At 39.7% G+C, this 115,343-nt stretch carries 102 protein-coding genes (2 of these 102 cut by a window edge); 55 read left to right on the forward strand and 47 right to left on the reverse strand.

Features of this window, described 5'->3' with window-relative positions:
- The 7 genes from FZF08_RS16310 to FZF08_RS16340 form a co-directional block, all read left to right on the forward strand.
- Window positions 1–416, forward strand: partial view of an SAM-dependent methyltransferase gene (locus FZF08_RS16310; RefSeq protein WP_159470637.1) — the 3' portion only. The gene continues 289 nt to the left of window position 1, outside the view; 416 of the gene's 705 nt are visible here — the last part of the coding sequence; its start codon lies off the left edge, out of view; the stop codon is at window positions 414–416.
- 140 nt (window positions 417–556) lie between these two features.
- Window positions 557–1,264 carry a hypothetical protein gene (locus FZF08_RS16315; RefSeq protein WP_159470639.1) on the forward strand — a complete coding sequence of 236 codons (708 nt, stop codon included), beginning with the start codon at window positions 557–559 and terminating at the stop codon, window positions 1,262–1,264.
- A 59-nt stretch (window positions 1,265–1,323) separates the two neighbouring features.
- Window positions 1,324–2,019, forward strand: coding sequence for a hypothetical protein (locus FZF08_RS16320; protein WP_159470641.1), 696 nt, complete (start codon window positions 1,324–1,326; stop codon window positions 2,017–2,019).
- 33 nt (window positions 2,020–2,052) lie between these two features.
- Window positions 2,053–2,751: a hypothetical protein gene (locus tag FZF08_RS16325; RefSeq protein ID WP_159470643.1), complete on the forward strand. Its 699-nt coding sequence runs from the start codon at window positions 2,053–2,055 to the stop codon at window positions 2,749–2,751.
- A gap of 72 nt (window positions 2,752–2,823) precedes the next feature.
- Window positions 2,824–3,462, forward strand: coding sequence for an MBL fold metallo-hydrolase (locus tag FZF08_RS16330; protein ID WP_159470645.1), 639 nt, complete (start codon window positions 2,824–2,826; stop codon window positions 3,460–3,462).
- Between the two features lie 95 nt (window positions 3,463–3,557).
- The gene (gene pssA, locus FZF08_RS16335; protein WP_159470647.1) at window positions 3,558–4,259 is read left to right on the forward strand and encodes a CDP-diacylglycerol--serine O-phosphatidyltransferase; all 702 of its coding nucleotides are present in this window, start codon (window positions 3,558–3,560) and stop codon (window positions 4,257–4,259) included.
- Window positions 4,260–4,391: 132 nt separating this feature from the next.
- On the forward strand, window positions 4,392–5,393 hold the full coding sequence (locus FZF08_RS16340) for a 3-oxoacyl-ACP synthase III family protein (protein ID WP_159470649.1): 1,002 nt from the start codon (window positions 4,392–4,394) through the stop codon (window positions 5,391–5,393).
- Window positions 5,394–5,496: 103 nt separating this feature from the next.
- Here the strand turns inward: FZF08_RS16340 and FZF08_RS16345 are convergent, their stop codons facing one another.
- Complete coding sequence (locus tag FZF08_RS16345) at window positions 5,497–5,856, reverse strand: CoA-binding protein (RefSeq protein ID WP_159470651.1); 360 nt, start codon at window positions 5,854–5,856, stop codon at window positions 5,497–5,499.
- A gap of 133 nt (window positions 5,857–5,989) precedes the next feature.
- Between FZF08_RS16345 and FZF08_RS16350 the strand changes: the two genes are divergently transcribed.
- Window positions 5,990–6,568 (forward strand): HNH endonuclease, encoded by a 579-nt coding sequence (locus tag FZF08_RS16350; protein ID WP_159470653.1) that lies wholly within the window; start codon window positions 5,990–5,992, stop codon window positions 6,566–6,568.
- Between the two features lie 24 nt (window positions 6,569–6,592).
- On the opposite strand, the gene FZF08_RS16355 is transcribed toward FZF08_RS16350, so the two are convergent.
- A complete protein-coding gene (locus FZF08_RS16355; RefSeq protein WP_159470655.1) occupies window positions 6,593–6,889 on the reverse strand; it encodes an iron-sulfur cluster assembly accessory protein in 297 nt (98 codons plus the stop codon).
- Window positions 6,890–7,138: 249 nt separating this feature from the next.
- Between FZF08_RS16355 and FZF08_RS16360 the strand changes: the two genes are divergently transcribed.
- Both FZF08_RS16360 and FZF08_RS16365 read left to right on the forward strand, forming a co-directional pair.
- Window positions 7,139–7,657, forward strand: coding sequence for a hypothetical protein (locus FZF08_RS16360; protein ID WP_159470657.1), 519 nt, complete (start codon window positions 7,139–7,141; stop codon window positions 7,655–7,657).
- A 61-nt stretch (window positions 7,658–7,718) separates the two neighbouring features.
- On the forward strand, window positions 7,719–10,127 hold the full coding sequence (locus tag FZF08_RS16365; protein WP_159470659.1) for an endonuclease MutS2: 2,409 nt from the start codon (window positions 7,719–7,721) through the stop codon (window positions 10,125–10,127).
- Between the two features lie 239 nt (window positions 10,128–10,366).
- Here the strand turns inward: FZF08_RS16365 and FZF08_RS16370 are convergent, their stop codons facing one another.
- Complete coding sequence (locus FZF08_RS16370; protein ID WP_159470661.1) at window positions 10,367–11,611, reverse strand: sugar MFS transporter; 1,245 nt, start codon at window positions 11,609–11,611, stop codon at window positions 10,367–10,369.
- Between the two features lie 256 nt (window positions 11,612–11,867).
- Here FZF08_RS16370 and FZF08_RS16375 point away from each other — a divergent pair, with 256 nt between their 5' ends.
- From FZF08_RS16375 to FZF08_RS16395, 5 genes are all read left to right on the forward strand, one after another.
- Window positions 11,868–12,998: a Gfo/Idh/MocA family protein gene (locus FZF08_RS16375; RefSeq protein WP_159471096.1), complete on the forward strand. Its 1,131-nt coding sequence runs from the start codon at window positions 11,868–11,870 to the stop codon at window positions 12,996–12,998.
- 107 nt (window positions 12,999–13,105) lie between these two features.
- Complete coding sequence (locus tag FZF08_RS16380) at window positions 13,106–14,251, forward strand: Gfo/Idh/MocA family protein (RefSeq protein WP_159470663.1); 1,146 nt, start codon at window positions 13,106–13,108, stop codon at window positions 14,249–14,251.
- 205 nt (window positions 14,252–14,456) lie between these two features.
- Window positions 14,457–14,825 carry a four helix bundle protein gene (locus FZF08_RS16385; RefSeq protein ID WP_159470664.1) on the forward strand — a complete coding sequence of 123 codons (369 nt, stop codon included), beginning with the start codon at window positions 14,457–14,459 and terminating at the stop codon, window positions 14,823–14,825.
- Window positions 14,826–15,167: 342 nt separating this feature from the next.
- Entirely contained in the window at window positions 15,168–16,220 is a 1,053-nt protein-coding gene (locus FZF08_RS16390) for a sugar phosphate isomerase/epimerase (protein WP_159470666.1), read from the forward strand.
- A gap of 191 nt (window positions 16,221–16,411) precedes the next feature.
- The gene (locus FZF08_RS16395) at window positions 16,412–19,804 is read left to right on the forward strand and encodes a ThuA domain-containing protein (protein WP_409012662.1); all 3,393 of its coding nucleotides are present in this window, start codon (window positions 16,412–16,414) and stop codon (window positions 19,802–19,804) included.
- Window positions 19,805–20,203: 399 nt separating this feature from the next.
- Here the strand turns inward: FZF08_RS16395 and FZF08_RS16400 are convergent, their stop codons facing one another.
- From FZF08_RS16400 to FZF08_RS16415, 4 genes are all read right to left on the reverse strand, one after another.
- Window positions 20,204–21,040: a TIGR02757 family protein gene (locus tag FZF08_RS16400; protein WP_409012661.1), complete on the reverse strand. Its 837-nt coding sequence runs from the start codon at window positions 21,038–21,040 to the stop codon at window positions 20,204–20,206.
- A complete protein-coding gene (locus FZF08_RS16405; protein ID WP_159470670.1) occupies window positions 21,009–21,221 on the reverse strand; it encodes a hypothetical protein in 213 nt (70 codons plus the stop codon). Before FZF08_RS16405 ends, FZF08_RS16400 begins: the two co-directional genes overlap by 32 nt.
- Window positions 21,222–21,315: 94 nt before the next feature.
- On the reverse strand, window positions 21,316–22,299 hold the full coding sequence (locus FZF08_RS16410) for a LysM peptidoglycan-binding domain-containing protein (protein ID WP_159470672.1): 984 nt from the start codon (window positions 22,297–22,299) through the stop codon (window positions 21,316–21,318).
- Window positions 22,300–23,091 carry a DUF4905 domain-containing protein gene (locus tag FZF08_RS16415; protein ID WP_159470674.1) on the reverse strand — a complete coding sequence of 264 codons (792 nt, stop codon included), beginning with the start codon at window positions 23,089–23,091 and terminating at the stop codon, window positions 22,300–22,302.
- A gap of 57 nt (window positions 23,092–23,148) precedes the next feature.
- Here FZF08_RS16415 and kdsB point away from each other — a divergent pair, with 57 nt between their 5' ends.
- Window positions 23,149–23,889, forward strand: a complete 741-nt coding sequence (gene kdsB, locus FZF08_RS16420; protein ID WP_159470676.1) for a 3-deoxy-manno-octulosonate cytidylyltransferase — start codon at window positions 23,149–23,151, stop codon at window positions 23,887–23,889.
- Between the two features lie 158 nt (window positions 23,890–24,047).
- The gene (locus FZF08_RS16425) at window positions 24,048–25,613 is read left to right on the forward strand and encodes a bifunctional response regulator/alkaline phosphatase family protein (RefSeq protein WP_159470678.1); all 1,566 of its coding nucleotides are present in this window, start codon (window positions 24,048–24,050) and stop codon (window positions 25,611–25,613) included.
- Window positions 25,614–25,694: 81 nt separating this feature from the next.
- Here the strand turns inward: FZF08_RS16425 and FZF08_RS16430 are convergent, their stop codons facing one another.
- Both FZF08_RS16430 and fsa read right to left on the reverse strand, forming a co-directional pair.
- The gene (locus FZF08_RS16430) at window positions 25,695–26,369 is read right to left on the reverse strand and encodes a cell division ATP-binding protein FtsE (RefSeq protein ID WP_159471100.1); all 675 of its coding nucleotides are present in this window, start codon (window positions 26,367–26,369) and stop codon (window positions 25,695–25,697) included.
- A gap of 88 nt (window positions 26,370–26,457) precedes the next feature.
- Window positions 26,458–27,114, reverse strand: a complete 657-nt coding sequence (fsa, locus tag FZF08_RS16435; protein WP_159470680.1) for a fructose-6-phosphate aldolase — start codon at window positions 27,112–27,114, stop codon at window positions 26,458–26,460.
- Between the two features lie 281 nt (window positions 27,115–27,395).
- On the opposite strand from fsa, the gene FZF08_RS16440 reads away from it, so the two are divergent.
- The gene (locus FZF08_RS16440; RefSeq protein WP_159470682.1) at window positions 27,396–28,097 is read left to right on the forward strand and encodes a tetratricopeptide repeat protein; all 702 of its coding nucleotides are present in this window, start codon (window positions 27,396–27,398) and stop codon (window positions 28,095–28,097) included.
- An 82-nt stretch (window positions 28,098–28,179) separates the two neighbouring features.
- Window positions 28,180–28,527 carry a transmembrane 220 family protein gene (locus tag FZF08_RS16445; protein WP_159470684.1) on the forward strand — a complete coding sequence of 116 codons (348 nt, stop codon included), beginning with the start codon at window positions 28,180–28,182 and terminating at the stop codon, window positions 28,525–28,527.
- Here the strand turns inward: FZF08_RS16445 and FZF08_RS16450 are convergent.
- On the reverse strand, window positions 28,524–29,291 hold the full coding sequence (locus tag FZF08_RS16450; RefSeq protein WP_159470686.1) for a biotin--[acetyl-CoA-carboxylase] ligase: 768 nt from the start codon (window positions 29,289–29,291) through the stop codon (window positions 28,524–28,526). The genes FZF08_RS16445 and FZF08_RS16450 overlap by 4 nt on opposite strands.
- A 47-nt stretch (window positions 29,292–29,338) precedes the next feature.
- Here FZF08_RS16450 and rsfS point away from each other — a divergent pair, with 47 nt between their 5' ends.
- From rsfS to FZF08_RS16465, 3 genes are all read left to right on the forward strand, one after another.
- Window positions 29,339–29,722 (forward strand): ribosome silencing factor, encoded by a 384-nt coding sequence (gene rsfS / locus FZF08_RS16455; protein WP_159470688.1) that lies wholly within the window; start codon window positions 29,339–29,341, stop codon window positions 29,720–29,722.
- Between the two features lie 72 nt (window positions 29,723–29,794).
- Window positions 29,795–31,852, forward strand: a complete 2,058-nt coding sequence (gene ftsH, locus FZF08_RS16460; RefSeq protein WP_159470690.1) for an ATP-dependent zinc metalloprotease FtsH — start codon at window positions 29,795–29,797, stop codon at window positions 31,850–31,852.
- 106 nt (window positions 31,853–31,958) lie between these two features.
- Complete coding sequence (locus FZF08_RS16465) at window positions 31,959–32,903, forward strand: aldose 1-epimerase (protein WP_159470692.1); 945 nt, start codon at window positions 31,959–31,961, stop codon at window positions 32,901–32,903.
- Here the strand turns inward: FZF08_RS16465 and FZF08_RS16470 are convergent.
- The 6 genes from FZF08_RS16470 to FZF08_RS16495 are packed head-to-tail and all read right to left on the reverse strand — an operon-like array spanning window position 32,884 to window position 38,369.
- The gene (locus FZF08_RS16470; protein ID WP_159470694.1) at window positions 32,884–34,035 is read right to left on the reverse strand and encodes a nucleotidyltransferase family protein; all 1,152 of its coding nucleotides are present in this window, start codon (window positions 34,033–34,035) and stop codon (window positions 32,884–32,886) included. The two genes, FZF08_RS16465 and FZF08_RS16470, sit on opposite strands and share 20 nt — an antisense overlap.
- The gene (locus FZF08_RS16475) at window positions 34,028–34,948 is read right to left on the reverse strand and encodes a serine kinase (protein WP_159470696.1); all 921 of its coding nucleotides are present in this window, start codon (window positions 34,946–34,948) and stop codon (window positions 34,028–34,030) included. The genes FZF08_RS16470 and FZF08_RS16475 overlap by 8 nt, the downstream gene beginning before the upstream one ends.
- Window positions 34,949–34,963: 15 nt before the next feature.
- A complete protein-coding gene (locus tag FZF08_RS16480) occupies window positions 34,964–35,395 on the reverse strand; it encodes a lasso peptide biosynthesis B2 protein (RefSeq protein WP_159470698.1) in 432 nt (143 codons plus the stop codon).
- 1 nt (window position 35,396) lies between these two features.
- Window positions 35,397–35,663, reverse strand: coding sequence for a PqqD family protein (locus tag FZF08_RS16485; RefSeq protein WP_159470700.1), 267 nt, complete (start codon window positions 35,661–35,663; stop codon window positions 35,397–35,399).
- 60 nt (window positions 35,664–35,723) lie between these two features.
- Window positions 35,724–37,262, reverse strand: a complete 1,539-nt coding sequence (locus FZF08_RS16490; protein WP_159470702.1) for an aldehyde dehydrogenase family protein — start codon at window positions 37,260–37,262, stop codon at window positions 35,724–35,726.
- A 54-nt stretch (window positions 37,263–37,316) separates the two neighbouring features.
- The gene (locus FZF08_RS16495; protein WP_159470704.1) at window positions 37,317–38,369 is read right to left on the reverse strand and encodes a saccharopine dehydrogenase family protein; all 1,053 of its coding nucleotides are present in this window, start codon (window positions 38,367–38,369) and stop codon (window positions 37,317–37,319) included.
- 187 nt (window positions 38,370–38,556) lie between these two features.
- Between FZF08_RS16495 and FZF08_RS16500 the strand changes: the two genes are divergently transcribed.
- Together FZF08_RS16500 and FZF08_RS16505 are read left to right on the forward strand one after the other, a co-directional pair.
- On the forward strand, window positions 38,557–39,789 hold the full coding sequence (locus FZF08_RS16500) for an NAD(P)/FAD-dependent oxidoreductase (protein WP_159470706.1): 1,233 nt from the start codon (window positions 38,557–38,559) through the stop codon (window positions 39,787–39,789).
- A 55-nt stretch (window positions 39,790–39,844) separates the two neighbouring features.
- Window positions 39,845–40,684, forward strand: coding sequence for a polysaccharide deacetylase family protein (locus FZF08_RS16505; protein ID WP_159470708.1), 840 nt, complete (start codon window positions 39,845–39,847; stop codon window positions 40,682–40,684).
- Between the two features lies 1 nt (window position 40,685).
- Here the strand turns inward: FZF08_RS16505 and uvrC are convergent, their stop codons facing one another.
- The 5 genes from uvrC to FZF08_RS16530 form a co-directional block, all read right to left on the reverse strand.
- Window positions 40,686–42,497, reverse strand: a complete 1,812-nt coding sequence (gene uvrC, locus FZF08_RS16510; RefSeq protein ID WP_159470710.1) for an excinuclease ABC subunit UvrC — start codon at window positions 42,495–42,497, stop codon at window positions 40,686–40,688.
- Window positions 42,498–42,552: 55 nt separating this feature from the next.
- Complete coding sequence (locus FZF08_RS16515) at window positions 42,553–43,692, reverse strand: glycerate kinase (RefSeq protein ID WP_159470712.1); 1,140 nt, start codon at window positions 43,690–43,692, stop codon at window positions 42,553–42,555.
- A gap of 100 nt (window positions 43,693–43,792) precedes the next feature.
- On the reverse strand, window positions 43,793–46,069 hold the full coding sequence (locus FZF08_RS16520; RefSeq protein WP_159470714.1) for a transglycosylase domain-containing protein: 2,277 nt from the start codon (window positions 46,067–46,069) through the stop codon (window positions 43,793–43,795).
- A gap of 27 nt (window positions 46,070–46,096) precedes the next feature.
- Complete coding sequence (locus tag FZF08_RS16525) at window positions 46,097–48,394, reverse strand: transglycosylase domain-containing protein (protein WP_159470716.1); 2,298 nt, start codon at window positions 48,392–48,394, stop codon at window positions 46,097–46,099.
- 73 nt (window positions 48,395–48,467) lie between these two features.
- Window positions 48,468–50,636 carry a tetratricopeptide repeat protein gene (locus FZF08_RS16530; protein ID WP_229216569.1) on the reverse strand — a complete coding sequence of 723 codons (2,169 nt, stop codon included), beginning with the start codon at window positions 50,634–50,636 and terminating at the stop codon, window positions 48,468–48,470.
- A 135-nt stretch (window positions 50,637–50,771) separates the two neighbouring features.
- Between FZF08_RS16530 and FZF08_RS16535 the strand changes: the two genes are divergently transcribed.
- The 5 genes from FZF08_RS16535 to atpH all read left to right on the forward strand — a co-directional run bounded on the left by FZF08_RS16535 (window position 50,772) and on the right by atpH (window position 54,211).
- Window positions 50,772–51,092, forward strand: coding sequence for an AtpZ/AtpI family protein (locus FZF08_RS16535; RefSeq protein WP_310590599.1), 321 nt, complete (start codon window positions 50,772–50,774; stop codon window positions 51,090–51,092).
- A 442-nt stretch (window positions 51,093–51,534) separates the two neighbouring features.
- Window positions 51,535–52,629 carry a F0F1 ATP synthase subunit A gene (gene atpB / locus FZF08_RS16540; RefSeq protein WP_159470720.1) on the forward strand — a complete coding sequence of 365 codons (1,095 nt, stop codon included), beginning with the start codon at window positions 51,535–51,537 and terminating at the stop codon, window positions 52,627–52,629.
- 47 nt (window positions 52,630–52,676) lie between these two features.
- The gene (gene atpE / locus FZF08_RS16545) at window positions 52,677–52,940 is read left to right on the forward strand and encodes an ATP synthase F0 subunit C (RefSeq protein WP_090335138.1); all 264 of its coding nucleotides are present in this window, start codon (window positions 52,677–52,679) and stop codon (window positions 52,938–52,940) included.
- Window positions 52,941–53,129: 189 nt separating this feature from the next.
- Window positions 53,130–53,624, forward strand: a complete 495-nt coding sequence (gene atpF / locus FZF08_RS16550; protein ID WP_229216570.1) for a F0F1 ATP synthase subunit B — start codon at window positions 53,130–53,132, stop codon at window positions 53,622–53,624.
- Between the two features lie 50 nt (window positions 53,625–53,674).
- Entirely contained in the window at window positions 53,675–54,211 is a 537-nt protein-coding gene (gene atpH, locus FZF08_RS16555; protein WP_159470722.1) for an ATP synthase F1 subunit delta, read from the forward strand.
- Window positions 54,212–54,291: 80 nt separating this feature from the next.
- On the opposite strand, the gene FZF08_RS16560 is transcribed toward atpH, so the two are convergent.
- From FZF08_RS16560 to FZF08_RS16610, 11 genes are all read right to left on the reverse strand, one after another.
- On the reverse strand, window positions 54,292–55,182 hold the full coding sequence (locus FZF08_RS16560; RefSeq protein ID WP_159470724.1) for a sugar phosphate isomerase/epimerase: 891 nt from the start codon (window positions 55,180–55,182) through the stop codon (window positions 54,292–54,294).
- Between the two features lie 36 nt (window positions 55,183–55,218).
- A complete protein-coding gene (locus FZF08_RS16565) occupies window positions 55,219–56,898 on the reverse strand; it encodes an alpha/beta hydrolase-fold protein (protein ID WP_159470726.1) in 1,680 nt (559 codons plus the stop codon).
- A gap of 160 nt (window positions 56,899–57,058) precedes the next feature.
- Window positions 57,059–58,300 carry an OmpA family protein gene (locus FZF08_RS16570; RefSeq protein WP_159470728.1) on the reverse strand — a complete coding sequence of 414 codons (1,242 nt, stop codon included), beginning with the start codon at window positions 58,298–58,300 and terminating at the stop codon, window positions 57,059–57,061.
- A gap of 296 nt (window positions 58,301–58,596) precedes the next feature.
- Window positions 58,597–61,140, reverse strand: a complete 2,544-nt coding sequence (locus FZF08_RS16575) for an ATP-dependent Clp protease ATP-binding subunit (RefSeq protein WP_159470730.1) — start codon at window positions 61,138–61,140, stop codon at window positions 58,597–58,599.
- 69 nt (window positions 61,141–61,209) lie between these two features.
- The gene (locus FZF08_RS16580) at window positions 61,210–61,869 is read right to left on the reverse strand and encodes a WbqC family protein (RefSeq protein WP_229216571.1); all 660 of its coding nucleotides are present in this window, start codon (window positions 61,867–61,869) and stop codon (window positions 61,210–61,212) included.
- 100 nt (window positions 61,870–61,969) lie between these two features.
- Window positions 61,970–62,596 carry an L-threonylcarbamoyladenylate synthase gene (locus FZF08_RS16585; RefSeq protein ID WP_159470732.1) on the reverse strand — a complete coding sequence of 209 codons (627 nt, stop codon included), beginning with the start codon at window positions 62,594–62,596 and terminating at the stop codon, window positions 61,970–61,972.
- 29 nt (window positions 62,597–62,625) lie between these two features.
- A complete protein-coding gene (locus FZF08_RS16590; protein ID WP_159470734.1) occupies window positions 62,626–63,621 on the reverse strand; it encodes a glycosyltransferase in 996 nt (331 codons plus the stop codon).
- Between the two features lie 121 nt (window positions 63,622–63,742).
- Window positions 63,743–64,666 (reverse strand): YihY/virulence factor BrkB family protein, encoded by a 924-nt coding sequence (locus FZF08_RS16595; RefSeq protein ID WP_159470736.1) that lies wholly within the window; start codon window positions 64,664–64,666, stop codon window positions 63,743–63,745.
- A 15-nt stretch (window positions 64,667–64,681) separates the two neighbouring features.
- Window positions 64,682–65,098, reverse strand: coding sequence for a thioesterase family protein (locus FZF08_RS16600; protein WP_159470738.1), 417 nt, complete (start codon window positions 65,096–65,098; stop codon window positions 64,682–64,684).
- 55 nt (window positions 65,099–65,153) lie between these two features.
- A complete protein-coding gene (gene mltG, locus FZF08_RS16605) occupies window positions 65,154–66,191 on the reverse strand; it encodes an endolytic transglycosylase MltG (RefSeq protein ID WP_159470740.1) in 1,038 nt (345 codons plus the stop codon).
- Window positions 66,192–66,263: 72 nt separating this feature from the next.
- Window positions 66,264–67,346, reverse strand: a complete 1,083-nt coding sequence (locus FZF08_RS16610) for an Ldh family oxidoreductase (protein ID WP_159470742.1) — start codon at window positions 67,344–67,346, stop codon at window positions 66,264–66,266.
- A gap of 271 nt (window positions 67,347–67,617) precedes the next feature.
- Here FZF08_RS16610 and FZF08_RS16615 point away from each other — a divergent pair, with 271 nt between their 5' ends.
- The 6 genes from FZF08_RS16615 (at window position 67,618) to FZF08_RS16640 (ending at window position 74,259) form a co-directional block, all read left to right on the forward strand.
- Window positions 67,618–68,244: a DUF502 domain-containing protein gene (locus FZF08_RS16615; protein WP_159470744.1), complete on the forward strand. Its 627-nt coding sequence runs from the start codon at window positions 67,618–67,620 to the stop codon at window positions 68,242–68,244.
- Between the two features lie 87 nt (window positions 68,245–68,331).
- Complete coding sequence (locus FZF08_RS16620; RefSeq protein ID WP_159470746.1) at window positions 68,332–68,946, forward strand: hypothetical protein; 615 nt, start codon at window positions 68,332–68,334, stop codon at window positions 68,944–68,946.
- A gap of 69 nt (window positions 68,947–69,015) precedes the next feature.
- Window positions 69,016–70,260: a 3-phosphoshikimate 1-carboxyvinyltransferase gene (locus FZF08_RS16625; RefSeq protein ID WP_159470748.1), complete on the forward strand. Its 1,245-nt coding sequence runs from the start codon at window positions 69,016–69,018 to the stop codon at window positions 70,258–70,260.
- 74 nt (window positions 70,261–70,334) lie between these two features.
- Complete coding sequence (locus FZF08_RS16630; protein ID WP_159470750.1) at window positions 70,335–71,927, forward strand: FMN-binding glutamate synthase family protein; 1,593 nt, start codon at window positions 70,335–70,337, stop codon at window positions 71,925–71,927.
- Window positions 71,928–71,994: 67 nt separating this feature from the next.
- Window positions 71,995–73,668: a S8 family peptidase gene (locus tag FZF08_RS16635; RefSeq protein ID WP_159470752.1), complete on the forward strand. Its 1,674-nt coding sequence runs from the start codon at window positions 71,995–71,997 to the stop codon at window positions 73,666–73,668.
- 39 nt (window positions 73,669–73,707) lie between these two features.
- Window positions 73,708–74,259: a hypothetical protein gene (locus tag FZF08_RS16640; RefSeq protein ID WP_159470754.1), complete on the forward strand. Its 552-nt coding sequence runs from the start codon at window positions 73,708–73,710 to the stop codon at window positions 74,257–74,259.
- Between the two features lie 10 nt (window positions 74,260–74,269).
- Here FZF08_RS16640 and FZF08_RS16645 read toward each other — a convergent pair whose 3' ends face one another.
- Window positions 74,270–74,809, reverse strand: a complete 540-nt coding sequence (locus FZF08_RS16645; RefSeq protein WP_159470756.1) for an NUDIX hydrolase — start codon at window positions 74,807–74,809, stop codon at window positions 74,270–74,272.
- A gap of 75 nt (window positions 74,810–74,884) precedes the next feature.
- Between FZF08_RS16645 and FZF08_RS16650 the strand changes: the two genes are divergently transcribed.
- On the forward strand, window positions 74,885–75,784 hold the full coding sequence (locus FZF08_RS16650; protein WP_159470757.1) for a DUF2911 domain-containing protein: 900 nt from the start codon (window positions 74,885–74,887) through the stop codon (window positions 75,782–75,784).
- Window positions 75,785–75,857: 73 nt separating this feature from the next.
- Here FZF08_RS16650 and FZF08_RS16655 read toward each other — a convergent pair whose 3' ends face one another.
- The 3 genes from FZF08_RS16655 to FZF08_RS16665 form a co-directional block, all read right to left on the reverse strand.
- A complete protein-coding gene (locus FZF08_RS16655) occupies window positions 75,858–76,466 on the reverse strand; it encodes a trimeric intracellular cation channel family protein (protein WP_159470759.1) in 609 nt (202 codons plus the stop codon).
- A gap of 130 nt (window positions 76,467–76,596) precedes the next feature.
- Entirely contained in the window at window positions 76,597–77,418 is an 822-nt protein-coding gene (locus FZF08_RS16660) for a thymidylate synthase (protein WP_159470761.1), read from the reverse strand.
- 37 nt (window positions 77,419–77,455) lie between these two features.
- Window positions 77,456–77,896, reverse strand: a complete 441-nt coding sequence (locus FZF08_RS16665; RefSeq protein ID WP_159470763.1) for an OsmC family protein — start codon at window positions 77,894–77,896, stop codon at window positions 77,456–77,458.
- 341 nt (window positions 77,897–78,237) lie between these two features.
- Between FZF08_RS16665 and FZF08_RS16670 the strand changes: the two genes are divergently transcribed.
- The 6 genes from FZF08_RS16670 to FZF08_RS16695 all read left to right on the forward strand — a co-directional run bounded on the left by FZF08_RS16670 (window position 78,238) and on the right by FZF08_RS16695 (window position 82,405).
- Window positions 78,238–78,474 carry a 4a-hydroxytetrahydrobiopterin dehydratase gene (locus tag FZF08_RS16670; RefSeq protein ID WP_159470766.1) on the forward strand — a complete coding sequence of 79 codons (237 nt, stop codon included), beginning with the start codon at window positions 78,238–78,240 and terminating at the stop codon, window positions 78,472–78,474.
- A gap of 457 nt (window positions 78,475–78,931) precedes the next feature.
- A complete protein-coding gene (gene rsmI / locus FZF08_RS16675; protein ID WP_159470769.1) occupies window positions 78,932–79,639 on the forward strand; it encodes a 16S rRNA (cytidine(1402)-2'-O)-methyltransferase in 708 nt (235 codons plus the stop codon).
- 1 nt (window position 79,640) lies between these two features.
- Window positions 79,641–80,867: a DUF4105 domain-containing protein gene (locus FZF08_RS16680; protein ID WP_229216572.1), complete on the forward strand. Its 1,227-nt coding sequence runs from the start codon at window positions 79,641–79,643 to the stop codon at window positions 80,865–80,867.
- A 6-nt stretch (window positions 80,868–80,873) separates the two neighbouring features.
- Complete coding sequence (locus tag FZF08_RS16685) at window positions 80,874–81,668, forward strand: inositol monophosphatase family protein (protein WP_159470771.1); 795 nt, start codon at window positions 80,874–80,876, stop codon at window positions 81,666–81,668.
- Window positions 81,669–82,250, forward strand: a complete 582-nt coding sequence (locus tag FZF08_RS16690; RefSeq protein ID WP_229216573.1) for a YfiT family bacillithiol transferase — start codon at window positions 81,669–81,671, stop codon at window positions 82,248–82,250. It begins immediately after the preceding gene.
- A 17-nt stretch (window positions 82,251–82,267) separates the two neighbouring features.
- Entirely contained in the window at window positions 82,268–82,405 is a 138-nt protein-coding gene (locus tag FZF08_RS16695) for a FeoB-associated Cys-rich membrane protein (RefSeq protein ID WP_159470773.1), read from the forward strand.
- Window positions 82,406–82,458: 53 nt separating this feature from the next.
- Here the strand turns inward: FZF08_RS16695 and acs are convergent, their stop codons facing one another.
- A complete protein-coding gene (acs, locus tag FZF08_RS16700; RefSeq protein ID WP_159470775.1) occupies window positions 82,459–84,348 on the reverse strand; it encodes an acetate--CoA ligase in 1,890 nt (629 codons plus the stop codon).
- A 247-nt stretch (window positions 84,349–84,595) separates the two neighbouring features.
- On the opposite strand from acs, the gene FZF08_RS16705 reads away from it, so the two are divergent.
- Window positions 84,596–85,813: a class I SAM-dependent methyltransferase gene (locus FZF08_RS16705; protein ID WP_159470777.1), complete on the forward strand. Its 1,218-nt coding sequence runs from the start codon at window positions 84,596–84,598 to the stop codon at window positions 85,811–85,813.
- Window positions 85,814–85,836: 23 nt separating this feature from the next.
- Complete coding sequence (locus FZF08_RS16710; protein ID WP_159470779.1) at window positions 85,837–86,475, forward strand: hypothetical protein; 639 nt, start codon at window positions 85,837–85,839, stop codon at window positions 86,473–86,475.
- Window positions 86,476–86,524: 49 nt separating this feature from the next.
- Here FZF08_RS16710 and FZF08_RS16715 read toward each other — a convergent pair whose 3' ends face one another.
- The 3 genes from FZF08_RS16715 to FZF08_RS16725 form a co-directional block, all read right to left on the reverse strand.
- Window positions 86,525–87,205, reverse strand: coding sequence for a helix-turn-helix transcriptional regulator (locus FZF08_RS16715; RefSeq protein WP_159470782.1), 681 nt, complete (start codon window positions 87,203–87,205; stop codon window positions 86,525–86,527).
- Between the two features lie 137 nt (window positions 87,206–87,342).
- The gene (locus FZF08_RS16720) at window positions 87,343–87,696 is read right to left on the reverse strand and encodes an ArsC family reductase (RefSeq protein ID WP_159470784.1); all 354 of its coding nucleotides are present in this window, start codon (window positions 87,694–87,696) and stop codon (window positions 87,343–87,345) included.
- Window positions 87,697–87,743: 47 nt separating this feature from the next.
- A complete protein-coding gene (locus FZF08_RS16725) occupies window positions 87,744–89,141 on the reverse strand; it encodes a dicarboxylate/amino acid:cation symporter (RefSeq protein ID WP_159470786.1) in 1,398 nt (465 codons plus the stop codon).
- Between the two features lie 206 nt (window positions 89,142–89,347).
- On the opposite strand from FZF08_RS16725, the gene FZF08_RS16730 reads away from it, so the two are divergent.
- The 6 genes from FZF08_RS16730 to FZF08_RS16755 all read left to right on the forward strand — a co-directional run bounded on the left by FZF08_RS16730 (window position 89,348) and on the right by FZF08_RS16755 (window position 96,832).
- Window positions 89,348–89,785 carry a hypothetical protein gene (locus FZF08_RS16730; protein ID WP_159470788.1) on the forward strand — a complete coding sequence of 146 codons (438 nt, stop codon included), beginning with the start codon at window positions 89,348–89,350 and terminating at the stop codon, window positions 89,783–89,785.
- 211 nt (window positions 89,786–89,996) lie between these two features.
- Complete coding sequence (locus FZF08_RS16735; protein WP_159470790.1) at window positions 89,997–90,911, forward strand: ABC transporter ATP-binding protein; 915 nt, start codon at window positions 89,997–89,999, stop codon at window positions 90,909–90,911.
- Between the two features lie 49 nt (window positions 90,912–90,960).
- Window positions 90,961–92,289, forward strand: coding sequence for an ABC transporter permease (locus tag FZF08_RS16740; RefSeq protein WP_159470791.1), 1,329 nt, complete (start codon window positions 90,961–90,963; stop codon window positions 92,287–92,289).
- A 244-nt stretch (window positions 92,290–92,533) separates the two neighbouring features.
- Window positions 92,534–95,512 carry a DUF2723 domain-containing protein gene (locus FZF08_RS16745; RefSeq protein WP_159470793.1) on the forward strand — a complete coding sequence of 993 codons (2,979 nt, stop codon included), beginning with the start codon at window positions 92,534–92,536 and terminating at the stop codon, window positions 95,510–95,512.
- A gap of 168 nt (window positions 95,513–95,680) precedes the next feature.
- Complete coding sequence (locus FZF08_RS16750) at window positions 95,681–96,274, forward strand: Crp/Fnr family transcriptional regulator (protein ID WP_159470795.1); 594 nt, start codon at window positions 95,681–95,683, stop codon at window positions 96,272–96,274.
- A 159-nt stretch (window positions 96,275–96,433) separates the two neighbouring features.
- On the forward strand, window positions 96,434–96,832 hold the full coding sequence (locus FZF08_RS16755) for a hypothetical protein (RefSeq protein ID WP_159470797.1): 399 nt from the start codon (window positions 96,434–96,436) through the stop codon (window positions 96,830–96,832).
- 42 nt (window positions 96,833–96,874) lie between these two features.
- Here the strand turns inward: FZF08_RS16755 and FZF08_RS16760 are convergent, their stop codons facing one another.
- The 3 genes from FZF08_RS16760 to FZF08_RS16770 all read right to left on the reverse strand — a co-directional run bounded on the left by FZF08_RS16760 (window position 96,875) and on the right by FZF08_RS16770 (window position 100,068).
- Window positions 96,875–98,068 carry an endonuclease/exonuclease/phosphatase family protein gene (locus FZF08_RS16760; protein ID WP_159470799.1) on the reverse strand — a complete coding sequence of 398 codons (1,194 nt, stop codon included), beginning with the start codon at window positions 98,066–98,068 and terminating at the stop codon, window positions 96,875–96,877.
- 150 nt (window positions 98,069–98,218) lie between these two features.
- Entirely contained in the window at window positions 98,219–99,385 is a 1,167-nt protein-coding gene (dnaJ, locus tag FZF08_RS16765; RefSeq protein WP_159470801.1) for a molecular chaperone DnaJ, read from the reverse strand.
- Between the two features lie 101 nt (window positions 99,386–99,486).
- A complete protein-coding gene (locus tag FZF08_RS16770) occupies window positions 99,487–100,068 on the reverse strand; it encodes a nucleotide exchange factor GrpE (RefSeq protein ID WP_159470803.1) in 582 nt (193 codons plus the stop codon).
- Between the two features lie 147 nt (window positions 100,069–100,215).
- On the opposite strand from FZF08_RS16770, the gene queG reads away from it, so the two are divergent.
- From queG to FZF08_RS16795, 5 genes are all read left to right on the forward strand, one after another.
- A complete protein-coding gene (gene queG, locus FZF08_RS16775) occupies window positions 100,216–101,163 on the forward strand; it encodes a tRNA epoxyqueuosine(34) reductase QueG (RefSeq protein WP_159470808.1) in 948 nt (315 codons plus the stop codon).
- Between the two features lie 71 nt (window positions 101,164–101,234).
- Window positions 101,235–101,648, forward strand: a complete 414-nt coding sequence (locus FZF08_RS16780; RefSeq protein ID WP_159470810.1) for a DUF1761 domain-containing protein — start codon at window positions 101,235–101,237, stop codon at window positions 101,646–101,648.
- Between the two features lie 113 nt (window positions 101,649–101,761).
- Window positions 101,762–102,616, forward strand: coding sequence for a universal stress protein (locus FZF08_RS16785; protein ID WP_159470812.1), 855 nt, complete (start codon window positions 101,762–101,764; stop codon window positions 102,614–102,616).
- Between the two features lie 57 nt (window positions 102,617–102,673).
- On the forward strand, window positions 102,674–103,753 hold the full coding sequence (gene corA / locus FZF08_RS16790) for a magnesium/cobalt transporter CorA (protein WP_159470814.1): 1,080 nt from the start codon (window positions 102,674–102,676) through the stop codon (window positions 103,751–103,753).
- 92 nt (window positions 103,754–103,845) lie between these two features.
- Window positions 103,846–106,317 (forward strand): bifunctional UDP-N-acetylmuramoyl-tripeptide:D-alanyl-D-alanine ligase/alanine racemase, encoded by a 2,472-nt coding sequence (locus FZF08_RS16795; protein WP_159470816.1) that lies wholly within the window; start codon window positions 103,846–103,848, stop codon window positions 106,315–106,317.
- 52 nt (window positions 106,318–106,369) lie between these two features.
- Here the strand turns inward: FZF08_RS16795 and ppk1 are convergent, their stop codons facing one another.
- The 4 genes from ppk1 to FZF08_RS16815 all read right to left on the reverse strand — a co-directional run.
- Window positions 106,370–108,673, reverse strand: a complete 2,304-nt coding sequence (gene ppk1, locus FZF08_RS16800; RefSeq protein ID WP_159470818.1) for a polyphosphate kinase 1 — start codon at window positions 108,671–108,673, stop codon at window positions 106,370–106,372.
- Between the two features lie 172 nt (window positions 108,674–108,845).
- Window positions 108,846–110,801 carry a DNA topoisomerase (ATP-hydrolyzing) subunit B gene (gyrB, locus tag FZF08_RS16805; protein ID WP_159470820.1) on the reverse strand — a complete coding sequence of 652 codons (1,956 nt, stop codon included), beginning with the start codon at window positions 110,799–110,801 and terminating at the stop codon, window positions 108,846–108,848.
- A gap of 275 nt (window positions 110,802–111,076) precedes the next feature.
- On the reverse strand, window positions 111,077–112,714 hold the full coding sequence (locus tag FZF08_RS16810; RefSeq protein WP_159470823.1) for a hypothetical protein: 1,638 nt from the start codon (window positions 112,712–112,714) through the stop codon (window positions 111,077–111,079).
- Window positions 112,715–112,912: 198 nt separating this feature from the next.
- Window positions 112,913–115,343, reverse strand: the 3' portion of a protein-coding gene (locus FZF08_RS16815) for a PVC-type heme-binding CxxCH protein (RefSeq protein WP_159470825.1). The gene runs 740 nt beyond the window's last position; only the last 2,431 of its 3,171 coding nucleotides appear in the window; its start codon lies beyond the right edge, outside the window — the gene reads right to left on this strand; its stop codon occupies window positions 112,913–112,915.

The raw sequence follows: 115,343 nt of genomic DNA on the forward strand, positions 1-115,343 counted from the left end.
GTGTTGCCGACCCCGGTGCGGTTGCAGTAGATTTTGCACATCAGATTGGTATCCGCGTGGTACCACTTGTAGGTCCTTCTTCTATTTTATTGGCTTTGATGGCATCAGGTTTTAGCGGACAATCTTTTACTTTTCATGGTTACCTGCCGATTGACAAAATGGAAAGAAGAAAAGCAATTCAGCAACTGGAAAGGGATGTAAAACAAAAAGATCAGACACAGATTTTCATGGAAACTCCTTTCCGAAACAGCTCATTTCTGGAAGCGATTCTCGAAGCTGCCCAGCCAGAAACTTTGCTTTGTGTTGCTGCCAACATTACCTCATCTGAGGAGTTTATTGAGACACATCCTGTAAAATACTGGAAGAAAAATTTTCCGGACGTACAAAAACAACCAACCATATTCCTGATAGGATAATTTTCTTTCTCAAAATGGTGGCGGTCAGCTATTAATCATTTTTCATAACTAATCTGGTTTTACTTTTCCAACCAAGCGCAGCAATCCTGACTCCTGGAGAGTAGTATTGATTAGTTATTATTTACAAAATGATTGTAGCGATGAAAAAATGGATGTTTTTGGGAAGTTTTGCCTTGATGTTGGGGTTGGCCGGATGTGATGACAATGATTCGGTTTCCGGAAGAGTGATTACCTCGGATTTTGAAATAAATACGGATGACTGGACTGGTGTTCTTTCCGAATATAGTACGGAAACAGATACATCCTCCATAGAATTCCGGTTTGGCCGAACCACTTTACCAACGCCGCTGGATACAAAAACATACGGTTACATGCTGCAAAGTCACAACCGCAGTGATGATATGTTTATGTTTCTGAAAAAGAAAATTACCGGATTGAGGGCAAATTCTCAATACAACGTGACTTTTGAAATTGACCTGGCCACAAATTCTTCCTCGGGTGGATTAGGTGCTGGCGGCTCTGCGGGAAGTTCGGTGTTTGTTAAAGCAGGTGCGTCTGCCATTGAACCAGTGACAAAACTGGTTAGCGGTTTTTATACTTTCAATCTTGACAAAGGAATCCAGTCTGAAGGTGGAAAAGATTTGATCAATATTGGAAATGCTGCCAATGGTTTGGAAACAGATACTTACGCAATCGTTAAGCGTGACAATCTGACAAAACCGGTAACTGTTACTGCCGATGCAAGTGGAGCGATCTGGGTTTGTATAGGAACAGATTCAGGTTTTGAAGGATTGACAAAACTTTATTATGATAAAATTAAAGTGTCAATTACTGAAAAGGTAAATTGATTCGTTACTGATCTGCATATTTTCGACTAGTTTTGTCTACCCAAAGCGATTTAAAATTGATGAAGAAATATTTGACGTGGGCAAAACTGGTCCTTTTATTAAGTCTGTACGGATGCAGTGCTGAAAAACGCAATGACGTAAATCCTGTCAGAACAATGATTTCTGAATTTGATACAGATACAGAAGACTGGATCGGAGATTACGCTTTATACAATATAAAGGATACTACAAAAATTGCGTTCCTGATGGAACGTGATTCATTACCGGCAGCCATAGATTCCCTGAAATCCAGTTTGAGAATGGAGGCTACAAATACTGGCGACAGTATTTTTCTGTTTATCAAAAAGAAAATCGTCGGCCTGAATCCTGAAAAAACCTACAATGTTTCCTTTGATATAAATATAGGAACAAATTATCCGGACCTGGATAATGCTACGGGAAGAAAAGTAAACCTGAAAGCAGGAGCTTCTCAGAATGAACCCGTCAAACTTCTGAAATCCGGTTATTACAATTTGTCAGTAAAAAAAGGGTTCTGGAATGTTGATGGATCAGAAATGGCAATTTTAGGAAATATAACAAACGGTATCGGAAGGGCAGTTTACCAGCTGGTGAACCGAAACAGTTCATCTAAAAATATTTTGGTAAAACCTGATGCACAAGGAGTGATATGGGTTTGTGTGGGAGAAGATACCCAAGAAAAAGTAAAAACGGTTCTTTATTATGACAATATAAAAGTTGTATTGACCGAGCAGTAATTTTTTTTTATTGGCCTGATAGCATTGAAGCGTATGAAGAAGTTGATGATTTTTGGAAGTTTGATCTTGTCAGTATTTTTAGTAACCTGCAAAGGCACAACAGACACCTTACCTATCAAATTTTTTATAAGTTCTTTTCAACGTGACACCGAAGACTGGACTGGTGATGTCGCGTTATATAAAAATGGCCAGCAGGATACGATTGCATTTTCAATCAAACAAGGAAAAATCCCTGGATCCTCGGACAGTTCGTCGCGAGGATTAAGCGTTTCCGGTAAAAACATTGGTGACAGCCTTTTTTTATTTATCAAAAAGAAAATTACTGGCTTGAATCCGGCATTAACATATAAGGTAGCTTACGAAATTAATATTGGAACAAATTACCCGGACACGGTTGGATCCGCAGGAAGGCGCATTTTTATTAAAGCTGGTGCTTCTCCAAATGAACCTGTCAAAAAGCTGGGCAGCAATTATTACAATACCAACCTGGAACTTGGTGCTCTTTCCAAAAGTGGAGCAGAAATGATGTACCTGGGAACGGCTGGAAACGGGTTGGATTCTGTGGCTTACAGAAGTATTGTCAGGACAAATGCAAATTTGGCAGTGGAAGTAAAACCGAATGCGGCAGGAGAAATATGGCTTTGCGTTGGCGCGGAAACCAGTTATAAGGGTTTGATACAACTTTATTATGACCGGATTTACACGGCAGTAGGCGAAAAGCCAATTGAATAAAATTCAGTTTGCGATCTGTTTTGTAACTTCGCGATTATCCCGGGCCGCATCCTAAACCTTACGATTGAAAAAATGATACAAATAAAATCTTTTGTTTTCAACCCATTTTCGGAAAATACATACGTGCTGCATGACGAAACCGGCGAGGCAGTGATCGTTGATCCGGGTTGTTATGATAAAGCAGAATTTCAGGAACTCTACGATTATATTGAAACCAATAAGCTGAAACCGGTCCGCATAATCAATACCCATGCGCACATAGATCACGTTTTGGGAGTAGCTGCCGTGAAAGCAAAATACCATATTCCGTTTTCCCTGCATCACATCGACGAACCTTTGTTGAAAGCCGTGAAAACTTACGCATCCAATTATGGTTTCAACCAATTTGACGAACCGGAAATCGATTCTTATTTTGATGAAGGCGATACGATAACTTTCGGGGATTCTTCTTTGCGGATTCTTTTTGTTCCAGGCCATGCGCCGGGCCATGTCGCTTTTGTCAACGATGAACAGCAATTTGTGATTGGCGGAGATGTACTGTTTCGTCAAAGTATTGGCCGGACTGATCTTCCAGGGGGCAGTTTGGAAATTTTACTGGATAGCATCCGTACCAAACTTTTTACGCTTGCGGATGGTTACACAGTTTATGCGGGACACATGCAGCCGACAACAATCGGTTTCGAAAAGAAAAACAACCCCTTTTTGAATTAGAATGATATTATAAATTCAAACCGGTACAGAATACTTCTGATTTTATAATTTCCTTTGTCATCCCGCACCTCTAACTTTTGTATTGAAATTTAAAAATGTTTAACAGACATATTCCAAACGTTCTGACCTGCCTGAATCTGCTTTGCGGATGTATTGGCGTGGTAGAGGCGTTTCATAATAATATTGTAATTTCTTGCTGGCTTATCGGTATCGCGCTGATTTTTGATTTTTTCGATGGTTTTGCCGCGAGATTATTAAAAGTGAGCTCTCCAATTGGAAGAGATCTTGATTCTCTGGCCGATATGGTTACATTTGGATTGCTGCCATCCATCATTATTTACCAGTTGTTGATGCAGAGTATTCCAGATCTATTGGGCATCTGGAAAGCATATCCGGCTTTTCTTATCGCCATATTCTCGGCAATCCGGCTTGCAAAATTTAATAATGACCCGAGACAAAGTGATTCTTTTATTGGTGTTCCAACACCGGCCGCGGCCCTACTGATTGCATCCTTACCGCTAATTATTTTTAATGACGAATCCTGGAAACCGTTGATCGTCAATACCAATAATTTGCTGATGTTGACCGTTGTCATATGTTATCTGCTTGTGTCTGAAATTAAGCTGCTAGCATTGAAGTTCAGATCGTTTGGCTGGAAGGGAAATGAGGCACGCTATTCCTTGATGATTCTAACCGTAGTTTTACTGTTATTGTTTAAAGTCCTGGCTGTTCCCATCATTTTTGTTGCTTATCTGGGACTTTCGGTCGCCGCTAATATGGTAGAAAAGAAGGCATAAATTGGTAACAATTACTTTTTGTTGCAAATTTGCAAATTCGGAGAGAATGAAATTTTCAGTTTTTGGTTCAAACAAGATAAAACCTGCGGATCAATTCTTTCAAGTCGCTTAAAATACCAAATCAAATTCTGCATGACATTTTCGCGTATCACCGGCCTTGGCTATTACGTTCCTGACAATATTATTACCAATAATGACCTTACCCAATGGATGGATACATCCGATGAATGGATACAGGAAAGAACCGGCATCAAGGAACGTCGTTATTTTGAACACGGAAAAGATACCAATTACAGCATGGCGGCGGCGGCATCGCGTCAGGCACTTGAACGGGCCGGATTAACGGCTGATAATGTTGATGTTATTGTGTATGCCACGATCACACCTGATTACTTTTTTCCCGGTTCTGCGTTTTTAATGCAGCGCGAATTGGGGATGGATGGGAAACCGGTTATCGACATCCGTCAGCAGTGTTCAGGATTTGTTTATGCACTTTCCATTGCGGACCAGTTTATAAAATCTGGTATGTATAAAACCGCGCTTGTGGTAGGTTCGGAAATTCAGTCATCCTGGATCGACAAAAGTACCGCAGGGAGAAATACTGCTGTGATTTTCGGAGACGGCGCAGGAGCAGCAGTTTTACAGGCCACCGAAGATCCGCATCATCGCATTTTATCAACGCATTTACACGCAGACGGCAGATTTGCCGAAGATCTTTACGTAAAGGAACCCGGAAGCAGCAGGCCTGGCAGAACAGCCACCGCAAAAATGATTGAAGAAGGCGGTTTTAACGTACATATGAATGGAAACACCGTTTTCAAACATGCCATTGTCCGTTTTGGAGAAGTTATTAATGAAGCATTGGAAGCCAACGGATTTACTTCCGACGATGTGAATGTACTTGTGCCACATCAGGCAAATATCAGGATAAGTGATTATGTACGTCAGCAAATGGGTTTATCTGAAGAGCAGGTGATCAACAATATTCAGCGTTTTGGAAATACAACGGCTGCGTCAATTCCAATTGCAATGGCAGAGGCATGGGAACAAGATAGAATTAAAGAAGGAGATCTGGTTTGTCTGGCTGCTTTTGGAAGCGGGTTTACCTGGGCTTCGGCGTTAATCAGATGGTAAAAAAAAGGAAAACTTTATTAAAATAAGAAAATAGAAAAGTAAATTTGTAAAAAGTAAAAAAGACAGAAACCCTGTCTTTTATCCATACTCCCCTCTTTAATTACTAATACTGACCTGTTGACAGCATCACCAAAGTGCATGCTTCCACTGGTACGATATTTTTAGCAACCAACATGTTCTCAAATTCCTGGTTTTCTGTACCAGGGTTAAATATTACACGTTTTGGGTTCAATGAAATTATATAGTCGTAGTAAGAAGGTTGAATACTTGGATTGATGTACAAGGTAACCGTGTCGATATCCTCCCAGATAATCGGTTCAACATGGATTTCCTGATCATCAACAAGTCCTTTCCTTCTTCCAAGAAGCACAACAGGATGATCCAGGGAATTAAGTTTCCTTGCCGCCAAAAATGAATATCTGGAAGGATTAGCGGAAGCACCAATTATAAGCGTACGTTTCATTTCTTTCAATTGAAAAAATTGTTTAAACACTTTAACTCAAAACATTCATTCCTGGCATTAAGTTTTCTTTATGCAGATATTACTTGTTAACAAAAAAATTAAAAAATTATAATTTAAAATCGAAGGTCAAACAATGAATGAGCCAACGCCAACTATAAGCCGGAGTTTTTGGAATGAGAAATGGGCTGTGATTAAGTTCGGAGAAATAGAAAATGCTCCGCACTATGAGGTTTCTAACTATGGAAGATTGAAAAGTTTTCAAAACAATCCAAAGGATGGAGCTATCATCAAAGGATCTGTGATTCAGGGTTATCGCTCTCTAAATATACGTGTTACGGGAGGAAAAACGATCAATCGCTATGTGCATAAACTAGTTGCTGAGAACTTTGTTGACAAAGCAAGTGACGATCACGGTTTTGTAATTCATACCGATTACGAAAAACAAAACAATTATTACGAAAACCTGAGATGGGTTACAAAAACGGAAATGATTGATCACAACCGTGAAAATCCTGCTTTCATCAATCGTGTGATTCCGCGTCGTACTAAAAATTATAAACTGACAGAAAGTAAAGTACGAATCATTAAAAAGCTGCTTAAAAACGACAATAACCGTTTAAAAATGATTGCAAAGCAATTTGGAATTACACACACGCAGCTTAACAGGATACGTTCCGGGGAAAACTGGAAACATGTTACGATCGAAGATTAGAAGAAAATGGAAAAAGTGGGGATTTTATTTCTTATCCAGGGAAGAAACCGTATAACCGCTTCCGTTCATCCCTTCCTCGTAGTCAACCAAAACACCAAGAACGTACATTAAATGCCTCTTGTCAATAATTACTTTAACACCGTCAATTCTGTAAATCTGGTCAAATTCTGATGGGGTATCAAACCCCAATAAAAATGTTCCGCTGCATCCACCACCGCGCAACCCTACCCTCAAACCGTAGGTGTCAGGAATCTTATTCGCTTCCAGCGTGGTGACAATTTCAAGCTTGGCCTTGTCTGTAATTTGAATCGGGTTCTCCATGAATCACATAATAATTACCATTCAAAATGTAACTGCTAAATAGACAATTACAGATCTTGAAAGGATCAAATAAACTTAGGCAAACCTTGGTATCATCCCGGAAAATAACCGGCAAATACTGAGGTTTGCTACAAGTTAACAGCATTTATGTTTTTTGAATTCGTATTTAATTCAATTTCTTCCTTCTAATTTTCAGTTATCTTGTAATTTCGCACTTTGATGCGTTACAAAATACTATTAAATAAAGCTATGGAGTACTACTCACTCATTACCGTTCTGATACTTGGGGCCATTGTAACTTATGGTATGTATCTGACCATTACGACAGTCGCAGAAAAAGTTTTTGACAAACAAAAAAATGATATCCGCAGCAAAAATATTGAGATCACATTACCGCTTCGTTTGCAGGCTTACGAACGCATGTGTCTGTTTTTAGAACGAATTACACCTAATAATCTGTTGTTGAGAGTAGTGGCATCTGCCGGCAACGCTCTTGAATTACAGCAAATTCTGTTGTATGAAATCCGTGAGGAGTACAATCATAATCTTGCTCAGCAAATTTATATCAGCATTGACGCCTGGGGACAAGTTTCAAACGCGATGAATGAAATTGTTTCGATTATTAACCAGGCAGCTGTTGACGTGGATGCAGAAGCTCCCGCTTCGGAACTTGCTAAAAAAATATTTGCGCAGGTGATTCAGCAGGAAATACAGCCTACAACACATGCCTTAAAGTTTGTGAAGGAAGAAATCCAGAGATTATTTTAAAAGAAAGAATAACTGTCTGTCGGAAAATATAACAGACTTTTTCAAAATCAGAATTATAAGAATGTTATACCCAAATACAATAGAACAAAAATTAGGTTTTGACAAACTGCGCGAATTATTGAAAGAAGCGTGTATTAGTCCATTGGGGCGTAGTTTTGTCGAAAAAATTCGTTTCTCAGACAATTTTGGTATGGTTGAAAAACTGGTTAGCCAAACAGCTGAAATGAAACGGGTACTGGAAATCGGAGAAGATTTCCCTTCTCAAAATTATATCGATGCAACACCATATCTGAAACGTGCAAGTATTGAAGGCATGCTGCTAACACTGGAAGAATTTTCAGATTTAAAAGCATCCTTGCAAACGATCCGTCTTTGTCTGCGCTTTTTTGCTAATCAGGAACCTGAGTCATTTCCTCTTTTAAGTGAATATGCCAAAACGGTCCGTGTTGATAAAGCGATTACAGATTCGATTGATAAAATTATTGACGACCGTGGACAAATTCGTGATACTGCTTCTCCTGAACTTTCCCGGATCAGAAAAAAATTAATTTCCGAGCAGGCCGGTATCCGAAAAAAACTGGATACCATGCTTCGCAGTGCCAAAAGCAGCGGCTGGATTAGTGAAGATGTTTCTTTAACAGTCAGAAATGGCCGGATGGTAATTCCATTAGCGGCCGAACACAAGCGAAAACTGAAAGGATTTATTCATGACGAATCCTCTACCGGACAAACGGTTTTTATAGAACCAACGGACGTTTTCGAATCCAACAATGAAATCCGTGAACTGGAATATGAAGAACGCCGGGAAATAAACCGAATTTTGATGCATTTGACGGATCAACTAAGGCCTTTTGTGCCTGATCTTCAAAAAGCATATTCGTTTTTAGGATTAATGGATTTCTTACGCGCAAAAGCGAAGATTGCTATTCAGATGAATGCAACCAATCCAACTTTTGTCAATAAACAATTTATAGACTGGAAAGACGCAAGACATCCATTATTGCATTTATCTTTTGAAAAACAAGGAAAAAAAGTTGTTCCGCTGAATATTGAATTGCAGGACAAACAAAGGATCCTCATCGTTTCCGGACCAAATGCGGGTGGAAAATCTGTTTCATTAAAAACAGTTGGATTGATCCAGTACATGCACCAATGCGGACTTCTGGTGCCAATGGCGGACGGCTCTTCAATGGGATTTTTCCAAAATATTTTTATTGATATTGGTGATGAGCAATCACTGGAAAATGATTTGAGTACGTATAGCTCACATCTTACCAACATGCGACATTTTCTTACATTAGCCAATAAAAGGACACTTTTCCTCATCGATGAATTTGGAACAGGAACAGAGCCAGGACTCGGCGGAGCGATTGCAGAAGCAATTTTAGAAGATCTGACGAAGTCAGGTGCATATGGTGTAATCAATACGCATTATACCAATTTGAAAGTCCTGGCTGATAAAACAGAAGGGTTGGTTAATGGGGCGATGCGGTTCGACGGAGAACATTTAGAACCAATTTATCAGTTAGAAATAGGAAGACCGGGAAGTTCTTTTGCTTTTGAAATTGCTTCAAAAATTGGTTTACCGAATACCGTGATCAACCGCGCCAAAGAAAAACTGGGCACGCAGCAAGTCAATTTTGAAAAATTACTAAAAGAACTGGATATTGAACGTAAGGTTTTTGCAGAGAAAAATATTGAACTGGGGATTAAGGAAAGAAAAGCTGCACAGCAACTTTCGGAATATACCAAGCTGAAATCCAATCTGGAAAACAACGAGAAAAAGCTTGTAAATGATGCAAAGCAAAAAGCCAAAAACTTACTTTCTGACGCGAATCAGCTGATTGAAAATACAATCCGCGAAATAAAAGAAAACAAGGCCGAAAAAGAAAAAACAAAAACAGTACGTACCACGCTGGAAAATTTTGGCAAAAAGAATTTGAAACTGGAAGAAGTTGAAGAACTTCCATCAGAAGATAGTGTTTTTGAGCCGGAAGATGGAGCGATAATCATCGGAAGTTATGTACGTGTTATCGGGCAGACTGCCATTGGTGAAGTATTGGCTTTAAAAGGCAAAGACGTAGAAATACGGATTGGTGATTTGAAATCAAATATTAAATTGAACCGTCTTGAAAAAGTTTCAAACAGAACATACAAGGAAGCAACCGGCGAAAAGAAACTAAAAACAGTTTCCAAAGGTGTCGATCTGAATGAAAGAATGATGAATTTCAGTTTCAATCTGGATATTCGCGGAAAACGTGGAGAAGAAGCCTTAGGTGTACTGGATTCTTTCATGGACAATGCCATAATGCTCGGCTACGATGAGCTGCGTGTTGTTCACGGCAAAGGTGACGGAATTTTAAGAACACTTGTCAGAAATCATTTAAGGGGTTATTCTCACGTTGCTGGAATGCAGGATGAACATGCAGATCGCGGCGGTGCAGGTGTAACAATCGTGAAATTGAAATAATTTATTCCCAGGATTTTCGATGTTGCCACGTAGGGGTCACGCCTTGTGCTGACCCGGAACTGACAACAAAGCTCTATTCGAGAAAATAACAAAATCAAAAAAGTCAGCCGATGAGCTGACTTTTTTGATTTTTAGGAAATCTGGTTGATTCGGAAATCTGGATAATGGATAGTCCTTGCCTCCGGGAATAGGGCGACCACGAGGGTCGCCCCAACGTAAGTCCAACCCGTCGCCCAAAATTACAATTGCGGCGATTTCAATATTTCCGTCTGATCAACATAAACCGGTCTCTTATTTCCAATCCAGAAATAAAGCACGATAAACATTACCAAAGCAACAAGTGGGAACATAATCATATTTTGTAAAGTCGCCTGACCAGCTGCCAATTCAGCCGCATCACCAGTAACGCCAGCTGCAGCCTGAACCCCTTTTTCATTATCAAGCCATCTCCCGATAATAGGCTGGAACATCGAAGTAGAGAACATTCCCATTCCGCCAACGATTGATAATCCAAACGCTCCTGTACGTGGCATATATTCCGCTACAAAACCAAGCATCGTTGGCCAGAAATAACACACACCTACCGCAAACAACATCGCTGCAAAATAAACAAGACCTCCTGTTGCGATACTCATCAGATAAATTCCAATGGCAGCCATAACAGTCGAACTTAAAAGGATAGTAATAGGATTCAAACGGTGAACAATTGGTCCTGCAAAGAAACGACCAACAGCCATTAAACCTGTTACACAAACCAAAATAATCATTGGACTTGCACCAACTTTCCCAAGGATTGGACCAACCCATTGTTCCGGACCGAATTCAGAAATTGCAGTAAATGCCATTGCAACCATGATAAAGATATAAAGCGGAGAAAGCATTGCCTTGAAGTTTCCGGCAGTATTTGCTTCCACTTTGCTAACAGGGAAAGTCTGTCCCCAGAAAAGGAATGCATAAATAACAGCAGGAATAGCAATAACCCACATTTGAGCCTGCCAGTTGAAGCCATAATCCGTCATGAATTTCGAGATAAGACTACCTACCACAATTCCGCCAGGGAACCACATGTGAAAGCGGTTCATCATCTTATTCAGCTTACTTCCTGAATATGTATCGGCGATCATCGGGTTACAGGCAGCTTCTGTACATCCATTTCCAAAACCGATGAAAAAAGTAGAGATTAGTAAACCCCAGAAACCTTGTGCATAAATAGTCAATACAATACCTAACGCATGACTTATAAAAGTTACGTAAATAATTCTTTTAGGCCCAACAACATTGTACAAAGCTCCAAACACGATCATGGCGATTGGAAAACCAAAAAATGCCATGGAATTAATAAATCCCAGCTGCTCGCCGGACAGACTGAATTTTTCGCCAAGTTCTGTAAGGATACCCGCGCGGATACCAAATGAAAAAGCGGTTGTAATAAGTGCAAAACAGCTTGCATTGAAAAGCCGTGAGCTATTTACTGGTTGAGCCATGCGTAGAAAAATTAAATAAGTTAAAGGTTAAAATTATGAGAGTGACTAATTACGAACATTATGACAATGAAATTGTATAAGATTTTCACAAAAAAAACAAATACTCGTCAATTATACTACTCTATCTTTACAGAGAGACATATTTTTTCTGTGTTAAATATATCTTTGTAAGAAGTAAGAGTAACAGATACTACTCTTTATAAGTATAAAATCTTTTTGAAACTTTAAACCCAGAGGAATGTCACGAAAGATAAGGATGGGTATGGTGGGAGGAACACTTGATGCTTTTATCGGAGGAGTTCACCGCCGTGCGGCTATCATGGATGGAGAAATTGAACTGGTTTGCGGTGCTTTCAGCTCGTCTCCCGAAAAATCGAAAGAGACCGGAAAAGCCCTTTATTTGCCGGAAGACCGCGTTTATGCAAACTTTGAGGAAATGATCCTTAAAGAAAAGCAGCTTCCGGAAGGGGAACGGATGGACTTCATTTCTGTTGTTACTCCCAATCACGTACATGCATCACCTACGAAACTGGCTCTTGAGAACGGTTTCCACGTGGTATGCGATAAGCCAATAACACTTAATGTAAAAGAAGCAGAAGAAATTGTTGCGCTGGTTGAAAAAACCGGCCTCGTTTTCTGTCTGACACATAATTACACAGGTTATCCGATGGTAAAAGAGGCAAAAGAAATGATTGCTTCCGGCGCGATAGGAAAAGTACGGAAAGTAATCGTGGAATATCCGCAGGGATGGCTTTCAACAATGGTTGAAGTTACTGGCAACAAACAAGCTGCATGGCGTACCGATCCGAGTAAATCCGGAGCGGGCGGAAGCCTTGGCGATATTGGAACGCATGCTGAAAACCTGGCCGAATATATCACCGGATTAAAAATCACTCAACTTTGTGCCGATCTCACCATTTTTGTTGAAGGTCGCCAGCTTGACGATGATGCCAATGTTTTATTGCGTTTCAACAACGGAGCAAAAGGTATTTTACAAGATAGCCAGATTGCAAACGGAGAAGAAAACGATTTGAATATTCGTGTTTATGGAGAGACCGGCGGGTTGCAATGGAGACAAATGGAGCCTAATACCTTAATCCATAAAACACAGCAAGGTGTAAGACATATCCGTACCGGTGTCGGAAATTTATCAAAAGCTGCACAGGTTCATACACGTATTCCAGCAGGTCATCCGGAAGGATATTTTGAGGCTTTCGCTAATCTTTACCGGAATTTTGCCATTCACGTTCGTGCGTATCAGGAAGGCAGAAAGGCAGATCCTGTTTATGATTTCCCTAGTGCACAAGATGGTTTGCGCGGAATGAAATTCGTTGAAACCGTTCTGGCGTCAGATAAGTCTGACACAAAGTGGACAACTTTTGAGTAGATAGTAAACGAATTCGTATTTGAAGATCGGAAACCATTCCGGTCTTCTTTATAATTAGGTTATCCACATTTAGAAATAATTTTCACCTTTCACTTTTTACCAGGTTTATGAATAAAATAAAAGTTGGTGTAGTTGGAACCGGTTTTATTGGTCCTGCCCATATCGAAGCTTTAAGACGCTTACCGAATGTAGAAGTTGCCGCTCTTTGCGAAGTGACCGCAGAAATTGCAAAACAGAAAGCAGATGGATTAGGTATTGCCCGTTCTTATACCTTCGATGAATTATTAAAGCAGGATGATATTACCGTTATCCATATCTGTACACCTAACTTCCTTCACTATTCACAGTCGAAAGCCGCTTTATTGGCTGGAAAACATGTTATTTGTGAAAAACCGCTTGCCAAAGATTTAGTTGAAGCCGAAGAACTGGTTGAACTTGCTGCAAAAACCGGTCTGGTAAATGCTGTGCATTTCAACTTGCGCTACTACCCATTGGCTCGTCAAATGAAGTCGATGCGTGAGCGTGGAGAATTGGGAGAAATTTATTCTTTCATCGGTTCTTATCTTCAAGACTGGCTGTTTTACGAAACAGATTACAACTGGCGTCTTGAACCAGACAAATCCGGTGATTCCCGGGCGATTGCTGATATCGGTTCCCACTTGATGGATATTCTTGAATACATTACTGGCTTGAAAACGGTTGAAGTTCTTGCAGATTTTAACACCATTCACAAAACCCGTAAAAAACCTTTGAAGCCGGTAGAAACCTATTCCGGAAAAATGCTTCAGCCGGAAGATTATGCTGATGTACCTATCACAACAGAGGATCACGCAAACGTACTTCTTCGTTTCGACAACGGGAGTAAAGGTGTTATCACTGTTTCTCAGGTTTCAGCAGGTCGTAAAAACCGTATGACTCTGGAAATTTCAGGTTCTAAGAAAACTTTCAACTGGACTTCCGAAGCGCCAAATGAAATGTGGATTGGTAACCGCGATAAAAGCAATGAAATTTTAATGCGCGATCCCTCACTTGTTAATGACGACGTTCGCTCATTAATTACATTTCCAGGCGGACACAACGAAGGTTTTCCGGATACTTCCAAACAAATGTTCAAGGAAGTTTACGCGGCCATCGCCGAAGGCAAACAACCGGAAAACCCAACTTTCCCAACATTCGCTGACGGATACCGTGAGCTTTTGATCTGTGAAAGAATTTTGGAAAGTAACAAGAAGCAAGCTTGGGTGGCTATTTAATTTTGAATTAGTGAATGATAGAAGGGAAAAATGATAGAGTGAGTGAATGATAGAATGAGTGAATAATTAGCTCATTCGATTTCCTCTGATATAAATAATCTTCTGAGGAAAAAGTAACGATCTATCTCTTACCAAAAGCAATTCAAGCCATTAAGTTTATTCCTCGCCATTCTATCATTCACTCATTCTATCATTCAACATTATAATGACACACACTAAAGAAGAATTTATCAATACTTTTAAAGACAGAACCAAGCAATTTGTTTTACGAAGTATAAAGTTGTTTAAAGCTTTGCCTTCCTCGGAAGAGGCCAGAATAATTGGAAAACAATTTCTAAGATCAGCATCTTCGGTAGGAGCAAATTATCGGGCGGTGTGTAGAGCCAGAAGTAACAGAGAATTTTTCGCCAAGCTAAGTATAACAGTTGAAGAAGCGGATGAATCTTTATTTTGGCTGGAAATAATTTCAGAATCAGAAATTTTACCTCTGGAAAAAATTACAAGTTTAATGAATGAAGCAGAAGAAATTTTAAAAATTCTATCCAAAGCCAGAAGCAATTCTAGCCATCATTAAAATGATAGAGTGAGTGAATGATAGAATGAGTGAATATTTGGCTCGTTCGATTTTCTTTGATTTGAATGACTTAGTTTGGGAAATTTTAAAAAATTACCTCAAATTAAGTTCCGGTTCAAGAAATTAAGTTTGTTCCCGCCATTCTATCATTCACTCAATCTATCATTAAAAATTAAAGCGGATGCCAGAAGCAGTTCAAGCCGTTAAGTTTGTTACCGCCATTCTATCATTCACTAATTCTATCATTCAAAATTAAAGTGAAACGCCAGAAGCAGTTCAAGCCATTAAGTTTGTTCCCGCCATTCTATCATTCACTCAATCTATCATTCAAAATTAAAAATCATGAAAACTATAAAAGGACCTGGAATTTTTCTTGCTCAGTTTTTGGGTGATGAGGCTCCATTTAATACCCTCGATGGTATAACAACCTATATGGCTGATCTGGGCTATAAAGGTGTTCAGCTACCTATTTGGGATCCACGCGTTATTGACATTAAACTTGCTGCTGAATCTCAGACTTATGCTGATGAATTGAAAGGAAAGCTGAAAGACAAAGGCTTGGAAATTACTGAACTTGCCTCACATATTATCGGTCAGCTGGTTGCTTCGCATCCGGTTTATGATGAAATGTATGACGGTTTTGCAGCTCCGGAAGTGCGCAACAATCCAAAAGCAAGAGCAGAATGGGCTACGCAGCAATTGAAGTATACAGCCGTTGCCAGTAAAAATCTTGGACTAAAAGCAAGTGCAACTTTTTCAGGTGCTTTGGCGTGGCCATTTTTATACCCATGGCCGCAACGCCCGGCTGGTTTAGTCGAAACTGCATTCAAAGAATTGGCTGCACGTTGGAAACCAATTTTAGATGTTTATGACGAAAACGGAGTGGATCTTTGTTACGAACTTCACCCGGGAGAAGATCTTTTTGACGGTTCTACTTTTGAAATGTTTGTTGATTACCTCGACGGACATACAAGAGCGAATATCAATTATGATCCAAGTCATTTTGTATTACAACAACTGGATTATTTACAATTCATTGATCTATACCACGACCGTATCAAAGCATTCCACGTAAAAGATGCCGAGTTCAATCCAACCGGAAAACAAGGTGTTTACAGTGGTTTCGCAGGATGGGCGGACCGCGCAGGACGTTTCCGTTCGTTAGGTGATGGCCAGGTGGATTTCAAAGGTATTTTCTCAAAACTTTCTCAGTATGATTATGATAGCTGGGCAGTTTTGGAATGGGAATGCTGTATAAAATCACCGGTACAAGGTGCTGCGGAAGGCGCTCCTTTCATCGCTAATCAAATAATAGAGGTGACGACAAAAGCATTTGATGATTTTGCAGGAACAGGTGCAGACGAAGCATTCAACCGCAGAGCGTTAGGTCTGTAATTAAATAATTGTCTTTATAACAAGTATAATAAAAACCTATCGTTCTTATGAGTGATAGGTTTTTTCATACATCTTATTGGAATTTATTTAATAAAAGTAGTAGAAAATACCCGTTTATAAGTAAATAAACCACGACCTTTTAATAAACCCAATTAAGCCTGATAATGAAGGATCAATTCCGTAAAAAAAAGATGAATTACCTGAATGTATTTTGTTTTGCACTATGCATTTGTTTTTCTATTACCGTCACTGCACAATCTGTTACACCCGAGAAACGTGTTCTGATATTTTCAAAAACTGCCGGTTTCCGTCATGGCTCTATTGGCGCAGGAAAAGTTGCCATTGCCAAACTGGGAACAGAAAATGGTTTCAGCGTTGATACAACCGAAAATGCTGCCCTTTTCACAGAAAAAAATCTTAGAAAATACAGCGCCGTTATTTTCCTTAACACAACTGGAAATGTACTGAATGACAATCAACAGGAAGCTTTTGAACATTACATTCAAGCCGGCGGCGGATATCTTGGTATTCATGCAGCAACCGATACCGAATATGACTGGCAGTGGTACAACAAACTTGCAGGTGCCTATTTTGCAAGTCATCCTGGAAATCCGAATGTACAGAATGGAGAAGCGTACGTGGTAAACCGCGAGCATCCATCTATGGAAGGCTTTCCGGATCGCTGGAAAATCAAAGATGAATTCTACGATTTCAAGACTTTCAATTCACAAGTAACCGTTCTGGTTAAGATTGATGAAAAGTCTTATAAAGATGGTAAAATGGGTAAAGATCATCCCATGTCATGGTATCATGAATTTGATGGCGGAAAAGCTTTTTACACCAATTTTGGTCACGAAGATGCCACTTTTGAAAATCCGGTATTTCTGAAACATTTGATGGGCGGGTTAAAGTATGTAATGGCTACCAAGCTGGATTACTCGAAATCTCGTCCGGAAGAAAACCGTTTTACCAAAAAAGTACTGGCCACTAAACTTGACGAACCAACAGAACTGGTCGTTCTTGAAGATCAGCGTGTTTTATTTGCAGAGAGAAAAGGAAAACTGAAATTGTACAATCCTAAAACGGGTAAAGTAAAAATCGTAGCGGAAGTTCCTGTTTATACAAAACAGGAATATGGATTAATGGGATTGAATATTGACCCGAATTTCAAAACCAACAAACTGGTTTACTTATATTACTCTCCACCTTCCACCGAAGCGGATACCGCACAGCATTTATCACGTTTTAAATATGATGACATCAAGGATACACTGTTGTTATCGACAGAAGAAAACTTGTTAAAAGTACCGGTAAAAAGAACCGATTGCTGTCATACAGGTGGTTCTATCGCCTGGGATGCCAAAGGAAATCTATACCTGTCAACGGGTGATGATGTAAATCCATTTCAGTCGGATGGATACGGCCCGATTGATGGTCGCCCGGGTCGTGAAGGCTGGGATGGACGCCATTCTTCTTCCAATACAAATTCATTCCGCGGAAAAATTCTTCGTATAAAACCACGTTACGGTGATCGTCGCGCGAATATGCCGGGCGGGACTAATCTTTATGATATTCCTGAGGGCAATTTATTCCCTGTGGGTACAGAAAACGGTGACGACCGCCGAACCCGACCTGAAATTTATGTCATGGGAACACGTAACCCCTACCGTATTTCTGTTGATCAGCATACAGGTTATGTGTATTGGGGAGATGTGGGACCGGATGCGTCTGATGATAATCCCAAACGAGGACCTCGCGGATATGACGAAGTAAACCAGGCCAGAAAAGCCGGATATTTTGGTTATCCCCTATTTATTGGAGATAATAAACCGTATGTCAGTTTTAATTTTGCTGATAGTACTTCCGGAAAACCATTTGATCCGGCGGCGCCAATCAATGATTCTCCTCATAATACCGGTATTACAAAATTACCACCGGCGCAACCGGCTTTTATCTGGTATCCTTATGCAGATTCTCCTGAATTTGGTCCTATTGTGGGCAAAGGTGGTAGAAATGCAATGGCCGGACCGGTTTACTACACCAATGATTTTAAAGCGGGAAAAGATAAATTCCCGGATTATTATAATGGAAAATTTTTCGCTTATGACTGGATCCGTGACTATATCAACATTGTAACGATGAATGAAAAAGGCGATCTGATCAATATCGAACGCTTTATGCCGAATGGTAAATTCAGTCACCCGATGGACATGCAGTTTGCCAGTGATGGATCCTTGTACACTTTGGAATACGGCCCCAACTGGTTTGCCCAAAATGATGAAGCAAGTCTGTCTCATATTACTTTCAATGCCGGAAACCGTGTTCCTGTTGCAACTGCAAAAGCTTCAAATACCACAGGAGCTAGTCCTTTAAAAGTAGCATTTTCATCAAAAGGATCACTCGATTACGATGGCGATGCAATTAAATATGAATGGTCATTTGGAAAAGGCCAAGGAAAAAGCACTTTGCCAAACCCCACTTTCACTTATACAAAACCAGGTGAATATACTGCAATCCTGAAAGTGACAGACAGTGCTGGAAACAGTAACACTTCCGAAGTAACGATCATGGCCGGAAATGCAATTCCTCAGGTTGATGTGGCCATTAAGGGAAACAAAACATTTTACTGGAATGATAAGCCGGTTCAGTATCAAGTTGCAGTTTCTGACAAAGAAGATGGAAGTCTTGTAAAGAAAACCATCCCGGAAGACGAAGTTACGTTGACAATCAATTACCTTGAAGGTTTCGATAAAACGTTACTAGCCCAAGGTCATCAGGCTAATACAGGATTTGATACCGGAAAACGACTGATTGAACTAAGTGACTGCAAGGCTTGTCATTCGGTTGATAAGAAATCAATTGGACCTGCTTATATCGAAGTTGCCAAAAGATATGAGAAAGAACGTAATTCTTTGAAAACCCTGACAGATAAAGTCATCAAAGGCGGCGGCGGTGTTTGGGGTGAACAAGCGATGGCAGCGCATCCTCAGCACAAACCCGAAGAAGTTGAAGAAATGGTTAAATACATTCTTTCACTTGCTAAAAAACAGGTTGTTGATAAAAAGCCATTGAATAGCTCTTACGTAACAGAAGCCAGGAAAAAAGATGGCTCTTACATTTTCACAGCAAGCTATACGGATAAAGGAAATGGAACAATGGGACCTTTAACAGGTTCAAAAACCATTGCACTGCGTCCTGCCAAATTGCAAGCAAATACATTCGATGATGGAAAAAATTTCATGAAGTACAAAATGCCATCCGGCCCGGAAGTTGTTTTGGGTTCTGCGAACGGAAGTTATATTGCTTTTGATGATATTGACCTGACAGATATTTCTACACTAACAGTTGCAGTAATAAGTAGCGATAAAACTGCGGGGGGAATTTTAGAAGCGCACCTTGATACTCCAGACGGACTCAAAATAGGGGAAGCTAATGTATCTTCTTCTGAAACCCTCAATATTCCGGTTAAAGCACCGGCAGATAATAAAAAGCATAAAGTTGTATTTGTTTTCAAAAATCCATCTGCTAATGGTAAACCGCTTTTTGCAATTGACACGATAGATTTTAAAGAAAACGCGAAATAGTTATCAAGTTACAATTTTAAAAGAAAATCCCTGCTGATGATCGTCGGCAGGGATTTTTCATTTAAAACGGTATTGATTAGTAAAGCAGTATATCTATATTTTATCGCATTTCATATGTCACCCTTTCAGGGTTAAACAACATAGTCGCATCTTCCCTGCTATAATAATATCATCCCGTCAGGATTGTTGTTACAGAAATTTTTTGAAATAAATAGGTTTGATTGAATGTGAAATTTCGATTTTTAAATAAAAATCTGAATGAGCTGAGATCTGTGGGTCAACAAATTCAAAATCCCGAAGGGATGACATTAGTATTGAAAAGGTAATTTGAGCCGAGAAACCCAAACCCTAAAAGGGTGGTATAAGAAATGCGGGAAAAGACGCACACAATCAATAAAGTCAAATTAAAAATTCCTCTTTCGCAAATCCTTCAATCCCTAAACCAAACAAGGCAAAATCATATAAAACAGGATCATTTGGATTTAACAAACGCAAGGAAGCTGTCAATTCCACCGCTGTGCGCCAATCGGTAACCGGCCTTTGGATCAACCCTAGTTTTCTTGCAATCCGGTCCACATGCACGTCACATGGACAAACAAGCTGCGAAGGTTTAATAGTATCCCAAATCCCGAAATCCACACCTTTGTCATCTTTTCTGACCATCCACCTCAAAAACATATTCAATCGCTTACACGACGATTTACGAACTGGCGTAGCAATATGTTTTCTGGTTCGTAAAGGAAAATTTTCAGAGTTGCTAAACAAATCATGAAAACCGATTAATCCGTTTTCAATTGTGATATCAGATTCTGCCATATGATCACTGAAAGCATTTTCCAGCGAATCATATTTGTTGTAATAATTTTGAAAAAAGTGGAGAAAATAAAGCGTATCCGTAGCGTTAAAAGTACGGTGCTTGAAGTTTAGGAATCTTTTAAGATCAGTTTCCTGGTGGTTTTTTATAAAATCGTAGGGAGCATCATCCATCAATGAGGACAATTCCAGACATTTGTTGATGATCGTTTTCCTTTGCCCCCAGGCAAGTACTGCTGCCCAGAAACCCATGATCTCAATATCCTGTTTTTTGGAAAAACGATGTGGAATACTGATTGGATCAAAAGGAATAAAATCCGGCTGGTTGTATTGTTCAGCTTTTGCTTCCAGTAAATCAGTAATCGATTGGGAAATAGGAATTATTTCAATTTCAATTTCCAGCATGACCTCTTCCCAACACATAAGCCAAAACTCTCGATATTCCGGAGAAGAACATCACAATGCAAGAAAACGCGAAAGTAAAAACAGCTATAAAAGGATACATAATCGTAAACATAACACTCCATATTTTATAGCCTGTCGTGTTTTTTGCAGCTGCTCTTTCTTCTTCTCTTTTAGATCGGAACTGAGGTGAATGCTTCATTATTTATTATTCAGAATTTGTGTATGCCAGATTAATTTTTCGTCATTACTATTGATAAAACCAATCCCGGTTCATTTAAATTTCAAAATATACTTTAATTATTATCCAGATAACTGATAACAGCCCTAAATCTCTTGCTGTTAGGAGAAACTTTTTCAAAAGCGCGGGACGATAATTTTATAACAATATCATCATTCACACTCGTATCAGGAATTCTGCCGATCACTCTTACAATGATCTTTTCCTGATTATATTCGTTCAAAACTTCTACCAATGCTCCAATAGGCGCAGTGCGGTGTAAAGCCAAAAATTTGCTTGTGCTTTCATCCGTTTCAATAACCTCAGCCAAACCTGACTCAGATTTACGCTTGCCGGTAACCACTTTGGGCGGCGCAACTTCTTCTACCGGTTTCATGATTTTTTCCGCAACAGCCGCTTTTGCTCTCACTGAATCTTTAACCACATTCGTTACCACTTTCTTTGGTTCAGGTTCAGGGGCAGGCTGCTTACTTTTTTCAGCAGCTTTTTCGCTGACAATTAATTCCTGTCCGTCCGTAAGGTTATCATCTTTCAAATTATTCCATTTACGAATATCTGCCATCAAAACACCATATTTAACTGCAACGCGGTAAAGCGTTTGACCAGCTTCCACTTTATGAACTCCGTTGGGCGCCACAGAAACTTTCGCATCCGCAGTTGGAGCTGATGTTGTTGCAGGAGGCGGAGGCAATGGAGCTGAATCTTTTACAGGCGCTTTAGCGACCTCCTTTTTAGGCTCTTCCTTTTTTGCTTCCTCTTTTTTCTTTGTTCTTGGAGTATAAGGAACACGAAGCGTTTGTCCAAACTGAACATTATCGCTGATTCCCGGATTTGCATCTCGTAGTGACTGAATCGTAGTGCCATACTGTCTTACGACAGCGAACATTGTTTGTCCTTGATTAACCTTATGTAAAACATAAATTTTACCGCCTACTTTTTCATACCCGATAGAATCAACAACACTCACTCCATTCGCACGGGCATTTGCCGCTCCTTTTAAAAAACCTGCCAAAATGGCTAGGTAAACTATGTATTTCATTCAGTATGAAAATGTTAAACTCGAAAACTCGTTATTATTTTTTAGATATACCAATACTTTATTTTTCAGCATCATGGTCGACTGGCCAACGCCATCCCTGCCCTCAGAAATTTTTTCCTTAAAAACGATTTCTTTTTGATCTGTAACGATAAGAAGATATTGCGCTACCTTTTCCTGCTCGTAAATATAATAAGAAAACATCATATAGGGCCTTTCATCCAAATAATCAATACAAATGGGTTTAGAAATCCCGGTTATATCGGTTAAAAAAGAGGCAAGCCGGTCAAAATATACATTTCTTTCCTTGTAACGAACAGGTTGTTTTAAAATTATTTCCGGTGCCGGCAGATTAATTTCTTCTGCCACAGGAGTTAGTATTTCCGTTTTTACATCAAAAATTGATTTTTGGAACTGATCACTTTTAAAAGTTGCAACTTCCAGCTGATCATTATGTAACGTTCGGACTAATACGTAGTTAGGCAACGCCCAAAGCAAATTTCCTGTCTTTGAATCTATTGCCAGCAGATCCGTTGGCTGGGGCATATCCGGGTACCTATAGTTGTGCAAAAAAATATGATCTCCGGAAAATGCAGTCAAAGAAGTCCACCAATCTGCTCCTTCCGGCGTAACTTGCCAGCTCAATTCGGGAACGTTTAAATCAATCATGGCAAACGATATATTCTTTTCCGAACTTTCCCGTAATTCGACTGCCCATTCACTTCTGTCAGGATCGGTGTGCGGAAGTATTCGCCAGATATTTTGTGAAAACGTATGTGAAAACAGTTTTTGCAAAATTTTAGCTTTATTTTGAAACAAAATTGAAAATGACATCATTCAAACTTTAAATACGTGCAGATACTAGGAATAATACCAGCGCGCTATGCATCAACCCGTTTTCCGGCCAAAGCTCTCGTAGATATTGGCGGAAAATCCATGATCCAGCGTGTATATGAACAATCCTCCAAAGCTACGCATCTCAGTCAGATTATTGTAGCAACAGATGATGAAAGAATATTAAATCACGTACATCAGTTTGGAGGAAAGGCCGTAATGACCTCAGAAAATCATCAAAGCGGTACCGACCGTTGTTTTGAAGCCTTGCAGAAAACGGAGGGAAGTTACGACTACGTAATTAATATCCAGGGCGACGAACCGTTCATAAGTCCTGAACCAATTAACAGTCTGGCAAAAGTACTCGACGGAACTATCGAACTGGCAACGCTGGTTAAAGTTATCGACAGCCAGGATATTCTCTGCAACGTTAACGTGCCGAAAGCCGTATTGAACAAACGGCAGGAAGTTCTTTATTTCAGCAGACAGACAATTCCTTATCTGCGTGGCGTAGAACCTGAAAAATGGCTTGATTCCCATACCTTTTACAAACATATCGGGATTTATGCATACCGCGTTGACGTCCTTGAAGCGATAACAAAACTGGAAGTTTCTTCACTGGAAAAAGCGGAATCGCTGGAACAATTGCGCTGGCTGGAAAATGGATATTCGATAAAAGCGGTGGTTACATCGGATGATTCTCACGGAGTGGATACGCCGGACGATCTGGACCGCGTAACAAGGAAATTTTTATCCTGAAAATTAAGATTATTAAGTAGTAAATTACAAAATCAAATGTGACTCCGGAGCAGGTAAAAACCTTTAAATTTTGTTAAAAACACAACTTTTTAATACCACAGATCTCACTGGCACGTTGTTTTTCTTTGTTTTAAACAGTACTAATTGAAATAACACATATGCAAAATAAAATTCTTTGGGCAGATGATGAAATAGATCTTCTTAAACCTCATATCATGTTTTTGACCAATAAGGGGTATGATGTTACACCGGTTAACAGTGGAGCAGATGCCTTGGACCGAATTGAAAATGAGCGATTTGATATTGTCTTTTTAGATGAAATGATGCCGGGGATGACCGGCTTGGAAACCCTTGCGCAAATAAAACAATTGCAGCCTACATTACCGGTTGTAATGATCACCAAAAGTGAAGAAGAGCATATAATGGAAGATGCCATCGGTTCAAAAATCGATGATTATCTTATTAAGCCGCTTAACCCGAACCAGATTTTACTTTCTGTTAAAAAAATACTTGATAACAAGAGACTTGTTACTGAAAAAACCACGCTGAGTTATCAGCAGGAATTCAGAAATCTGGCTATGCAATATCAGGACAGAATCGGTCATGAAGAGTGGGCCGATATCTATAAAAAGCTTATTTATTGGGAATTAGAGCTTGAAAATTCTGATGACCAGGGTATGTCAGAGGTTTTCAGCATGCAGAAAAGTGATGCGAATGCGAACTTTTGTAAATTTATCGAGCAGGAATATGAAGGCTGGCTGAACGATCCAAAAGCAGACCGCCCGGTACTTTCGCATCAGTTAATGAAGCAAAAAGTATTCCCTTACCTAAAAAAATCCACTGAACCGGTTTTCTTTTTATTGATTGATAATTTCCGTTATGATCAGTGGAAAGTGATCCAGCCGATCATTCAGGAATATTTTAATATCGAAGAAGAAAGTTCTTACTACTCCATTCTTCCTACCACGACCGGTTACGCACGCAATGCCATTTTCTCCGGTATGATGCCAAGCGAAATGGAAAGAAAACATCCGCAGTGGTGGGTAAGTGATGAAAATACGCCTGACGGTGAAGAAGGTCTGAACAACCATGAATATGATTTCCTGCAAAAACAATTGGAAACAAATCATTTCAATATCAAATCTTCGTATCATAAAATCCTGAATACCAATCAGGGGAAATCACTGATTGACAACTTTAACAATTTATTAAACAACCAGTTAAATGTAGTTGTTTATAATTTTGTTGATATGCTTTCGCACGCCCGGACGGACGTTCAGATGATTAAAGAGCTTGCTCCTGATGAAGCTGCTTACCGTTCTATCACAAAATCATGGTTACTGCATTCTCCACTTTTGGAATTTATAAAAAAGGTGGCAGAGAAAAAATGTCGTCTGATTTTAACAACGGATCATGGTATGATTCGTGTTCAGAAGCCGGTGAAGATTATAGGTTACCGCGAAACGAATACAAATTTGCGTTACAAACATGGAAAAAATCTTGGTTTTGATGATAATCATTTGATGGTTTGCCGTAAACCTGAACGTATATTTTTACCAAAACCGCACGTTTCTACTTCCTACGTATTTACGAAAGAAGATTATTTCTTCGCTTATCCAAACAATTATAATCAGTACGTAAATCTTTATCGGGACACCTTCCAGCATGGAGGTGTTTCTCTGGAAGAAGTTATTATTCCGTTTATTGATTTGACTGCGAAGTAATTTCAGATTAGCATTATATAAAAAAGTGAGGGCTGGGAAATTTAATTTCCCAGCCCTCACTTTTTTTATAATTTCTATATTTTATCCTTCGGTAACCAGTCCGTTTTCACACTTAATAGTACGTGCCGGGAATTTTTTTAGGAATTCGTAATTATGGGTTGCCATTAAAATCGCAGTTCCTGCGTTGTTGATGGTTTTAAAAACCTGCATAATCTGATCTCCTACTTCCGGATCCAGATTTCCCGTTGGTTCATCTGCAATAAGAATTCGCGGTTCATTCAGCATTGCACGGGCTATTACCACACGCTGCTGCTCTCCACCGGAAAGTTGATGAGGCATTTTCTTTTGAGAAGTCCCCAATCCTACCTGCATCAAAACTTCTGCGATACGTTTTGAGATTTTTGCCTGCTGCTCCCACCCTGTTGCCCGGAGTACAAATGACAAATTGTCCTCCACAGAACGATCTGAAAGCAATTGAAAATCCTGGAATACAATCCCGATTTTACGTCTCAGAAAAGGGATATCGGCTCTTTTGATATTATGAAGCTCGTAACCAACCACTTTGGCAGAACCTGTATGAAGCCACAAATCGCCGTAAAGCGTTTTCATGAGCGAACTTTTTCCGCTTCCGGTACGGCCGATCAGATATACAAATTCTCCATTTTTTATCTCAAAATGGACATCATTCAATACAGGTCGGTCGCCCTGATAAATATCAGCCCGTTCCAGTATTACAATAGGCTCTGTAGTTTCAATCATAGTAGCAAAAGCATACAATCATATGTGGGAAAAGGTCAGATATTTGAAAAATCAAATATCTGACCTTTTTTTAACTAAGTTCTTATCAAGCGTTTCCTTTGTTGTAATCAGCAAGGAATTTTTCAAGTCCGATATCCGTAAGCGGATGTTTCATCAATGCTTCCATTGCGCTCAAAGGTCCCGTCATTACATCAGCGCCAACTTCTGCGCATTGGATAATGTGCATAGGGTGACGAACTGACGCCGCCAAAACCTGAGTTTCATAACCGTAGTTACGATAAATTGTCAGGATTTGTTCGATCAAGCCAATTCCATCCGTAGAAATATCGTCCAGACGGCCAATAAATGGAGAAACATAGGTTGCACCAGCCTTGGCAGCGATTAACGCCTGTCCGGCCGAGAAAATAAGTGTACAGTTGGTACGGATACCTTTGCTTGAAAAATATTTCAAAGCCTTTACACCTTCTTTGATCATTGGAATTTTTACAACAATTTTATCATCAATCTCGATCAATTCTTCACCTTCACGAACCATACCCTCAAAATCAACAGAAATAACTTCCGCACTTACATCTCCGTCAACAATATCACAGATCGCTTTGTAGTGTCTCATGATATTATCCTTTCCTGTAATTCCTTCTTTTGCCATAAGTGACGGATTTGTTGTAACACCATCAAGTATGCCCAAAGCATGTGCTTCTTTAATTTCTTTCAGATTGGCAGTATCAATAAAAAATTTCATATCAAAAATTGAATAGTTTAATTATCCCACAAAAGTAGGAAACCATTACTAAAAGCAAAAAAAAGTTGTGGAATCGAGGCGAAAGGGCATAAAAAAAGGCAAACCGAGAATCTCACCGCATCAACCACCTACCCTTGCTTCCGTCAGGACCTGGGGGATTCGGAAGGAGCTGGTAGTTCCGATTTGCCGTTGCAAAGATAAAGACATTTTATTGACAAAAAGAAAACATTCATTTCATCTTTCGTCTTACTTTTGTGCGAACCAACTATAAATGAGTGATTATGTACCGAATATTTTTTTTATTTTTTTTAGTTTTCCTTAATTCCTGCTCCAATTCTTCCGATGCTTTCCTGCAAAAAGGCAAAGATTTGATGAAAGAAGGCAAAAACAAAGAAGCCATTGAATACCTCAATAAAGCCATTGAAAAAAATACTTCCAACGCCGAAGCTTTGAATACCCGCGGTGTGGCTTATTACGAAATGAAAGATTTCCAGAGTGCACTCATGGATTTCAATCAGGCGATAAAATTGCAGCCTGCGTCATACCGTCCCTATTTCAACCGAGCGCTTTTATATACAAACGATAATCATCTGGATTCTGCTTTGACAGATTATAACAAAGCGGCAGCACTTGCTCCGGATACTTCGGATGTATTTTTAAACAGGGGCCAGCTTTATGTTATTCTTGACAAACTGGAACCTGCCATTCATGATTTTGAAAAAGCAACGGAACTTGACCAGGAAAATAAAATGGCCTGGTACAATTTGGGCAATACGTATTATCGTCAGAATGATTTCAAGAAAGCGACCCTCGCCTTTCGCCAGACAGTAAAACTGGATTCGCAATATGGAAAAGCATTTTACGGACTAGGTTTAGCTGAATGGTACGACGGAGAAAAAGATTTGGGATGCAGCAGTTTGAAACAGGCACAGAATTTGGGTTATGAAGATGCAACACCTGCAATCAGTCAGTTTTGTAAATGATAAAAATCTTATTGCCCGAAAAGTAATAAAATTGTTATTTTATCTTTATCATAAACCGACAAACCCACTAATCTTATACAACATGAAATTTGTCAAAATCATATTCGGATTGCTTTTTATGCTTTTCGCATATTTCCAATTTAATGATCCCGATGCTACAATCTGGATTTTTACATACAGCGCCGCCGCGCTTGCCTGTTACATGAGTTATAGTAATCTTTGGCCTTCCTGGGTATTTTACGGCCTGGCAGCCGGATATCTGGTAGCATCCATTTTTCAGTGGCCTCCACATTTTGAAGGTATTTTTTGGGGAGAAGCCAAAATGCGAAGCATCAACATAGAAGAAGCCCGCGAATCTCTCGGTTTACTGATTTGCTGCTTTGCTATGGTAGTTTTAGGGAAATGGGGTAAACCAAAAATTGAAGATTAATCCCAGATCCATTCAACTTCTTTGAGATCCAGTTCCTTTATTTCGGGCTGGTTTTCAAACCTGACACATAGTTTCCCATAATCAGTTATGCCTGTTACGGTGCCGGACACAATCTCATTCTGGTAACGAAACCGGCATAACTGGTTATAGCCAAATAAATTTTCGAGATATTCCTGACGGATTTCCTTATTATGTTTGGTCGATTTTAATTTCAAATACCACGCATCCAGGTGAAGAATTAATTGATAAAATTCATCAGACAGTATAAAATTCTCTCCTCTTTCCTTAGCCAGCGAAGTCGCCCTGGGATTTGAGAAATTAATCTGGTTTATATTGATACCCATACCGACCACCGAAGTTGCCAGTCTCGTCCCCTGAATCCCGTTTTCAATCAGCGTCCCACAGATCTTTTTGTCGCCCAGATATATATCATTCGGCCACTTTATCTTAACTTTATCAGAATAGTTGCTCAGGTATGACCAAATACCAAGCGCCATTGCCTGACTGATCAGAAATTGTTCCTGTATTGGCAAGAATATGGGAGTAAGAATGACGGACATAGTCAGGTTCATCCGAGGCTGGCTTACCCAGGTTGTACCTCTTTGACCCCGTCCTTTTGTCTGGTCGTCAGTAATGACAATAGCTCCCTCTATACTTGCATCATTACGCACTAATTCAGCCGCTATGTCGTTTGTTGAATGACAACTTGGCAGATAAACAACTTTTTTACCTATTATTAAGGTATCGTATATAGAGTTGTACAATTTTTTTACTTTACTTTAGGGTTTATAGAAATGGGAATCAAATAAGCATGAAACAACGCAAAAATACAGAACTATCATCAAAAGATTTATCCGACCTTATTGCTAAGGGGATGTCAGAAAAGAAAGGTGAGGATATCACAATCCTTGATCTAAGAAAAGTAAAGAATTCAATAACAGATTTTTTTGTAATTTGCTCGGGTAATTCCGACACTCAAATAGATGCTTTGGCCGGTTCGGTGGAAGACGAAGTTTACAAAATATCAAAAACCGACCCCTGGCAGAAAGAAGGAAAAGCCAATGGAGAGTGGATATTAATTGATTATGTGGATGTAGTGGCTCACATTTTTAATAAAGAACGTCGTAAACACTATGATTTGGAAGAGCTTTGGGGCGATGCGGTTGTAACGCACTTTGAAGATTCCGTCCTGTAAATATCGTAGCGGGTGAACATTCATCAGATGCGAAATGTTATTTATTAAATTTCCTCTTAATTATTATAAAGAATGTCTGATAACGATAACAAAAGAGGTCCACTAAATCCTAAAAGTCCGCAGAAAGGGTATCAGGGATGGATCATAGCTGCTTTGATTGCTACTATTTTGGGGATTACTTACCTTAACAGAACATCTACTATTCGTGAAACGACTCAGAAACGTTTTGAGAAAATGGTTGCCGATAAGGAAGTTCAACGCGTCACTATTGTAAATGATAAGTCAGTTGAAGTAACATTGAAACCCGAAGCGCTTAAACTTGATAAATATAAAGTGCTTACTGCGGAAAATGGCGGTAATTATTTCGGAGGAGAGCCTGTCTCTCATTATCAGTTCCAGGTGACTTCGGCTGAAACATTTAAAAAGGATCTGGACAAGATTCAGGAAAAAGTTCCTGATGATGATAAAATTGAGCTCGTTGTAGACACACGGAATGACTGGACCAGTTTTCTTGGAACCTGGGGCTTTTTCATTATAATGATTCTGGTGATGTATTTCATTCTTGGCAGAATGTCAGGTGGTGTTGGTCCTGGTGGACAGATATTTAATATTGGCCGTTCCCGTGCAACTTTATTCGATGCTGAAAACAAAGTTAAGATCACTTTTAACGATGTTGCCGGTCTGGATGAAGCGAAAGAAGAAATAAAGGAAATTGTTGAATATCTTCAGTTCCCTGACAAATTCAAAAAACTAGGTGCAAAAATTCCAAAAGGTGCGCTCCTTGTAGGCCCTCCGGGTACTGGTAAAACTTTGCTTGCGAAAGCGGTTGCCGGTGAAGCAGGTGTGCCATTCTTCTCTTTGTCAGGTTCTGACTTTGTTGAAATGTTTGTTGGCGTAGGTGCGGCTCGTGTTCGTGACCTTTTCAAACAAGCAAAAGAAAAAGCGCCATGTATTATCTTTATTGATGAAATTGATGCCGTTGGTCGTTCTCGTGGACGTGGTGCTATGCCAGGGTCAAATGACGAACGTGAAAATACACTGAACTCATTGCTTGTTGAAATGGATGGTTTTGCTACCGATTCCGGAATTATTATCGTAGCTGCAACGAACCGTCCGGATGTTTTAGATCCTGCATTGCTTCGTCCTGGACGTTTTGACAGACAAATTTCAATTGACAAACCAGATGTTATCGGTCGTGAAGCGATCTTCAAAGTGCATTTAAAACCTTTGAAACTTTCGGTTGATGTTGATATTCAAAAACTGGCAGCTCAAACTCCTGGTTTTGCAGGTGCTGAAATTGCTAACGTTTGTAACGAAGCTGCGCTTATCGCTGCCCGTCGTGACAGAGAAGAAGTAACGATGCAGGATTTCCAGGATGCCATGGACCGTGTTATCGGTGGTTTGGAAAAGAAAAACAAATTGATTTCTCCTGAAGAAAAACAAATTGTTGCGTACCATGAAGCTGGTCACGCAGTAGCGGGCTGGTTCCTTGAACACGCTGATCCATTGGTTAAGGTATCGATTGTACCTCGTGGTGTTGCTGCATTAGGTTACGCACAGTATTTGCCAAGAGAACAGTATTTGTATCGTACAGAGCAGTTGTTTGACGAAATGTGTATGACATTGGGCGGACGTGCTGCTGAAGATGTTATTTTCGGGAAGATTTCAACCGGTGCATTAAGTGATCTTGAACGTGTAACGAAAGTTGCATACAGTATGGTGACGATGTACGGAATGAATGATCGTATCGGAAATGTGTCTTATTACGATTCAAAACAAAGTGACTACGCGTTTACGAAACCTTATTCTGAGTCGACTTCACAGGCGATTGACGAAGAAGTTCGTAAACTGATTGAACAGGCTTATCAGTTTGTTAAAAACATGTTGAGCGAAAAACGTGAAGCTCTAGAAGTGATTGCGCAGGAATTGTTGGAAAAAGAAATCTTGTTCCAAAGTGATCTTGAAAAACTGATTGGCAAACGTCCTTACGAAAAGGAAACAAGTTATCAGGCTTACATCAACCGTCGCTCGAATGAAGAAGCTGCGATTCATGAAGAAGCAGTGAAACAAACACTTGAACAAGACAAAGCCGAATTGGCTGCAGCACATAAAGATTCTTCAGCTGTATAAATTTCAAAGAGATAAATAGTAAAAACCGGGCAGCAAAACTGTCCGGTTTTTATTTTTAAAGTACATTTGTTTAATACAATACCAAATCCTAAAACTAATACCTGCTATGTCATTCGAAATACTTAAAGAGAAATATGGTGAGCTAACCGAATATGTGATTCAGGAAACTGCTACAAACAACCGTTGTGTAATTGTTCCGGAGCTTGGTGGAATCGCCCGTCAGTTGTCATTAAGAAAAGATAATACGCTATTCTCCTTGTTAAAAACGCCGGGAACTCCTAGTGAACTTTTGGAAGATACAAAAAGTGCTGGAGAACTTCTTTTTCCATTCGCCAGTCGGATTCCTGAAGGAAAATATCACTTTCTTGGAAAAGAGTATCAGTTGGCTCAAAATGATAACGAAAATGCCATTCATGGATTAGTACGCAAACATGCTTTCAATTTGGAAGAGCAGGTTGTTGAGGCCGATCAGGCTTATATAAAATTATCATATGCTTTGAGAGAAAAGGAAGGTTATCCTTTTTCTGTTGATTTTTCGGTAAAGTATACACTGAATATCTCAGGAGTATTTTCTCTCACTTATGAAGCAAAAAACGTTGGTTCTGAACCTTGCCCGGTTATGTTCGGCTGGCATCCATATTTCGTATTAGGTAATGAAGATGTGGACGCTTGGAAAATAAATATTCCGTCCGATACTATTGTGGTTTTTGATAATCGAATGAGTCCAATTGATACCGCGGCATTTGTGGTCGAAGAAGGCGCTATGCCCTTATTCAAAAAAGCTTTGGATAATGCTTTTGTAGTAAAAAGCAAAACAGACAAAGTTGTTACTGAGTTAATATCTGAAAGACAACATGTGACTTTGCAGATTGAGCAGGAAACCGGTAATGGAAAATTTAATTATCTGGTTGTTTATACACCGCCTGCAAGAGATTGTATAGCGATCGAGCCGCTAACTGCTAATGTAAATGCCTTCAATAATGGTGAAGGATTAAATATTCTGTCTCCGGGAAATACAATTTCCGGAACAATTAATCTGAAACTGGTTTAGGCTGACGCCGATACCAACGCGCTTTCGGAATGATTAATCTCCATTCCAAAAGATAGGCTAAGTGGCTGAACAAAATAGCAAGTTTGTCGCTTAGCCTGTCTCTGTAAATCATATTGAAGTAAAAGATCTGCCAGGATTTCGTTACAGGTTTTTCACGTTTATTTTCCCAGTGAATTAAAACAGCATTTAAAAACCTTTGTGTGGGATATTTCCTTTCCAAATTATCACCACAAAAATGCAGGTAATTTTCTCCTGTAAAAACATATACCAGCCCGAGCGATTCAAGGAGAAGCTTGTAAAATCCTTTGTATTTTGTAACCCTGATTACATACGACCAGTCCAGATGTGAAGAAAACTTTCTAAGTAGTCGTACAAAATCTGCCATGAATTTCAACTTATCCCATTGCTCAACACCAGCGTGGTGAACAAGCATCATCAAGAGCTGATTTTCAATATTCGGTACCATAAGCGTGTCATTTAAAATGTTGAACGACATCATACGATCTGTCAATTCTTCCCATTTAAATGAATAGTGATACCGTGGATACGTTGTGTTCCATTGTACTTCCAGTGACTTCAACATACTGCTTCCAACCGGAGTGAGCGGCAACTGATAGTCAGTATTAAAATATAACCTAGCTACGCTGTCCTTTTCTAATAAATATTTCCTATAATGATCAGGTTCAAAACCATTTTTGGCCATTACTTTCAACCCGTCTTTGATTTGATTTTCCGGCATAAAAAAATCAATATCACCAAACTCGCGAAAACCTGGATTTTCATATAACATCCAGGCCCACAAAGCACCTTTCATTAAAAAAGCATTTACCCCATCCGCAGCCAAAGCTGAATTGAGTTCTACTGATTTTTTCAGGAAAAGCATGTTGTATACTGCATGCTCGGTGCTTTGCTGTTTCTGATTTTCTAATAAATCAGCAGGAATTTCTTTATTTTTATTTAAATCAAAGTAGTTATAAAGTAATGCACTAACCTGATGATATTGAGATAGTTCTATCAATTCCTCCCAATCCGGATCGGTATCAGATTCTTTCGCTAATGATTTAGCAACCTGACTATTGAGAGAAGATTTTATCAAAAATGAAAGTTTGGCAGAAAGTAAAAGATCAGACATGTAGCATTTCTGTATTTAGAGAGATACTTTCCTGAACCCATTTTTCCAGTAGTTCAAAACCAGCTGGTCTTCTCTTCTTCCAAATTTTTGCTAATTTAGCACACTGAAAGCTCTGTTGAAAATGCTGTTTTATCAACTCCCCAGATAATAAAGTAAACGGTAACGGGAAATTTTTCAACATTTCAACCGGAATAGAAAATGTACTCAGCTCAGCCAATTTAGCCTGGTTCTTTGCTTTATGCAAGAAGTATATGGCACCTAATGAAACAGGATTTAAATCAAAAGTACCATCCGGCCTAAATGAAAACTTATTAACACCTTCGCTTACGGGTGTTAATTGTGATTTTTCATAAGATAAACCATTAACCGTATTGTCCCATATTTTCAATTGAGGGTAAGCCGGAACTATAACTGCTTTCCCTTCTTCGTTAAACTTTATAGCCGTTAAATCATCACTTAACAAAGGGCAGCCTGCTTTTACAAATGCTGCAGCTGTTGTTGATTTACCTGCGCCAGGACTACCCATAAAACACCAGGCTTCATTTCCAACTTTGACAGAACTTGCATGCAGTAAGAAATATCCTCTTTGAAATAAAATCAACCCAAGTGCTTCACTTACGGTGAAAAGACTTATCAGGTTATTGTCGTCTGTTAGAGCAGAAACAATTAGCTCGTTGCCATTAATGGCTTCAAAAGTTGCGAGACCTTCCCAATGAAGAATAAGATTTTCATTATTCTTTCCAAAAAGAGCACGGATTCCCCTTCTATATATTGAGGTTTTCTTAAACTTTGGAGAAATAATAATGCCACGTTTTATATGAAGGTCCCAGGAATTCAAAGGGTCCGCAACGCTTAGTTCAGGCAATTCAATTTCGGAGATAATATTTAATCCGTACGCTTTATAAAAATACATGTGTGTGATTGTAAATTATTCCCAAACCCATAAACGTTGATAGGAAACTGAATCAGACCAGTCCCCGATAATTATTTCTCCTCCCCTTTCAACCCAGGCATGTGCTTCGAAGGCTTTGGCTGGATTAATTTCGATACCAATTTCGAGACTTAAAGACGGGACTTTCCTTAACAAATACTTGGTGGCTAATGCTCTTGGCAAACAAACCAATTCCAGAGGAATCACATTGGCAGCTGTATTTACAGCCCAAACAACTTCTGAAATCTGTTGTGAATTCAGATTTTTTTTGATTTCTGATTTAGAAATTCTGTAAAATAACTTGCGAAAAGTAGAAAAAGGTAAAATAGCCAAACCCATTTTTATTACAACAAGTACAAATCCCGCCTGCAAAAATTTAATTTTTGCACCGCCAGTAATAGTAGCCCATTTTTTTAAATAGTCTGACATATTATTCAGTTTCTTCAACCAGTTTCTCGGAAATAAGATCTTTCAAAAGTAATTCAATATCCTCCTGACAAGTTTCTTTGTCAATATCATATTCAACCGTAACTGCCTCACAAAGAGCGTCCAGAGTGCTAGGTTCTTTTTCCAGGTTATTCCAAACCAACGCTCCTACTTCATCCAGACCGTAGTAAGCTCCTTTGTTATGATTAAGAATCACGATTTCTCCCCCAACCTGTGATGCAATTTGTTGGGTTGTCAGTTTATATTTCATAGTAATAGTGTATTGCAGCAAAACAAGTTTGCCATTAGCTTACAAAGTTAGAAATAATAATTACTCGATCTCAAATTTTATTCCCTGCGCCAAAGGAAGTGTCGAACTGTAATTAATTGTTGTTGTTTGCCTTCTCATATAGGCTTTCCAGGCATCAGATCCTGATTCGCGGCCACCGCCTGTTTCTTTTTCTCCTCCAAAAGCTCCGCCAATTTCTGCACCGGAAGTTCCTATATTAACATTGGCAATTCCGCAATCTGAACCGGACTGTGATAAAAATTGCTCAGACTCCCGAATGTTCAATGTAAAAATAGAGGATGAAAGTCCTTGTGGAACAGCATTCTGCAACTCAATGGCTTCATCCAGACTCTCATATTTTATTAGATATAAAATGGGTGCAAAAGTCTCGGTCTGTACGATAGAAAAATCGTTTTCAACTTCCGCCACGCATGGAGCCACATAACAACCCGAATCGTATTGATCTCCTTTTAATACCTTCGGGTCAATAATAAAATGGCCTCCCTCCTTTCTTATTTTTTCAATCGCATCTTCGTAATGATCAACGGCAAGTTTATCAATAAGCGGCCCAACATGATTATTTTCATCCAAAGGATTTCCAATTCTCAACTGAGCATAAACCTTAATCAGGCGGTTTTTAACTTCTTCATAAATATCAGAATGAACAATTAGTCTTCTCGTAGAAGTACAACGCTGTCCGGCTGTACCAACTGCACCAAAAACAATTCCTGGAATGGCAACATTTAAATCTGCCGAAGCTGTTACAATGATCGCATTATTCCCACCAAGTTCAAGTAAACTTTTACCAAGCCTTCTGGCAACCGCTTCACCAACTGCTTTTCCCATGCCGGTACTACCCGTCGCAGATACTAACGCAATTCTACTATCATCCGCAAGATATTCTCCAACAGCCCTTCCGCCTGTAATAATACAAGAAATACCCTCCGGGAGCTGATTGTCTTTTAAAACAATTTGAATAATATTCTGACAGGCGATTGCTGTAAGCGGAGTTTTTTCCGAAGGTTTCCAGATACACACATCGCCGCAAACCCAGGAAAGCATCGCATTCCATGACCAGACTGCAACCGGAAAATTAAAAGCAGAAATAATACCCACAATTCCCAATGGCTGCCATTGTTCATACATCCGGTGTTGTGACCGTTCGCTATGCATGCTCAAACCGTATAACTGGCGGGAAAGCCCGACCGCAAAATCACAGATATCAATCATTTCCTGAACTTCACCAAGGCCTTCCTGCAAGCTTTTACCCATTTCATAACTTACAAGCGTGCCTAATTCCTTCTTATTCATCCGCAATTGCTCACCAATCTGGCGCACAATTTCACCGCGTTTTGGTGCAGGAACCAGTCTCCATATTTTAAAAGCCTGGCTTGCCGATTCCACTACCTCTTCGAAATCTTCGGGATTAGCAGAATGCACTTTTGCAATCAGTTTTCCATCCACCGGAGAATAAGATTCCAGAATTTCTCCGCTTCCATTCCAGGATTTCAAACCTGTAATGATACCCGGGTTAACTGGATTTATATTCAGTTTGGTAAGAATTGCTTGTATATCAATCATGGTATCAATCAATGTAAAATAAACCTTGGTACTAAATCTGCCTATTTTTACGTCTTAATAGAATAAGTTGCCGTTGGTAGTTTTCATAAAATCATCCAGCAAAATATCCTCCTGTTTGATAAAACCACTGCCTGGCAAACTTCCGTCCGCCACCATTTCTACTACCGAAGCAATGGACGCCGCAGTTGTCCACGAAATCGCGCGCCAATGCTGGTCGTCGATTTTGATAGGATGATAAGCTCTGTAAAATTCTTCTCTTTCCAAAAACTCCCCTTTCCAGCCTTCCACAACCGCATAAACATACACTACATCCTGCTGAACAGGCGGTTTGGCTTCGGTTAATATTTGCTCAACCAGTTCACGTTTTTCTTTTAGAATCAATTCATAAAGCAAAAATCGCATCAGACTGCAATGACCTGGGTAACGTATGGTTTTGTAATTTAAAGTATCCAGTTTCCCTTCAAAGGTTTCACACATCGTGCCCAAACCGCCGGATGTACTGAATGCCTCAAATTCCTGCCCCTCAATATTGATCATTTCAATACCTTCCAAAGACGGTACCATTTTTCTGACACCATTATGAATTACCTCGGCATCATTGATATACTCATTCACTACACCGGCCGGGGACCAGGTAAATGAATAACCCATTAAGCCGTTTGGATAGCGCGGCAAAGCACCAACCCGCAATTCAATATCACGGATTTTGGTAAAACGTTTCGCCAGATCCATACCTACAATTCCTATAAAACCAGGTGCCAATCCGCATTGCGGCACCATGACGCCTTTACTGTCCTTCGCTAATTCCCGAATGGCGGAAGTTGTGTAAACATCCTCCGTCAAATCAAAATAATGAATGCCTTTTTGATAAGCCATTACGGCTATCGGCAAATTTAAATTGTAGGGCATGCAGGAAACCACAGCATCAGCACCTGTCAGAATTTCATCCAAAAAAACATTTTCAGAAATATCGCCAGCTTTAAATAAAAACGGAATTTCAACAGGCGGTTTTGTTTTGTCGATACCAGTTACTTCAAATCGCTTACTAAGCAGGGTGGCGACCAGCGAACCAACCTTTCCTAATCCTATGACAACAATGTTTTTCATAATGATTTAAGATGAAGTGTGAATTTCAATCAGGGAATACGTTTGTCAACAATTATTTACAGCGTTGCAATAATTAAATGTTCCGGCCACGCTTCTCTCTAAAAGAATTTAATGAAAGATAGGCAAAGAAATTGCAGTTTTATAAAACTTAGTGGTCATTTTTGTAAGTTTTACATCAATTCGTATTATGCAGATTGTGATTATTGGAGGCGGTGCTTCGGGATTTATGGCGGCAATAACAGCCGCAGAAACGTATCCTGATGCACGCGTTATCATTTTAGAAAAAAATAAAACGGTTTTAAATAAAGTCCGCATTTCCGGCGGTGGAAGATGCAACGTCACACACCAACCGTCTGATCTCCGTTTTTTTATCAAAAATTATCCAAGAGGAGAAAAATTTCTAAGAAAACTTTTGTCACGTTTCGATGCGCAGGATACGGTCAACTGGTTTGAAAACCGGGGAGTAAAACTAAAAACAGAAGCCGATGGCAGAATGTTTCCTGTCACGGATTCATCACAAACCATAATCGAATGCCTGTTAAGAGCTGCAAAAGTTCTAAATATTGATATAAAAACCAGTACGGGCGTTAAGTCATTTGCCTGGACGGATATGGAAAATGTTCCAAAATTCTCACTTCATCTGGATACAGAGGAAGCCATATTAGCAGACAAACTTTTGATAGCAACGGGTGGCCATCCAAAAACCAGTGGTTTTGACTGGATCAGTACACATGATCATTCCATTGTCGAGCCTTTTCCGTCCTTATTCACCTTTAATGTTCCTGATGGATATTTATTGCCGCTCTCCGGCGTTGCGGTTCAGGATGCTCATGTAAAAATAATTGGCACCAAACATGAATGGCGCGGCCCTGTCATGCTGACACACTGGGGTTTTAGCGGACCCGCTATTTTAAAGCTGTCCGCCTGGGGTGCCCGGGATTTGGCCGCAATGAATTATCATTTTACTTTTAAAATCAACTGGCTTCCGGACATGAACGAACAACAGGTCCGGGAATTTCTGATCGCTGAAAAATCGAATACTCCGAAACAGCAAATTACCTCACATGCTCGTTTCGGATTACCGATTCGGTTGTGGAAAGCATTTGCTGAAAAGGCAGAAATTACCGAAAATTTGCGTTGGTCAGATGCTACGAATAAAGTACTAAACCGGATGGCAGAACTTTTGACAAACAGTCAATTTGATGTAAAAGGAAAAAGTACTTATAAAGAAGAATTTGTAACCTGTGGAGGTCTGGCACTCGATGATATCAACCAGGAAACATTGGAAAGTAAAAAAGTGCCGGGACTATTTTTCGCTGGTGAAGTTCTGGATGTTGATGGTATCACGGGAGGTTTCAATTTTCAAAACGCATGGACAACCGGTTTTGTTGCCGGAAAAGAAATCGGGCGAATTTCTTAATTTTAATGATCACATATCTGTTAAAACCAAAATCCTCAACCCGCCATTATTTTCAATGAAATTTTTCGTCTTCTCCATCTTTATTATCTGTTCCGGAAATTTCATTCTGGCTCAGACCGCTGATTTGAAAAATGATTATTTCTTACGTCAGCTTTATAAGGATCAGACTTACAATACACAAAAAGATCTTGTTCTTAAAGAATTTGCACACGTTGTTCCCGGAAGCTGGGGAGAATTTGTAAAGGGTGTCGATGAAGATATCGTGACAAATAAAAAACTTTTGGCGCTGACTTTTGATGCTTGTGGTGGTCCGCGTGGAAGTGGTTATGATGCGGAACTGATTAATTATTTGAGAAAAGAAAAAATCCCGGCAACTTTATTTGTTACCGGAAAATGGATTGATGCCAACTATAATACTTTCCTGGAATTAAGTAAGGATACGCTTTTTGAAATAGAAAATCATGGGCTTAATCATCAGCCCTGCTCTGTGGACGGAGAAAGTGAATATGGTATAAAAGGAACGCCGGATGTTCCGGATGCTTTTGATGAAATTGAAGCGAACGAACGAAAAATTCAGTTTATCACCGGAAGGCGTCCAAAGTTTTACCGTTCCGCCACGGCTTTTACCGATGAAGCCTGTGCTAAAATAGCCAGACAACTTAACGTAACAGTAATTAGTTTTGATGTGCTTTCGGGTGATGCAGTGCCTTTTACCAAAATTCCGATAATAGAAAAAAGTGTATTGTCAAATGTAAAACCAGGCGCTCTGATCATCATGCATTTCAATCATCCGGAATGGAATACTTTTGAATCCCTGGAAAAAATAATTCCAGTTTTGAAAAAGCAAGGTTATTCTTTTTCAAAACTGGAAAAGTATCCTTTGAAAGGAAAATGATTCATTGATGTGCCATGGTGTCGAAATAGGCTCTTACCTTCATTGCTCTGTCCAGTCCAATCAGTGTTGTTAACGTTTCTACCGAACTTTCACGGATTGCACGGATCGAACCAAAATGTTTTAACAACTTGGTAGCGGTAACTTTTCCAACACCAACTACGCCATCAAGCTCACTAACCAGACTTCCTTTGCTTCGCTTATCCCGGTGAAAAGTGATCGCAAATCTGTGCGCTTCATCGCGGATCTGTTGTATGAGTTTTAAGGATTCTGATCTTTTATCGATATACAAAGGCAGCGAATCTTCCGGAAAATAGATTTCTTCTAAACGTTTGGCAATACCTATAATCGGCACCTGACCATATATTCCTAAACTTTTGAGTGCATCACAAGCCGCACTCAACTGGCCTTTTCCACCATCGACAATGATTAGATCGGGAAGCGGTTCATTTTCTGCGATAACCCTCAAATATCTCCGGCCCACAATTTCGTTCATGGACGCAAAGTCATTGGGGCCAATTACTGTTTTAATATTGAAATGACGGTAATCCTTTTTAGACGCTTTCCCTTCCTTAAAACACACCATCGAAGCCACCGGATTTGTGCCCTGAATATTCGAGTTATCAAAACATTCAATGTGGCGGGGTAAAGTTTTAATTTGAAGATCAGCTTTCAATTTTATCAAAACCCGATCCTTTTTTGAAGAACTGGCTGAGTTTTCAACTTCTCTGCGCTCTGCTTTTTCACGGCGGAAATACATCACATTTTTCATGGACATATCCAGCAGTTTTTTCTTGTCACCAATTTGCGGAATCACCAGTTCCAGTTTTAATTCAAGATCCGGTTTTATATTGGAGATCAATTCTTTTGCTGCCGTGCCATATTTTTCACGCATTTCAACGATCATCATTGCCAATAGATCTTCATCCGTTTCATCAAGCTTTTTCTTGACTTCAAAAGTCTGCGTGGCAATCATGTATCCTTCGGTAATTTTCATAAAGTTCAGATAGGCAGATTCCTCATCTGAAACAATCGTAAGTACATCGACATTACCAATTTTAGGATTGATAACCGTGGCTTTGCTTTGAAAATTAGATAAATGCTCAATCTTGGTTTTCCACGAATGCGCCTGCTCAAAAGCCATTTGTTCAGCCGCTGCCAGCATTTTCTCCTTGAAATATTGCTGTGGCAATGTCAGGTTTCCTTTAAGCATGTGATGAATCTGCTCAACCTCAACATTATAATCAGATTCCGATTGCAAACCTTCGCAAGGACCCTTACAGTTACCAATATGATATTCCAGACAAACCTTAAACTTCCCAGCCTCAACATTTTCTTTGGACAAATGCAAATGGCAGGAACGGATCGTATACAGTGCCTTGAACATATCCAGCAGCGTATGCATGGACCGCAAATTGGCAAACGGACCGTAAAACGTCCCGCGTTTTTTATCCAGTTCGCGTGTTACATATACACGCGGAAAACGCTCGTCTGTAATACAGATGAATGGATATGTTTTATCGTCTTTTAAAAGAATATTAAATTTGGGCTGAAATTGTTTTATCAATTGGTTTTCCAACAATAAAGCATCCCATTCGGTATGTACAATCGTATATTCAATCCTGCGGATCTGACTGACCAGCCTTTTTGTTTTCCGGTCGTGCTGATTTGATTTTAAGAAATAACTTGAAACCCTGTTTCTCAGACTTTTTGCTTTTCCAACATAAATTACCTCCCCGGTATCGTCAAAATAACGGTAAACACCAGGATCAAAAGGAATTTTAGAAAGCTCCTCTTTGTAATTAAATTCGGACATGTATTATGGACTTTTTAAGCGAATGCGAAGTTTATTGATATCCAGAGCAGAATCATCAATTCCGGCTCTTGTTAAAAAACAACCTTACCAAATGAAAAGTTGCGTCACGTACCAGTGAATAAGCTTCCGTCTCCGCCTGCTGCAAATTCATAGGGCGATTTAAAACCGAAACGGCATAAGTTATTCCTGCGTTCTGGGTTTCTTCCGGCGATATCATGAGCGTGCCGCAAACAACAGCCAGCGGTACATTATTTTCCTGACAAAGATCTGCCAATCCTTTCACAACTTTTCCCTGCAAGGTTTGTTCATCAACTTTTCCTTCGCCAGTAATAACCAGATCAGCTTTTTGAACATGCTCAGCAATATTCGTTTGCTCCATGACAATACTGACACCTTCGCGAAGTTCTGCACTAAGAAACCAAAGCGCGCCCGCACCCAATCCACCGGCTGCGCCAGCACCCGGATTGAAGCTGATATCAGTACCAAAAGTTTCAGATGCTACTTTTGCAATATTTTTTAATCCATTATCTAATTGAGAAACCATCGCTACGTCTGCTCCCTTTTGCGGCCCGTAGACATAGGCTGCACCCGATTCTCCATATAGCGGATTGGTAACATCGCAGGCTACAATAAATTCCACCGACTTTAAAAGCGGATTGACATTTTCCATTTTGATGAATTTTATCGAAGAAAGATTTTCGCCGTTAGTCATCACTTCTTTGCTATTTTCATCCAAAAATTTATAGCCCAAAGCCGAAGCCATTCCAATTCCCGCTTCTGTTGTGGCACTTCCACCGATTCCCAGAATTATTTTTTTTACCCCTGAATTGATCGCATGCAAAATCAATTCCCCTGTTCCGTAGGTATTGGTTAGTAATGGATTTCTCTCTTCCGGTTTCAAAAGATTTAAACCCGAAGCTGCTGCCATTTCAATAAATGCTGTATTTCCATCACCAGACAGCCCATATTCCGCTTCAATATATCTTCCCAAAGGATCATGAACAACAGCCGTTACAAATTTACCTTTTGATTGTTCTGTCAAAATTCTTGTGGTCCCTTCGCCACCATCAGCCAGTGGAACCGAAATAATTTCAGCATCCGGATAAGCAAGGCGTATTCCTTCTGCCACAGATTGGCAAACCTCAGATGCTTCCAGAGAGCCACGAAATTTGTCAGGGGCAACAAGTATGTACACGGGAATTCAGTTTTGAATGGGTGAATGATAACATGTATGAATGGGGGTTTCCAAACACTACTGAATTAAAGAATCTCTTGGCTTTTGCTTACTCTAATTTTTAAAATGAGGTTCCTTCGTCATCTGATTTCGATGGCGGAATATACGTGTCGGTACTATCGGAAGCAACATTGCCACAATCCAGAACGAAGTTTTCCGGTTTCACAAAAGCACCTCTTCTGTACTGAATCAGCGTTTGGTCGTTGTATACCTTTTTCATGTATAAACCCCAGGCAGGCATCGCTGCACGTCCACCCTGCCCCAACTCAATGGTCCTGAAATGTATATTCATATCTTCTCCGCCAACCCAAATTCCGGATACCAGATTATGCGTCATTCCCATAAACCAGCTATCCGATTGATTGTTGGTTGTTCCTGTTTTTGCGGCAATTTCATTTCCGCTCGTTACACCATAAGAATGCAAACGTCCGGCAGTTCCACCTCTGTCTTCCACAGCTCCACGCATTAAATACAGCATTTCATAAGCAATGGAAGCCTGCAATTCCTGATTTTGTTTTTGATGAAATTCCTGTAAAACATTACCGTTCCGGTCCTCGATTCTTAAAATTGTCATAGCTTCCGACCGATATCCACCGTTAGCAAAAGCACAATAGGCATTGACCATTTCAAAAACAGAAACAGAACTTACACCCAACGCAAGAGATGGATACGGATCCAGTTTGCTCGTGATACCCAGCTTATGTGCATATTCCACTACCGTTTCCGGTTTTTCCATTTGAATAATAGCGGCACTGACAGAATTGACAGATTGACCCAATGCTTGTCTCAATGTGAGTGCCTGATTGGTATATTTCCCATTCGAATTCTGTGGATTATATTCATTTTCAGGAACTGGTGCGTCTACGATTTTATCGCAAGGCGTCAGGAAATTTTTGTCCAGAGCGGCAACATATACAAAAGGCTTGAAGGTAGAACCTGGCTGACGTGCTCCCTGCTTCACGTGATCGTATTTGAAATATTTGAAGTTTACGCCACCAACCCAAGCCTTGATTTCTCCGCTTCTCGGATCCATCGACATCATCCCGGCGTGTAAAAATCTTTTATAATACCGAATTGAATCCATCGGACTCATTGTTACTTCCTTTTCTCCATCATAAGAAAAAACCTTCATTTTGTAGGGTCGTTGCATTACTTTCCACGCTTCATCTTCACCAATTTCCGCTTTTAAAACTTTAAAGTAGGGCAAAGAGCGAACCGCCTTTTCAATAAATCCGGGAATTTCTTTTCCATTCTCATCTGCCCAGGGATTTCTGCCTTTCCAGTGCGCATCAAAAAGTTTTTGCTGCGTTTTCATATGCTCGTTCATTGCCTCTTCCTGATATTGCTGCAAACGGGAATCTATGGTTGTATAAATCCGCAAACCACTGGTATACAAATCATAATCAGTTCCGTTATCATCATTATATTGTTTGACCCAGGCTCTCATATAACCACGCATTGACTCCCTGAAATAAGGAGCAGGGCCTGTATTATGTCCATCGACGGTGAATCTCAAATCAAGTGGCTTATCTTTTAAACGCTCGAATTCATCCTCCGGCAGGTAATCATATTTTGACATTTGAGCCAAAACGGTATTTCTGCGGTTCGTAGCATTTACCGGAAATCTCAAAGGATTGTACAACGTAGGATTTTGAAGCATACCTACCAGCAACGCCGCCTGACTTACTTCAAGATCTGCTGGTTCCTTATCAAAATAGGTTTTTGAAGCAACTTTAATACCATAGGTGTTATTTCCAAACGAAACGGTATTCAGATACATCATCATGATTTCCCGTTTGGTATATTTCCTTTCCAGAGTAATGGACAATATCCACTCCTTGGTTTTGGCAATAACTGTTCTGATAAAAGGAATTTTACCAAGCAAGCCTTCAAATTTTTCTGAACGTGTTTGAAAAAGATTTTTGGCAACTTGTTGTGTCAAGGTACTTCCTCCACCTGAACTTGAATTTCCAAGTAAAACCCCTTTGGCAACCCGGAGCATACTTCTTGGATCAATACCAGAATGGCTCAAAAAACGGGCATCCTCAGTTGCTAGCAAAGCATCAGTTACATTTTTAGATACCTGGTCAAACTCTACCGGTGTACGGTTTTCGAAGAAATACTTTCCCAATGATTTTCCATCTTCCGAAATTAATTCAGAAGCAAGTTCACTTTTAGGATTTTCAAGGGTGATAAGATCAGGCATTCCGCCAAACAGCCATAAAAAATTAAAACTGACGGCAACTATATAAAGTATAAAAAGCCCCAGGCCCAATGCTGTAAACAACCACACGCGTATTATGCCGCGACGGTATTTCCCTGGCTGCAACTCAATCATAAAATAAAATTTCCTAAGTGATTATATTTAAAACAATGTTCCTTCGTCATCGGAACGGGAAGGTGGAATATAGGTATCTGTGCTGTCAGAAGCTACATTTCCACAATTTAGAACAAAATTTTCAGGTTTATTGAAAGCTCCTTTTTTATATTGGATCAATGTCGGATCGTCGTATATTTTTTTCATATACAAACCCCATGCCGGCATCGCAACGTGACCGCCCTGTCCGAGCTGCATGGTTCGGAAATGTATGGACATATCTTCACCGCCAACCCAGATTCCGGAAACAAGATGTTGTGTCATGCCCATAAACCATCCGTCAGAATAATTTTGAGAAGTTCCGGTTTTTGCTGCAATTTCATTTCCTTCCGTCACACCATAAGTTCTTAAACGACTGGCTGTTCCACCCGGATCTTCTACGGCACCGCGCATCAGATACAGCATACTATATGCCATATTCTCACTCAATTCCTGATTTTGTTTTTGATAAAATTGTTGCAAAACATTACCATTACGATCTTCAATTCTCAAAATCGACATCGCTTCGGTCCTGTGTCCGCCGTTTGCAAAAGAGCAATAAGCGTTTACCATTTCAAAAACAGTAACCGAACTAATACCAAGACAAAGGGAAGGTTTTGGATTTAATTTGCTCGTTATACCCAGTTTGTGAGCATATTCTACAACAGTATTCGGCTTCACCATTTTAATAATATTGGCACTTACCGAATTTACGGATTTCCCAAGTGCCTGTCTCAATGACAAAGGACGATAAGAAAATTTATTTCCCGAATTATGCGGTGTCCATCCTCCCGGAACACCATCCGAAAGTCCAAAATGAACCGGAGCATCCATGATACGGTCACAAGGTGTCAAAAAGTTTTTGTCCAAAGCGGAAACATAAACGAATGGTTTGAACGTAGAACCAGGTTGACGAGCCCCTTGTTTTACGTGGTCGTATTTGAAATATTTGAAGTTAATACCACCAACCCACGCCTTTATTTGTCCGTTTCGCGGATCCATCGACATCATTCCGGCATGTAAGAATCTTTTGTAATATCGCAGGGAATCAATCGGACTCATGGTCATTTCTTTTTCGCCATCGTAAGAAAAAACTTTCATTTTGTACGGACGACGCATTACTTTCCACGCTTCCTTTTCCCCTACTTCTTTTTTCAAAACATTGAAATAAGGCAAAGCCCTAACCGCTTTTTCAATAAATCCCGGGATCTCTTTTCCGTCTGGAGTAGCCCAGGGATTTCTGTCTTGCCAATGTGCATCAAAAAGCCTTTGCTGTGTACGCATATGCTCATTCAGCGCATCTTCCTGGTACTTTTGCATCCGGGAATCGATGGTGGTATAAATCCGAAGTCCGCTGGTATATAAATCCAGATCGGTTCCGTTTTCTTCGTTGAATTGTTTCACCCAGGCTTTCATATACCCACGCATGGATTCCCGGAAATAAGGCGCTAAACCTGTATTATGTCCATCAACAGTGAATTTCATTCCCAAGGACTTTTCTTTCAAAGTCTCAAATTTTTCTACTGGCAGATAATTGTATTTTACCATTTGTGCCAAAACGGTATTTCTACGATTCAGGGCATTGGTCGGAAATCTAAGCGGGTTATATAAAGTAGGATTTTGAAGCATCCCAACCAGAAGTGCGGCTTCACTTACGTTAACATCCCATGCATCCTTGTCAAAGTATGTTTTGGAAGCTACTTTAATTCCGTAGGTATTATTTCCAAAAGATACCGTATTCAGGTACATCATCATGATTTCCCTTTTGGTATATTTCCTTTCCAAAACAACGGACAAAATCCATTCTTTGGTTTTTGCAATAACTGTTCGCACCAGAGGAATTTTACCCAAAATACCTTCATATTTTTCAGAACGGGTTTGGAAAAGGTTTTTTGCAACCTGTTGTGTTAGCGTACTTCCTCCACCGGAACTGGAACTTCCGGAAACAACTCCTTTGAATACACGGGCCAGACTTCTCGGATCTATACCGGAATGATTGACAAATCGTGCATCCTCAGTAGCAACCAGCGCTTCGATAAGATTGGGTGAAATCTGGTCAAACTCAATCGGTGTGCGGTTTTCAAAAAAGTATTTTCCCAAAGATTTTCCATCTTCAGAAATCAGTTCAGACGCAAGTTCACTTTTAGGATTTTCGAGTGTTTTAAGATCAGGCATTCCACCGAAAAGCCATAATAAATTTATGCTGACGGAGAAAATGTAAAATATAAAAAGACCCAGGCCAATTGCAGCAAATTTCCAAAGGCGGACAATGCTGCGACGATATTTTCCTGGCTGCAATTCAATCATATGTGGGGATAATTTATTTGTAAATCGTATTTAAACGGATCAATCAGGTCAACAAAGATACAATTTCCATGAATTATCTCTTCCCAACTGAAATTTCCCGAGATTCCTGCATTTCTTTAAGTCTTGGCAAATACATGCTGCCGGGATACAAACGAACAAACTCGTTAATAGCTTGCAGATAGGCCTCCCGTCCTCTGACTTTGCCCACTAAAAATACTCTGAGCAGTGCAAATTTATCTTCCAGCATACTTCCTTTATAAGCCGGCAAATCTGCTTCAATTTCTTCCAGGGCTTTGGTGAAATTCCCATCTGCATATAACTGATAAGCGCTTTCATACGCCTTCACAGGATTGTTTCTGTTTTTATCATCGCCGGTTCCATTACTAACAGACTTATTAATTAACCGGGCATAGGTTGAATTTGGAAACTCTGAGGTCAGTTTGTCTTTCCAGACAATACGGTTATTGTCTTCCTCAGCCAAGGTCAGGTACATCAGATAATAGATTTCTTCCCTGTATTGCGTTTTTGGATATTCTGTTAAAACCCTGTTAAAAGTTGCCACAGCCCGATCTGGTTCTTTTAGATCAAACCGGTATATTTTACCAAGATTATATAATGCGTCCTCTTTCTTTTTTTGAGAAACCGTAAAACTAGAATCTGTTAAAGGAATATTCTTTTTAAGATTGTCGTGTCTCGCCTGCCATAATGCAGTACCTTTTGTCATGACGGGTTCAGCGGCAACAGCCGGCAGTCCGTTGCCATTGGAAGTACTATCGGCGGGGTTACCACTTCTGGATGCTATGGAAGATACTTGCTTAGTACTTCTGCGCCAGTCATCTTCAAGCGTCCGGTTTCCCCAAACTCTTCGGAATTCAATTTTCCCCTGGTTAATCATAGCGGGATCGTACAATTCCCAACGTCTGTCAGTGCTATTCGGAATGGATCCGCCCGGACTTAAATTGATCTGGTTATTTGCGGCCATCTGTGCTGCTTTAAGACGTTTCTCATCTTCAATCCTGGCCTTTTCCTGCTCTTCAATAATATTGTCGATTTTATCATCCAGCGCCTTTGGATTCATTTGCGACAGAATCTGCAAGCTGTCCTCCATTTTTACTATGGTTAGCTGCGTGACAAAATTATCAAGTGCCAGTTTACGATCCGAAACTACTCGATATTCCTGGGCATCTTTTGGAAGAATAATTAGAGCACTGTCATAATAAGCTTTCGCCAGTTCATATCTTTCCAGGGCATCATAATGGATACGTGCAAGCTGTAAATAAGTGTATGCTTTTTGAACATTATTTTTGCCAGACGCCAAAGAGGCCGATTTTTGCAAATATTTTACGGCTTCGGGTAATTGCTTTCTATGTTCGGCCAAAAGTCCCATTGTAAAATAGATCCTGTCACGAAGATCATTGTTTTTTCTGTCACGCAGCATTTTGTCAAAACCAACCGATGAAACATCAGTTTTTGGATCAATAATAACCTGGTTTTGTAATGAATTCATGGAAGAATAAAACCCCAGATCATAATCCGGACGATTTTTGCTGACGCTTTTGTAATGTTTATTTGCCAAAACAAATTGTCCGAGCCGATCATACATTTGGCCCGCGGCAAAGTGTACTCTTGCCGTTTCTATGTTTTTACTTAACAGCGGAAACGTTTCTTCCAAAATCGCAACCGAGGTGAGATATTCACCATTTTGCTGATGCAAATAGGCTTTCGTCAAATAAAAATCCTTGGTCGCATCTTTGGTTAAAGTCTGCTGGCTAAGATATTCTGCAACACCAAGAGCGTTGGAATAATCTTTCCGGCTTATATAGGCACGCATCAAAACGATCAATGCATTATTTTTGTCGTTTTCATCTTTTCCGTTTGCATACACATAACGTAACGCTTCCAGACCATCCGCCCACTGGCCTAGATACAAACGGGATTTTCCAAGGATAATGTAGCTGTTGTCAACCCATTTACTATTCTGGTGTTTTTCAGCAACGATAGAAGTTTTCTTCACGGCATCCAGCAATTGAGGTTTTACCGGAATTGCCAGAATCGAATCCAGAGGCAATAAAATTGGTATCAGCTGATTATAATCTTCCTTAAAAGCTGCCCGCATAGCGAATTCTGCTTCCTGCAAATCCTGTTCAGCAATGAAATAGGCGTTGTAATGAGACGAAACATTATGAAAGTTTACAGCGGCCGGGCGGGAGCTGTACTGAGAACACCCTATCAGCAAGCACACAAACAATAAACTGAAGACTATTGTTTGAATAAAACGGGGTAGTGTATGAGTCACAAATAAAGACTTTAGGGATGATATTTTATCTTTTCCGGGCAAAACTAAAACGGTATTTTACCTAATAACGTATCGAAGATAATGCCATTTACAAAATTAGAAGCAACTTTACCTATAAATTCTACAAAAACGAATATGGAAGAGGATAAAAACGAATGGAAAAAACAGGAAAACAAACCTTTTTCAAACAAGGGAAATTCCGAAAAAACGCCTTCAAATTTCCTCCGCTACTCAGGAATGGCCATGCAGATGCTGGGTACAATACTCGTTTTTACGTATGCCGGTTACAAACTTGATCAGTGGCAAATGAACAAAACGCCTGTCTGGACGCTTGTATTATCACTTACTTCCATTGCCGCATCTTTGTACTTATTAATACGCAGCATGCCCAAGGTGAAATAATTTTTGTCACCAGTTACCTACCATTTACTTACAGTCAAAATTACCACAATCAGTTCACATGTTACGAAGCATTATAGCCTCCATTATTTTAGCAATTGCATTATTTCTAGTACAGCGTTTTGTCAATGCTGCCTGGATACATCCTTATATATGGTACATCCTGACCTTCTTTGTACTGCTGTCATTTCTCATCCACAGGCTGATGGAATACGGCCTGAAAAACAACCGTGAAAAATTTGTGCCGTTTTACCTTTCTACAATAGTCGGACGCTTAATCCTGAGTATAATCTTTATTGCCGTATTTTTATATTCGGGGTTAACTAATTCATTTACATTCATTATCAACTTTTTTGCACTGTATTTATTTTACACATGCTTTGAAATATATGGTTTGTATTGTAACTTGCGCCGCGATTGACAAAGCATAGTATTTCAAGCATTTATGTATACGCCTTTAAGACTCTTTATAACGACTGCCCTAGTAGCGGCAACCTGCTTTTTTAACCTTCCGGCGCAAGCTCAGGAATCGGCTCAACATGAACCGAATCCGATTGCAGATACTGTGAATCAGGAAGAGCACGAAATAGAACATAATCTGGAAGAGTCCGAACAGAAATTTAATATCGGACAGATGATCATGCACCACATTGCAGATTCCCACGAGTGGGAATTTTCGCATGGCATTGCTATTCCTCTTCCTGTAATTCTTTATTCTGCTGATCGCGGAATTGAATTATTCTCATCTTCAAATTTCCACAATGAGCACCATGAATATAATGGCTATCACTTAGTTCACGGAGATTCTGAAACGATTGAGCCTGTTGACCACGAGCGTAAGATCTATGATTTTTCAATTACGAAAAATGTAGCTTCTATGATGCTTAGCGCAATCATTCTGGTTCTTATTTTCACAAGCATTGGTAAAGCTTACCAACGTAATGTAGGAAAAGCACCGAAAGGATTTCAGTCTGCAATGGAAATCGTAATCCTTTTCATTCGTGACGATGTTGTTAAACCAAATGTTGGCCCTAACTACGAAAAATACCTTCCATATCTTTTGACATTGTTTTTCTTTATTCTTGTCAATAATATTTTAGGTCTTCTTCCTGGTGCAGCAAACGTTACGGGTAACATTGCTATTACAATGACTCTTGCAGTGATCACGTTCATCATTGTTCATATCAATGCCAACAAAAACTATTACAAACACCTTGTAAGTCCTCCGGGTGTTCCTGCTCCGTTGTTGCTTATTATGATCCCTGTTGAGGTTGTTGGTGTATTCATGAAGCCGTTCTCATTAATGGTTCGTCTTTTTGCTAACATGACAGCCGGTCACATTATTCTTTTAAGTCTTTTTGGATTGATCTTTATTTTCCAGAGCATGTTTATTGCTCCGGTGATATCCTTATTTGCCTTGTTCCTCAACTTCATCGAAATCATGGTGGCGTTTATCCAGGCATTTATTTTTACCCTGTTATCGTCTATGTACATCGGCAGTGCTATTGAAGAGCATGGCCATGCAGATCACGGACATTGATTTTTAATCTCTTTTTTTATTAATTATATTTTAAAACAAACACAATTATGTTGCTTCAAATTTTGCTTCAGGCTACAGAACAAGGTGGTGCAGGTTTAGCTGTTTTCGGTGCTGCTATCGGTGCTGGCCTTGCTGCTATCGGTGCTGGTCTTGGTATCGGTAAAATTGGTGGTTCTGCAATGGAAGGTATCGCTCGTCAGCCAGAAGCTGCTGGTGCTATCCAAACTGCAATGCTTATCATTGCTGCTCTTATCGAAGCGGTAGCGTTGTTCGCAGCGGTTATCTGTCTGCTTATCTCGTTCAAGCTTTAGTAACGAATTTGGGATTTACCTCCCGGCTGTATCTTCTCGCGCATTAGGCCTGGAAGTTGGCAAAAAAAATTCCCGTGGAAGCAATAGGCTTCCACGGATTTTATCAAAAAAGAGAGTGCTTTGAAGGAATTGTTATTATAACCTGAACTTCGCATTTAAAGATTTTACAACTCACAAAACTCAGATATTATGTCATTGCTTACTCCAAACCCAGGTCTTATTTTCTGGATGCTGGTGGTATTTTTACTGGTAGTTTTCATTCTTGCGAAATTCGCATGGAAACCAATCATTAAAGGCTTAAAAGATCGTGAAAACGAAATTCAGGGTGCTTTGGATCTTGCAGAAAGAACCAAATCTGAAATGGTTAAACTGAAAGCTGATAACGAAAAACTGATCATTGAAGCCAATGCCGTTCGTGACCGTATTCTTCGTGACGCAAAAGAAGCTTCTGACCGTATGATCGCTGAGTCGAAAGACAGAGCAGTTGTTGAAGGCCAGAAAATGATTGAAAGTGCACGTGATACAATTCGTAACGAACAACATGCTGCGATCTCAAAAATGCGTAAGGAAGTTGCCGTTTTATCTCTTCAAATCGCTGAACAAGTATTGCACCGCGAATTGAAAGATAAAGAATCTCAGGAAAAACTGATTTCAGATCTTGCATCATCTGCTCGCATGAACTAATTCGTTAAGAAGAGGTAAGGTTCATTTCATTCAAAATTAATTAATTCCCTATGTCAGTAGGTATAGTTGCCGCCAGATACGCCAAGTCACTTATCGAGCTGGCAAAAGAAAAAAATGTTGTTGAAGCTGTTTACTCGGATATGAAATTATTCCTGGATACTGCTCAACAAAACCGTGGGTTGATGCTGGCACTTAAAAGTCCGGTAGTTCGTCACGAAAAGAAACTGGCTATTTTGAAAGCAATATTTTTCGAAAGAGTGAACCCTGTTTCTTATTCCATTTTTACGATCATTACAAAAAAGAACCGGGAGTCAATTCTTGATGCGATTGCCGAGGAATTTATAACGGCATATGATGAATACCGAGGTATTCAAAAAGCAACTGTGATCACAACAACTCCTTTAACTGAGGAATTGCGTAAACAGTTTAATAAAATTGTGGCAGACGCCACTGGCAAAACGGTTGAGCTGGAAGAAAAAGTGGATCCTGCACTAATCGGTGGCTATTTACTTCGCGTAAACGACCGTCAGATTGATGCTTCTCTTAGAAGCCGCCTGAACGAATTGAAATTGGAATTTGCCAATTAAAAATTTTTATCTGTATAATTAGAAAGACCCGGTTGCTATGCGGCCGGGTCTTCTTTTTTGATAACTTGTTCAGTTAAAAACTATACTTTCATTTTGACAAGATTACCATAACTGATCGCAATGGCTTCAAGCGGTGGTCTTTTACAAACATCCTGCTCTACAAAGAAATGAGTCATTCCGGCTGTTTTTCTTGCTGCAAAGATTTTAGCAAAATCAATTGATCCTGTACCAACTTCTGCAAAAGCCTTATCCGGCCCTTTTTCCATGTCTTTTACATGCCATAAAGGGAAACGTCCAGGATGTTGTTTAAACAGCTCAACAGGATCTAATCCGGCTCTTACTGCCCAGTATAAATCAAGTTCAAGCTTAACCAGAGAAACATCCGTATCTTTTGTGATGATATCGTAAGGCAATTGTCCGTCTAGTTTTTGAAATTCAAAATCATGATTATGGTAACCAAACTGAATTCCAGCCGCTTTACATGTTTCGCCACATTTATTAAAAAGTACAGCGTATTTTTTATAATCCTCGATCGATTTACGTTCTTCCGGTGTCAAATAGGCACACATCATGTATTTCTGACCTAGTTCTGCCGAATCATCCACAGCACGTTTCCAATCGTTAGATAAAGTACCTTTTTTGTCAGGAGCTGCAATACCTGCACCATAATGACCACTTACAGCACTTAGCCCAAGACCGCTCAATAAAGATTTGAATTCCTTAGGCGTTTTACCAAAGAATTTTCCATCCGAATAGCCAAATGTCTCAACTTCCTTATAGCCAATTTCCGAAACTTTTTTTAATGTTCCTTCAAGATCTTTGCCAAGCGCATCTCTCAATGTATAAAGCTGTAAACCAATTTTAGACGATGCCTTTGCCATCGAAGGCAATTGCGAAATCAAAGGAAGTGAAAGTGCCAGTGCACCAGTCCGTAGAAATGATTTCCGGGAAATTTTTTGGTTAAAATCCATGGTAGTGGAATACAAAAGATAAATTAAAACTAAGTACTATTTTGAAATTGTAATAACGCCGGATTTGGTTAAAGTTGTAAGAACAGAATCCGGCAATCTCCATTCTTGTGTGAAATATCCTTCGGTTATAATATTTTTTGATGAATCTTTAAAAAACAATAGATCTTTGAATTCAGGCAAACTCCTATGCGTTGCCGGCACAAAAGGAAATCCCTGATCCACTACTCCGACCCACCATGGCAAGCCAGAACTAATTGCTACATAATGTTTGTCAACCGGAAATACATATAACAAACCGTATTCTTTGGTTGCAGGATTCAGGTGAACCGGCAATTTATCAGCATATTTATTTACTACGGAATTGGTCTCTTTTGTACCAAACAAAATGAGATTACAATTTTCTAAATCACTCGCTCTAACTTCTGTATCGGCTAGAACTCTTGGAAAAAACATTACTCTTCCCAAAAAAGGGCCACGATAAACCGACCAGTTCGCAGCTTCGTTCGCCATATCCAGACGTCTTTTCAATTCTTCCGCCGAAGGATTATCAGCAGTTCCGTAAACATACACATGACGGCTTGAAAAAGCATCGAAAATAGGTCCTTCACTGCCATTTTTCTTTTCCACAACATTGGTTACAGGTCCCTTACTTATCGTCCAGGAATTCCCTTTTCTGATAAAAGAAATAGTACTGTCAACTTTGCTGCTCAGTGCGACACCGTCAATCGTAAATGCAACAGGCTGATTACTGATAAATTTGGCGTGACCTTTCAGATTCAATGTAAAGCCGTCAAGATCTTTTGTTTTAACTTCTAACGTATTCGATCTTTTAAAACTGGCAGTAATGTCCGATAATATTCCACTTCTCATTTTATCAAACTGAACCCAGTATGCTTTATTGTATTTATAAAATTTACTGGAAAATTTAACCTCGTTAGGAAATGGATTTCTGACCTGATTGAACCAGCCAAAAATAAATTCATCGTCGTAAGCATTTACCCAGCTGTCGTGTTTTACATCAACAAATTCCTTATAAGTAACTTCTACACCGAGATCCTGCATTTGAGAAACCCAGTTTCTGGTACTTTCTACGGGAACCACCGGATCTTTGTCTCCATGAAAAAAATGAACCGGATAATTACTCGCATTTCCCGCCAAATCAATGGTACCGGCCGGAGGTGCTGCACAAACCGGTGCAATAGCTGCCCAAATGTCAGGCCTGGTCAAACCTATCCACAATGTACCACCACCACCCATTGACAGACCCGTTAGATACGTCCGGTTCTCATCTACGTTAAAACGTTTTTTAACATCTGCCAAAACATCATAAACATCCAGTTCTGGTATACCCTGGTAACCTGATGTTCCTCTTGCCAAAGGCGTTGCTACAATATATTCTACATCTTCCCACTCCTGGAAATACCGACTGGCTTCAACATCCGTCTCATCAGTAGCATTAGTTTTTCCAAAAACCCGTTTTAATGCCAACCTGTGATTAGAACCTGCACCATGTAACATCATGACAAGAGGATACTTTTTGGCAGGATCATAATTTTTGGGAATATAAATTCCGTAAGGCTGCTCAGTATCATCCGCCGATGAAAAAAAACTAAGTACCTGAGGTCCCGAAGCAAGTTTTTGAGCGATAGAATTATTTTGGCTCAGCAGTATGATAAAGACGAAACTAAAAGCAGACAGACAATTATTTATTTTCATTTCGTATAATTAAATCTAACAAAGCTTAAATATAAACTAAATCATAATTTTCTCTCCTTATTTTAAGAATTGATTTTAACAATACCGCAAAGTCTCGAAAAAGGACATAAAAAAAGGCCAAATTGAATAACAATCTGACCTTTTCTAAAATATAATTTTCTTATTTTCTTGTCAAATTAATGGCAATTCTTCGATTTTGGGCTCTCCCCTCCTCGGTATTATTAGTGGAAACCGGATGCTCAATTCCATAACCTTCCGATGAAATTCTGGTGGATTTAATCCCTTTACTAATAATTCCACGCTTAACTGCGTCTGCTCTGCTTTGTGACAAGGTCAGATTCGTTGCTGCGTCACCGGTATTGTCTGTATATCCTCCAATTTTTACATTGACATTCGGGAAAGCTCTCATGATTTTTGAAATATTATCAATCTGCTCCAACGATTCTTTACGCAAATTGGCAAGACCAGGTTCGAATGTAATTCTGTCAAAATCAAACCAGATATTTCTGTCAACTACCTGTGTACTGTCTTCTATAAATTTAATTAATTTCGATTCGATTCCATTTTCAGGAACATTCAGTATTATGTCCTTTGGAAGCTGTTTTGGTACAAATTGGCCGAGAACTCTTTTGGGAGTTCCTTTTGAGTGATTAACGCTATCGATACTACCCGGAACATCTTCTACTACAACCGTTTCTTCTTCCTTTGTCAATTTTTTATATCCCCAAAAAGCACCACCAAGAACTAGTAGAGCCAAAATCCAGAAAAAAATCTTTGCCGCAGTAGAGGTAGGTTTACCTTCCAGCTCACTTTCACTTAAAGGATTACGAATCAAACTTTTATTAAGTTCTTCGAGATCCTTGAAATTCCAAAGCGTGTTAAGGTCTTTTGGCAGATATTTGAGCATAAACTCTTTCTGTTCAAACAAAATACTGGTTAATCTAACAGGTTCCACGGATTTTACACCATTGACCTTAGCATTTTTAGCCACAACGCTAAGCACAATAGGCGCACAGATACTCAATATTGTAGAAACAGAATAACTTTTTATTCCACTTGAAGAAGAAACAGAATCTGTAACCGTTTTAAGATCCAGATCAAGAAGAATTGGAAGTAGAGAAAGTCCATTGGAAATAAATTCCTTAGACCTCGATTCGTCTGCAAGAATTTCTCCCAGACCATTTAAAACGTAATCTTCATTATTCAGGTTAATAAGTCCAATCAAATCATGAACTCCACCCAAAGTGGAAGCTTTATTCATAATACCTCCGATAAGTCCGGGAAGAGCACCCAACATCGCGATTTGTACATCTCCGGTACTTTCTTGGGTCAAAGCAGATATTTTAAGACCAACATCTTTTGTGATATATCCCTTGGTTAACTCCAGTAAATTGACAGCCATAATGGATTATTATTCTTTGTCTAGTTAATTTTTACATTAATATTCATAATTTATCTGGAGGATATGCAAAGTAATGATTTTCTAATCATTTATTTCTAATTATAATTAAGAATAAATGATTTAAACAATGACTAGAATTATCGAATATCAAACAGGAATTTGAGATTCTAAATTCAATAATTTAATTACAAAATTACAATAAATTAGTATACAACAATATACATAAAAAGAGAGGCAAATCTGAAAGACCTGCCTCTCTTCTATATATTAAACTAATTGACAAAAAAACTGTTCAATTAATTTGCAACTTCCTCTTCTTTTTTTCTAACAGATATTGTCAGCTCTTCACTATTTTCAACGTGATTTGCTACCAAGACATCTCCTTCTCTCAAATCACCTTTAAGAATTTCTTCTGCAACCGGATCTTCAAGATATTTCTGGATCGCTCTGTTCAATGGACGGGCTCCATATTGAGGATCATATCCTTTTTCGGAAAGAAAATCTTTCGCCGGAACCGTAAGCTCAATTTCATAACCCAGACCTTTCACACGGCTAAACAATTTGCCCAATGAAATATCAATAATGCGGTGTAAATCTTCACGTGTAAGTGAATTAAACACAATTACATCATCCAAACGGTTAAGGAACTCAGGAGAGAATGCTTTACGAAGCGCACTTTGAATCGTGCCTTTCATAATTTCATCCTGGTTGTCATTTTTAGCTTTTGTTGAAAAACCAATTCCTGAACCAAAATCTTTAAGGTCACGCGCTCCAATGTTCGAAGTCATGATGATAATCGTATTACGGAAATCGACGCGACGGCCAAGACCATCTGTCAAAATACCATCATCCAGTACTTGCAACAAAATGTTGAAAACATCTGGGTGTGCTTTTTCGATTTCATCCAACAACACGACACTATAAGGCTTACGACGAATTTTCTCAGTCAACTGACCTCCTTCTTCGTAACCAACATAACCTGGAGGTGCTCCAACCAAACGAGATACACTGAATTTCTCCATGTACTCACTCATGTCGATACGCACAAGGGCATCGTCTTTATCAAACAAATAAGTTGCAAGAACTTTCGCCAATTCCGTTTTACCTACACCCGTTGGTCCAAGGAAGATGAAAGAACCTATTGGTTTCTTTGGATCTTTCAAACCTACACGTGTACGCTGAATTGCTTTTACCAATTTTTCAATCGGTGGGTTCTGCCCAATTACTTTCGCTTTAAGTTCATCGGCCATATTAAGCAATTTCTTACCTTCATCCATTGAGACGTTCGTCACAGGAATTCCGGTCATCATTGCAACCACTTCGGCAACATTATGCTCTGTAACGGTGTATCTCTTTTGCTTGGTTTCTTCTTCCCAGGCAAGTTTAGCGCGGTCAAGCTGATCGATCAATTTCTTTTCACGATCACGTAGCTGAGCTGCTTCTTCGTATTTCTGACTTTTGACAACTCTGTTTTTTTCCTGTTTGATATTTTCAATCTGTTCTTCCAGATGAAGGATATCTTCAGGTACAGTGATGTTGCTTATATGAACTCTTGCACCAACCTCATCCAAAACGTCAATCGCTTTGTCCGGAAGGAAACGGTCTGTAATATAACGCTCCGACAATTTCACAGCTGTGCTGATCGATTCAGGCGTGTAACTTACGTGGTGGTGATCTTCATATTTATCCTTGATATTTTCAAGAATTTGAATTGTTTCTTCAATTGAAGTTGCATCAACCATAACCATTTGGAACCGACGGGCAAGCGCACCATCTTTTTCAATATATTGACGATACTCATCAAGAGTTGTCGCACCGATACATTGAATTTCTCCACGTGATAATGCAGGTTTGAACATATTAGAGGCATCCAAAGATCCCGAAGCACCACCGGCACCAACGATTGTATGAAGCTCATCAATAAAAAGGATCACATCCGGAGATTTTTCCAATTCATTCATCACCGCCTTCATTCTTTCTTCAAACTGACCACGGTATTTTGTCCCAGCTACCAGAGAAGCAAGATCCAGTGTTACAACTCTTTTACCGAAAAGAACACGTGAAACTTTTTTCTGAACAATTCTTAAAGCAAGACCTTCAGCGATAGCTGTTTTACCAACACCAGGCTCACCGATAAGAATCGGGTTATTCTTTTTACGACGGCTAAGGATCTGCGCAACACGCTCAATTTCCTTTTCACGTCCAACAATTGGATCTAATTTTCCAACTTCCGCCATTTTTGTCAAATCGCGTCCGAAGTTGTCAAGTACAGGTGTCCGTGATTTCTCGGCTCCTTTTGATTCTTTTCCGGAAGCAGCTCCTCCGCCTCCACCGCCGAACATGCCGCCTCTCGCTTCATCGTCGCCGTCTTCGGTCTCCGGACCCATATGGGGTTTCGTTCCTGATGATTGATATTCTAACATTTCTTTAATGACTTCGTAGTTAACATTAAATTTATGCAGGATCTGAGTGCCAACATTATCTTCGTCACGTAAAATGGACAGAAGCAAATGTTCAGTTCCAATCAAGGGGCTTTTGAAAATCTTAGCCTCTAGATATGTTATTTTCAACACCTTCTCAGACTGCCTTGTAAGAGGGATATTTTGCAGATTTTTAACATTATTAGTTGCTGCTCCTTTGGTTGCATGTTCGATCGTCTGTCGAACATCATCCAGTGAAACACCCAGCTTTTTCAGTAAACCAATAGCAACACCATCGCCTTCACGAATCATTCCAAGTAACAGATGTTCGGCACCGATATAATCGTGGCCAAGTCGCAAAGCTTCTTCCCGACTCAGAGAGATTACTTCTTTTACTCTATTTGAAAATTTTGCTTCCATGTGTAGCAATAAAAATGTGTCTTAATATTCTAAACGCTACTTTTTAAATCTTTGTTCAAAGTAGCAGATTTATTGTTGCTTACAAGATCTCAGCAAAATACTTCTCGCCTCGGGCCCCATATTAAATAATAAATCGACGATACTTAAATTACTTACAAAATCATTCCCAAACGTCTGATAGTATGAAATTGGCTGATAATATTTACCAATATTTTTATTTTTTTTATCATTAATTAACGATAAGTCGTCAATTACGCTGGAATCGCCATTTGATGGTACTGACAAATTGTACCGAACCTCTTTCTTAATCCCCAACAATCTAAGACAAATTGTCAATAATTCATAATTTAAGTCTACAAGAAATTCAGGTTTCTTATTAAAAACGTTATGAAGTTCGTCTGAATAAAATTCAAAATAGGGAGACTTTCCGTATGCTGATCTCAAACAGCCCCAATGCCGTCGTATCCAGTCCTGGCTGTAATCTATTCTTATATCCTTTGTAGGGGCATATTGAGCATATCCCTTTACAGGAACGGTCAAAGTATCTGTTTTATTCGTTGTTAAAACACTGCAACGATTCCTGAAAGTCTGTTTAATATACCTTTCATTAATATCAATCCAGATAACTTCATTACATAAAATACAAGTAAAATATTCGAGACAAGGAAGGTATTGCAATTCAATCCTTACTATTCTTCCAGGTTGACTGTTTGTAATAATTTCAGGCACTATAAATATGGTAAAGCGGATTGATATTATCAAAAAAATGATAACAATTATTTAACGGGATTTATTTAGTTCTATTTAAACTTAATAAATTATTATTTAATTATAGAAATAGGCTCGCATCTCCTAATCCTTCCCTGATTACTTCAAAATTATCATTGGTAGCAAGCACAATCGTGGAAGCAATATTACCACCGTATCCACCATCGATCACAATATCAACCTGGTGCTGAAATTTTTCATAAATCAATTCAGGATCAGTAGCATACTCAATTATTTCGTCATCGTCTTTGATTGAAGTTGTTACTATCGGATTACCAAGTTCTTTTACGATCAGACGGGGAATTAAATTGTCCGGCACACGGATACCAACCGTTTTTTTGTTAGTGTTCAACAATTTTGGAACCTGGTTGTTGGCGTCAAGAATAAAAGTGTAAGGTCCGGGCAGAACTCTTTTCATCATTTTGAAGGCAGAATTGCCAACCCTGGCATAATCTGCGATATGGCTCAGATCATAACAGATAAATGAAAAGTCATTTTTCTGTGCTTTGATTCCTTTGATGCGTGCGATTTTCTCTACGGCACGGGTATTAAAAATATCGCAACCCAGACCATAAATTGTATCAGTAGGATAAATAACCAGACCACCGTCACGGAGGCAATCTACTACCTGACGTATTTTTCTTTCGTCAGGATTTTCCGGGTATATTCGAATTAATTCTGCTGGCATAGTATGTACTATTTTAGCATATTAACACTTCAAAATGCCAAAACCTCCCTGCTATGGACTTTTTTTCGTAAATAATTCAGATAAAACCTATACAAACTATTCACCGGCAAGTGCATACGGCATAACATTACAATCATTTCAGTAGCGATTCCCGGGTTTTCTATGTAGTTCAGAAGCGTTCGGAACCGGAGTGCAAGTTCAAATTCCTGGGCATAAAAACACTTTCGGATAAAAGTTCTTATTCTTGCTGCCAGCAAATCAAATTCTTCCTGATCTCTGTTTAGTTCATAAGCTTTATTACAAACGATAAAACAGGTCTGAAGCAGACTGTTTCCTTTTTTATAAATTTGGGTACTCAAAGAACCGGGAACATTTCTTTTTCTGGTCAGCACTTCATCCAGATAAAAATATTTATACTTCACCGCCGATCTTACCCAAAGGTCGAAATCTTCAAAATCAAGAGACTCATCATATCCACCAATTTCTGTCAGCATTTTGGTACGCATCATCATGGTTGGTGTACAAATAAAATATTTTTCCAAAATGCTTTTATAAACATCTCCCGAAGGTACAGGCTTCTCAGCTTTTAGCTTTGTATCAACCGAATAATGGAAGTTCAGGACTTCTCCATTGGCGTCAATGTATTGAGCATTTGAAAAAACAACACCATAGTCCTCTCCTAAATTTTCAAGAGCAAGCACCTGATGTGCAATCCGGCCCGGCATCATAATATCATCGGCCGCGAGGTCAATAATATATTTACCTTTTGCCAGAGCAAGACCCTGGTTAAAAGCACGGCATAATCCGATATTTTCCGGATTTTTAATAACAGTAAATTCCGGAAAATCGGATACAATATTTTCTATTAAAGCTACTGTTCCGTCTGTACTGGCGTTGTCTATTACGACAATCTGAAGATTTGGATAAGTCTGGGCAAAAATTGAGCCCAAAGTTTCCGCAATATACTTCCCCTGGTTAAAAGCGGTTAAAACCACCGTTACCAAAGGCTCATCAATGTCGCTCATCTATCCCTTTTTTGTATAACCTGTCCAGACTGCTTTTGATCTTATACGAACAGGCACTCTAAAAGTCACAAACTTATGAGAGATAAAAAAAGAGAAAGTTGAGTACTTATTTAACGGTACTTCAGGACTTTGTCTTTAAAGCGTTATTTCTGGCCGAAGCAATGCCGGCATTAATTTCAAAACCAAAAATTAGAAGCAGCGCGAGCAGGTAAAACCAGATCATCAAGGCAATCATTGTTCCGATTGAACCATACAATTTATTGTATGAACTAAACCTGGACAGATAATATGAAAAACCATAAGTTGCTACCAAAATCAGAACCGAAGCAATCACAGAACCTATGTTGACAAAAGCATATCTTCTTCCCTGCGACGGGGCAAAACGATAAATAATTGCTATTGCTAACATCAAAGCGGCAAAACTGACAATATACCTCGTAAGGTTAAGTGACGAAACGATCCAGGTGTACCGTACAATATGCCAGTCACTAACAATTCCTTTGACCGCATCGCCGACAATAAGCAGCACAATCAATAGGAACATTACGGCAACAAGAATAATTGTCAAAAGCAATGCAACGCCTCTTTGGGCGAGAAATCCTCTGGTATCCAGATCTTCATAAACCATGTCAAATGAGCGCATCAAAGACATCATGCCATTTGTGGACGTTGCAAGAGCAAGAATAAAACCAAATGACAAAACACTGTTTCTAGGTCTGCTGATAATATCTGTAATGGTCTGACGAGCGTCCTGATAAATTCCACTTGGCAAAACTTCCTTTAAAATTCCCAGGATCTGATCATCAAGATTTTCGATGGGAATGTAGGGAACAAGGGTAAAAAGAAAAATAATTCCCGGAAAACAGGCAAGCGTTAAACTATAAGCAACCGCAGAAGCGCGCTGATCAATGTCATAACGGTGATTGTTTTTTCTAATATTGGCAAGAATATCGTACAATGAAACGGTACCGCGAAAAAGCATCGTCGTTCGCAGCCAAATAATTAGCCGCTTGACTTGCCGGTTTTTCAACAGTCTTTCAAGCATAACAGGCAGGTTTATTTACAAAATCGGAAAATAAGGATTGAGTTTTTCCAGGAGTTCTGCCGGAGCAATGCAAAGTTTTGCGTTGTCCATTTTTTGAAAAACAAGTGTGGTTTCGCCCACGTTCAACAAAACATCGTCCTGGTTTCTAATCTCATACTCAAATACAACTCTCGTGCCCGGCAATTTTTGCATCAGTACCTTGATCGTAAGCTCGTCGTCATAGCGAGCCGGTTTTATGTATCTGGACTTATTTTCGTAAACGGGCATCATCACGCCCGTTTCTTCCATTTCCTTATAACTAAATCCGACGCTGCGCAAAGCTTCGACGCGTCCGATTTCATAATACCTCGCATAATTTCCGTAATATACATAACCCATTTGATCGGTATCAGCATAACGGACTCTTATCCCTTTGACTTCGTAAGCGAACATTCTGTATTGATTATTAGACGTTTGTCTTCAAAATAAAAAACGTACGTCTGGAAACTTATTTCATTATTTTAAGCCTGTTCAGTTCCGCCTGGTACATACGGGCGTTGTTCAGGTGATCTTCGTAGGTTTTTGCAAAAGCATGGTACCCCGACAAATCCGCTTTCGCGCACATGTAAAGAAAATCATGTTTGCTATAATTCAAAACCGCATCAAGAGAATTGAAATCTGCTACACGGATTGGTCCAGGAGGCAAGCCCGTATTTACATAGGTATTATAAGGCGATTTTACACGAAGCTGCTCGTTCAAAATACGTTTGATAGCAAAATCCTGCAAAGCATATTTAATCGTCGGATCGGCTTGTAAAGGCATTGCGGCATTCAAACGATTGATATACAAACCTGCAACCATTGGCCTTTCATCCACTTTTCTGGCTTGCTCTTCTTCCACAATAGAAGCCAGAATGGAAACCTGAACGGGCGTTAAACCAATCGTTTTTGCTTTTGATACACGTTCGGCATTCCAGTATTTTTTATACTCGCTATGCATTCTGTCAAGGAATTTTTCAGGTCCTGTTGTCCAGAAAATATCATAGGTATTTGGTAAAAACATAGAAACAATCGTCGCTGTATCCAGTCCGTATTTTTTACAAACTTCCTCACTATTCATCGCCTGACGGAATTTATCCTCGCCAAACTCAAAACGGTTACCTATCCTTTTGATCAGATCCTCTTTCAGCCTGATATTATTAAAAGTGAGTTTTACAGGATCCTGAATACCTGAAAGAAGTTTTTTAACACCTCTGTAATTACTCGTTTCGGGTTTGATCACATACCTTCCCGGTTTTACATTTTCGGTGTATTTTAAAAGTTTTGCAACAAAACGGAACGAGATATTATCATTGATTACTTTATGCTTGTCCAATGAATCCAGAACGGTCTGATACGTTGCTCCCTCAGGAATTAACAGAGCAAAACTTTCCTTTGATTCAACCTGCAAATTTGGTGTTCTGAAAATTTGCCAAAAGTAAAAAGTGAAAGTTGTTGTAAGAATTGCAATGACTAAAAACAATCCTACTTTGAAATTACGAGACATATATTGAATACGAAGTTTTTAAAAACAACCAACCAAATCGGCAGCTGCAACTATTGACATTACTATTTATTGTTAATCAATCCTGTTTTCAAATGCGATACTGAAACGTTTTGCCAATTCTGCAAGCGATTCCACAACAGGCTGCAAAAGCGAAATTCCTTCCACACTTCGGATGGCTTCCATTTCACGTTCAGGGTCTCCGGGAATAATAACCGATTTCCCTTCAACAGCTCTCGCTCCTCTGAAAGCGCGTATCCACTTATCCATATCATGTTTGAATTCATCAGCCGGTCGAAATCCGTCAACACGCATAGCGCCTAAAAAGTGTCCGGTACCCAGTCCAACTCCTTCCTTAGCACTCATAAAACCTGCGGTCGCAAAAGGTGGAACCCAGGGCCCAAAATTAGCACCCGAAAGTACGCCTGAAAATATATCCACAATAGCTCCCAAACCATATCCTTTATGACTTCCATGTTCGCGATCAGAACCGAGTGGCAGCAAGCCTCCACCACTTTTTACTGCGTTGGAATCTGTTGTTGGTTTTCCTTCCGAATCTTGCGCCCAGCCTAATGGAGCAGGCAAACCTTTTCTTTGCAGAATTTCAAACTTACCATAAGCAACGGCTGTTGAGGCAAAATCAGCAACAAAAGCAGGTTCCTCAAAAGCCGGAACGGCAACAGCTAACGGATTTGTACCTAATAATTTATCCAATGAAAAAGTAGGTGTTACCAAAGGGGCAGCATTTGTCATAGTCCATCCAATCATATCTTTTTGAAGCGCCAACATCGCGTGATAACCAGCAATACCAAAATGATTTGAATTCCGGACAGAAACCCAACCCGATCCCACTTTCTCCGCTTTTTCCATCGCAATTTCCATCGCTTTTGGAGCTACTACCAATCCTAAACCTCTGTCTCCATCCACCACGGCCGTACTTGGCGTTTCGTAGACAACCTTTACATCAGGCGTTGGATTCAGCCTTCCATTATCATATAAACGGACATATCCGGCCAGACGCGCGATTCCATGCGAATCAACTCCTCTTAAATCTGCACTAATTAGTACAGTGGAAGCCAAAGCAGCTTCCTCGGCCGAACATCCGATAGCCAGAAAAACTTCCTCCGTGAAATGTTTTAAGTATTCAGCCTGGTACATATACGTTTACTAAATGAATTGTCAAAATCTTCTAATAGTGATGCAAAAATCTAAATTTTGCGACTTAGCGGATGCAAATATCTGCATTCATCGTCCAGCTTACAATACTTATGTATATTGATAAGGGTTTTACTTTCCGGATCACAATAAAAAAGCTTTTGGTGATCGTACAAATTTGAACTTAAAACCATCAAAAACCGTAGTTTAAACAGGTGTTAGCGGAGATTTCTACTTCCGCAAAAAATAATACAGCATGTTAGAATAAATTTTAATGGAAATTAAAAATACTTTCCTCAAACGCATACTAAGCTACTTTATCCGTGGCCTGGTTCTGGTCGCTCCGCTATATGTTACCGTTATCATTATTGGTAGTGCGGTCGAGTTCCTCGATAATATTATCCCGATTAACATCCCAATTTCCGGAAATCAGACAGTCTATCTACCAGGTCTTGGTGTGCTGATAATTCTGACCAGCATTATTCTGCTCGGTTTTATTTTTTCAACGATCATTCCCCAGTCATTTTTCAAATTTACCGAAGGCATCATGCGGCGTATACCGCTCGTGAGCCTGATCTACTATTCAATCAAAGATCTGGTAATAGCTTTTGTCGGGGATAAGAAAAAATTCAATCAGCCTGTTTTGGTTACGATGTACAAAGAAACCGGGATTAAGAAAATCGGTTTTATTACGCAAACTGATTTAAGTCATTTGCATATTCATGATCATGTCGCGGTTTACATGCCGCTTTCTTATGCACTTTCAGGAGAATTATTTATCGTTCCATCCGAAAACGTTTCCATACTGGATGCCAAGTCTACGGATGTCATGAAAATGCTGGTGTCCGGCGGCGTTTCATTGAAGGTTCCTCCGCATGAAGAAGTGACTGATGAGGAGTAATCCTGTACTGTAACCCCTAACAACAATGTAATCCGATTACCCGTTTAAAGAATGATTCCCTATCTTTGAGCCTTTCTATTTTTCTTTATGAGATCAGTTCTGACATTACTAATTTTATTTATCCTGGGTAGTACCCCGGTTTGGGCACAGGATAATTACGACCCTAAAAAAGCCCTTTCCAGTGAAGAACTGTTTCTTAGACAAAGTGGTGATAGTCGCGTAATTGGCGCTCCTGGGCAGAAATATCTGATTTTAGATGCTTCTCCACTGATTGGAGGATTTCACCGCTACCGTTTTTTTCCAGGTGATAACATCAAATTCAGGATGAAAAACGAGACGATCAGATTTAACGAAACCATTGCAAATGTAACCGATTCGGCTTTTAGTATTGCTGTAATCAATGAGGCATTGGGACAAATGACGTATCAGTCTATTCCGTTAAAGGAAATTAAACTTGTAAAAACACACCGTCGCATTCCTTTCATTTCTCAGGCGGCAACATTGCTTCCGTTGGCAGGATTGATCTACATTGGTGCTGATTTTTTCAACAAAGGAATTGATAATAAACGATATACGACGGACGCTTCCACTATAATTGTTGGTGGAGCTATCATGGCTACCGGATTTATTTGTTATAAAATGACTTTTTCCACCTTGAAAATCAATGGTAGAAATAAGTTAAAAATATTAGAAACATATTAAAATTCAAGGCTAAAACCTTCAATTACACGCTGCTCACGGCAATAATTTTGAATCTGAAATAATACTATTGTGAAATCCATTCTTGTACATCCCCCGCAAAAATCAATTCGTGCCGAAATCAAACTGGCAGCATCTAAAAGTGAATGCAACCGCGCTTTAATTATTAATGCATTAACTGATTTTCAATGCGAGCTTTCCAATATTTCGGAAGCACGCGATTCTCAGACAATGTTACGATTGTTGAAATCGGATGATGCTGTGGCCGATGTAATTGATGCCGGTACAACCATGCGTTTCCTGACTGCTTATTTTACTGTTACAAATCAGAAAAAACGCATGACCGGAACACCGCGTATGTGCGAGCGCCCAATTGGAATTCTAGTTGATGCATTAAGAACTTTGGGAGCTGATATTCAGTATGAAAATGTTCCGGGCTATCCACCAACACAAATAAATGGTTTTACGTACTCCGGTCAGAATGAGTTAAAAATCCGTGGTGATGTAAGCAGTCAGTACATTTCCGCTTTGCTTTTAATTGCTCCCTCTTTGCCGGATGGAATAACGATTATTCTGGAAGGAGAAGTTGGTTCCCGTCCTTATATCGAAATGACATTGAAACAAATGGAATATTTCGGCATTATTTATGAGGCGGATTGGGAAGCAAATCGTATTGAAATAAAACCATCACAATATCAGCCAAAAAATTATGCAATCGAATCTGATTGGTCAGGTGCGAGCTATTGGTATAGTATTGTTGCTTTGGCAGAAGATGCGGAAGTTGAGCTGCTTGGTTTGAAAGAAAATTCATTACAAGGTGATAGTGATATCGTAAATATCATGGCACAACTTGGCGTACAAAGCACCTTCACGGAACGTGGTGTACTTTTGAAAAAAATTCCTGCTGCTGATTCCATTGCCTGGGATTTCACTAATTGTCCTGATCTTGCTCAAACCGTAGCCGTTTGCTGTGCAATGAAAAATATCCATTTGACCCTTACTGGAATTGAAAGTTTAAAAATTAAAGAAACAGATCGCGTTTTCGCTCTTCAGGAAGAACTCAAAAAACTGGGTGCTGAATTAAATGAGGTTGAAACGAATTTGAAATACGAAGTAGTAAAAAAACCGGATTGGACTGCCACTTCTGTTCCTTCCATATTCACTTATGATGATCACCGTATGGCGCTGGCTTTTGCACCTGTCGGTATGATTCATGATATTATCATCGAAGAACCGGGCGTTGTAGTAAAATCTTATCCGGGATATTGGAATGACCTGGCAACTGTGACAACCTGGGAAGAATTGCAGTTGTCTTAATACACGTGAGGCCGTTATGTTATTTTCAAAATTGTTACTAGCTTAACGGCCTCGCACACCACATTTATAAGTTTATGACTGCTTTTTTTGAGTTTTTCACCTACGTGCCGATCTGGGCATATATTTTCCTTATCCTGGTTATTTTCGCTCTTCGGGATGTTTTTCAAAAGAAACATACAATTCAGCATAATTTCCCGCTTCTGGGTCATTTCCGGTATATGATCGAGCAAATCGGACCGGAACTGCGTCAGTATATTGTTGCCAACAATAGGGAAGAATTGCCTTTTAACCGTCGCCAGCGTTCGTGGATTTATGCGTCTTCCAAAATGGAAAACAATTATCAGGGATTCGGCTCGGATCAGGATATGAATGAGGCTGGTTTCGTTTTTATCAAACCGGCCATGTTGCCTTATAAATTGCCGTTAACCCATCCACACCACGCGGCAAATGGTAAAGATCCAAATCATTATACCATTCCCTCGGCAAAAGTGATTGGTGCGTATCATAAACGCCGACGTCCTTACCGGCCACATTCTGTTGTGAATGTCAGTGCAATGAGCTACGGCTCGTTATCTGCAAGAGCAATTGAATCACTTAATAAGGGTTCGCTTAAATTCGGGAATTATCACAATACAGGTGAAGGCGGACTTTCTCCTTACCACCGTTTTGGCGCTGATGTTGTTTTCAACATGGGAACTTCTTATTTCGGCGTACGCGATCATGAGGGGAATTTCATGATGGAAAAACTGGTGAAAATGACCGAGACAAATCCATTTGTCAGACTGATTGAACTAAAACTTTCCCAGGGTGCAAAACCTGGAAAAGGTGGTGTTTTACCCGGAAGCAAAATAACGGCAGAAATTGCAGAAATCCGTCAGGTTCCTATTGGGAAAGATGTTGTTTCTCCGCCATACCACAGCACCTTTTCTGATGTGCGCGGGATGGTTGATTTTATCGAACAAATGGCCGCAGAAACGGGTTTACCTGTGGGAATAAAAGCAGCTATCGGAAAAATAGATATGTGGGAACAACTGGCTGACTTGATGGTGGAAACCGGAAAAGGCCCTGATTTTATCACGATTGATGGCGGTGAAGGCGGAACCGGCGCTGCACCTCCCTCTTTTGCTGATCATGTGGCTTTGCCATTTGTTTACGGATTCAGCACGATTTACAAAATTTTCCAGGCCCGAAATCTTACGGATAAAATTACTTTTATAGCTTCCGGAAAACTGGGACTTCCTGCACAGGCGATAATGGCTTTTTGCATGGGTGCCGATATCGTAAATGTTGCACGAGAAGCTATGATGTCGATTGGCTGTATTCAGGCGCAGGCTTGTCATACCAACCATTGTCCAACCGGCATAACAACCAATAATAAATGGCTGGAAGCCGGTCTTGATCCGACGCTTAAAAGCGAACGTTTTCATAATTATATGAAAACGCTGGCAAAGGAAATTATTGAAATTACGAATGCCGCAGGTTACGAACATCCTTGTCAGCTGGGAATGGATGATATTGATATTTCTATGGGAGACAATAACATTACCCGGTCACTGGCGCAAAATTATGGTTATTTAAAAACTCCTGTTCCCTACAAAAACATCCAGGAACTTCTCGATTGTTCAAATTTGGGAGGAAAAAATGCACCGGTAGAAAGTATTGCTTAAATTGGGCAACACTTCCGGATATTCAGGCGTATGATTTGATAAAAAGGAGTGATTATCCACAAATGCTATGAAAAAAAGACTTTTACTTGTTGCTTCGTTAGTATTACTTTTTTTATCGGATTTCTGCCTGGCCCAAACCAATCCCAGATATTTAATTCTGTTTAAGGATAAAGCTGGTTCCCCTTTTTCTGTTAGCCGGCCAACCGAGTTTTTGTCAGCCAAAGCTATTTCCCGCAGAACAAATCAAAATATTACCATTACCGAGCACGATTTCCCTGTCAATCCTGCTTACGTTTCAGCCATAAAACAAACCGGCGCCTCGGTAATTTATTCTTCCCGCTGGTTTAACGCGTCTCTTGTTGAAGCTTCGGCAACGCAGCTTGCAGCCATAAAAAGTCTGGCTTTTTACAAAGGAATTGAACAAAACCACGCGCTGGCTAATCTGACAACGCCGTCTCCGGGTTTGTCCAGAACTGCTAAAATTTCCAGTACTTCTGCGATTGCAGAAGATCTCAACTACGGCCTTATGCAGCAACAGCTTGCACTAATTGGCGTCGACAAATTACACCAAGAGGGTTTTCATGGAGAAAACATGCTGATCGGGGTTTTGGATGCAGGTTTCAGCCGAGCCAATGAACTGACTTATATGAAACCTGTTTTTGATGAAAAACGAATCATTGATACACATGACTTTATAACCAGAGAAAGCAACGTTTACGATGATGATTCCCATGGTATAAATGCATTGTCAACCATTGCGGCTTACCAGCCTGGCAGCATGATTGGTGCGGCATTTAAAGCTTCTTTTGCTTTATACCGTACCGAAAATGTGTTCATGGAATCTCCTTACGAAGAAGTTGCCTGGCTTTTGGGTGCGGAACGTGCAGACAGTGTGGGCGTGGATATAATCAGTTCGTCTTTGGGATATAATACTTTTGACGATGAATTTGATTCGCCGGAATACAATTACACGTATCAAAGTATGGATGGAAAAACAACCATTATATCCCGTGCAGCCAGGTATGCAACGAGAAAAGGGATTATGGTTGTAAATTCAGCAGGGAATGAAGGAAATAAGGCCTGGCATTACATCTCAGCTCCGGCAGACGTTGATTCAGTAGTGAGTGTAGGCGCAACTACTTTGGACAGAAGTTATGCTGCTTTCAGTTCTGTGGGGCCTAATGCTATTGGACAATTAAAACCAGATATTTCAGCAGTTGGATCCGGAGCCGTAGTGGGAAATAGTACCGGAACTGGTTCTGCAACAACAAGCAGCGGAACTTCTTTTTCAGCTCCTCAAATAGCAGGATTGGCTACGATACTTTGGCAGGCTTTTCCAAAACTGACAGCACAGCAAATTATTACTGCACTTAAAAAATCCGGACATCAGGCTGCTAATCCTGACAATTTATTAGGTTTTGGTGTACCAAATGGCGCTTTGGCAGAAACCATTATTAAAAACGATTTCATTCTTCTGGGCACCGAGCCAGATGTTTTAAATGATATCATTCTTTCTCCAAACCCTGTTCAACAGGATTTAACGTTAACTTTCCCCGTCTCCCTCATTGGAAAAAAATCAACATTAAGTTTGATTTCACAAGGTGGAAAAACGATTTGGCAAAGCCAGCAAGTTTTGAATTCAACAGTCCCACTTTCGACGAATGCACTAAGCTCCGGTTTGTATCTGATCAAAGTAGACGTGTTGAACCGAACCCGTACTTTGAAATTTGTAAAACATTAGTAACGGGTAACGATCTTCTTTACTGAAAAACGCCAGATCATGAAAATATTCTTACTTTCGGTCCTACTCTTTGTCGCGGTAAAAGCTCAGGCACAAATACAAAAATCTGAACTTTTCCTGCCGGAAATTTATTTAGATTCTGTTCAATATGGAGCTTTCCCAAATTTTGACATTAGCCAAATTGCCGATATGTCTATTTCAAAAGCGGATAGCAAGGCACCGAACGGTAGAATCTTTATTAAATCCAAGAATCCAAAAAACCTTCATCTTTTATCTGTTTCCGATATTAGCACCAGATATAAAAAGAACCCTCTTGCGCCAACGATTTACATGCTGGATAACGAAATTTTGAAAGAAGTTTCAACTTTCAGAATTGATTCTGCATTTATCCTGAAAGTTGAAATATTAAAAGGATCAGAAACCGATTACCTAAACGCGCAATTTCCTGATTTAACAATTTTGAAAATAGTCACCCGGACGCCAAAAAATGTAGCAAAAGAAAATCAAATCAGAATTCGCGGAATCGAAACGAGACATGTGGAACAACCTGGTGTTATAAGACTTCGGGGTGTTTCTACGGCTTCAATGTGAAGATTTACATTTAAATCATCGCTGTTTTTCTTGCCATCCGCATCAGCGATTCCGAATCATTTAATAGATGTATATCTTCAACTGGTACCCAACGAACCTCTTTTGATTCTATATTAATCACCAGTTCATCCTCCGCATTTGCTTCGAAAACAAAGCGGATATCATAATGGTAATGCGCCGGATCCTTACTATTGGCTGGAATCAAATGTACGTCTACGTCAAATATCCCTTCTTTTGCCAGTTTTAAATTGGAAGCTCCGGTTTCTTCCTCCACTTCTTTTTCTGCAACGTGAAGTACGTCCGGATCTCCATCAGCATGCCCGCCAGGCTGAAACCAACGATCCAGTTTCCGGTGATGCATTAGTAAAACTTTATCCCTGTCAGGCGAAACAACCCAGCCAGAAGCTGTTATGTGACCGATTTGTAATGTCCGTTCAAAACACTCAGAATTATCCTTTACAAATTGTATTGTCTCGAGGTACATTTCAGTTTCAAGGCCCTCTGTTGGAATGTACGAATCAAGTAAAGAAAGTAAGCTGCTTCGTTTCATTTAATAGGCTATGTAATAATTTCATTCTAATTTCACCACAAGTTTAACAGATCAAATAACAAACATCATTACCAAATGAAAAAGTATTTATTATCCCTCACTTTTGCTATCGCCGTTGCGTCAGCCTCACTTGCACAGCGCACGCCACAGGCAAGTCCGGGCGCAACAATAATTCAGTCCGTAGGAATTACTGATTTCACCGTAAAATATTCCCGCCCGGGTATCAAAGGCCGCGCCGTTTTCGCGGACAAATCTCCAATTGCTCCAATCGGACAATTATGGAGAACGGGAGCCAATCAGCCAACGATTTTTGAATCGTCCACGGATTTTACTTTTGGTGATAAAAAGGTACCAGCCGGAAAATATTCACTTTTCTCTATTCCTGAAAAAGCTAAATGGACGGTTATTCTGAACAAAAACCTGACTGCAAGTACCGATGTTTATAAAGAAACAGAAGATATTGCCCGAATCGAGGTAACACCCGTTTCCGGTGAATCAAGTGAATCTTTTCAAATCAGTTTTTCCGATATTACGGATTCTACTAGTTTAATGAATATAGCTTGGGGAACTGTCAAAGTACCTGTAAAACTTTCTATGGCCACTCAGGAGTTGACCATTACCTCTCTTGATAAAGCCGTTCAGGACAAACCGGAAGATGTTGCAACTTTACAAAGCGCAGCAGGCTATTTTCTTTCCAAAAATATTGATCTGAGAAAAGCATTGTCATTGGCTGATAAAGCCATTGGTTTGAAAGAAGGTTGGTCAAATCTTTGGATTAAAGCGCAAATTCTTGACAAAATGGGCAAAACCGCAGAAGCGCTTCCAATCGCTCAAAAAGCATTAACCGTTGGTGCAGCAGCTCCTGATGGCGCTTATGATTTTTATAAAACACAAATTGCAAAAGGTATTGCAGATATGCAGGCAAAAGTTCCTGTGAAGGAAGTTGTTGGAAAAGGAAAGAAGAAAAAGAAGTAAATATTGAAGAGATACAAAACGACCGGCTCAATATCTGAACCGGTCGTTTTTTATTTTCAAACCAATATTAATCCTATCTAAAAAACCTCGGAACACTCCATTCATAACGAACAGCAAGTATACGAATTGAAATAATAACGAGTGAGGCTGCGATAAAAGCAACATTTCTTTCCGCTCCTATTTTATCCAAAATTAAATACGAAACGGCACCTGCCAGACAAGCTGTTGCGTACACTTCTTTCCTGTAAATAATTGGAATTTCGTTATTCATCATATCACGAACAACACCGCCCATGATCGCGGTAAAAACGCCCATAATCGCCGCAATTTCTGGCCTTACACCTAAGTGAAGCGCTTTTTCTGTCCCAACAATCGTAAAAAGTGCAATTCCAAAAGTATCGAACAAAAACAATGTTCTTCTCAAGCCAATCAGGTATTTGTAGAAAATGAAGGTTGTTAGAATTCCGGCTATGATAGCATAGAGAATCGTAATATCGCTTATCCACACCAATGGATAACTGTCTAAAAGTACATCGCGCATTGTTCCACCTCCAATTGAACAAAGAAAAGCAGTAAAACTTGCCCCGAACCAGTCCTGATGTTTCTGGTCCTTTACGGAGAGAGCACCGGAAATTGCAAAAGCAAAAGTCCCGATAATCTCTAAAATATATTGAATACTCATTTTCGAATTACTAATGTGGAACGCAACGTCCGACATAGCTTATTAAGCAAAAAAAATTGGATAAAAGACTAAATAATAGTTGGTTAACAACATTAGTCTTTTATCCGTTATATATTATTGAGAAGAAAAATTAAACCGCAACCGGCGCTTTAATTCCCGGCCATGGATTGTAATTTTCCAAAGAGAAATCTTCAAATTCAAAGTCAAAAACACTTTTAACTTCCGGATTTAATACCATTTGCGGTAAAGGACGAAACGCTCTGCTAAGCTGCAACTCAACCTGATCCAGATGATTGCTGTAAATATGCGTATCACCGCCCGTCCAGACAAAATCGCCAAGATCAAGATCACATTCCTGAGCGATCATCATTGTCAACAAAGCGTAACTGGCAATATTAAACGGAACGCCTAAAAAAACATCCGCGCTTCTTTGATACAACTGGCAGGACAATTTTCCTCTCGTTTCACCTTTGTCAGTATCTGGCGGCGCAACATAAAACTGAAATAAAGCATGACAAGGTTGCAACTTCATTTGGGAAAGTTCCGAAGGATTCCACGCAGAAACCAGAATCCTTCTTGAATCCGGACTGTTTTTCAACAAATTAAGAATTTCCTGCAACTGATCGAATGATTTGCCATTTGCTCCTTCCCAGCTCCTCCATTGTTTCCCATACACAGGACCCAAATCGCCGCGCTCATCTGCCCATTCGTCCCAGATCGACACACCATTATCTTTTAGATATTTGATATTGGTATCACCCTTCAAAAACCAGAGGAGCTCATAAATTATTGATTTGGTATGCACCTTTTTGGTTGTCACAAGTGGAAAACCTTCTTTTAAATTAAAGCGCATCTGATATCCAAAAACACTGATTGTTCCGGTTCCGGTACGATCCGTTTTTTGAACTCCATTGTCCAGAATATGACGAAGTAAATCGTGGTATTGCTGCATTATTATATATTTTGCGGGAGATTGAATTCCCTTATTATTAGCTTTTTAATTCTGCTGCTTCAATTTCAACACTATGCGTAATGGTTGCAAGCGCTTCAAGCTGAGCAGTAGCAGAGCAGTATTTTTCCATCGACAGCGCAATGGCGCGATCAATTTTTTTCTCGTCCAGATCATTTCCGACAAATTTATAAGTCAAATGGATATTTCGGAACGGACTACGTTTCGTACCTTCTTCCTCAACTCGATCACCGTCAGCAGTTACCCGGAAATCAGTAATGTCCTGTTTTTGTTTTTTCAAAATCAGTACTACATCAATGGCACTGCAACTCGCTAATCCCATTAATAACAATTCCATTGGTCTGACACCGGCGCCAACACCACCGATTTCAGGAGATCCGTCGGTATGTACTTTTACCTCTGATGATCCTGTTCCTTCAAAATGAAATGCGTCATTTACACGCACTAGTTCTACTTTCATAATATTTCCTGATTTTTCCGGCCTGCCTGATTATAACAATCTGACGGATCTTACCTCATTAAAATGCAAATATACTTCATCCCGGTGGAATCGGCTATTTACGTGAAAAATTTAAAATGAGCTTTTATCCTAGTATATTCGGTCAAATAATGTTTCTTACTTGTCCTTAGTAATAGAACATATTTCAATATACTTTTCGTTTACTAATATTGATTTCGCTGGAAATTTATAATCAAGGATATTTCTATTGACATATAAGTTTCTGATTTACAAATATTTAATAAGGATTCATTTTTAAGTATAGGGAGAAAAATTCATCAGAAAACTAAATTACTTCAACGATGTGGAAGGAAGAAGATGACAAACTAAAACGGACATTTGTTTTCAAAGACTTCAAAAGTGCATTTGCCTTTATGATAAAAGTAGCCGCTGTTGCTGATGAAATGGATCATCATCCATGGTGGTCCAACGCCTACAACAAAGTAAATATAGAATTGACCACGCATGACGTCGCAAATAAAGTGACCGAAAAAGACAAAAACCTGGCCAATAAAATTGACATGATTTTTCAATCGTAGGGGCAATCCCTTGTGGTTGCCCGGAAATCACGACCAAATCCTTATGGTTGCCCGGAAATTACGACCAAAACCGAACCAGAATAAAACCCAAACAAAAATAAATAGCCCGGAGAAAGTTGGTTAAGGAAAAGGGTAACCACTGGGGTTAACCCAACAGTTCCCGGATAAATAGCCCGGAGAAAGTTGGTTAAGGAAAAGGGTAACCACGAGGGTTACCCCAACAGTTCCCGGATTAATAGCCCGGAGAAAGTTGGTTAAGGAAAAGGGTAACCACGAGGGTTACCCCAACAGTTCCCGGATAAATAGTCCGGAGAAAGTTGGTTAAGGAAAAGGGTAACCACGAGGGTTACCCCAACAGTTCCCGGATAAATAGCCCGGAGAAAGTTGGTTAAGGAAAAGGGTAACCACGAGGGTTACCCCAACGGTTCCCGAATAATAACAGAATTAAATTTACAAAATGAAGCTTTACGTAGTACCAACGCCCATCGGCAACCTAGAAGACATTACCCTGCGTGCCATCAACGTATTAAAAAGTGTGGACGTAGTTTTAGCAGAAGATACCCGAACATCCGGTCAGTTACTAAAACATCTGGGCATAAGTAAACCTATGCACAGCTACCACATTCACAACGAGCATCAAAGCATAACCCGAATCATAGAGCGGATTTTAAAAGGTGAAACCATGGCCTTGGTCTCAGACGCCGGAACCCCCGCCGTATCAGATCCTGGATTTCTTCTGGTAAGAGAATGTATCAAATACGGTATCACAATCGAATGTCTACCAGGCCCGACGGCCTTCGTACCGGCCCTGGTAAATTCCGGATTACCTAGCGACAGATTTACTTTCGAAGGATTTTTACCACATAAAAAAGGCAGACAAACCAGAATGCAAAATCTGGTTAACGAGGACAGAACCATGATTTTCTACGAATCACCTCACAGACTCATCAAAGCATTACAGCAATTTGCAGAATATTTCGGGGCAGACAGACAAGCCTGTGTTTCCCGGGAACTGACTAAAATTTACGAAGAAAACGTTAGAGGTACCATACAAGAAATCATCACCTATTTTTCAGAAAAAACGATCAAAGGCGAAATCGTAATTATTGTTGCGGGAAAAGCTGACGAAAAGAAAAAATCCTCCGATTACAGCGACCAGAATTAATATGATAAACTATTTGAAACTCAACAACAAAAACCTGATCCGAAGAAAAGTAACCAATACCTTCTTTGCATTATTTTTCCTGATCACCTTTTTTAGTAAATCTGCCATCGCCCAGTTTGGAACATTAAGTCCTGAGGCTAAAGTAAGTCTGGTAACCGTCGGGCCCGGACAAGAGTTATATTCTGGTTTTGGGCATAGTGTTTTATGGATTTACGACCCGATCACAGGATTAGACAATGCTTATAGTTACGGCTCATTCAGCTTTCAAACCGGCAATTTTTATGTTAAATTTTTACGGGGAACGCTACCATACACAATTTCCGTAGCACCACTAAGACTCGAAGCTCCGTATTGGCAGGCTGAAAACCGGTTCATTAAGGAGCAGGTTTTGAATCTTTCTCCAACGCAAAAGCAAAAACTTTATAATTATCTCGAAACAAATCATTTACCACAAAACCGGGAATATCAGTACAAATTCTTCTATGACAATTGTTCAACCCGTCTTTCAGATGCATTGAAAGCGGCGGCTGGTGATAGTTTGACATTTCCTGGTTACACAAAAGATACTTTAAGTTTTCGCCAGTGGATTGATAAATACGCATACAAACAAAAACCATGGTCGGATTTCGGGATGGATTTAGCTATTGGAGCGCCGTCTGATGAAATTGCGACACCGGCCCAGGCAACGTTTTTACCAGATAATCTTAGCAGTGCTTTTGCTGATGCCAAAATTAAACTTAATGGCCAAACCCTGCCATTAGTTGCCACTACAAGAGATCTTTTTGTGGCAACTCCGGTTGAAAAAGGATTCGAAATTACTCCCATGATATTCTTTTGGGGACTTGCCGCACTTGTGTTGGCATACACTTTTTATCAATCAAAAAAAGAAACAGTCAATTTCACATTCGATAAAATTCTTTTTACTATTGTCGGGTTAGTTGGCTGGTTAATTCTGCTTTTATGGTTTGGAACCAATCATGGTGTAACCACCTGGAATTATGATATTCTTTGGGCGTTTCCTTTTTGGCTACCTTTAATTTGGTATATTTCAAAAGATAAAAAGCCAGCTTGGTTTCAGTTTGTGCTGATTTTCTACGCCATACTTTTAATGGCTTCGACTGCAAATCTGGTAAAACATAATTTTGTAGTAATTCCTATTCTGGTAATTTTGATCACAAGGGTTTATTACATTAATAATTCACTTTCTAAAATCCCGCAAAAAGGATAGTTACGCATGGATCTGGAATTGCTGACAAGACAAACCATAGAAATTGTTAAACAGGCTTCTGCCTTTATTCAGCAGGAAGCAAAATCTTTTTCAAGAGACAAAATAGAGTATAAAGAGCTTAATAATGTTGTTTCTTATGTTGATAAAGAGGCAGAAAAAATGTTGGTTGCCGGTTTAAGTAAAATTCTTCCGGAAGCAAGTTACATCACAGAAGAAGGTACAACAGGACAAGAACCTGATCCCGAAGCACTAAACTGGATTATAGATCCATTGGATGGTACGACAAATTTTATTCACGGTATTCCTGTATACTGTGTAAGTGTTGGGTTGGCGAGAGGAAAAGAACTGCTTGTCGGCGTCATTCATGAACCTAGCCTGGACGAAGTTTTCTTTGGCTGGAAAGGTGGCGGAGCCTGGTGTAATGAAAAGAGAATGTCCGTTTCTAATGTACAGACTTTGCAGGAAAGTTTGATTGCAACGGGTTTTCCTTATTATAAATTTGAAAAACAAAAGCGTTACATGTACATTCTGGAACTGCTTATGCAAAAAACGCATGGCATAAGAAGAATGGGCGCGGCGGCAGTCGATCTCGCGTACGTTGCTGCCGGACGTTTTGATGGATTTTATGAGTACAATCTCAATTCCTGGGATATGGCGGCCGGTGTACTTCTGATCAAAGAAGCTGGCGGAACGGTGACTGATTTTAACGGAGGTGACAATTATCTTTTTGGGGGTGATATTATTGCTGGTTCTGGCGGGCACGCGGAACTGGTAGCTGCTATTAAGGATAATTTCAATTAAATGACTTTAACAAATAAACCTGTATTAATAAACTTGAATTTCACGATGGAACTGGAACAGCTTCGTTATCCTATTGGAAAATTTGTTGCACAGGACAATTACACACCTGCCGAAATAAAAACAAATATTCAGATTATCAGCGCTTTGCCTAGTAAATTCATCAATTTATTGGGTGGTTGGGATAACGAAAAATTAAATACACCATATCGACCTGACGGCTGGACGGTCAGACAACTGGTGCATCATGTAGCGGATAGTCATATGAACGCTTACATTCGTTTTCGCCTTGCTTTGACAGAGGATAATCCCACCATAAAACCTTACGAAGAGCAACTTTGGGCGGAATTACCGGATGCAAAAGAAGCCCAGGTGGAATTGTCATTACAACTAATCAGATACATTCACTTGCGTTGGGTTTTGCTGTTGAATTCTCTTGGGGAAACTGAGTTGGCAAGAACCTACGTACATCCTGCAAATAACAGCACAAACCGTTTGGATATGGTTATAGCAACTTATGCTTGGCATAGTGAACATCATTATCAGCAAGCATTTCAGTTGGCAGCGCGGAACAATTGGGCCTAAATATCTGTTTTTAAAACATGATACAGCAAATAATAATATTCGCTCTATTTATAGGCGCTGCGGGTTATATTGGCTGGAAGATTTACAAATCTTTTGACAGCAGCGGCGGATGCGGAAAAGGCTGCGGTTGCAGTTCTGATAAAAAATTAGCTTAAAAAGCAATGGCAGATTCATTGAAAGTTTTCAATAAATCTGCCATTTACACTTATTATAAGGCTCCTGCCTTAATGTCTTCAACAACAGCCGGATCAAGCAAAGTGGAAATATCTCCCAGACTATCCATTTCTCCCTCAGCAACCTTACGCAGGATACGACGCATAATTTTCCCCGAACGGGTTTTTGGCAAACCTGAAACAAACTGAATTTTGTCCGGTTTTGCAATCGGGCCGATTAACCTGGAAACTGTTGCAGCGATATCCTTGCGCATCATTTCAGGATCATCCGGTTTATTTTCAGTGATGATATAGGCGTAAATACCTTGTCCTTTGATTTCATGCGGATAACCGACAACAGCAGATTCGACCACACCGAGGTGCATATTGATCGCATTTTCAACCTCAGCAGTACCAATCCTGTGCCCGGAAACATTCATTACATCATCCACGCGACCAGTAATTCTGTAATTTCCCTGTTCATCACGAAGACATCCGTCACCCGTGAAATACATGCCCGGATAGGTTGAGAAATAGGTTTGTTTGCAGCGCTCATGATCTCCATACGTTGTACGAATAATGCCCGGCCATGGAAATTTGATACAAAGATTTCCACCTACACCATTACCTTCAATAATTTCACCTTTTTCATCTACCAAAACAGGCTGAATTCCGGGCAAAGGCAACGTTGCATACGTCGGTTTCTCGGGTGTAATTCCGGCAAGCGAAGAAATCATGATACCACCCGTCTCCGTCTGCCACCAGGTATCTACGAGCGGACAATTTCCTTTACCAATATTTTGTTTAAACCATTGCCAAGCTTCTTCATTAATAGGCTCTCCTACCGAACCCAGTTTTGTAAGTGATGACAAGTCATTATCTTTTACAAAAGACAATCCAAAACTCATCAGAGAACGAATTGCCGTTGGTGCGGTATACAGAATATTTACCTTATGTTTTGCCACAATCTGCCAGAAGCGCCCAGCATCCGGATATGTTGGCACTCCTTCAAAAATCAGGGAAGTGGCGCCATAACAAAGCGGTCCATAAACAATATAACTATGACCAGTAATCCAACCAATATCAGCCGTACAGAAATGAATTTCGCCTGGTTCGTATTGGAAGACATTGGCAAAAGTATAGGTCGCGAAAACCATATAACCAGCCACGGTATGCACAACACCTTTTGGTTTCCCCGTTGAGCCGGATGTGTATAAGATAAAGAGTGTATCCTCGGCATCCATCGGTTCGGCCGGACAAACAGAATCCACGGATTTTTCTTCTTCCTCCCACCACAGATCTCTTCCTTTCAACATGGAAACCGGTGTTCGGGTGCGTGTCATTACGATTACATTTCTAACCGTTTTACACAAATCCAGCGCATTATCAACCGTTTCTTTCATCGGAATTACTTTTTGCCCACGGAACGAGCCGTCGGAAGTAATCACCATGGTACATTCCGCATCATTTATTCTATCAGCAATAGATTTGGCTGAAAAACCACCAAAAACCACTGAATGGACAGCGCCTATTCTGGCACATGCGAGTACAGCAATCGTAAGTTCAGGAACCATAGGAAGGTAGATACAAACTCTATCACCCTTTTTAACACCATGTTTTTTCAAAACATTGGCAAATCGACAAACGCGATCATATAAAACACGATAGGTTATCGTCACTGACTGGTCATCCGGATCATTTGGTTCCCAGATAATCGCAGGCTGATCACCTTTATCGGCAAGATGCCTGTCAAGTGCATTTTCGGTGATGTTTAGAACTCCGCCTTCGTACCACTTTATAGTCGCTTCTGCGAAATCTCCGCTTAAAACTTTTTTCCATGGCTTGCGCCATTGAAACTGTTGGCCAACTTCGGCCCAATAACCTTCGGGATCGTCCACACTTTGCTGGTAGGCAACCTGATACTCTTCAAAGGTCTTAATTCTCATGATTTAAAAAGGTTAACTTAGGAAATTACTATAATAACCGACAATTTATAATTTTCATTTGGTTCGTCCAACTTAAACTAAAACAGATTACCGAACCTTAATGGAAGTAATTTTGATAGTACTTGGTTATATCACTCTGATTCAAAGGAATCTAGCCCCGGATGTTGCTAACAGGAATTTTTATAAATAAAAAAACAGTAATTTCGGGCTTAAAAACAGGAATAAAAACCTGTTCAAACAGGAGATAATGAGCGAAGATTTGATAAATAAAAATTCACCGGAAACTGGTTTTACAGAAGCAGAACTTACTTTTATACAAAAACACAGCGGTGATGATGTAACCAAACTGATATTAAAATCCGCTCAGTTCAAAGATCTTGATGTTAAAAAACTAGCTGCCCAGATTCTTTCAAGACAAAAAGCTTCAAAAAAATTACCCGAGTGGGCATCGATGTCAAAATTGATTTTTCCACCCTCACTTTCCATTGAACAAAGTTCATCCGAAGCAACTGCCAAATACAAATCTTCGTTAATTAATGGAAACACGCTGATTGATATCACGGGAGGTATGGGTGTGGATTCGTTTTATCTCAGCAAAAATTTTAAAAAAACGCATTACTTTGAACAACAGGAAGAAGTAGCCAAAACGGCTGAATACAATTTTGGTTTGCTTTCTGCGAATAATATTGAAGTACACAATGCAGATTCGATTGAAGGCATAGTTCAAAAAAATATACAGGCTGACTGGATTTATGCGGATCCGGCACGCAGAGATGCCAACAAACAGAAAGTTGTGTTGCTATCAGATTGTGCGCCCGATGTAAAATTTCACCTTCCTGAGCTTTTCAAACACGCTCAGAATGTCCTCTTAAAAACTTCTCCTTTACTGGATATTGACCTTGCGGCTCATGAGTTAAAATCGGTCAGAGAAGTTCATGTGATCGGTTATGAACAGGAATGCAAGGAACTGCTTTTTGATATTAATGAAACATACAGTGCTGATTTTTTGATTAAGGCCCGGGTAATTAATCCTGCCGGTGAAGTAATTCACAAACTGGATTTCACTCGCAATCAGGAACGGGATGCCGTTATTGAATTCAGTGAGCCACTTTCTTATCTTTATGAACCTCACCCGGCACTACTGAAAGCGGGCGCTTTTAAATATTTAGGTACTGCTTTTGAAGTTAAAAAACTGGCAGCACACAGTCACTTGTATACTTCTCAAAATCTGGTTCAAGATTTCCCCGGACGCACTTTGGAAATTACTGGTATTTGCAAACCGGATGCCAAAGAAATACGACAATTTGTAAAAGATAATAAGGCAAATCTGACGGTTAGAAATTTTCCTGCAAAAATTGATGACCTGAGAAAAAAATGGAGTCTTAAAGAAGGTGGTGATATCTACCTTTTTGCTACGACACTTTTCAACCAGAAAAAGGTGGTGGTTGTAACAAAAAAATTATAACTGTCTAATCAATTTTCAAGAAAATGAAACTTCAGATTCGTTCAATCGTTCTTGCTGCTGCTCTTTTTATTACAGCTAATTTACATGCCCAAACCATTTCTCCTGGAAAAGCCACTATTGACAAACAGGAGTTTTTAGGTTTAAACCTGAACCAGAATATCTCGGAAAAATATCTGAGCAAATACTGGGAAACATACCTTGATAAATTCGGGAAAGTCAAAAGCAAACGCAGTGTTTACACAATAGAAAAAGCTGCTATAACTACCATTTCAACCAGTCCGGTTTTAGTTACCAGCCAAATTACATCGGGAAAAGATCTTTCACAGGTTTTTCTGGCACTAAATGTTAATGGGCAGTATATTACAGCGTCAACAGACGAGGGTTACAAAAGTGCCGAAGCTCTTTTAAAAGACTTTGCTGATTATGCCTTGGTTCGTGAAGATGCTCGTGTAGCGGATGAAGTTTTCACTACGTCGACAAAAAATTATCAAAAATTGCAGAAGGATAATGATAATACTGCCAAAGACATTGAAAAAACAGAAAAGAAACTGACCGAATTAAAAGCAGAACTGGAAAAGAAAAAACTGGAAGCTGATAATTCACTGGTCGATTTGCAGAACAAACAGAAAACACTGGAAGCGGCGAAAAGCAAGGTTAAATAATTTAATATTAATGAAAAATGAGCCCGGATTGACCGGACTCATTTTTCATTCAAATCAGATCAAATGCCCTGGCATACTGAGCAAAATCGTAGTAAGAACTAATCGATAATTTCTTTTTGATATTTTTGCGATGCGCATCTACCGTTGCTGATGCAATTCCCAATTCTTCTCCGATTTCTGGCGAACTTTTGCCAAAAGAAACCCATTTTAAAATTTCCTTTTCCCGTTTTCCCAGCTTTGAAAATTTCTTATAATTCTCACGTAGAAAAGTATTTTCTTCAAGTAAACGTTCCGCTTTTGCCGGCATATGTTTCATCTCATCGAGCGCAATGGCCGTGGTAATACATAGAAAAGCCTTTCCCTCTTCATCCTGCATAAAAAGTTTGGTTGCACTTATATACCATGCCCAGTTCTCGCTTCCTGCCAGTTTCACCTGCTGTAAATAAGATACACTACTCTTCATGTCATTATTTAACAAAAGCACTTTAAACTTTGGCCAATAATCATCTGAATCTTCAATATTGAAAAACCGGTGTTGATATTCAGCTCTCATTTGTTTTAATTCTTCCATGCTAACCCCTAACAAGGAAAGTCCTTTTGGTGACATATACACCACTGAAAAATCTTCAACTCTATGGATGATGACAATCGCCGGAAGTTGATCAGCAATCAGTTCAATTACCTTAACCTTTTCAGAAATGAGACTTTCAGTGTGTTTGTTATTTAACATTTGTCAGGATGAGTAGTTTGTGCAGATTAATGTTTCAAAATTATGCCAAAATGAAAAAGTGATTACTAAGATGATAAAAAAAATGAGAGAGCACTCACAATTGCCCTCTCATTACTATTTGTTATTAAAAACTTTTCTTACAAAAATACTTTTTCATATTCCGATTCAGAAAAACCGATTGTGATCGCTTTTCCTGCGGCATCTTCGATTAATGGTCTTTTTATAACAGAATTTTTTGAAATCATAAGCTCAGTCGCCGAATTTTCATCTTTCACATCTGCTTTTTCTTCATTAGACAATTGTTTCCAGGTTGTTCCAGCTTTATTGACCAGCTTCTCCCAGGGAAAATATTGAAACCAGCCTGATATCTTTTCTGCTGTTATGCCTTTCTTTTTGTAATCGTGAAAAGTATATGCTATGCCTTTCTCATCAAGCCAGGTTCTGGCCTTTTTTACTGTGTTGCAATTTGGAATTCCGTATACTGTAAACATTTGTAAACTTTTGGCAGTTAGCGATTAGCTTCTGCAATAGATATTATTTAAGCGGAAACAACTTCCTGTTCAAGAACCTGATCGGATAAGCGCATTTTTTCATCATCCAGTTCGCCTTCCCATCTTGCGATTACCGCCGTAGCAAGGCAATTCCCTGTCACATTGACAGAAGTACGGGCCATGTCCATAAGCTCATCAATTCCCATCAAAAGTAATACAGGCCATTCAGGCATATTAAAATTCGCAATCGCACCCAGTAAAATAACCAGTGTAGCTCTTGGAATACCTGCCACTCCTTTGCTTGTCAACATCAATAAAAAAACCATGGAAAGCTGTTGTCCGATCGACATTTCCGTTCCGGTAGCCTGCGCCACAAAAACAGTAGCAAGTGCCAGATATAATGTAGAACCATCCAGATTAAAACTATAACCTGTTGGCATAACAAAGGAAACAATCTGGCGCGGAACACCAAATTTTTCCATTTTCTCCATCGCCTTAGGCAAAGCTGATTCTGAACTTGTAGTAGCAAATGCAATCGAAACCGGCTCGAAAATATTTTTTACAAATTTAATGATTGGAATACGTGCGATGAGCATGATCGGAACAAATACCAGCAAAATGAATGCAGCTAATGCACAATACAAGGTTGCCAGCATCAGCGCCAGGTTTTTCAAAACGTCAATCCCCATATGTCCAACTGTTTCGGCAATAGCAGCACCCACACCGATTGGAGCAAAAAGCATAATAATTTTAGTGAATTTAAACATCACCTCAGCCAAAGTCTCAATCCCGGCCACAAATTTTGCTTTTTTAGCAGCTGGTATCAATGCCAGACTAATACCAAAAAGAACGCTGAATACTACGATTTGAAGGACTTCTCCGTGATAAATTGATTTGGCAATATTTTCAGGAAAAGAATGAACTATGATTTCCTGCCATGTTTGCTCAACAACCTTTGGCAAAGTAGCATTAAAGTTTGCAGGAATAGCAATTCCATCGCCCGGGCGAATCCAGTTTGCAAAGAACAAACCTATGACTAACGCAAAAGTGGTTACCACTTCAAAATAAAGCAGCGATTTCCATCCCATTCGCCCAACCTGTTTCAAATCCGAATGTCCGGCAATACCCGTAACCAAAGTTGCAAAAAGCAAGGGAGCGATTACTGTTTTGATCATTTGCAGGAAAATCTGCCTTAAAAAGTGAAGTCCAGTTCCAATCTCCGGGAAATCATATCCGATCTCGGTGCCAACCAGCATGGAAATCAAAATAGACGTTGTAAGGTTTTTCTTTATGATCGCGAAAATGATCAATCCTGTCAGTGCAGCCCAGCGCAAACCGACTAAAACATCCGTCGAGATCGTAATGATATTGTATGCGTTCAGTACTGTGGCAAGCGCAGCGATTGTAATAAGGGCCAGATTAACAATAGTAATTTTTTTCTTCATAAAAGAATTTTGGAGATGAGGTACTGGTTTGGATTGGTAAACTTAGCTAAATTCGGGTAAAGCCGTGCATTATTTTGCTATCCTTATTTATGAAACAGCAAAATAAATTCTATACATTGGACGATTTTATTGAATTTTAGTACTATTTTTCCTAGCTTTCTAAAAATAATCAATTGTTTCTCAACTTTTCCAAACTTCTCCCCCGAATGAAACCCGGACTTATCCTTGAAAACGAATTGGAACCAATCTTTTTGGGCAAATTTCCTCCCTTCCCAGAAAACGTTAAAGAATTTTTAGTAAAATATGGCCCGTATTTTCTTCTTGTAGGGGCAATTTTGACTTTGTTTGGTTTACTTGCAGCATTTGGAATTGGAACTGCGGCCATTGGAGTAGGAATGATTGCGTACGGCGGAGGGTTCTCAATGTATGTAGGTTTGCTGATTGCCACAGTCATTATGGTAATGTATCTGATGGCATTTTCTCCGCTTCGGGCGAGAAAAAGAGCCGGATGGAACTTGCTTTATTATGCTCTAATATTAAGTTTGATCAGTAACCTTCTACAATTAGCTTTGTTTGCATTTATTATCGGCGGAGTAATTGGCTTTTGGGTTTTATTTCAGATCCGTGAAAAATATATTTTTTGACCAACAAGTTAAATTTCAAAATATAACAAGAGCCGGCAAATCCTGTCGGCTCTTTCGTTTTTTACCACTAATCCGACTATTTGAGCATTTATCAGTTTTAGTCTTTGTAAAGCATCTTATACTTTGCATCTTTGGAATATCGATTTTACAATATCCGGATTTCCTGCAAAGGGAGTCATTAAAAGGCACACGTACAATTACCTAACACAAGATGAATATTATAGAAGTTAAAAATATTACGAAAGATTATTCAAATCATCGTGCGTTGGATGATGTTAGCCTCAATATCCCCAAAGGTTCTATTTTCGGACTTCTAGGGCCAAATGGTGCCGGAAAAACTTCATTGATACGTATTATTAATCAAATAACAGGTCCAGATTCCGGGCAGGTTTTTTTTGATGGACAGCCACTTGGCCAGCAGCATATTTCAAAAATTGGTTATCTACCGGAAGAGCGCGGTTTATATAAGAAAATGAAAGTGGGCGAGCAGTTGCTTTATCTTGCCCAGTTGAAAGGCTTATCCCAAAAGGAAGCTATGGAAAAGCTTAAAATCTGGTTTGTCAAATTTGATATAAAAACCTGGTGGGACAAAAGCGTATCCGATCTCTCAAAGGGAATGCAGCAAAAAGTGCAATTTGTATCCACTGTTTTGCATGAGCCGGAATTGATCATTCTCGACGAACCTTTTTCCGGTTTTGATCCGATCAATGCCAATCTGATTCGTGACGAAATTCTGGAATTGAAACAAAAAGGCAGCACGATCATCTTTTCCACGCATAGAATGGAAACGGTTGAAGAGCTTTGCGATAACATCGCCCTGATTCATCGTGCAAAAAAAGTATTGGACGGCCCAAAATCGTTGATAAAAGAACAGTTTAAAACGAATACTTTTTATATTGAATATCGTGGAAGCCTGAACGGGTTGGAACAAAAATATCAACTTGAAAATACAAAGCAGAGTGAAAACGATTTTCTCCGTACCAATATTCATTTGCCAGCCGGAATTACATCCAATGAACTGCTAAGCGATCTACTTCCGCAAGTTGAAATTCGCGCTTTTGGAGAAAATATTCCTACTATGAGTGATATTTTCATGCGGGCAGTTAACGAAATTCCCGAAGCCTGACGCGCCAATCTTCATCATATTAACACTACTCTCTAACTAAATTAAGATAATGCGAAATATATTTCTGGTTATAAAAAGGGAATACATGGTTCGGGTGAAGAAAAAGTCATTTTTGATCATGACCATTCTTGCACCGGTACTGTTTGTAGGAGGATATGCCCTGGTAATCTGGATGGCGATCAGCTCGGTGGATAGTAAAACCGTTCAGGTGGTTGACGAAAGTGGCCTTTTTACTAATGAATTTAAAGATTCTGAGTCGATCAAATTTTCTTATTTGAAATCCTCTATTGATTCGGCAAAAAGTCATTTTACCGGAAGTGAAGCCAATGCGCTGGTTTACATCCCCAAAAATGTAATCACCTCGCCAAAAAGCGTCCGTATTTATGCTCCTAAAAATGTGAGCATGGAGCTGAAATCTGAAATTGAGGATGTTATTGAAAAACAGATTGAAAATATAAAACTTTCTGAAGCTGGCATTACACATAAAATTCTGGAAGATTCCCGTGTCAATGTTCATTCGGAAACGATAAGCCTAAGCGCAGAAGGAGAAAAAACAAGCAGCTCCAGTGCGGCCACAATTATTGGTGGAATTTGTGCATTTCTTATCTATATGTCGGTTTTCATATACGGAACACAGGTAATGCGCGGCGTAACAGAAGAAAAAACCAGCCGGATTGTGGAGGTTATTATTTCTTCGGTAAAACCTTACCAACTGATGATGGGGAAAATTATCGGGGTAGCATTGGTTGGACTTACGCAGTTTTTACTCTGGATTTTCCTCACAATTTCACTTACTACGGTTGCATCCAGTGTTCTGAGCAATAAAATGCCAAAAGATTCCAAGCAAATGCAGCAGGAAATGCAAAAAATTCAAAAAGGAATGCCTGCTTCCCAAATGGCAACTTCGGGTGTAGATAATCCGGTAGCGGAGGTTTTAGGCGCTGTCAATAGTTTAAATATTCCGTTGATCGTTTCCTGCTTTTTGTTTTATTACCTGGGCGGATATTTGTTTTACAGTGCTCTTTTCGGGGCGGTCGGAGCCGCAGTTGACAACGATGCTGACACCCAGCAATTTATGCTCCCAATCACTTTGCCCATTATTTTCTCCTTCGTTTTCGCACAGTTTGTACTGCGTGATCCGGATGGTAATCTGGCTTTCTGGACTTCTATGATTCCTTTCACGTCACCTATTATTATGATGGTGCGGATACCTTTTGGAGTTCCAGCCTGGCAAATTGCCCTTTCTATGGTTTTTCTGGTTTTAGGTTTTATCGGCACAATCTGGGTGGCGTCTCGTATTTACCGGGTTGGGATATTAATGTATGGCAAAAAAGTCACCTACAAAGAACTGGCCAAGTGGATTTTTTACAAAGTTTAATAAAAATCTAATCCCCAATTCAGCGGACTTACAGCAGGTTTAGGATGTTATTTTATTCTCAAAAATTGTTATAAACAAATCCTTTAACACTTTTTAAGATCTCTTAACCCTTGCCGTTGAGGTTATTTTGCTAATTTTGAGGCACCGATTAAATATGCAGCTATTTTTTGGAGAAATGCGGCTGGATAAAACCGCCATAAAAATTCCATAATTACCTGTAAACTCATAACCATAAACTATTATAATGACCCGTTTCAACCGTTCCAACAACCTTACGGGTTGGATTGTTTTCGCCATCGCATTTCTTACATACGCACTTACCGTTGAACGAACGGCCAGTTTTTGGGATTGCGGCGAATTTATTGCCTGTGCATTTAAGTTACAGGTTCCTCACCCTCCGGGAGCTCCCTTTTTCCTTTTGATAGGAAGAATTTTTTCCATGTTTGCTTTCGGTGATCTTTCCAATGTCGCTTACTGGGTCAATATGGTTTCGGTGCTCAGCAGCGCTTTCACTATCCTTTTCCTGTTTTGGACAATCACGCTTTTAGCCCGCAAAATAATTGGAAAAACAGACGACGAATTAACTCAGGGAGATATTTTGCTTTTAATGGGTGCGGGAGTCGTAGGTGCTTTGGCCTATACCTGGTCTGATTCATTCTGGTTCTCAGCCGTTGAAGCGGAAGTTTACGGTATGTCGTCATTCTTTACAGCGATTGTAATCTGGGCTGTTTTCAAATGGGAACGCATCGAAGATCCCGCTGCTGAAAATCGTTGGCTGATATTTACAGCGTATCTGGTTGGACTTTCTATTGGAGTCCATTTGCTTAACCTTGTTACCATTCCAGCACTTGCGTTGGTTTATTATTTCAAAAAATATCCTAAACCAGGAATTTTTGGGGGTGTTATCGCTTTTATTGGCGGTTTGGTAATCCTTGCCATTATTAACTCAGGTATTATTCCCGGGCTTCCTAGTATTGCCGGGAAATTCGAGATATTTTTCGTCAACTCACTTGGCCTTCCGTTTAAATCTGGTGTAATATTTTTTATTGTTATTTTCCTTGGCTCATTGGTCTGGGGGATTATTTATTCTCAGAAAAAAGCGAAGGTATTATTGAATACCGGCCTTTTGTCACTTGCTTTTATTCTGGTTGGTTATGCCTGTTACCTGATGGTTTTGGTACGTGCAGAATACAATCCGCCGATCAATGAAAATAATCCTAATGACGTTCTTAGTTTCGTTTCTTATTTGAAAAGAGAGCAATACGGGAGCCGTCCCTTATTATATGGACCATCTTTTGTATCCCGCCCAACAAGCCAGAAACGCGGAGCGCCTATGTACCGCAAAGAAGCTGGAAAATATTCAATCTACGATTACCGCCCTGAATACGAATACGAACCAGGCAGCAGTATGCTTTTGCCTCGTATGTATAGCACGCAGGCAGGTCACCCGCAGCTATATCAACAAATGACAGGATTGGCCGAAGGACAAAAACCGACCATGGCGCACAATCTTTCGTTTATGTTCTCATACCAGATCGGGCACATGTACTGGCGTTATTTCCTATGGAATTTCGTTGGCCGTGAAAGTGACGAAGAAGGCGCAGGAAATCTTTTGCCATGGGATGCGTTCAAAAAATTTCCATCGATTATTGAAAATAACAAGGCACATGACAATTTCTTCATGCTGCCTTTTATCCTGGGACTTTTTGGTGTGGTGATCATGTATTTCCGTCGTCAGCGCGATTTACTGGTTCTTGGATTGTTATTTTTATTAACCGGTGTTGCGCTTGTAATTTACCTGAATTCCCCTCCTACCGAGCCTCGTGAGCGGGATTATATTTACGTAGGTTCATTCTACATCTTCTGTATGTGGATCGGAATCGGGGTTATTGCATTTGCGGACGGATTGAATAAAATTGTCAAAAATTCAGTAACCCGTGCCGGCGTTGCAACCGGATTTAGTTTGATCGTTCCTATTATTATGGGAGCAAAAGGATGGGATAATCACAACCGTGACCATCGTTACCATTCTGTTGATTTTGCAAAAAACCTTCTGAATTCCTGCGCGCCAAATGCAATTTTATTTACAGGTGGTGATAACGATACTTTCCCGCTCTGGTACGTTCAGGAAGTGGAAGGATTCAGGACCGACGTTCGTGTTTGTAACCTTAGTTTGTTAGGCACCGACTGGTACATTGATCAGATGAAACGTAAAACGTACCTTTCAGAGGCGCTTCCGATTTCCCTGGATAAAAACAACTATGCTTTTGGTAAAAACGATATCGTTCCTTTTTATGAAATACCAAGCGTTAAAAATGGTATTAATCTGAAGGAATATATGGGATTAGTAAAACAGGAAAATAAAGCCATTCAGGTACCGCTTACCAGTGGCGATATGACTTCGATTTTGCCTTCATCAATTCTTTTCCTACCAGTGGATGTTGAAGCGGTTAAGAAAATGAATATCATCAAAAGTGACCTTTTACCATATCTGAGTGATTCTATTAGCTGGACAGTTGGGAAGGGAGATTTGTACAAATCGGATCTAATGATGCTTGACATGATTGCTACCAATGACTGGAAAAGACCGATTTACTTTTCTTCAACATTAGGGGGATCGAGCTATCTTAACCTGAAAGAATATATGCAGTTGGAAGGTTATGCTTATCGTCTGTTACCTGTAAAAGTTCCGGGTGCTTCTGATGGCTATGTAAATTCAGACATCATGTACCAAAATCTGATGAACAAAATGTTCTGGCGGGATCTGGACAACCCGAAAACGTATTATGACAATACCTATCTTGGTTCACCAATTTTTACAGCCCGTATTGCTTTCCTACGACTTGCCGGTCAACTTATTGCAGATGGCAAAACAGGAGAAGCTAAAAAGGCTATGGACAAAGCATTATCAGTAATGCCAGACAAAAGTATACCTTACGATCAGATTTCTTCGAATTTCATCGGTACACTTTTTGACCTGGGAGAGACTAAAAAAGCGCTTGAAATTGCTGACGTAATGGCTAATCGTTCAGATGAAAACCTTACATGGTCAAGAGAAAATCCTACGACTAAACGTCGTGACAGCCAAGTAGATTTATATATTCTGCAAACAATTGTTCACGAATGTAAGGAAGCTAAACAGGAAGTTGCTGCCAAAAAATATGAAGCTATTTTCCAGAAACATCTGGCGGCTTTTAATATGTACGGAAATCCGGCTCAGTAAGATAATCTGATCAAAGAAAACGGGAGCTATCTTTATGGCTCCCGTTTTTTTTTAAAGCCTTAAAAAGAAATACTATTTCTTTTCTGTAAAAATGAGTAATTTTAAGATCAACGGTATGAAAATCAGCAACGGGTATTTCTTGAAAAGTATTATTTTTCATGCCAACGTATGCACAAAATTTTCGCGTTACTTTGTAACTACAATATTATAAGTGAGAGAACTTACAATGCAGTTCTCCAAAAACTTGTTATAGCTGAATTCAAGCAGGGCACTATTTTAATTTCTCCTGATCGCCCTCAGGAAATGGTTTATTTCATTGCAGAAGGTATTACCCGGAACTTTTACCGTCATCATGACCAGGAATGGACGCACGGTTTCGATCTTGCCGGTGACTGCATCATGACTTCGGCAAATTTTATTGATGATGAACTGTCAATGGATTATGTGGAAACATGTACGGATGTGAAGCTATATGGTATCAGCAAAAAAGATTTCCAGGTACTTATGCTTCTAAATCCTGACCTTGAAAAAGTATCCGGCAAAATTCTGGAAAGACGGCTGAGCCGTTTTGAAAAAAGAATGCAGGATCTTTACACCCTGACTGAGGATGATTTGTTTATGAAATTCAGCAAGGAATTTCCAACAATTTTTTCTCAGGTTGAAGACAGACATGTGGCCAGTTATCTGCGAATAAGCCTGGGTATGTTTTTAAAGTTGAAGAAAAAAAAAGTTCTTGAAAAAAACTCAGGAATAGCAATGTAAATATTACTCGGATAGTGCTTAAATGTTAAGCGTTATTCGAATAATTGTTCGATATTGTACCTTAAATCAAAGGCCTCCTCTTTTAGTATTAAACTGTGAATAGTTCCGAATGTATTTTTTTGCTTCCGGATTATCCCTGAATTATTGTTAAAACAGAGTATGCGTACCTTATTGATTTCTACTTTTTGTATCCTCTTTGCATTCGGGCTGTCCGCATGCAGCGATTCAGCTCCTTCAAATACTACGGTCCAATTTTTAGTAACCAATAAATCCACGACAAAGATAAACCGCTTAACAGTATTTCTTCAGGAGGAAGACACAACGAGAACCAGGCTTATTGACTCTGTTTTCATCACCAATATTCCCGATAACCTTCCGATCAGACTTACGTACGATATCGATAAAAATTCCTCAAAAGGAAGTTATAAATTGATAGCACTCGGTACATTAAAGAAATGGAATATAAATTTCGGAAAATTTTCAGGAAAAATCGATGCTGATTCTGACCATCTCTATAATCTGGAAATTCTTGAAGATTCGGTTGCCGTTATACAATAAAAAAAGGAGCCGAAGCTCCTTTTACTAATCCCATTTTTTCTACTAATCCAGTTTTACCTTCACCCAAACCAGTCTGTGGTCTGAGCTTGATTCTCTTTTCTCGACGAGATCAAACATGGGCTCTCCTTTTGCAGGCCAAAAAACACCACTATCTATTATTTTAAATCCATTTCGGGATGGTAAAACGTAATCAGCACGCATGCGCCAGAATGCTGTATGATTCTTCGAAAATGGATTATTTGCTGAATGTTCAGCGCCGCCCTTACTTTGAGGAGCGTTTTCATTTATTAGTTTAGGATGGGCTAACAACGACCTGATACCTTCTCCAATGGCGTTTCCTTCATCCGGAGAAGCGTTTTGATCGCCCAAAATAACAAAGGACGAATTTGCAGCTAAGCCACCGTGAACACCTTTATCATCATAAATATATTGATTACCTGAATCACTGATATAGTCTTTCCAAAACCTGATCTCGTCGTGATTTCTTTTTCCATTTCTATCCTCTGCACCGTCAAATGAAGGCGGCGTTGGGTGGCTGGCCAAAAAATGAATCGTTTTATTCCCCACTTTCACAGGAACATCCCAATGTGATTTAGATGATAAAGGGAAACTTGCCCAGGCTTCCGGAGCATACCAATCGCTGCCATCTGCTTTTACCGTTTTCAAAGCACCCGGCATATCTTTCCACTTAAAATTCTGGAAAGTTCTTACTTTTCCAAGATCAATCGGATATCTTGAAATCAACATCATCGCGTACTGCCCCGGATACAAGCCAAAACCCCAGGCATCCGCTCCAAACTTCCCGGCTATTCCGTTATTATCCAAATCGTAAGGACTCGGCTGACCGGTATTAACTGTTCCGTAATAATAGTAAGGATAATCGATTGCCTTTGAACCATCCTGATCTTTTCCGAGGTAGCCTTTGATAAATTGCAAAACACCCTGATTCGGATCTTTAATGTAATCAAACTCATTCAGTAAAATCACGTCCGGACGCACAGTCTGGATTATTTTTGCAATGTTTTTTATCTGTTGATTATTTCCTGATGCCAGTTCATTAATAAGTACTTTTTCTGAAAGATCGGGAGTTCCCTTTTTAACATAATTCTCCGACTCCATACTTACATTATAGGTCGCAAAAGTTAATTCCTTTGGTGTGGTTTGTGCTTCAAGGTTCATGATGGAACAAAACATGGCGAGTGCCGCCACCGATACTTTTAAAAATTTATGATTCATAATTTTCTTGTTGATTCTTCTGGCAAAGATAATTCCCGAAAGGAAGTATAAATATTTATTGTCATTACATTTATATTAAACAATCAGACAAAAATAAAGCGAGCCAACTCATCACTGAACCGGCTCGCTTTTATATTTTTTCAAAATTGATCAATGAAAGAAATCTTTCATTTTATCAAAAAATCCTTTTTCATTTTTACCTGGTTTCGGCTGAAAATTTGGAGAATTTCTTAAAGATTCCAAAGTTTCACGCTCATCGGAAGATAATTGCTGAGGCGTCCACACGCTGATATGTACCAGCTGATCTCCTTTTCCGTAACCATTCAAATCTTTAATTCCTTTTCCTTTCAGGCGAAGAATTTTACCAGCCTGTGTTCCTGGTTCGATTGTAATACGTGCTTTTCCGTCAATCGTAGGGATTTCTGTGGAAGTTCCCAAAGCTGCATCAACGAAACTCATGTGCATATCAAAAACGATATTATTTCCGTCACGTTTCAGGTTTGCATCTTCTTCTTCTTCGATCACGATCAGCAAATCTCCGGCAACGCCGCCCCTCGAAGGAACATTCCCTTTACCTGACATTGAAAGCTGCATACCTTCTGCAACACCGCCAGGAATATTCAACGTAATCAGATCATCCTGTAATAATCTTCCTTCACCAGCGCAAGTATCGCAACGCTCACTGATGATTTTTCCGTCACCGTTACATTGCGGACAGGTACTTGTTGAAACCATTTGTCCCAACATCGTACTAACTACTTTACGCACCTGGCCCGTACCGTTACAGCCTGTACAAGTTGTCAGTGAAGTACCATTTTTAGCACCGTTTCCTCCGCAAGTATTACAGCTAACGTGACGTTTTACTTTTATTTTTTTCTCTACGCCGTTGGCAACTTCTTCAAGGTTAAGTTTCAACTTAATTCTCAAATCAGAACCACGACGAACCCGACGTCCGCCACCTCCGCCGCTACGTCCGAAAATATCTCCAAAAGGACTTTCGCCACCGCCAAAAATATCACCAAACTGAGAGAATATATCGTCCATGGAAAATCCACCGCCTCCAAATCCGCCTGCACCAGCTCCCGCACCTCCATTACCCACATGTCCGTATTGATCGTATCGAGCACGTTTGTTATCATCACTCAGGATGCTGTAAGCCTCGGCAGCTTCTTTAAATTTATCTTCCGCTGTGGGATCTTCCGGGTTTTTATCCGGGTGAAACTTTATTGCCAGCTTGCGGTAAGCCTTCTTGATCTCATCCGCAGCCGCGCCACGATCCACTCCAAGAACTTCGTAATAATCTCTTTTCTTTGCCATTTTAAGTTTTCAATGAGTAATGTATGGAGTCTTTCACCATCGCAAAAAATTCATAATGGATGATTCAAATCATACATTAACATTATTTATTTATCATTATTTCACGCACCAACGATAACCTTGGCGTAGCGAATTACTTTATCATTCAATAAATATCCTTTTTCAATTTCATCAATTACTTTACCTTTCAAATCCTCCGAAGGAGCAGGGAACTGCGCGATTGATTCATGAAGTTCTGCATCAAAAACTTCCCCTTTTGACTGCATCGGTTTCAAGCCCTTTGCTTCAAGTGCTTTGTAAAGTTTGGTATAGATAAGATCAACACCTTCCTTCAAAGCTTCAATTTCCGTTGAAGAATCAAAAGAAACTTTGGCACGTTCAAAATCATCCACGATTGGAAGTACTGCCTTGATCACATCTGCACTTGCCACGGAAAGCATTTCAAGTTTTTCTTTTGCCGTACGTCTGCGGAAGTTTTCAAAATCAGCATAAAGACGTAAATATTTATCTTTCAGTTCTGCAACTTCTGTTTTATGCGCCTCTGCCGGATCTGTCACTTCAACCTCACCAATAACTTCACCAGCATTGTCCATTGGCAAGCCATTTTCAGCGAAATTTTCATCATTATTTACCACATTGTCAGTATTCATATCTCCGGCTTCGTCGTTTATTTGGTTTTCCATATCCTTATCTATATTGACTCTGTATTTTTCGGCATAATTTACCCACGCTTTCCTGATAAAATCATTAACGGAAGTATACTAAATTACTTTGCCAGCGATAAAAAACTGACAAGATGACATTCCCAAGGCATTTCGTAACTTTGTATCATGACCACAGAAGATCTCGTACGAAAGGAACGCAGCCAATTTATCAAATCGAAAGCAGCCGAAATTGGTTTCGATTTCTGCGGTATTTCCAAAGCTGAATTTCTGGAAGCAGAAGCACCACGACTGGAAAACTGGTTAAACCGTCAGCAAAATGGAGCCATGGGTTATATGGCTAATCACTTTGACAAACGCCTTGATCCCAGAAAACTCGTCGACGGAGCGGAATGTGTGATCTCTGTACTATTAAATTATTACCCTGCTGAAAAACTTCCCGAAGGTCCGGAAGATCTAAAAATTTCCAAATATGCCTACGGAGAGGATTATCATTTTATTTTAAAAGATAAACTGAAATTACTACTTGAAGCAATCCAGGAAGAAATCGGAGAAATAAGCGGCCGGATTTTTGTTGATTCAGCCCCTGTTATGGACAAGGCCTGGGCAGCAAAAAGCGGATTGGGTTGGGTTGGCCGCCATTCCAATTTATTAAATCGCGATATGGGAAGTTTCTTTTTTATAGGAGAAATAATCTGTGATTTAAAGCTAGCCTACGACGGTGCTGTTAAAGATTATTGCGGAACCTGCACGCGCTGTGTTGATGCTTGCCCTACCGATGCCATCACAGAACCTTATGTTGTGGATGGCAGTAAATGCATCAGCTACTATACAATCGAACTGAAAGATGCCATTCCGGATGATGTAAAAGGAAAATTTAATAACTGGATTTTCGGTTGCGATATTTGCCAGGATGTTTGCCCGTGGAACCGCTTTTCACAGACTTCCAAAATACCGGAGTTCTCTCTTTCTCAGGAGCTAAGCGGATTTTCAAAAAATGACTGGGAAGAAATTACCGAACAAGTTTTCCGCGAGCTTTTCAGACGCTCGCCCCTGAAGCGCACAAAGTATGATGGTTTAAAAAGAAATATTGACTTTCTAAAACCGTTAACCTAATAAGCACGTAAACGCTCCGACCCAAATTCTTGATTGAAATTTCCTTTTGATGACCGAAAAATACTCTGCTTATGAGAAAACAATCCGTCAATCTTTGGGCCGTGCTTGTATGTGTGGTGATCGGACAAATTATTCCCGCTTTATGGTATTACCTTTTTGCAGAGCAATGGACAACGCTGAACGGTTTTGAGAAACCTGCTATGGACTCCGCCAACAGTTCGGTCCCTTATCTGGCAAGCATCGTCTCCTCCGCCTTTATGGCTTATACCCTTGGCTGGGTTTTCACTAAAATTCCTGTAAAATCCGGTTATATCGGTTTTTTAATCGGTCTGCTTTTTGGAATTGTTTTCGTGCTTTTTGAAATTATCGTAAAAGATATGTTTTCAAAAAGATCTCTGGAACTTTCACTGATCGACGGCGGTGTGCGTGTGATCATTTATTGTATTACAGGCTTTATTCTTGGAATTTGGCGCAAATACGAATAATAATGAGCAAAGTCATAGTCGATTGGCACCATTCTTTACACTCTGTTCATACGTTATAAGAACTATTAAGTTAACTTGGCGTCCAACTAGAAAGCCTGTAAACCGCTACGATTATGAACAAGATTTTGATTCCCATCGATTTTTCTGAAAATGCTGACCGTGCGTTAAGCGCAGCAAAACTTATGGCAGATAAAGAAAGTACTGAGTTGATTATTTTACATGCTTACCAACCTTATATTCCGGATGTAAGTGTAATGCCTGGCAGCGTTTTACCAGGAATCGGTTCACCGGATTATTCCTATGTTGGCGTAGATCTTGAAAATAATTTCCGTCATCAGCTTGATGAATATGTTGCCAAAATTTCGGCAGAAGGTTATAAAACTAAATCAATCTGGGCTGTAAGTGGTATACAATCGGCTATTGAAGATGCTGTTGCTGAAAATAAACCAGACCTGATTGTTACCGGAAGAACCGGAACAGGTGGATTTCTGGACAAATTAATCGGCAGTTCCGCTACGCATATTGCGCTTCATTCTCATTGTCCGGTATTAATAATTCCACCCCAAGCTGAGCCAAAGAAATTCGCAAAAGTGGTTTATGCAACGCAGCTCGAATATTCAGAAAACGATATTCTCAAAGAAGTATATGTGCTGATGAATCATCTGGGAAGTAATTTGACTTTGTTAAAAGTAAATGCTGAACATCAGCCAAATATTCAGTCCGACAATCAATATCTTGATGAAATAAAAGCAGAGTTTCCGCAAAGTATTAATACCGTTGTTTACCGTGACGATAAGAGTGTTTTAGATGGAATCGAGGCCTATTGTGATGAAGTGAGCGCAGATCTGTTGATTATGTCAACGCGTGAACGTTCATTTATTGAAGAGTTTCTTATCAATCCAAGTGTGACAAGAAAACTGGTGGTGGACACACATGTTCCTCTGCTTATTTATCACCTTGCAGAATAAAACCGGAATACTTTATATTTACTATCCACTCAGGTAATATCGTCAGTTCAGATTCGAATGTCTAAGAGAAAGCATCGTCAGAAGCGGGAAAATTTGTTAACATCTCCTGGTACACTTACGTACATTGGCCCCGATATTGAGTTAAAAACCAAAGTCAGAAAACTGCAATATAATGCCGATTTCTACAAAGACGATGCTGTCACGAGCCTTGCCGAATGCGGTGTTAGCCAGAATCTGGAACCTCATATTACCTGGCTGGATGTAGATGGAATTCATGAAACTTCCCTGGTTGGAAAAATCGGAAATCTGTATCATCTCCATCCATTGATTCTCGAAGATATTGTCAATACCGAACATAAGCCAAAACTGGAAGTTTATGATACTGGCTATATATTTCTGACGTTGAAAATGCTTCATGTGGAGTCGGAAGAGCCGCTTGAAATTTCATCGGAACATGTAAGTTTTGTAGCCGGAACAGATTATCTGATTTCTTTTCAGGAAGAAAGAAAAGAAGACATTTTCAAACCGGTTATTGACAGACTTAAAGCATCGGTTGGAAAAACACGCAGAAACGGGACTGATTATCTGGTTTTTGCTTTAATGGATGTGATCGTTGATAATTACTTTTTTGTGCTGGAAAAGTTTGGAGAAAAGCTTGATTCGGTTGAAGAAAGTGTAATCAGCGGATCTAAAAACCAATCTTTAAATGATCTGTATGCATTAAAACGGGAATTGACATTTGTAAGAAGGGCGATCTGGCCTTTGCGTGATATGATTAATCAGCTGATCCGGGAAGACAATCCTTTGATCAGCAAAGATGTGGTTCCGTACTACCGGGACCTTTACGATCACATCATGCAGGCCGTTGATACCATCGATTCCTATCGCGAATTACTGGCAAGTCTTGCCGATGTGCATCTTTCGACGATTAGCAACCGTATGAATGCCGTTATGAAAACGCTGACCATTTTCTCGGCGATCTTCATGCCGCTGACTTTTATCGTTGGGGTTTATGGTATGAATTTTGAAAATATGCCCGAGCTGAAAAGTCCGCATGGCTATTACTATACCTGGGGCGTAATGGTTATTGTGACCATTGGGATGCTGATCTATTTTAGAAAAAGAAGATGGATCTAACCCGTGAATCGCAGATATTCCGTTCATATTTATAAATAACCATACAAAAACATCATTCTTTAATACCTTTGCACTTTGCAAATATGATTGGAATGATTCTGACTGAAAATACAACTGCATCCATACAAACCCAGGCAAGTTATCTGCTTACCGATAGCCGCCAATTATCCTTTCCCGGAAAAAGCATTTTTTTTGCAATCAAAGGTGAGCGCCACGACGGGCATCAATTTCTCTCAGACCTTTACGAAAAAGGAGTCCGGGAATTTGTCGTTGAAGATGCATCACTAACCGATGCGCTCAAAACTGAAATAAATTCCTGGCATGATGCGAAAGTCTGGACAGTATTTTCCAGTGTTCGCGCCTTACAAAAAATAGTTACTGAGCATCGTAATCAGTTTAATATTCCTGTTTTAGGAATTGCCGGAAGTAATGGAAAAACCATTGTTAAAGAATGGCTTTCTCAACTGACAGCACCGGGGCAACGCGTTATTGCCAGTCCGAAAAGTTATAATTCACAAATCGGCGTTCCGCTTTCGGTCTGGAATTTAAAGAAAGAACATACCTTGGCCATTTTTGAAGCCGGAGTTTCCCGCGCACATGAAATGGAATATCTTCAACCTGTTATCAAACCAACCATTGGTATTTTCACCAATATTGGTTCCGCTCATGATGACGGTTTCCGTAGCAGAAAACAAAAAATCACGGAAAAACTTCGTCTTTTTACAAAGGTCAAAAAACTGATTTATTGTAAAGATTATACAGAAGTTGATGAAGAAATAAAGCTGATATTGAAACCGGTAAATCCGTTTTTGAAAACGATCAGCTGGGGAATTCAGCCTGGTGCTGATGTTACAGTTTCTTACGATTTACAAAAAGATAAAACAGTTATAACGCTAAGCGGTCTGTTTGGGAATAATCGTTTTGAAACAGGTTTTCGAGACGATGCTTCACTGGAAAATCTGACGCATTGTATCTTATTTCTCCTTGATTTTAGCTTACCGGCTTCTGTTATTCAGGAGAGGATTTTAATACTTCGCCCGGTATCCATGCGACTTGAATTAAAAGAAGGAATCAATAATTGTTATGTTATTGATGATACGTATAACAATGATCTTCAAGGCCTTACAATGGCTTTAAATTTCATGTCGCAACAAGAACAACGTAGCCACAGGACAGTAATTTTGTCTGACGTTTTACAATCAGGACAAACACCGGCAGAGCTGTATGGAATTATTGCCCAATTATTAAGGGAGAAAAAAATCGACAAACTGATCGGTATTGGCCCGGAAATGTGCCGCCAGATTATTCAGTTTGATACTACCGAAAAGGATTTTTATCCAAATACTGATACATTCCTGACGTCATTTCCTTTCAATTCTCTACATGACAGTTTGATATTGGTAAAAGGTGCCAGAACATTTTCATTTGAAAAAATTGTTCACCGCCTTCAGCAAAAAGTCCATGGTACTGTGCTGGAAATAAATCTGGACGCGCTAACCCATAACCTTAATTTTTACCGGGCAAAAGCAGGTTCTGAAACAAAGATTATGGTGATGGTGAAAGCTTTTGCTTATGGAAGCGGAAGTTCGGAAGTAGCAAGTTTGCTACAATATCATCGCGTGGATTATCTGGGCGTTGCTTATGCAGACGAAGGAGTATCATTACGTCAAAGCGGAATCACGTTGCCCATTATGGTCATGAATCCAACTGCGCCTACTTTTGATACACTTTGGCAATACCATCTGGAACCTGAAATTTACAGTCGCAGGATTCTGGGTGACTGGATTGCCTATGTCAAAAATAAAAATACTCCTTCCGACATGCCCTCTGTTCACTTAAAACTGGATACCGGTATGCACCGTTTAGGTTTTGTAGAAGATGATTACGAATGGCTTTCGCAGCAGCTTATAGAAAATCCGGATATACATGTTTCAACAATTTTTAGTCATCTCGTCGGTGCTGATGAAGGCGTACATAATAATTTCTCTCATCAACAATATGAACGTTTTGTCAAAGGTTCATCATTGATTGAGAACGCATTAGGATATACAATAACCAAGCACATTTTAAATTCAGCAGGAATTGTCCGTTTTCCAGAGTTTAAATTGGATATGGTACGCCTGGGAATTGGATTATATGGTGTAGAAGCAACAGGCCAGCAGCAGCATTTTCTACAATCGGCCGGAACTTTGAAAACGGTTATTTCTCAAATTAAATATTTATCAGCCGGAGAAACGGTTGGATATAGCAGACGCGGCCTCATCGATCACGATTCTGCTATAGCAACATTAGCAATCGGTTATGCCGATGGCTATGACAGGGGATTGGGAAATGGTATCGGGGAATTTTGGGTGAACGGAACACTTTGTCCTACCATAGGAAATGTGTGTATGGATATGACGATGATTGATGTCACCAATGCTCAGGCGGAAGAAGGTGATGAAGTGATTGTTTTTGGAAAAGAAATGCCAATAACGGATCTGGCAAAACGGATCAACACAATTCCCTATGAATTACTGACCGGAATCGGCGAAAGAGTAAAAAGGATATTTTTTAAAGAATAAAACAAAAAAAGCCGATTGGATATCCCAACCGGCTTTTTATTATTTCTTAGTTTTATTCTGCTGCTTTCTCTTCCGCAGGTTCTGCCAATTGCTGTTTTGCCTGATCTTCTTCAATCGTATCTGCCGGTTTTTGATCCGGCACAAAAAGTTTAACCTTTAAAACATCTTCCAAAGTAACATTAAAAAACGCTTTATGAATATTTAAAGGCTCCTCATTCGGTTCCAGACATTTGATGTAAGTCCCGTCTTCCTGCATTTCGTAAGCATTGACGTTATCGAGCAAGCTGAAATACAGAATATGAATCGCTTCCTGCTTCACACGGATATCAACCAGTTTGAATAATGATTCAATACGACGGTCAAAACTGCGGACCATTGCATCAGCACTACCTCCATAAACCAAAGGATCTCCGTTTTGATGGAAATAAAATATTCTTGAATGCTCAAGGAAATCACCAACAAGAGATCGAACAGAAATATTTTCGCTCAGTCCTACTCTTCTTGGACGTAAACAGCACATACCGCGAACAATCAGACGAATCGGAACGCCAGCTTTTGAAGCAGCATATAGCTCCTCAATAGTCTCTTTGTCTTCAAGTGAATTTATTTTGATACAAATCCCGCAAGGTAAACCCGCTTTTGCATTTTCCGCCTCTTTCTGAATCAGTTCGATCAGCTTCTTCCGCATATAACGCGGTGCTGTGATCAGATTCTGATATTCCGTTGGGCTCGAATGCCCGGTGATTACATTAAAGAACTCGGAAATATCCTGGGTGTATTCCTCGTTAGTTGTAAGTAATCCAGTATCAGTATATAATCTTGAAGTATCTTCATTGTAATTTCCACTCGATAAATGCGCATAACGAAGTACCCGGTTTCCTTCATTACGAACGATTAAAAGAAGCTTTGTATGCGTTTTCAACTGACCAATACCATAAATCACGAAACAACCCGCTTTTTGTAAACGCTGTGCTTCCTTGATATTATTTTCTTCGTCAAACCGCGCTTTTACTTCAAACAGAACGGCTACGTGTTTTCCGTTTTCTGCTGCATGAAGTAAGGCTTCTGTAACCCTTGAATTTTTCGCCAGACGATAAATCGTAAGTTTGATCGAAAGCACTTTTGGATCTTCCGCAGCCTGTTCCAGCAATTGGAGGACCGGTTCGAAATTGTTATAAGGATGATGTAAAAGAATATCTTTTTCTCTCATCGCCTCAAAAACATCAACTATTCTTTCTCTTTCCAATCCCAAAGGCGGTACTGGCGGATGTATTGGTGGAATCTGATCCTTGAATTCAGGATGACGGACAATCGCCCAAAGACAAGTATAATCTATAATTCCTTCTTCTTTGAAAACGTTATAGTCATCAATTTCCCAACGTTTTTTGATCAGGTTGAGCAAATCAGGATTGGCATCGGGTTCAATCGCAACACAAACGACCCGGCCAAGACGACGGTTTTTTATTTTTTGTTTGATCTCATCAATAAAATCCGATTCCATATCATCACTTTCTTCCAAAGAAAAATCACCGTTACGGATCAGTCTGAAAAGATTTGTGGATACGATATCGACGTTACGATACAATTTATAAATATGCGCTCTTACAATTTTTTCTATCGGCAAAAACAAAATTTCTTCCTCACGTTCAATAACATAAAATCTTGGAAGATTTAATGGAAGCTGAACAAAAGACAGCTTTTTGTCTTCCTCTGACGTAGAACCTTTGACCTGAGTAATGACACCTAAAATCAAAACTTTTGCCAGCAAAACCGGGAAAGCATGGGTATAATCAAACAACATAGGTGTAAGCATCGGATAAACCGTACGCTCAAAATATTGTTCAATATCAGCAGTTTCCTCTTTTGCCAGATCTTCCATTCCGATAATCCGGAAGCCATGTTTTGCAAACTGCGGCAGAAGATTGGTGTAACATTCACTTTGCAGGCGTACATATTCCTGCAATTCCTTCATCAGCATTTTCCTGAAAGGAATTTCACGCAAACCGGAATAATCCACACGTTCTTTCCCGAAGTCAAGATAATTATATAAACTTCCGAGACGAATTGTAAAAAATTCATCCAGATTGGAAGAAGTAATCGCCAGAAATTTCATTCTGTCAAAAAGATTTCTTTCCTCATTTGTCGCCTGATCCAATACCCGGTCGTTGAATTTAAGCCAGCTCAAATCTCTGCTGATGAAGTCACTTTGTTGAACCAAAGTATTCACCTTTTCTGCGGGACTTACCAATTTTGTGTCGTCCATGGCTGTTTCTTTTGGGTTTTTGAAGTAGGAAAATAAGCTTGAAAGTCTCCCCTTTCTCTCCTGGTTGGTTATGGAATCGGTATGGTCAGGCATAATGTTTAAAAATTAGAACGATCCGTACAATCGTGAAGCACAAAATGCAACGAATCTGATTAAGTATTGTTTCTTGCTTGATGAAGTTTTTGTTAATTTTTTGACCTAAAAAAAACGGACGACTGAACATAGTCAGCCATCCGTTTTAATAATTTTCGACGAGTGCTAACCGTTACACGTCTACACGGGCATATTTTGCATTCTTTTCAATGAAATCACGGCGTGGGCCAACTTCATCTCCCATCAACATGGAGAACAAATGATCTGCCTCTGCTGCTGATTCAATAGAAACCTGTTTAAGACTTCTGCCGTCAGGATTCATCGTTGTGCTCCATAATTGTTCGGCGTTCATTTCACCCAAACCTTTATAGCGCTGAATATTTACCAGATCTTCACGGCCATTACCGATCGCTTTCACTGCTTCTTCGCGCTGCTGCTCTGTCCAGCAATATCTTTCCTCTTTTCCTTTTTTAACCAGATATAACGGCGGCTGAGCAATGTAGATATAACCATTGTCAATCAAAATCTTCATATAACGGAAGAAGAAAGTAAGGATCAGCGTACGAATGTGACTACCGTCAATATCCGCATCCGTCATAATTACGATCTTGTGATAACGAAGTTTGTCAATATTCAAAGCTCTTTCGTCACCGTCTTTTCCGATCTGCACACCCATTGCGGTGAACATATTCTTGATCTCTTCATTTTCATAAATCCGGTATTCCTGTGCTTTTTCAACATTAAGAATCTTACCTCTCAATGGCAAAATTGCCTGAAATGCACGGTTACGGCCTTGCTTTGCAGTTCCACCGGCCGAATCCCCTTCGACAAGGTACAATTCGCAAATCGCAGGATCCGTTTCCGAACAGTCAGAAAGTTTCCCCGGCAATCCCGAACCTGTTAAAATATTCTTACGCTGAACCATCTCACGTGCCTTTTTGGCAGCGATACGTGCTTTTGCCGCAAGAATAACTTTTTCAATGATCGTCCTGGCTTCCTTTGGGTGTTCGGCAAGATAAGTATCAAGCATTTCTGCTACTACCTGACTTACAACACTTACCACTTCTGAATTACCAAGTTTTGTCTTTGTCTGACCCTCAAACTGCGGTTCCTGAACTTTCACCGATATTACGGCTGTCAGGCCTTCACGAAAATCATCTCCGCTAATCTCAATTTTCTCTTTCGCCAGCACACCCAACTTGTCCGCATAGTTTTTAAGCGTTCTAGTCAAAGCAGCCCTGAAACCCTGAACGTGTGTACCACCTTCAACCGTATTGATGTTGTTCACATAAGAGAAAACATTTTCTCCGTATGAAGTATTGTACATCATCGCGATTTCCACAGGCACCGTTCCTTTGGTGTTCTCCATGTAGATCGGTTCAGGAATTAATGCCTGGCGCGTACCTTCAAGGTAAAGTACAAATTCGTTAAGACCAATTTCCGAGTGAAATTCCTCTCCACGGTTCACACCGTTTTCATCCTGCTCACGCTTATCTTGCAACGTGATGCGGATTCCTTTGTTCAAAAAGGAAAGTTCACGAAGCCTGGTTGCAACAGTTTCGTATTTATATTCGGTAACAGTAAAAATCGTTGCATCCGGTTTGAAATGGATAAACGTTCCCGTTTTTTCAGATTCTCCGATTACACGTACAGGGTACAAAGGTTTCCCTTCGCTATACTCCTGCTCAAATATCTTTCCTTCCCTGTGAATTTCTGCACGTAAGTGTATTGAAAGTGCGTTGACGCATGAAACACCCACACCGTGCAAACCTCCGGAAACCTTATAAGTATCTTTATCGAATTTACCACCCGCGTGAAGTACCGTTAAAACTACTTCAAGTGCTGATTTCTTTTCCTTTGCCATAAGGCCGGTTGGAATCCCGCGGCCATTATCCTGAACGGTAACGGAATTATCTTCTTCAATCGTAACGTTGATAGTGTCACAGTAGCCGGCCATTGCTTCATCAATGGAGTTGTCAACTACTTCCCAAATCAAATGGTGAACTCCTTTAAAACCAGTATCACCAATGTACATGGCCGGACGTTTACGTACGGCCTCTAAACCCTCAAGAACCTGGATGTTATCGGCTGAATAATTATTTACTTCACTCCCTATTTCGTTTGCCATATAGTTTGTTTTACTCTACGATAAAAAGAGCCCCGTCAGAGGCTTTTTAAACATACAAAGATACGATTTTTTTGCTCGATAACCTACCCAATTTTAATATTGATGCCCGTAAAATTTCGATATTTCTGCTATAATATCGGTGTCCCTTGTTAATGGAATTATTATAAAACTAAAACGAATAGAATAATTCGTTTCTTCGATCACCAAGTCAGAAAAAAAAACTTTTTAGCCTCGCTATTCAAAAAAAATATCAAAACCGAGCGGGATAAATATCCCTAAAAACGGAGCGTTTGAGTCGTCCAGATAAAATGATTATTATTGAACAATCCAATCTTGTAAATACCAGCAGGGAAATTTTCTATTAAAAAATCAGCTTTAAAGCCTGGTTTGGACAATTTTCCCGTACTCACAAATTCCAGAATACCTGAATGTTGGCGCCGCGCCGGCAACCAGTATCCAATCCTGTCTCCACTTTTAAGGTAAATAAATGTATTGCCCGTTAGCTTGTCATTTTCAATAATTTGTAACTGATGATGATAAGTGCCACTTGCATCCTCATTAACTATTGCCTCCTGAGAAAAATTCAAATCGGAAGATATCCCCTTTAACGAATCCGGTTGTGCGACATTCTTAAAGTTATCATTCATTTTACAAACTCCGGCGGCAACGATTTCCTGATAGGTTTCTTGAATATTTAGATTTAGCTGCTCAACATAATCTAACATTATACCATGATTAATCCAATTCGATTCGTCCGCTACAAGCCAGTTTTTCCGATACTGAATATCCGTATTATATGTGAAGTAGCTTAGAGCATTAAATAAAACTGCAAAGACAATAAAAAGTGCTGCAATCTTATTTCTAGCGCGTGTATTTACAAAAGAAAGTATTACAATATATACCCAGCACAAAACATACGGAGCGTAGTGCTGATAGCGCGCAGCGAGTAATGTTTCAATTCCCGCCCAGCTTCTTGACACACTTACCAATGTTCCGGTGATTCCCAGAAATAAAACATTCCCCAGCAGCATTTTATCAAACCCATTTAGGAACGGCATCGACTTTAAGCGTGATATCCTTAACTTTGGAATCAGATATATAGCTAGAATCAATATCATCACAGCACCAAGCAGAACAGCGGCGTTTACATCCAACGTCCTGATTCTGGTAAGGGATCCAAAAAAAGCAAAGAAGGACATGATCAGTCGGACAGGATCCGAAAAACTTTTTCCAAAATCAGCATTCTGACCTTTTTCAAAATCCCAGAAATAGATTAACCCAACTAGAAGCCAGACTCCTGCCCAGACTAGCGCTGTACGATTTCTTCGATCCAGCAATGCAAGCGTAATTCCGATAAAGAAACTAAAAATGCCATTGCCGTGGGTAAATGTTGCAATAACTGCAATCAAAATTGCCCAGTTATATTTATTCTTAGAACATAAATAAGTCAGGAGGGAAAACCAGAAAACGATCACAGATTGCTGCAAAATACTGATCGACCAGGTTACATTATCAGTATATTGAGGTTGTAAAAAAATAAAAGGAATCGCAATAAACATCCACACCGGCAACTTAAAATGCCTGAACCCTTCCCAAAAAAACCACAAATTTCCAATCCACAGAAGATTCCCTATTATAATTAAAGTTTTCCAATTGATTGCTCCTTCGATTTTATAGTCAAGAAGCGTAAGTAGTCTTGGAAAAAGAATACGGTGCTCATTATGCTGTTTCATTAGTATAGCAAGCTTCTCCCAGAATCCATCCACTTCCTGAATCCATAAAACAGTTTTCAGTAATTGAAAATCATCCGCGAAAAATAAATGAGCAGAATTGGAGATGGCATATATCAGATATAATATAATGGGCAGAAAAATGGCAAAAATTACAGGAATTGATCTTCCGTATTTACTCATACTGTTTGTGATGTTTTGTAATGCAAGTTTAAACTTACCATAAGTACTGAAAGGCCAAATTTAAGCAATGATTTAGTTTTAATATCAGATAACCCCAAACCAGAATAAATCCTATGCGAAAAAGAGGATGAGTTTGACTCATCCTCTTTTTTTTAAATTGTATTCCGCAAGATTTAATTATGAGCTAATCTGGTTCCATTATTTCTCCATTGCATGTTCCTTTAACAACTGGCCTGGTGAATAAAAATCCTTTTTGCTCTCTGTCAATTTCCTTATTTTCTGAACCTTATCCGGCAAAATGGCAGGTCCTTTATTTCCAAAAGAATTTCTCACATAAGTCAAAACGGCTGCTACCTCATCATCATTCAACAAACCGCCAAACGGTGTCATTGGAACCTGCCCGGGATATTTTTTACCATTAACATCAATAGGACCAAGCAGTCCTTTTAATACAATTTTGATTAAACGGTCATCATTTCCCATTACCCATTTATTACCAGTAAGTGGTGGAAAACCGGAAGCTTCCAGTCCTTTTCCATCAGGTTGGTGGCATGTAGTACAATAGCCATCCTTGGCATAAATTATTTTCCCCTGATTAAAAAGAGCAAGCTCATTTCCTTTCAAACCAGAATTCGAAACTACTTCTTTTTCCTTTTTGACATTTTCACCTTTCAAATGGGCAACTGCGGCATCATAAGCATGAATTGACCACTCATCTAAGGGCTTTTTCCTGGCTTCTGCCAAAATAGGCAAACCTTTTTCTTTGCCAATCCATGAAGCAGCAACAATCGCAGCCAAACGAACCCGGCTGTTTTCATCCTGCGCTGCCTGCATCAGCAAATTCGCCTGATCAGAAACCTGGTGCCCGGTATAACGTACCACTGTAACGGCGGCAGCTCTGGCGTGATAATCTTTCGCTTTCAAAACCTGTTTCAAAAGTTTCTGATCAACCTTATCCATACCCCAGCTAACCCAAAGCCCTTCTAAAAGATGGTGTTCATATTTTGGATCTTTTTTATCCAGTCCATTCACCCAAACTGTAAGTTTTGATAAAACCTGAGTCACATCTCTTCCTCTCAATTCGCGGCGCGTTCTATATCGGGAACGGTATTCAGGAAGTTTCAGATTTTCAAAAAGTTCTTCGATACTTGCTCCATCAATTTTCGCAGGTTTAACCAACGGTCTCGACGGGTAAGTAATCCGGTAAACACGTCCGTGCGAATGATCACGCAAAGGATCGCGTGCATTGTGCTGCATGTGACCGATCAGGATATTGTGCCAGTCGATCACATAAAGTGAGCCATCAGGAGCAAATTCCATATCAACCGGACGGAAATTTTTATCTTCACTAACTAACAAATCCTGTCTGTGGTGACTGGCATAACCCGTTCCGTCATCTGTCAAAGTATGTTCTTTTGTTCCCAAAAATCCGATCGTATTATTGATCAGGAAATCTCCCTGAATATTGTCAGGAAAATGACGGCTTGACACAAATTCCAAACCGGATGTCGGACGTACTTTATGTGCTTCTTCAATCAATGTAGGGCCTTTGTGCGTGAACTCTCCATATCTTGGCAATACCGATCCCGGCATCATCCAGCGAACATCCGGGCCAGAAGTTTCCGCAAAAAATGGTTGTCCCCAATCATCAAACGCAATTCCCCAGGGATTAGGAATAGAAAGCTGAGCAGTCCGTTCCAGTTTATGAAGTTGTGGCGCATAACGGTAAAAGCCACCATTTGTCGCACGAACTGGTCCGTAGGAAGTTTCAACATTGGTATGCAAAAACACACCTTCGCCAGAATAAATCGCTCCCGAAGGATCGACTGTAAATGCGTGACTGTTATGGTGCGTGTCATGATCATCAAAACCGCTTAAAAGAATTTCGCTTTTGTCCGCTTTTCCATCACCATCGGTATCCATCAGGATTTTCAGGTTTGTACCCTGCGAAACATAAACGCCTTCTTTGGCAATTTCGAATCCAAGCGGAAGATGCAGGCCATCTGCAAAAACAGTCTGTTTGTCCGCCTTTCCATCATTGTTAGTATCTTCCAGAATAATGATTTTATCATTAGGTTTCGAATCTCCCGGCTTGTAATGCGGGTAACTTGGCATGGTTGCAATCCAAAGTCTTCCTTTGTTATCAAATGACATTTGCATGGGTTTTGCCAAATCCGGAAATTCCTCTTCCGAAGCAAAAAGATCGATTTTATAACCTTCCGGTACTTTGAGTTTTGCAAGCGCATCAGCTCCGTACAAGTATGTCAAACTTCCGTTTTTCTCAGGATTGAAATTGGTTTTAACCGGAGGTAATGCGGAAGTATTTTTATCCGCCACAGCCAGGTCCATCTTTTCACCTTTGGATGCAGCCAGCCAGACAGCCTGATCACGGATATCGGTTAATTCACGAATTTTCTGGATTTCGGCAGGATAATTGTCCTGTCCAAAAGGATTGTAGCGACGACCATAGACGTGAACGCCATTAGGAATTTTGATATCATTATGCCACATCCAGTTTTTTTCCAAAACTGCGGCGTCAACCAGTTTCCGGTTTACTTCTGCCTTTGGTTTTACATTCCCAAAAAGCTGATCTGACAACAATAATCCCAATTTTTCATAACCTGCCGCG

The organism is Dyadobacter sp. 3J3, assembly GCF_009801115.1.
GTDB lineage: Bacteria > Bacteroidota > Bacteroidia > Cytophagales > Spirosomataceae > Dyadobacter.

Excerpts from the sequence above, each read along its gene's own strand:
- FZF08_RS16315 (WP_159470639.1), top strand. The coding sequence starts at position 557 with ATGAAAAAATGGATGTTTTTGGGAAGTTTTGCCTTGATGTTGGGGTTG.
- FZF08_RS16320 (WP_159470641.1), top strand. The coding sequence starts at position 1,324 with ATGAAGAAATATTTGACGTGGGCAAAACTGGTCCTTTTATTAAGTCTG.
- FZF08_RS16325 (WP_159470643.1), top strand. The coding sequence starts at position 2,053 with ATGAAGAAGTTGATGATTTTTGGAAGTTTGATCTTGTCAGTATTTTTA.
- FZF08_RS16330 (WP_159470645.1), top strand. The coding sequence starts at position 2,824 with ATGATACAAATAAAATCTTTTGTTTTCAACCCATTTTCGGAAAATACA.
- pssA (WP_159470647.1), top strand. The coding sequence starts at position 3,558 with ATGTTTAACAGACATATTCCAAACGTTCTGACCTGCCTGAATCTGCTT.
- FZF08_RS16340 (WP_159470649.1), top strand. The coding sequence starts at position 4,392 with ATGACATTTTCGCGTATCACCGGCCTTGGCTATTACGTTCCTGACAAT.
- FZF08_RS16345 (WP_159470651.1), bottom strand. The coding sequence starts at position 5,856 with ATGAAACGTACGCTTATAATTGGTGCTTCCGCTAATCCTTCCAGATAT.
- FZF08_RS16350 (WP_159470653.1), top strand. The coding sequence starts at position 5,990 with ATGAATGAGCCAACGCCAACTATAAGCCGGAGTTTTTGGAATGAGAAA.
- FZF08_RS16355 (WP_159470655.1), bottom strand. The coding sequence starts at position 6,889 with ATGGAGAACCCGATTCAAATTACAGACAAGGCCAAGCTTGAAATTGTC.
- FZF08_RS16360 (WP_159470657.1), top strand. The coding sequence starts at position 7,139 with ATGGAGTACTACTCACTCATTACCGTTCTGATACTTGGGGCCATTGTA.
- FZF08_RS16365 (WP_159470659.1), top strand. The coding sequence starts at position 7,719 with ATGTTATACCCAAATACAATAGAACAAAAATTAGGTTTTGACAAACTG.
- FZF08_RS16370 (WP_159470661.1), bottom strand. The coding sequence starts at position 11,611 with ATGGCTCAACCAGTAAATAGCTCACGGCTTTTCAATGCAAGCTGTTTT.
- FZF08_RS16375 (WP_159471096.1), top strand. The coding sequence starts at position 11,868 with ATGGGTATGGTGGGAGGAACACTTGATGCTTTTATCGGAGGAGTTCAC.
- FZF08_RS16380 (WP_159470663.1), top strand. The coding sequence starts at position 13,106 with ATGAATAAAATAAAAGTTGGTGTAGTTGGAACCGGTTTTATTGGTCCT.
- FZF08_RS16385 (WP_159470664.1), top strand. The coding sequence starts at position 14,457 with ATGACACACACTAAAGAAGAATTTATCAATACTTTTAAAGACAGAACC.
- FZF08_RS16390 (WP_159470666.1), top strand. The coding sequence starts at position 15,168 with ATGAAAACTATAAAAGGACCTGGAATTTTTCTTGCTCAGTTTTTGGGT.
- FZF08_RS16395 (WP_409012662.1), top strand. The coding sequence starts at position 16,412 with ATGAATTACCTGAATGTATTTTGTTTTGCACTATGCATTTGTTTTTCT.
- FZF08_RS16400 (WP_409012661.1), bottom strand. The coding sequence starts at position 21,040 with ATGTGTTGGGAAGAGGTCATGCTGGAAATTGAAATTGAAATAATTCCT.
- FZF08_RS16405 (WP_159470670.1), bottom strand. The coding sequence starts at position 21,221 with ATGAAGCATTCACCTCAGTTCCGATCTAAAAGAGAAGAAGAAAGAGCA.
- FZF08_RS16410 (WP_159470672.1), bottom strand. The coding sequence starts at position 22,299 with ATGAAATACATAGTTTACCTAGCCATTTTGGCAGGTTTTTTAAAAGGA.
- FZF08_RS16425 (WP_159470678.1), top strand. The coding sequence starts at position 24,048 with ATGCAAAATAAAATTCTTTGGGCAGATGATGAAATAGATCTTCTTAAA.
- fsa (WP_159470680.1), bottom strand. The coding sequence starts at position 27,114 with ATGAAATTTTTTATTGATACTGCCAATCTGAAAGAAATTAAAGAAGCA.
- FZF08_RS16440 (WP_159470682.1), top strand. The coding sequence starts at position 27,396 with ATGTACCGAATATTTTTTTTATTTTTTTTAGTTTTCCTTAATTCCTGC.
- FZF08_RS16445 (WP_159470684.1), top strand. The coding sequence starts at position 28,180 with ATGAAATTTGTCAAAATCATATTCGGATTGCTTTTTATGCTTTTCGCA.
- rsfS (WP_159470688.1), top strand. The coding sequence starts at position 29,339 with ATGAAACAACGCAAAAATACAGAACTATCATCAAAAGATTTATCCGAC.
- ftsH (WP_159470690.1), top strand. The coding sequence starts at position 29,795 with ATGTCTGATAACGATAACAAAAGAGGTCCACTAAATCCTAAAAGTCCG.
- FZF08_RS16465 (WP_159470692.1), top strand. The coding sequence starts at position 31,959 with ATGTCATTCGAAATACTTAAAGAGAAATATGGTGAGCTAACCGAATAT.
- FZF08_RS16470 (WP_159470694.1), bottom strand. The coding sequence starts at position 34,035 with ATGTCTGATCTTTTACTTTCTGCCAAACTTTCATTTTTGATAAAATCT.
- FZF08_RS16475 (WP_159470696.1), bottom strand. The coding sequence starts at position 34,948 with ATGTATTTTTATAAAGCGTACGGATTAAATATTATCTCCGAAATTGAA.
- FZF08_RS16480 (WP_159470698.1), bottom strand. The coding sequence starts at position 35,395 with ATGTCAGACTATTTAAAAAAATGGGCTACTATTACTGGCGGTGCAAAA.
- FZF08_RS16485 (WP_159470700.1), bottom strand. The coding sequence starts at position 35,663 with ATGAAATATAAACTGACAACCCAACAAATTGCATCACAGGTTGGGGGA.
- FZF08_RS16490 (WP_159470702.1), bottom strand. The coding sequence starts at position 37,262 with ATGATTGATATACAAGCAATTCTTACCAAACTGAATATAAATCCAGTT.
- FZF08_RS16495 (WP_159470704.1), bottom strand. The coding sequence starts at position 38,369 with ATGAAAAACATTGTTGTCATAGGATTAGGAAAGGTTGGTTCGCTGGTC.
- FZF08_RS16500 (WP_159470706.1), top strand. The coding sequence starts at position 38,557 with ATGCAGATTGTGATTATTGGAGGCGGTGCTTCGGGATTTATGGCGGCA.
- FZF08_RS16505 (WP_159470708.1), top strand. The coding sequence starts at position 39,845 with ATGAAATTTTTCGTCTTCTCCATCTTTATTATCTGTTCCGGAAATTTC.
- uvrC (WP_159470710.1), bottom strand. The coding sequence starts at position 42,497 with ATGTCCGAATTTAATTACAAAGAGGAGCTTTCTAAAATTCCTTTTGAT.
- FZF08_RS16520 (WP_159470714.1), bottom strand. The coding sequence starts at position 46,069 with ATGATTGAGTTGCAGCCAGGGAAATACCGTCGCGGCATAATACGCGTG.
- FZF08_RS16525 (WP_159470716.1), bottom strand. The coding sequence starts at position 48,394 with ATGATTGAATTGCAGCCAGGAAAATATCGTCGCAGCATTGTCCGCCTT.
- FZF08_RS16535 (WP_310590599.1), top strand. The coding sequence starts at position 50,772 with ATGCCATTTACAAAATTAGAAGCAACTTTACCTATAAATTCTACAAAA.
- atpB (WP_159470720.1), top strand. The coding sequence starts at position 51,535 with ATGTATACGCCTTTAAGACTCTTTATAACGACTGCCCTAGTAGCGGCA.
- atpE (WP_090335138.1), top strand. The coding sequence starts at position 52,677 with ATGTTGCTTCAAATTTTGCTTCAGGCTACAGAACAAGGTGGTGCAGGT.
- atpF (WP_229216570.1), top strand. The coding sequence starts at position 53,130 with ATGTCATTGCTTACTCCAAACCCAGGTCTTATTTTCTGGATGCTGGTG.
- atpH (WP_159470722.1), top strand. The coding sequence starts at position 53,675 with ATGTCAGTAGGTATAGTTGCCGCCAGATACGCCAAGTCACTTATCGAG.
- FZF08_RS16560 (WP_159470724.1), bottom strand. The coding sequence starts at position 55,182 with ATGGATTTTAACCAAAAAATTTCCCGGAAATCATTTCTACGGACTGGT.
- FZF08_RS16565 (WP_159470726.1), bottom strand. The coding sequence starts at position 56,898 with ATGAAAATAAATAATTGTCTGTCTGCTTTTAGTTTCGTCTTTATCATA.
- FZF08_RS16570 (WP_159470728.1), bottom strand. The coding sequence starts at position 58,300 with ATGGCTGTCAATTTACTGGAGTTAACCAAGGGATATATCACAAAAGAT.
- FZF08_RS16575 (WP_159470730.1), bottom strand. The coding sequence starts at position 61,140 with ATGGAAGCAAAATTTTCAAATAGAGTAAAAGAAGTAATCTCTCTGAGT.
- FZF08_RS16585 (WP_159470732.1), bottom strand. The coding sequence starts at position 62,596 with ATGCCAGCAGAATTAATTCGAATATACCCGGAAAATCCTGACGAAAGA.
- FZF08_RS16590 (WP_159470734.1), bottom strand. The coding sequence starts at position 63,621 with ATGAGCGACATTGATGAGCCTTTGGTAACGGTGGTTTTAACCGCTTTT.
- FZF08_RS16595 (WP_159470736.1), bottom strand. The coding sequence starts at position 64,666 with ATGCTTGAAAGACTGTTGAAAAACCGGCAAGTCAAGCGGCTAATTATT.
- FZF08_RS16600 (WP_159470738.1), bottom strand. The coding sequence starts at position 65,098 with ATGTTCGCTTACGAAGTCAAAGGGATAAGAGTCCGTTATGCTGATACC.
- mltG (WP_159470740.1), bottom strand. The coding sequence starts at position 66,191 with ATGTCTCGTAATTTCAAAGTAGGATTGTTTTTAGTCATTGCAATTCTT.
- FZF08_RS16610 (WP_159470742.1), bottom strand. The coding sequence starts at position 67,346 with ATGTACCAGGCTGAATACTTAAAACATTTCACGGAGGAAGTTTTTCTG.
- FZF08_RS16615 (WP_159470744.1), top strand. The coding sequence starts at position 67,618 with ATGGAAATTAAAAATACTTTCCTCAAACGCATACTAAGCTACTTTATC.
- FZF08_RS16620 (WP_159470746.1), top strand. The coding sequence starts at position 68,332 with ATGAGATCAGTTCTGACATTACTAATTTTATTTATCCTGGGTAGTACC.
- FZF08_RS16630 (WP_159470750.1), top strand. The coding sequence starts at position 70,335 with ATGACTGCTTTTTTTGAGTTTTTCACCTACGTGCCGATCTGGGCATAT.
- FZF08_RS16635 (WP_159470752.1), top strand. The coding sequence starts at position 71,995 with ATGAAAAAAAGACTTTTACTTGTTGCTTCGTTAGTATTACTTTTTTTA.
- FZF08_RS16640 (WP_159470754.1), top strand. The coding sequence starts at position 73,708 with ATGAAAATATTCTTACTTTCGGTCCTACTCTTTGTCGCGGTAAAAGCT.
- FZF08_RS16645 (WP_159470756.1), bottom strand. The coding sequence starts at position 74,809 with ATGAAACGAAGCAGCTTACTTTCTTTACTTGATTCGTACATTCCAACA.
- FZF08_RS16650 (WP_159470757.1), top strand. The coding sequence starts at position 74,885 with ATGAAAAAGTATTTATTATCCCTCACTTTTGCTATCGCCGTTGCGTCA.
- FZF08_RS16655 (WP_159470759.1), bottom strand. The coding sequence starts at position 76,466 with ATGAGTATTCAATATATTTTAGAGATTATCGGGACTTTTGCTTTTGCA.
- FZF08_RS16660 (WP_159470761.1), bottom strand. The coding sequence starts at position 77,418 with ATGCAGCAATACCACGATTTACTTCGTCATATTCTGGACAATGGAGTT.
- FZF08_RS16665 (WP_159470763.1), bottom strand. The coding sequence starts at position 77,896 with ATGAAAGTAGAACTAGTGCGTGTAAATGACGCATTTCATTTTGAAGGA.
- FZF08_RS16670 (WP_159470766.1), top strand. The coding sequence starts at position 78,238 with ATGTGGAAGGAAGAAGATGACAAACTAAAACGGACATTTGTTTTCAAA.
- rsmI (WP_159470769.1), top strand. The coding sequence starts at position 78,932 with ATGAAGCTTTACGTAGTACCAACGCCCATCGGCAACCTAGAAGACATT.
- FZF08_RS16680 (WP_229216572.1), top strand. The coding sequence starts at position 79,641 with ATGATAAACTATTTGAAACTCAACAACAAAAACCTGATCCGAAGAAAA.
- FZF08_RS16685 (WP_159470771.1), top strand. The coding sequence starts at position 80,874 with ATGGATCTGGAATTGCTGACAAGACAAACCATAGAAATTGTTAAACAG.
- FZF08_RS16690 (WP_229216573.1), top strand. The coding sequence starts at position 81,669 with ATGACTTTAACAAATAAACCTGTATTAATAAACTTGAATTTCACGATG.
- FZF08_RS16695 (WP_159470773.1), top strand. The coding sequence starts at position 82,268 with ATGATACAGCAAATAATAATATTCGCTCTATTTATAGGCGCTGCGGGT.
- acs (WP_159470775.1), bottom strand. The coding sequence starts at position 84,348 with ATGAGAATTAAGACCTTTGAAGAGTATCAGGTTGCCTACCAGCAAAGT.
- FZF08_RS16705 (WP_159470777.1), top strand. The coding sequence starts at position 84,596 with ATGAGCGAAGATTTGATAAATAAAAATTCACCGGAAACTGGTTTTACA.
- FZF08_RS16710 (WP_159470779.1), top strand. The coding sequence starts at position 85,837 with ATGAAACTTCAGATTCGTTCAATCGTTCTTGCTGCTGCTCTTTTTATT.
- FZF08_RS16715 (WP_159470782.1), bottom strand. The coding sequence starts at position 87,205 with ATGTTAAATAACAAACACACTGAAAGTCTCATTTCTGAAAAGGTTAAG.
- FZF08_RS16720 (WP_159470784.1), bottom strand. The coding sequence starts at position 87,696 with ATGTTTACAGTATACGGAATTCCAAATTGCAACACAGTAAAAAAGGCC.
- FZF08_RS16725 (WP_159470786.1), bottom strand. The coding sequence starts at position 89,141 with ATGAAGAAAAAAATTACTATTGTTAATCTGGCCCTTATTACAATCGCT.
- FZF08_RS16730 (WP_159470788.1), top strand. The coding sequence starts at position 89,348 with ATGAAACCCGGACTTATCCTTGAAAACGAATTGGAACCAATCTTTTTG.
- FZF08_RS16735 (WP_159470790.1), top strand. The coding sequence starts at position 89,997 with ATGAATATTATAGAAGTTAAAAATATTACGAAAGATTATTCAAATCAT.
- FZF08_RS16740 (WP_159470791.1), top strand. The coding sequence starts at position 90,961 with ATGCGAAATATATTTCTGGTTATAAAAAGGGAATACATGGTTCGGGTG.
- FZF08_RS16745 (WP_159470793.1), top strand. The coding sequence starts at position 92,534 with ATGACCCGTTTCAACCGTTCCAACAACCTTACGGGTTGGATTGTTTTC.
- FZF08_RS16750 (WP_159470795.1), top strand. The coding sequence starts at position 95,681 with ATGCACAAAATTTTCGCGTTACTTTGTAACTACAATATTATAAGTGAG.
- FZF08_RS16755 (WP_159470797.1), top strand. The coding sequence starts at position 96,434 with ATGCGTACCTTATTGATTTCTACTTTTTGTATCCTCTTTGCATTCGGG.
- FZF08_RS16760 (WP_159470799.1), bottom strand. The coding sequence starts at position 98,068 with ATGAATCATAAATTTTTAAAAGTATCGGTGGCGGCACTCGCCATGTTT.
- dnaJ (WP_159470801.1), bottom strand. The coding sequence starts at position 99,385 with ATGGCAAAGAAAAGAGATTATTACGAAGTTCTTGGAGTGGATCGTGGC.
- FZF08_RS16770 (WP_159470803.1), bottom strand. The coding sequence starts at position 100,068 with ATGGAAAACCAAATAAACGACGAAGCCGGAGATATGAATACTGACAAT.
- queG (WP_159470808.1), top strand. The coding sequence starts at position 100,216 with ATGACCACAGAAGATCTCGTACGAAAGGAACGCAGCCAATTTATCAAA.
- FZF08_RS16780 (WP_159470810.1), top strand. The coding sequence starts at position 101,235 with ATGAGAAAACAATCCGTCAATCTTTGGGCCGTGCTTGTATGTGTGGTG.
- FZF08_RS16785 (WP_159470812.1), top strand. The coding sequence starts at position 101,762 with ATGAACAAGATTTTGATTCCCATCGATTTTTCTGAAAATGCTGACCGT.
- corA (WP_159470814.1), top strand. The coding sequence starts at position 102,674 with ATGTCTAAGAGAAAGCATCGTCAGAAGCGGGAAAATTTGTTAACATCT.
- FZF08_RS16795 (WP_159470816.1), top strand. The coding sequence starts at position 103,846 with ATGATTCTGACTGAAAATACAACTGCATCCATACAAACCCAGGCAAGT.
- ppk1 (WP_159470818.1), bottom strand. The coding sequence starts at position 108,673 with ATGCCTGACCATACCGATTCCATAACCAACCAGGAGAGAAAGGGGAGA.
- gyrB (WP_159470820.1), bottom strand. The coding sequence starts at position 110,801 with ATGGCAAACGAAATAGGGAGTGAAGTAAATAATTATTCAGCCGATAAC.
- FZF08_RS16810 (WP_159470823.1), bottom strand. The coding sequence starts at position 112,714 with ATGAGTAAATACGGAAGATCAATTCCTGTAATTTTTGCCATTTTTCTG.